103 protein-coding genes and 1 pseudogene (1 of these 104 running past the window's edge) are annotated in these 114,983 nt (G+C 71.3%); 67 read left to right on the forward strand and 37 right to left on the reverse strand.

Annotated features, from left to right (window positions below; translation table 11 throughout):
• Positions 1–405: 405 nt before the first annotated feature.
• The 3 genes from ABTY98_RS29390 to ABTY98_RS29400 form a co-directional block, all read right to left on the reverse strand.
• Complete coding sequence (locus ABTY98_RS29390; protein WP_352224056.1) at positions 406–1,032, reverse strand: TetR/AcrR family transcriptional regulator; 627 nt, start codon at positions 1,030–1,032, stop codon at positions 406–408.
• A 62-nt stretch (positions 1,033–1,094) separates the two neighbouring features.
• Positions 1,095–3,179 (reverse strand): YhgE/Pip family protein, encoded by a 2,085-nt coding sequence (locus ABTY98_RS29395; protein WP_352224057.1) that lies wholly within the window; start codon positions 3,177–3,179, stop codon positions 1,095–1,097.
• Positions 3,151–3,921: an ATP-binding cassette domain-containing protein gene (locus tag ABTY98_RS29400; RefSeq protein WP_352224058.1), complete on the reverse strand. Its 771-nt coding sequence runs from the start codon at positions 3,919–3,921 to the stop codon at positions 3,151–3,153. Before ABTY98_RS29400 ends, ABTY98_RS29395 begins: the two co-directional genes overlap by 29 nt.
• Positions 3,922–4,122: 201 nt before the next feature.
• On the opposite strand from ABTY98_RS29400, the gene ABTY98_RS29405 reads away from it, so the two are divergent.
• The 3 genes from ABTY98_RS29405 to ABTY98_RS29415 all read left to right on the forward strand — a co-directional run bounded on the left by ABTY98_RS29405 (position 4,123) and on the right by ABTY98_RS29415 (position 6,275).
• The gene (locus tag ABTY98_RS29405) at positions 4,123–4,686 is read left to right on the forward strand and encodes an SAV_6107 family HEPN domain-containing protein (RefSeq protein ID WP_352224059.1); all 564 of its coding nucleotides are present in this window, start codon (positions 4,123–4,125) and stop codon (positions 4,684–4,686) included.
• Positions 4,687–4,837: 151 nt separating this feature from the next.
• Positions 4,838–5,608 (forward strand): methyltransferase, encoded by a 771-nt coding sequence (locus tag ABTY98_RS29410; RefSeq protein ID WP_352224060.1) that lies wholly within the window; start codon positions 4,838–4,840, stop codon positions 5,606–5,608.
• A gap of 277 nt (positions 5,609–5,885) precedes the next feature.
• Entirely contained in the window at positions 5,886–6,275 is a 390-nt protein-coding gene (locus tag ABTY98_RS29415; protein WP_352224061.1) for an SCO2097 family morphological protein, read from the forward strand.
• A gap of 127 nt (positions 6,276–6,402) precedes the next feature.
• Here the strand turns inward: ABTY98_RS29415 and ABTY98_RS29420 are convergent, their stop codons facing one another.
• The 4 genes from ABTY98_RS29420 to ABTY98_RS29435 all read right to left on the reverse strand — a co-directional run bounded on the left by ABTY98_RS29420 (position 6,403) and on the right by ABTY98_RS29435 (position 11,984).
• Positions 6,403–8,787: a transglutaminase TgpA family protein gene (locus ABTY98_RS29420; protein WP_352224062.1), complete on the reverse strand. Its 2,385-nt coding sequence runs from the start codon at positions 8,785–8,787 to the stop codon at positions 6,403–6,405.
• Positions 8,787–10,133 carry a DUF58 domain-containing protein gene (locus ABTY98_RS29425; RefSeq protein WP_352224064.1) on the reverse strand — a complete coding sequence of 449 codons (1,347 nt, stop codon included), beginning with the start codon at positions 10,131–10,133 and terminating at the stop codon, positions 8,787–8,789. Before ABTY98_RS29425 ends, ABTY98_RS29420 begins: the two co-directional genes overlap by 1 nt.
• The gene (locus ABTY98_RS29430) at positions 10,133–11,173 is read right to left on the reverse strand and encodes an AAA family ATPase (RefSeq protein ID WP_352224065.1); all 1,041 of its coding nucleotides are present in this window, start codon (positions 11,171–11,173) and stop codon (positions 10,133–10,135) included. Before ABTY98_RS29430 ends, ABTY98_RS29425 begins: the two co-directional genes overlap by 1 nt.
• Positions 11,174–11,435: 262 nt before the next feature.
• Positions 11,436–11,984 (reverse strand): beta-class carbonic anhydrase, encoded by a 549-nt coding sequence (locus ABTY98_RS29435; RefSeq protein WP_352224066.1) that lies wholly within the window; start codon positions 11,982–11,984, stop codon positions 11,436–11,438.
• Between the two features lie 354 nt (positions 11,985–12,338).
• On the opposite strand from ABTY98_RS29435, the gene rsmH reads away from it, so the two are divergent.
• From rsmH to ABTY98_RS29515, 16 genes are all read left to right on the forward strand, one after another.
• A complete protein-coding gene (gene rsmH / locus ABTY98_RS29440; protein WP_352224067.1) occupies positions 12,339–13,295 on the forward strand; it encodes a 16S rRNA (cytosine(1402)-N(4))-methyltransferase RsmH in 957 nt (318 codons plus the stop codon).
• A 42-nt stretch (positions 13,296–13,337) separates the two neighbouring features.
• Complete coding sequence (gene ftsL, locus ABTY98_RS29445) at positions 13,338–13,886, forward strand: cell division protein FtsL (protein WP_352224068.1); 549 nt, start codon at positions 13,338–13,340, stop codon at positions 13,884–13,886.
• Positions 13,883–15,877 (forward strand): peptidoglycan D,D-transpeptidase FtsI family protein, encoded by a 1,995-nt coding sequence (locus ABTY98_RS29450; RefSeq protein WP_502994382.1) that lies wholly within the window; start codon positions 13,883–13,885, stop codon positions 15,875–15,877. Before ftsL ends, ABTY98_RS29450 begins: the two co-directional genes overlap by 4 nt.
• Positions 15,878–15,919: 42 nt before the next feature.
• A complete protein-coding gene (locus ABTY98_RS29455) occupies positions 15,920–17,584 on the forward strand; it encodes a UDP-N-acetylmuramoyl-L-alanyl-D-glutamate--2,6-diaminopimelate ligase (RefSeq protein WP_352224071.1) in 1,665 nt (554 codons plus the stop codon).
• Between the two features lie 4 nt (positions 17,585–17,588).
• Complete coding sequence (locus ABTY98_RS29460) at positions 17,589–19,001, forward strand: UDP-N-acetylmuramoyl-tripeptide--D-alanyl-D-alanine ligase (protein WP_352224072.1); 1,413 nt, start codon at positions 17,589–17,591, stop codon at positions 18,999–19,001.
• Positions 19,001–20,071 (forward strand): phospho-N-acetylmuramoyl-pentapeptide-transferase, encoded by a 1,071-nt coding sequence (gene mraY, locus ABTY98_RS29465; RefSeq protein WP_352224178.1) that lies wholly within the window; start codon positions 19,001–19,003, stop codon positions 20,069–20,071. Before ABTY98_RS29460 ends, mraY begins: the two co-directional genes overlap by 1 nt.
• Positions 20,053–21,486: a UDP-N-acetylmuramoyl-L-alanine--D-glutamate ligase gene (gene murD, locus ABTY98_RS29470; RefSeq protein ID WP_352224073.1), complete on the forward strand. Its 1,434-nt coding sequence runs from the start codon at positions 20,053–20,055 to the stop codon at positions 21,484–21,486. The genes mraY and murD overlap by 19 nt, the downstream gene beginning before the upstream one ends.
• Positions 21,487–21,552: 66 nt before the next feature.
• Positions 21,553–22,908 carry a putative lipid II flippase FtsW gene (gene ftsW, locus ABTY98_RS29475; RefSeq protein ID WP_352224074.1) on the forward strand — a complete coding sequence of 452 codons (1,356 nt, stop codon included), beginning with the start codon at positions 21,553–21,555 and terminating at the stop codon, positions 22,906–22,908.
• A 6-nt stretch (positions 22,909–22,914) separates the two neighbouring features.
• A complete protein-coding gene (murG, locus tag ABTY98_RS29480; protein WP_352224076.1) occupies positions 22,915–24,003 on the forward strand; it encodes an undecaprenyldiphospho-muramoylpentapeptide beta-N-acetylglucosaminyltransferase in 1,089 nt (362 codons plus the stop codon).
• Positions 24,004–24,031: 28 nt separating this feature from the next.
• Positions 24,032–24,826, forward strand: coding sequence for a cell division protein FtsQ/DivIB (locus ABTY98_RS29485; RefSeq protein ID WP_352224077.1), 795 nt, complete (start codon positions 24,032–24,034; stop codon positions 24,824–24,826).
• 277 nt (positions 24,827–25,103) lie between these two features.
• Positions 25,104–26,300 carry a cell division protein FtsZ gene (ftsZ, locus tag ABTY98_RS29490; RefSeq protein ID WP_352224078.1) on the forward strand — a complete coding sequence of 399 codons (1,197 nt, stop codon included), beginning with the start codon at positions 25,104–25,106 and terminating at the stop codon, positions 26,298–26,300.
• A gap of 10 nt (positions 26,301–26,310) precedes the next feature.
• Positions 26,311–27,042, forward strand: coding sequence for a peptidoglycan editing factor PgeF (pgeF, locus tag ABTY98_RS29495; RefSeq protein WP_352224079.1), 732 nt, complete (start codon positions 26,311–26,313; stop codon positions 27,040–27,042).
• A 3-nt stretch (positions 27,043–27,045) separates the two neighbouring features.
• On the forward strand, positions 27,046–27,765 hold the full coding sequence (locus tag ABTY98_RS29500) for a YggS family pyridoxal phosphate-dependent enzyme (RefSeq protein WP_352224080.1): 720 nt from the start codon (positions 27,046–27,048) through the stop codon (positions 27,763–27,765).
• A gap of 126 nt (positions 27,766–27,891) precedes the next feature.
• Positions 27,892–28,533: a cell division protein SepF gene (locus ABTY98_RS29505; protein ID WP_352224081.1), complete on the forward strand. Its 642-nt coding sequence runs from the start codon at positions 27,892–27,894 to the stop codon at positions 28,531–28,533.
• A 58-nt stretch (positions 28,534–28,591) separates the two neighbouring features.
• Positions 28,592–28,876, forward strand: a complete 285-nt coding sequence (locus ABTY98_RS29510; protein ID WP_046729537.1) for a YggT family protein — start codon at positions 28,592–28,594, stop codon at positions 28,874–28,876.
• Between the two features lie 55 nt (positions 28,877–28,931).
• A complete protein-coding gene (locus ABTY98_RS29515) occupies positions 28,932–30,203 on the forward strand; it encodes a DivIVA domain-containing protein (RefSeq protein ID WP_352224082.1) in 1,272 nt (423 codons plus the stop codon).
• Between the two features lie 298 nt (positions 30,204–30,501).
• Here the strand turns inward: ABTY98_RS29515 and ileS are convergent, their stop codons facing one another.
• Entirely contained in the window at positions 30,502–33,639 is a 3,138-nt protein-coding gene (gene ileS, locus ABTY98_RS29520) for an isoleucine--tRNA ligase (protein ID WP_352224083.1), read from the reverse strand.
• A gap of 590 nt (positions 33,640–34,229) precedes the next feature.
• Between ileS and ABTY98_RS29525 the strand changes: the two genes are divergently transcribed.
• From ABTY98_RS29525 to ABTY98_RS29550, 6 genes are all read left to right on the forward strand, one after another.
• A complete protein-coding gene (locus tag ABTY98_RS29525; RefSeq protein ID WP_352224084.1) occupies positions 34,230–35,114 on the forward strand; it encodes a TraR/DksA family transcriptional regulator in 885 nt (294 codons plus the stop codon).
• 66 nt (positions 35,115–35,180) lie between these two features.
• A complete protein-coding gene (gene lspA, locus ABTY98_RS29530) occupies positions 35,181–35,789 on the forward strand; it encodes a signal peptidase II (RefSeq protein WP_352224085.1) in 609 nt (202 codons plus the stop codon).
• 76 nt (positions 35,790–35,865) lie between these two features.
• Positions 35,866–36,810, forward strand: a complete 945-nt coding sequence (locus ABTY98_RS29535) for an RluA family pseudouridine synthase (RefSeq protein ID WP_352224086.1) — start codon at positions 35,866–35,868, stop codon at positions 36,808–36,810.
• Entirely contained in the window at positions 36,807–37,277 is a 471-nt protein-coding gene (locus ABTY98_RS29540) for a GNAT family N-acetyltransferase (protein WP_352224087.1), read from the forward strand. The genes ABTY98_RS29535 and ABTY98_RS29540 overlap by 4 nt, the downstream gene beginning before the upstream one ends.
• A 74-nt stretch (positions 37,278–37,351) precedes the next feature.
• Positions 37,352–38,938: a Na+/H+ antiporter gene (locus ABTY98_RS29545; protein ID WP_352224089.1), complete on the forward strand. Its 1,587-nt coding sequence runs from the start codon at positions 37,352–37,354 to the stop codon at positions 38,936–38,938.
• Between the two features lie 98 nt (positions 38,939–39,036).
• Positions 39,037–39,777 (forward strand): SDR family NAD(P)-dependent oxidoreductase, encoded by a 741-nt coding sequence (locus ABTY98_RS29550; protein WP_352224090.1) that lies wholly within the window; start codon positions 39,037–39,039, stop codon positions 39,775–39,777.
• 9 nt (positions 39,778–39,786) lie between these two features.
• On the opposite strand, the gene ABTY98_RS29555 is transcribed toward ABTY98_RS29550, so the two are convergent.
• Positions 39,787–40,896, reverse strand: a complete 1,110-nt coding sequence (locus ABTY98_RS29555) for a mechanosensitive ion channel family protein (protein WP_352224180.1) — start codon at positions 40,894–40,896, stop codon at positions 39,787–39,789.
• 101 nt (positions 40,897–40,997) lie between these two features.
• Here ABTY98_RS29555 and ABTY98_RS29560 point away from each other — a divergent pair, with 101 nt between their 5' ends.
• Positions 40,998–41,567: a dienelactone hydrolase family protein gene (locus ABTY98_RS29560; RefSeq protein WP_352224091.1), complete on the forward strand. Its 570-nt coding sequence runs from the start codon at positions 40,998–41,000 to the stop codon at positions 41,565–41,567.
• Positions 41,568–41,574: 7 nt separating this feature from the next.
• On the opposite strand, the gene ABTY98_RS29565 is transcribed toward ABTY98_RS29560, so the two are convergent.
• From ABTY98_RS29565 to ABTY98_RS29580, 4 genes are all read right to left on the reverse strand, one after another.
• Positions 41,575–43,245, reverse strand: a complete 1,671-nt coding sequence (locus ABTY98_RS29565; RefSeq protein ID WP_352224092.1) for an alkaline phosphatase D family protein — start codon at positions 43,243–43,245, stop codon at positions 41,575–41,577.
• Positions 43,246–43,349: 104 nt separating this feature from the next.
• Positions 43,350–44,192 carry a thioredoxin domain-containing protein gene (locus ABTY98_RS29570; RefSeq protein WP_352224094.1) on the reverse strand — a complete coding sequence of 281 codons (843 nt, stop codon included), beginning with the start codon at positions 44,190–44,192 and terminating at the stop codon, positions 43,350–43,352.
• A 100-nt stretch (positions 44,193–44,292) separates the two neighbouring features.
• A complete protein-coding gene (locus ABTY98_RS29575) occupies positions 44,293–44,988 on the reverse strand; it encodes a hypothetical protein (RefSeq protein WP_352224095.1) in 696 nt (231 codons plus the stop codon).
• Between the two features lie 67 nt (positions 44,989–45,055).
• A complete protein-coding gene (locus ABTY98_RS29580) occupies positions 45,056–46,390 on the reverse strand; it encodes a DUF2252 domain-containing protein (RefSeq protein WP_352224096.1) in 1,335 nt (444 codons plus the stop codon).
• Between the two features lie 275 nt (positions 46,391–46,665).
• On the opposite strand from ABTY98_RS29580, the gene dnaE reads away from it, so the two are divergent.
• A complete protein-coding gene (dnaE, locus tag ABTY98_RS29585; RefSeq protein WP_352224097.1) occupies positions 46,666–50,205 on the forward strand; it encodes a DNA polymerase III subunit alpha in 3,540 nt (1,179 codons plus the stop codon).
• Between the two features lie 96 nt (positions 50,206–50,301).
• On the opposite strand, the gene ABTY98_RS29590 is transcribed toward dnaE, so the two are convergent.
• The gene (locus tag ABTY98_RS29590; RefSeq protein WP_352224098.1) at positions 50,302–50,481 is read right to left on the reverse strand and encodes a hypothetical protein; all 180 of its coding nucleotides are present in this window, start codon (positions 50,479–50,481) and stop codon (positions 50,302–50,304) included.
• A 220-nt stretch (positions 50,482–50,701) separates the two neighbouring features.
• Here ABTY98_RS29590 and ABTY98_RS29595 point away from each other — a divergent pair, with 220 nt between their 5' ends.
• The 4 genes from ABTY98_RS29595 to ABTY98_RS29610 all read left to right on the forward strand — a co-directional run bounded on the left by ABTY98_RS29595 (position 50,702) and on the right by ABTY98_RS29610 (position 54,658).
• Entirely contained in the window at positions 50,702–51,928 is a 1,227-nt protein-coding gene (locus tag ABTY98_RS29595; protein WP_352224099.1) for an NYN domain-containing protein, read from the forward strand.
• A 118-nt stretch (positions 51,929–52,046) separates the two neighbouring features.
• Positions 52,047–53,021 (forward strand): ABC transporter ATP-binding protein, encoded by a 975-nt coding sequence (locus ABTY98_RS29600; RefSeq protein WP_352224181.1) that lies wholly within the window; start codon positions 52,047–52,049, stop codon positions 53,019–53,021.
• 94 nt (positions 53,022–53,115) lie between these two features.
• The gene (locus ABTY98_RS29605) at positions 53,116–53,940 is read left to right on the forward strand and encodes an ABC transporter permease (RefSeq protein ID WP_352224100.1); all 825 of its coding nucleotides are present in this window, start codon (positions 53,116–53,118) and stop codon (positions 53,938–53,940) included.
• 34 nt (positions 53,941–53,974) lie between these two features.
• Positions 53,975–54,658, forward strand: coding sequence for an AAA family ATPase (locus tag ABTY98_RS29610; protein WP_352224101.1), 684 nt, complete (start codon positions 53,975–53,977; stop codon positions 54,656–54,658).
• A gap of 78 nt (positions 54,659–54,736) precedes the next feature.
• Here ABTY98_RS29610 and ybaK read toward each other — a convergent pair whose 3' ends face one another.
• The 4 genes from ybaK to ABTY98_RS29630 all read right to left on the reverse strand — a co-directional run bounded on the left by ybaK (position 54,737) and on the right by ABTY98_RS29630 (position 58,796).
• Entirely contained in the window at positions 54,737–55,243 is a 507-nt protein-coding gene (gene ybaK / locus ABTY98_RS29615; protein ID WP_352224102.1) for a Cys-tRNA(Pro) deacylase, read from the reverse strand.
• Between the two features lie 14 nt (positions 55,244–55,257).
• A complete protein-coding gene (locus tag ABTY98_RS29620; RefSeq protein ID WP_352224103.1) occupies positions 55,258–55,998 on the reverse strand; it encodes an LON peptidase substrate-binding domain-containing protein in 741 nt (246 codons plus the stop codon).
• An 11-nt stretch (positions 55,999–56,009) separates the two neighbouring features.
• Complete coding sequence (locus ABTY98_RS29625) at positions 56,010–57,062, reverse strand: hypothetical protein (protein ID WP_352224104.1); 1,053 nt, start codon at positions 57,060–57,062, stop codon at positions 56,010–56,012.
• Between the two features lie 162 nt (positions 57,063–57,224).
• A complete protein-coding gene (locus ABTY98_RS29630) occupies positions 57,225–58,796 on the reverse strand; it encodes an oxidoreductase (protein ID WP_352224105.1) in 1,572 nt (523 codons plus the stop codon).
• Positions 58,797–58,996: 200 nt separating this feature from the next.
• Here ABTY98_RS29630 and hisD point away from each other — a divergent pair, with 200 nt between their 5' ends.
• The 10 genes from hisD (at position 58,997) to ABTY98_RS29680 (ending at position 66,689) form a co-directional block, all read left to right on the forward strand.
• Positions 58,997–60,322, forward strand: a complete 1,326-nt coding sequence (gene hisD, locus ABTY98_RS29635) for a histidinol dehydrogenase (RefSeq protein WP_352224106.1) — start codon at positions 58,997–58,999, stop codon at positions 60,320–60,322.
• The gene (locus tag ABTY98_RS29640; RefSeq protein ID WP_352224107.1) at positions 60,319–61,425 is read left to right on the forward strand and encodes a histidinol-phosphate transaminase; all 1,107 of its coding nucleotides are present in this window, start codon (positions 60,319–60,321) and stop codon (positions 61,423–61,425) included. Before hisD ends, ABTY98_RS29640 begins: the two co-directional genes overlap by 4 nt.
• Positions 61,422–62,015 carry an imidazoleglycerol-phosphate dehydratase HisB gene (gene hisB, locus ABTY98_RS29645; protein WP_028422551.1) on the forward strand — a complete coding sequence of 198 codons (594 nt, stop codon included), beginning with the start codon at positions 61,422–61,424 and terminating at the stop codon, positions 62,013–62,015. The genes ABTY98_RS29640 and hisB overlap by 4 nt, the downstream gene beginning before the upstream one ends.
• A 4-nt stretch (positions 62,016–62,019) precedes the next feature.
• On the forward strand, positions 62,020–62,184 hold the full coding sequence (locus ABTY98_RS29650) for a CG2302 family histidine operon protein (RefSeq protein ID WP_352224108.1): 165 nt from the start codon (positions 62,020–62,022) through the stop codon (positions 62,182–62,184).
• Entirely contained in the window at positions 62,175–62,825 is a 651-nt protein-coding gene (gene hisH, locus ABTY98_RS29655) for an imidazole glycerol phosphate synthase subunit HisH (RefSeq protein WP_352224109.1), read from the forward strand. The genes ABTY98_RS29650 and hisH overlap by 10 nt, the downstream gene beginning before the upstream one ends.
• Positions 62,822–63,547 (forward strand): bifunctional 1-(5-phosphoribosyl)-5-((5-phosphoribosylamino)methylideneamino)imidazole-4-carboxamide isomerase/phosphoribosylanthranilate isomerase PriA, encoded by a 726-nt coding sequence (gene priA / locus ABTY98_RS29660; protein WP_352224110.1) that lies wholly within the window; start codon positions 62,822–62,824, stop codon positions 63,545–63,547. Before hisH ends, priA begins: the two co-directional genes overlap by 4 nt.
• The gene (locus tag ABTY98_RS29665) at positions 63,544–63,948 is read left to right on the forward strand and encodes a RidA family protein (RefSeq protein WP_352224111.1); all 405 of its coding nucleotides are present in this window, start codon (positions 63,544–63,546) and stop codon (positions 63,946–63,948) included. The genes priA and ABTY98_RS29665 overlap by 4 nt, the downstream gene beginning before the upstream one ends.
• Positions 63,945–64,700 (forward strand): imidazole glycerol phosphate synthase subunit HisF, encoded by a 756-nt coding sequence (gene hisF / locus ABTY98_RS29670; protein WP_352224112.1) that lies wholly within the window; start codon positions 63,945–63,947, stop codon positions 64,698–64,700. Before ABTY98_RS29665 ends, hisF begins: the two co-directional genes overlap by 4 nt.
• 126 nt (positions 64,701–64,826) lie before the next feature.
• A complete protein-coding gene (locus tag ABTY98_RS29675) occupies positions 64,827–65,417 on the forward strand; it encodes an ArsR/SmtB family transcription factor (RefSeq protein WP_352224113.1) in 591 nt (196 codons plus the stop codon).
• Positions 65,418–65,432: 15 nt separating this feature from the next.
• Positions 65,433–66,689 carry an MFS transporter gene (locus tag ABTY98_RS29680; protein WP_352224114.1) on the forward strand — a complete coding sequence of 419 codons (1,257 nt, stop codon included), beginning with the start codon at positions 65,433–65,435 and terminating at the stop codon, positions 66,687–66,689.
• A gap of 6 nt (positions 66,690–66,695) precedes the next feature.
• On the opposite strand, the gene ABTY98_RS29685 is transcribed toward ABTY98_RS29680, so the two are convergent.
• Entirely contained in the window at positions 66,696–67,094 is a 399-nt protein-coding gene (locus ABTY98_RS29685; protein WP_352224115.1) for a VOC family protein, read from the reverse strand.
• 10 nt (positions 67,095–67,104) lie between these two features.
• Entirely contained in the window at positions 67,105–67,740 is a 636-nt protein-coding gene (locus ABTY98_RS29690; protein WP_352224116.1) for a TIGR03085 family metal-binding protein, read from the reverse strand.
• A gap of 82 nt (positions 67,741–67,822) precedes the next feature.
• On the opposite strand from ABTY98_RS29690, the gene hisI reads away from it, so the two are divergent.
• The 11 genes from hisI (at position 67,823) to lgt (ending at position 76,816) form a co-directional block, all read left to right on the forward strand.
• Entirely contained in the window at positions 67,823–68,227 is a 405-nt protein-coding gene (gene hisI / locus ABTY98_RS29695; RefSeq protein WP_352224117.1) for a phosphoribosyl-AMP cyclohydrolase, read from the forward strand.
• An 11-nt stretch (positions 68,228–68,238) separates the two neighbouring features.
• Complete coding sequence (locus tag ABTY98_RS29700; RefSeq protein WP_352224118.1) at positions 68,239–69,744, forward strand: anthranilate synthase component I; 1,506 nt, start codon at positions 68,239–68,241, stop codon at positions 69,742–69,744.
• 51 nt (positions 69,745–69,795) lie between these two features.
• Entirely contained in the window at positions 69,796–70,440 is a 645-nt protein-coding gene (locus tag ABTY98_RS29705; RefSeq protein ID WP_352224119.1) for a TIGR02234 family membrane protein, read from the forward strand.
• Positions 70,441–70,709: 269 nt separating this feature from the next.
• Positions 70,710–70,970, forward strand: coding sequence for an HGxxPAAW family protein (locus tag ABTY98_RS29710; RefSeq protein ID WP_352224120.1), 261 nt, complete (start codon positions 70,710–70,712; stop codon positions 70,968–70,970).
• 76 nt (positions 70,971–71,046) lie between these two features.
• Positions 71,047–71,493: a DUF2752 domain-containing protein gene (locus ABTY98_RS29715; protein ID WP_352224121.1), complete on the forward strand. Its 447-nt coding sequence runs from the start codon at positions 71,047–71,049 to the stop codon at positions 71,491–71,493.
• A gap of 138 nt (positions 71,494–71,631) precedes the next feature.
• Entirely contained in the window at positions 71,632–72,441 is an 810-nt protein-coding gene (trpC, locus tag ABTY98_RS29720; RefSeq protein ID WP_352224122.1) for an indole-3-glycerol phosphate synthase TrpC, read from the forward strand.
• 21 nt (positions 72,442–72,462) lie between these two features.
• The gene (gene trpM / locus ABTY98_RS42405; RefSeq protein ID WP_502994386.1) at positions 72,463–72,687 is read left to right on the forward strand and encodes a tryptophan biosynthesis modulator TrpM; all 225 of its coding nucleotides are present in this window, start codon (positions 72,463–72,465) and stop codon (positions 72,685–72,687) included.
• A 79-nt stretch (positions 72,688–72,766) separates the two neighbouring features.
• A complete protein-coding gene (gene trpB / locus ABTY98_RS29725) occupies positions 72,767–74,050 on the forward strand; it encodes a tryptophan synthase subunit beta (protein ID WP_352224123.1) in 1,284 nt (427 codons plus the stop codon).
• Positions 74,047–74,865, forward strand: coding sequence for a tryptophan synthase subunit alpha (gene trpA / locus ABTY98_RS29730; RefSeq protein WP_352224124.1), 819 nt, complete (start codon positions 74,047–74,049; stop codon positions 74,863–74,865). Before trpB ends, trpA begins: the two co-directional genes overlap by 4 nt.
• An 87-nt stretch (positions 74,866–74,952) precedes the next feature.
• Complete coding sequence (locus ABTY98_RS29735; protein ID WP_352224125.1) at positions 74,953–75,729, forward strand: DsbA family protein; 777 nt, start codon at positions 74,953–74,955, stop codon at positions 75,727–75,729.
• Between the two features lie 91 nt (positions 75,730–75,820).
• Positions 75,821–76,816 carry a prolipoprotein diacylglyceryl transferase gene (lgt, locus tag ABTY98_RS29740; RefSeq protein ID WP_352224126.1) on the forward strand — a complete coding sequence of 332 codons (996 nt, stop codon included), beginning with the start codon at positions 75,821–75,823 and terminating at the stop codon, positions 76,814–76,816.
• A gap of 66 nt (positions 76,817–76,882) precedes the next feature.
• Here lgt and ABTY98_RS29745 read toward each other — a convergent pair whose 3' ends face one another.
• The 7 genes and pseudogenes from ABTY98_RS29745 to ABTY98_RS29775 form a co-directional block, all read right to left on the reverse strand.
• The gene (locus ABTY98_RS29745) at positions 76,883–77,704 is read right to left on the reverse strand and encodes an HpcH/HpaI aldolase/citrate lyase family protein (protein WP_352224128.1); all 822 of its coding nucleotides are present in this window, start codon (positions 77,702–77,704) and stop codon (positions 76,883–76,885) included.
• Positions 77,701–78,903: a CaiB/BaiF CoA transferase family protein gene (locus tag ABTY98_RS29750; RefSeq protein ID WP_352224129.1), complete on the reverse strand. Its 1,203-nt coding sequence runs from the start codon at positions 78,901–78,903 to the stop codon at positions 77,701–77,703. Before ABTY98_RS29750 ends, ABTY98_RS29745 begins: the two co-directional genes overlap by 4 nt.
• The gene (gene rbsK, locus ABTY98_RS29755; RefSeq protein WP_352224130.1) at positions 78,900–79,793 is read right to left on the reverse strand and encodes a ribokinase; all 894 of its coding nucleotides are present in this window, start codon (positions 79,791–79,793) and stop codon (positions 78,900–78,902) included. Before rbsK ends, ABTY98_RS29750 begins: the two co-directional genes overlap by 4 nt.
• Positions 79,790–81,361 carry an ADP-ribosylglycohydrolase family protein gene (locus ABTY98_RS29760; protein WP_352224131.1) on the reverse strand — a complete coding sequence of 524 codons (1,572 nt, stop codon included), beginning with the start codon at positions 81,359–81,361 and terminating at the stop codon, positions 79,790–79,792. Before ABTY98_RS29760 ends, rbsK begins: the two co-directional genes overlap by 4 nt.
• Positions 81,349–82,524, reverse strand: a complete 1,176-nt coding sequence (locus tag ABTY98_RS29765) for an ADP-ribosylglycohydrolase family protein (protein WP_352224132.1) — start codon at positions 82,522–82,524, stop codon at positions 81,349–81,351. Before ABTY98_RS29765 ends, ABTY98_RS29760 begins: the two co-directional genes overlap by 13 nt.
• Before the next feature lie 8 nt (positions 82,525–82,532).
• Positions 82,533–83,822 carry an ADP-ribosylglycohydrolase family protein gene (locus ABTY98_RS29770; RefSeq protein ID WP_352224182.1) on the reverse strand — a complete coding sequence of 430 codons (1,290 nt, stop codon included), beginning with the start codon at positions 83,820–83,822 and terminating at the stop codon, positions 82,533–82,535.
• Positions 83,768–84,757, reverse strand: a pseudogene (locus ABTY98_RS29775) (ADP-ribosylglycohydrolase family protein); the annotation flags it as partial. The pseudogene ABTY98_RS29775 and the gene ABTY98_RS29770, both read right to left, overlap by 55 nt.
• A 295-nt stretch (positions 84,758–85,052) precedes the next feature.
• On the opposite strand from ABTY98_RS29775, the gene ABTY98_RS29780 reads away from it, so the two are divergent.
• The 5 genes from ABTY98_RS29780 (at position 85,053) to qcrB (ending at position 94,873) form a co-directional block, all read left to right on the forward strand.
• Positions 85,053–85,784 carry a VIT1/CCC1 transporter family protein gene (locus ABTY98_RS29780; RefSeq protein WP_352224133.1) on the forward strand — a complete coding sequence of 244 codons (732 nt, stop codon included), beginning with the start codon at positions 85,053–85,055 and terminating at the stop codon, positions 85,782–85,784.
• Between the two features lie 375 nt (positions 85,785–86,159).
• The gene (gene gltB, locus ABTY98_RS29785) at positions 86,160–90,764 is read left to right on the forward strand and encodes a glutamate synthase large subunit (RefSeq protein WP_352224134.1); all 4,605 of its coding nucleotides are present in this window, start codon (positions 86,160–86,162) and stop codon (positions 90,762–90,764) included.
• Positions 90,757–92,217, forward strand: a complete 1,461-nt coding sequence (locus ABTY98_RS29790; protein WP_352224135.1) for a glutamate synthase subunit beta — start codon at positions 90,757–90,759, stop codon at positions 92,215–92,217. The genes gltB and ABTY98_RS29790 overlap by 8 nt, the downstream gene beginning before the upstream one ends.
• Positions 92,218–92,398: 181 nt before the next feature.
• A complete protein-coding gene (locus ABTY98_RS29795; RefSeq protein WP_352224136.1) occupies positions 92,399–93,124 on the forward strand; it encodes a vWA domain-containing protein in 726 nt (241 codons plus the stop codon).
• Positions 93,125–93,211: 87 nt separating this feature from the next.
• Complete coding sequence (gene qcrB / locus ABTY98_RS29800) at positions 93,212–94,873, forward strand: cytochrome bc1 complex cytochrome b subunit (protein WP_352224137.1); 1,662 nt, start codon at positions 93,212–93,214, stop codon at positions 94,871–94,873.
• A gap of 69 nt (positions 94,874–94,942) precedes the next feature.
• On the opposite strand, the gene ABTY98_RS29805 is transcribed toward qcrB, so the two are convergent.
• A complete protein-coding gene (locus tag ABTY98_RS29805) occupies positions 94,943–95,905 on the reverse strand; it encodes an acyl-CoA dehydrogenase family protein (RefSeq protein ID WP_352224138.1) in 963 nt (320 codons plus the stop codon).
• Between the two features lies 1 nt (position 95,906).
• A complete protein-coding gene (locus ABTY98_RS29810) occupies positions 95,907–97,046 on the reverse strand; it encodes an acyl-CoA dehydrogenase family protein (RefSeq protein WP_352224183.1) in 1,140 nt (379 codons plus the stop codon).
• Between the two features lie 53 nt (positions 97,047–97,099).
• On the opposite strand from ABTY98_RS29810, the gene ABTY98_RS29815 reads away from it, so the two are divergent.
• Genes ABTY98_RS29815 through ABTY98_RS29825 form a run of 3 tightly spaced genes read left to right on the forward strand, consistent with a single transcriptional unit; the run spans position 97,100 to position 99,729 of the window.
• Positions 97,100–97,888, forward strand: coding sequence for an SDR family oxidoreductase (locus tag ABTY98_RS29815; protein ID WP_352224140.1), 789 nt, complete (start codon positions 97,100–97,102; stop codon positions 97,886–97,888).
• Positions 97,889–97,913: 25 nt separating this feature from the next.
• Positions 97,914–98,570 carry a TetR/AcrR family transcriptional regulator gene (locus ABTY98_RS29820; protein ID WP_352224141.1) on the forward strand — a complete coding sequence of 219 codons (657 nt, stop codon included), beginning with the start codon at positions 97,914–97,916 and terminating at the stop codon, positions 98,568–98,570.
• A gap of 1 nt (position 98,571) precedes the next feature.
• On the forward strand, positions 98,572–99,729 hold the full coding sequence (locus ABTY98_RS29825; RefSeq protein ID WP_352224142.1) for an acetyl-CoA C-acetyltransferase: 1,158 nt from the start codon (positions 98,572–98,574) through the stop codon (positions 99,727–99,729).
• Positions 99,730–99,770: 41 nt separating this feature from the next.
• Here the strand turns inward: ABTY98_RS29825 and ABTY98_RS29830 are convergent, their stop codons facing one another.
• The 5 genes from ABTY98_RS29830 to ABTY98_RS29850 are packed head-to-tail and all read right to left on the reverse strand — an operon-like array spanning position 99,771 to position 103,794.
• Positions 99,771–100,412 (reverse strand): SIMPL domain-containing protein, encoded by a 642-nt coding sequence (locus ABTY98_RS29830; protein ID WP_352224143.1) that lies wholly within the window; start codon positions 100,410–100,412, stop codon positions 99,771–99,773.
• Positions 100,409–101,473: an NAD(P)H-dependent flavin oxidoreductase gene (locus ABTY98_RS29835; RefSeq protein ID WP_352224144.1), complete on the reverse strand. Its 1,065-nt coding sequence runs from the start codon at positions 101,471–101,473 to the stop codon at positions 100,409–100,411. The genes ABTY98_RS29830 and ABTY98_RS29835 overlap by 4 nt, the downstream gene beginning before the upstream one ends.
• Positions 101,473–102,201 carry a CoA-transferase subunit beta gene (locus ABTY98_RS29840; RefSeq protein WP_352224145.1) on the reverse strand — a complete coding sequence of 243 codons (729 nt, stop codon included), beginning with the start codon at positions 102,199–102,201 and terminating at the stop codon, positions 101,473–101,475. The genes ABTY98_RS29835 and ABTY98_RS29840 overlap by 1 nt, the downstream gene beginning before the upstream one ends.
• A complete protein-coding gene (locus ABTY98_RS29845; RefSeq protein WP_352224147.1) occupies positions 102,201–103,049 on the reverse strand; it encodes a CoA transferase subunit A in 849 nt (282 codons plus the stop codon). Before ABTY98_RS29845 ends, ABTY98_RS29840 begins: the two co-directional genes overlap by 1 nt.
• Complete coding sequence (locus ABTY98_RS29850) at positions 103,042–103,794, reverse strand: enoyl-CoA hydratase family protein (RefSeq protein ID WP_352224148.1); 753 nt, start codon at positions 103,792–103,794, stop codon at positions 103,042–103,044. The genes ABTY98_RS29845 and ABTY98_RS29850 overlap by 8 nt, the downstream gene beginning before the upstream one ends.
• 125 nt (positions 103,795–103,919) lie before the next feature.
• Between ABTY98_RS29850 and ABTY98_RS29855 the strand changes: the two genes are divergently transcribed.
• Positions 103,920–104,678, forward strand: a complete 759-nt coding sequence (locus tag ABTY98_RS29855; RefSeq protein WP_352224149.1) for an SDR family oxidoreductase — start codon at positions 103,920–103,922, stop codon at positions 104,676–104,678.
• A 1-nt stretch (position 104,679) separates the two neighbouring features.
• The gene (locus ABTY98_RS29860) at positions 104,680–105,585 is read left to right on the forward strand and encodes an SDR family oxidoreductase (RefSeq protein ID WP_352224150.1); all 906 of its coding nucleotides are present in this window, start codon (positions 104,680–104,682) and stop codon (positions 105,583–105,585) included.
• A 13-nt stretch (positions 105,586–105,598) separates the two neighbouring features.
• On the opposite strand, the gene ABTY98_RS29865 is transcribed toward ABTY98_RS29860, so the two are convergent.
• Together ABTY98_RS29865 and ABTY98_RS29870 are read right to left on the reverse strand one after the other, a co-directional pair.
• Positions 105,599–106,489, reverse strand: a complete 891-nt coding sequence (locus ABTY98_RS29865; protein WP_352224184.1) for a hypothetical protein — start codon at positions 106,487–106,489, stop codon at positions 105,599–105,601.
• A gap of 64 nt (positions 106,490–106,553) precedes the next feature.
• Complete coding sequence (locus ABTY98_RS29870) at positions 106,554–108,305, reverse strand: glycoside hydrolase family 35 protein (RefSeq protein ID WP_352224151.1); 1,752 nt, start codon at positions 108,303–108,305, stop codon at positions 106,554–106,556.
• A gap of 108 nt (positions 108,306–108,413) precedes the next feature.
• Between ABTY98_RS29870 and ABTY98_RS29875 the strand changes: the two genes are divergently transcribed.
• From ABTY98_RS29875 to ABTY98_RS29890, 4 genes are all read left to right on the forward strand, one after another.
• On the forward strand, positions 108,414–109,331 hold the full coding sequence (locus ABTY98_RS29875) for a helix-turn-helix domain-containing protein (RefSeq protein WP_352224185.1): 918 nt from the start codon (positions 108,414–108,416) through the stop codon (positions 109,329–109,331).
• 34 nt (positions 109,332–109,365) lie between these two features.
• Positions 109,366–109,716 (forward strand): chorismate mutase, encoded by a 351-nt coding sequence (locus ABTY98_RS29880; RefSeq protein ID WP_352224152.1) that lies wholly within the window; start codon positions 109,366–109,368, stop codon positions 109,714–109,716.
• A gap of 210 nt (positions 109,717–109,926) precedes the next feature.
• Positions 109,927–112,410 carry an aminopeptidase N gene (pepN, locus tag ABTY98_RS29885; protein ID WP_352224153.1) on the forward strand — a complete coding sequence of 828 codons (2,484 nt, stop codon included), beginning with the start codon at positions 109,927–109,929 and terminating at the stop codon, positions 112,408–112,410.
• Between the two features lie 310 nt (positions 112,411–112,720).
• The gene (locus tag ABTY98_RS29890; RefSeq protein WP_352224155.1) at positions 112,721–113,554 is read left to right on the forward strand and encodes an NAD(P)H-binding protein; all 834 of its coding nucleotides are present in this window, start codon (positions 112,721–112,723) and stop codon (positions 113,552–113,554) included.
• Between the two features lie 9 nt (positions 113,555–113,563).
• Here the strand turns inward: ABTY98_RS29890 and ABTY98_RS29895 are convergent, their stop codons facing one another.
• On the reverse strand, positions 113,564–114,112 hold the full coding sequence (locus ABTY98_RS29895; RefSeq protein WP_352224156.1) for a GNAT family N-acetyltransferase: 549 nt from the start codon (positions 114,110–114,112) through the stop codon (positions 113,564–113,566).
• A 219-nt stretch (positions 114,113–114,331) separates the two neighbouring features.
• Here ABTY98_RS29895 and ABTY98_RS29900 point away from each other — a divergent pair, with 219 nt between their 5' ends.
• A protein-coding gene (locus tag ABTY98_RS29900) for a pyridoxal phosphate-dependent decarboxylase family protein (protein ID WP_352224157.1) crosses the window boundary here: on the forward strand, positions 114,332–114,983 show its start. 707 nt of this gene lie beyond the right edge of the window; the window shows 652 of its 1,359 coding nt (coding positions 1–652); it begins with the start codon at positions 114,332–114,334; its stop codon lies off the right edge, out of view.

A 114,983-nucleotide genomic window follows, 5' to 3' on the forward strand; every position in this document is an offset into this window, starting at 1 on the left:
CGGACCTCGTCCATCTCCTCAGGTGTCACACCTGATACAAGATCACAGGCTACTCGTAGAACGGCAGTTGGGGTACCTAACAAAGCCCTACTAGGGAGTGAGTTGAGTACGCGCGCGGATGGGCCGCGACCTGCGCGAACGAGAGAGTGGAGACACGGAAAGGGGCGCCAGGTCCGGTACCGCCGACACGGGGCGGCGGAACGGTGCCGGCGCCCTCGACCGCTCCTTCCGCCGATCCGTCGGCGGAAGCGAGACACGGGGGAGAGGGGACCGGGACCCGGGGGAACGACGGGAAACCGGGGGAACCACGGGGGAGTACGGAAGGCGCCGGTCCGACGGTGGCCCGCGGGGGACGCGGCCACCGCGGGCCGGCGCTTTTCCCTTTCCGGTTCGGTCCTTTCCGGTTCAGCCCTTCCCGCTCACTCGCCCCTGCAACAGCCGGGACAGGGCCGAGTGGACGTCGTCCAGGGAGCGCTCCGGCTGGAAGGACTTCCAGTCAAGCGCGGCCACCAGCACCATGCCGACCAGCGCGGCCGCCGACAGCTGGATGTCGATCTCGTCGCTGAACTCGCCGTTCTCCACGCCCTCGCGCAGCACGTCCTCGACGACCGCGACCGCCTGCTGCCGGACCACCATCAGCGTCGACTGCCAGGCCCGGTTGGTCCGCCACAGCTCGGCCACATACAGCTGGGTGAAGGCCGGATAGCGGTCGATGAAGACCAGACCCGCGCGGACCATCGCGTCCAGGGCGTCGACCCGGCTGCCGCCCTCCCGCGCGGTCCGCTCGGCTGCCTCCTTCAGGGAGGCGGTGAGCAGGCCCACGCCGTGCCGCAGCAGCTCCTCGAAGAGGACCGACTTGCTCGCGAAGTTGTAGTAGACCGTGCCCTTCGCGACCCCGGCACGCTCGGCGATCTCGTCCACGGTGGTGGCGGAGAAGCCCTGCTCGGCGATGAGGGTGACGGCCGCCTCGTAGAGCTTCTGCCGGGTGGCTTCACGGCGCGTGCTGCCGCCCGTGGTGCTGCTGCGTTCCATGGTCCTGATTCTCACAGGAACGTCGGCCCCGGCGGGCACCGAAGAGGAGGTCATGGATGTCCTCACAGGCTCAGTTCAGGGTGCAGCCGGTCCAGCGTCCACACCTGGCGGCGCCGGGCGGACAGGGCGGTGAGCGCGAGGGCGCCCGCCGTGAACGCCGTCAGGACGGCGCAGGCCTGCCACACCGGTCCCAGTCCGCCGCCCGTGATCAGCCTTCGCAGCGCCTCCACGATGTAGCTCATCGGCAGGAACGGGTGGATCGCGTTGAAGAAGCCCGGGCTGGTCTGCACGGGATAGGTGCCGCCCGCCGACGTCAGCTGGAGCATCAGCAGCGCCAGCACCAGGATCCGGCCGGCCGCCCCGAAGCGTGCGTTCAGCCACTGCACGATCGCCGCGAAGCACGCCGCCACCAGGAACAGGAACCCGACCGTCCCGGCCGCGCGGACCATCTGCAGACCGATCGCCCAGTGCAGTACGGCCATCAGGGCGGCCGTCTGCAGCACCCCGACCGCGACCACCGGCAGCCAGCCCGCCAGCGCGATCCGCCAGGCCGCCGAACCGGCCGCCAGGGCACGCCGGTTGAGCGGCTGGATCAGCATGTAGGCCACCATCGCGCCGACCCACAGGGACAGCGGGATGAAGTACGGGGCGAACCCGGTGCCGTAGTTGGGCGCCTTGTGCAGGTCCTTGGAGGCGAGCTGGACCGGGTCGGCCATCACCCCGGTGCGCCGGTCGCGGTCCTTCTTGCCGTAGTCGGGGATCCGGGCGGCGCCGTCGTGCAGACCGCCGGCGAGCCTGCCGGAGCCGTCGGCGAGCTTGTACATCCCGCCGTTGAGGTCGTAGGCGCCGGTCTCGAGCTTGCCGACGCCCGTGTCCAGGCCGGTCGCGCCGGTCAGGGCCGTGCCGAGGCCGCTGTGCAGCTTCTCGGCGCCCGCGGCGACCTGGGCCGCGCCGTCGTTCAGCTTGTCGATCTTCTTGACGGCGTCGGCGACGTCCTCGGAGAGATGCGGGGCGCGGTCGGCGAGGGCCCGGGCCTGCTGCTGGAGGGTGCCGAGGTTGGCGTCGAGCGTTCTCAGGTCCCCGTGCTGGTCCACGATCAGCGTGTTGAGGTCGTCGGCGACGGCGGCCACGTCGTCGGCCGCGTCCCGGGCCTTCTTCAGGTCGGGGCAGACGGGGTCGTCGAGCAACCCGGCCGAGCAGCGCGCCCGATAGACCTCGTCCAGCGTGCCGGCGGCCGTGTGCGCGGTCTTCGCGGCCGCGGGGGCCGTCTTCACCAGGACGCCCAGGTTGTCGCGGACGGTCTGCGCCGAGTCGGCGACCAGCCGTGCCGTGTCGCCGATGGTCTTCTCGTTGTCCTTGAGATACGGGCCGACCTTGCCGTAGACCCCGTTGACCTGGTCCGCGAGGGCCTGGGTGCCGTCCGCGACCTGCCGGGAACCGTCCTGCAGCGTTCCCGCGCCCGCGTCCAGCTTCTTGATCCCCTTGGCGAGCTTCCCGCTGCCGGTCTTGGCGTCCTTCAGCCCGTCGGCGAGGTCCTTCGAGCCCTTCTCGGCCTTGCCGATGCCACCGGTGAGCGTGTCGGCGCCCTCGGCGGCCTTCACCGTCTGCCCGTGGATGTCGGCGAACGAGATGAAGATGCGGTCCAGGAAGGACCGGGACGCCTTGGCGGACGCGGCCGAGCGCACCTCGCTGAAGACCGTGCGGGAGATCTGGCCGACGATGTAGTTGTTCGCGTCGTTCGTGCGCACCTGCAGCGCCCCGGTCTCCGGGGAGTCGCCCGCGCTGGAGGCGATGCGCGAGCTGAAGTCGGCGGGCATGGTCAGCGACAGGTAGTAGGTGCCGTCCTCGACACCCCGGCGCGCCTCGGCGGCACTCACCTGATGCCAGTCGAACGTCCGGCTGTCCCGCAGCCCGTCGACGATGTCGTCGCCCGCCGTGATCCTCCTGCCGCTCGCACTCGCCCCCTTGTCGTCGTTCACGAGCGCCACCGGGATGCGGTCAAGGCGGCCGTACGGATCCCAGAACGACCACAGATAGAGCGCGCCGTACAGCAGTGGCAGCACCAGCAGGGCCACCAGGGCCGCGCGGGGCAGCTTCCCTCGTCCGAAGCGCCTGAGCTCAAGCGCGGCCAGTCGTGGCGAGCGCATCGCCGGCCTCCTCCCCGGTTGCGGTGCCTTCCGGCATCCCGGTCTCCCCTTCCCGGGCGGTCCCGGTGCGTACGACGACGGCCCCCTCCAGCGCCTCCCCGCACACCGCCAGCACGGTCGTCCCGGCCTCGGCGATCGACGCCAACAGCGCCCCCACCTCGGCCCGTTCGGCCGCCGACAGCTTGAGGTCCGCGTCGTCCACGGCCAGCAGCCGCGGCTTCCCGACGAGCGCCAGCGCCACGGACAGCCGCAGCGCCTCGATCCGCTCCAGATCCCGTACGGCGGTCCGGGCGCCCTTCGGCAGCGCCTCCAGGTCGAGCCCGGCGGCGGCCAGGGCGTCGTCGGTCAGCTGACGCGCGCGTGCGGAGCGCTCGGCCCGGGGTCGCAGCAGAGCACGCAGCGAGTCGCCGAACCGGCGCTGGAGCAGGGCCCGTTCACGCAGGTGCTCGCCCACGGTCAGGGCGGGTTCGAGGTCGGTGACCCCGGCGACGTTGGCCACCGCGCTGATCCGGCGCACGGCCGCCAGCTGCTTGGGCAGTTGTGCCTCGCCGACGGCCGCGGTGCCCTCGGTGGGCCTCATCCGTCCGGTGAGCGCCAGCAGGAGACAGGTGCGGCCGGAGCCGGACGGTCCCTCCACCGCGATCAGCGCGCCGGGCCCGGTGTCCAGGGAGATCCCCCGGAACGCCCAGCCCCGCGGGCCCTTGAGCCCGAGGCCTTCGGCCGTGACAGATACGCCGTGCACAGGTCCCCCCTGCCTTCCGAGGTGTTTCGGTGTTTCCGTATCGGCATCATTTTGAACTGACTGGTCAGTGCAAAAGCTAGCCCGAACCTGCGATCGAAGCAAAGTCCCAGGTCAGAACGGATTGTCAGTGCCATACCTCACGATGGGCACATACGGCACCCCGTGTGAGGGAGCCGTCACCCAGACGACAGGAGGTTCGTCATGGCCAACTCCTCAGCGGCCGCCGCCCACCGGCGCCGCGCCACCGGCCCTGCCCCCTCACTGACCGGCCCGGCGAGCGATGTGCACCCCGTGCTCCGCCGGGCCACTGCCCCGCCCGCCGCCCTCGACCTGCTCACCCAGGCCCGCGCCGCCCTGGACGAGGCCGAACTCCTCGGCACCCCCAACGAACGCTACGCGAGCGCCCATCTGGCCGCCCTGCGCACCGCGGCCGCCGTGCTCGCCGCCCGCGCCCGCCCGGAGACCTCGCCCCGGCGCCGGGCCCGCATCCGCAGCGCCTGGGAGGTGCTCCCCGAGGTCGCGCCCGAGCTCACCGAGTGGAGCGCCCTGTTCGCCTCCGGCGCCCGCCGCCGCGCCCGCGCCGAGGCGGGCATCCAGGGCGCGGCCAGCCGCCGCGACGCCGACGACCTGATACGGGACGTGGAGATGTTCGTCCGCATCGTGGAGCGGATGCTCATCCTCCAGCCGGTACTGCCACAGCCGCGCCGACAGGACGGGGAGCGCCCGGACAGCGACCCGGAGAGGGGCTTGCCCGACGCGGGATGACCGGGCGAGGCAGCGGAGGCAGGAGGGCGACAGCGGAGGCAATAGGGTGGAGAGCGCCTGAAGCCTTCCTTCCTCCCGCACCCCGGGCCGGGGAGGCACCGAGTTCGCGCCGCCGGGCAACAGGCGGTGCCGCGCCGAGGAGTCAACTGCCGTGCCGGACCCCACACGACCCCGCGCTTCTCTCCGTACCGCCGTGGTCTGGGAGGTCCTCCAGGACGCCCTCGACCGCCGGGTCAAGGCCACCGGCCGGGAGGCGCTGGACGTCCTCGACACCGGTGGCGGCAGCGGCAACTTCGCCGTACCCCTCGCCCGCCTCGGCCACCGTGTCACCGTCGTCGACCCCAGCCCGAACGCGCTGTTCGCGCTGGAGCGCCGCGCCGCCGAGGCCGGCGTCGCCGAGCGGGTCAAGGGCGTCCAGGGCGACGTCCTCGGCCTGTTCGACGTGGTCGAGCGCGGCGGCCACGACGTGGTGCTCTGCCACGGCGTCCTGGAGTACGTCGACGACCCGGCCGAGGGCGTGCGCAACACGGTGGCCGCGCTGCGCTCCGAGGGCGTCCTCAGCCTGCTCGCCGCCGGGCTCGGCGGGGCCGTGGTCGCACGGGCCCTCGCCGGGCACTTCAAGGAGGCCAGGCAGGCCCTCGACGACCCCGACGGCCGCTGGGGCAGCGGCGACCCGATGCCGCGCCGCTTCACCGCCGAGCAGCTCACCGGCCTGGTCGAGGACGCGGGCCTGGCCGTCGCCGCCGTGCACGGCGTGCGGGTCTTCGCCGACCTCGTCCCCGGCGTCCTGGTGGACACCGAGCCCGGCGCACTCGACGCTCTGCTGAAGCTGGAGGCCGCCGCCGCCGAGCTCCCCGCCTTCCACGCCGTCGCCACCCAGCTCCATGTGCTCGGCGAGACTCCGGGTGCGGCCGGGGCCTGAGATCCTCCCGGGACGAGCCCGCTGATCAGGGGCTCGACAGCGGATGGAGTACGCCACAGGCCCCCCGATCGAGGGGTTTGCGCCGTATGATCGAGGGAGACCGCTCGGCATGACGGGTCGGCCGCTGGGGAATGGAAGCCTCAGCGAGCCGGGACGGCCATGGCGGATTCCGGTTGGCCAATTGGCCTAGAGGGGCGGGTTTCACGGGGGCGATTCCCTGCCTATCCTGAAGGGACCCCCCGGGTCGCCCCGGCGACTGCACGATGAGGAGGACGCCGTGCCGCTCTCGGAGCACGAGCAGCGAATGCTTGAGCAGATGGAGCGAGCGCTGTACGCCGAAGACCCCAAGTTCGCGACAGCGCTTGAGGGAAGCGGGCTGCGGACGTACACCCGGCGACGGGTCTACCAGGCGGTCGCGGGCTTCCTCGTGGGTATCGCGCTCCTCATTGCCGGAATGGTCACACTGCAGATCTGGGTAAGCGTGGTTGGCTTCCTCGTCATGCTGGGCTGCGCGGTCCTCGCCGTCACCGGCTGGCGCAAGGCTCCCAAGCCCGGCGAGCAGCCCGCAGGAGGGCCCCAGGCACGCCGCCAGGGACGACCCAGGCGCTCCCTGATGAACCGCATCGAGGAGCGCTGGCAGCGCCGCCGTGACGAGCAGGGCCACTAGAGCTTCGCCGAACAGCACCAAAGCTTCGCCGAACAGGCAGAACAGAGCACGAATGAGGGGTGACCACCCGCCGGGTGGTCACCCCTCACTCATGTCCGCCCGCTCATGTCCGCGGGCCTCTTGCCGATCAGCTCTGCTGTTCCGACGGCTTCCGCAGGGTCGGCCGGGCCGCTGCCGCCCGCTCCCGCAGCCTTGCCCACCCGGCCGACGCCGCCCACACCGCACGCACGGTCGACCGTGGAGCGAACAGCGCCCTCAGCCGGGTGGAGACGCTGACCGTGCCGTTGAGCGCGGCCGCCACCCGGCGGACGTCGTCCGAGAGCCCCGCCGTCAGCCGTGGCCGCGGCGCGTACAGCACCTGTTCGACCGCGTCCGCCACCCGGTGCACCGAGGCGCCGGCGACCGGGTCCAGGTGGCCGAGCCGGACGATCCGGGCCGCCGCGCCGCGCGGGGTCTGCGACTCGTCCGGCGGGACGCCGAAGTCCCAGGCCGTGTCGATCAGTTCCTGCCAGACCGCCAGTGTGTGCGCGGCCACACCGTCGGGGGTGCGGTCGTAGGCCCCGAGCCGTTTGGCGCGCACCCGCTGCCGGTAGAGCATCGGCGACAGCGGCACCGCCGGCACGGCGAGTCCGGCGAGCGCCCACAGCGCCAGCTGCCACCACGGCGGCCCGCCGTCGCCCCGCTGCACCGCGCTCGCCGCCGACGGGCTCACGCAGACGTCCTGCTTGCGCAGCTGGGCCGTGCAGCTCGCGCTCGCCGAGGCAGAGGCCGAAGGCGCCGCCGACGCGCCCTTGGAGGGCAGGGCCTCGTCCGGCACCGAGGAACCGGGGGTGTCCGAGACGGTGTACGACGGCGTTGTGCCCCGGGTCGGGGTCGGCTCGAACCGGGTCCAGCCCACGCCCTCGAAATACAGCTCCGGCCAGGCGTGCGCGTCCTTCAGACCCACCGAGACCGTGCCGTCGGCCTGCGGGGTGCCGGGCGCGAAGCCCACCGCGACCCGGGCCGGGATGCCCAGCGTCCGGGCCATCGTGGCCATCGCGAAGGAGAAGTGCACACAGAAACCGCGCTTCTGCTTAAGGAAGTTCGCGATCGCTCCCTCGCCCCGTCCGACCTGGACCTGGGTGTCGTACTGGAAGCCGCCGTTCACCGCGAAGTAGTCCTGGAGCTTGACCGCCTCCTCGTAGTGGCTCGTCGAGCCCGCGGTGACCTGCTCGGCCGTCTGCGCCACCACCGACGGCAGCGAGGAGGGCACCTTGGTGTACTCCTTCCTCATGGCAGCCGACGGCTCCGGCGCCGTGGCCAGCTGATCCGCCGTCGGCTGCACGTCCAGGCTGGTGACCTGGTAGGTCTCACCGCGCGTGTTCTGTCCGTGGTCGCCGACCAGGGTCATCCCGACGGGCTCGTAGCGCCAGGTGCCGGCGACCTTCACCCCGCTCGGGGGGTACGGCATCGGCAGCCAGTCCTGGGCGTACCAGTCGGCGGCCGAGATCGTGGTCCTCACCGTCGCCCGCTTGACGTCGCCGCCCAGGCCGGCCGGGGTCGGGAAGGAGTCCGGGACGCCGGTGATGTGCCGCTGGGCCGGCTTCCAGGTGGTGCCGTCGAAGTCGTCCAGGGAGACGATCCGCAGATACAGGTCGGAGACGTCGGCGGTGCTGGTCCGCACGGACAGCACCTGACGGTCCTCCTCCACGTTGAGGCTGTCCCGCAGCGACACCAGGGGGTTGACCGCGGAGATGGTGCCGCCGTTCCCGTCGCCCACGCCGACACCGGTCCCGGTGCCGTCCAGCAGGCCGCCCTGGATCGAGGGCATCACGAACGGCACGAACAGGGCGACGCTCAGCACGGCGAAGCCGATCCGGCGTCCGGTGCGCACCGGGGCCACCGCGCCGCTCTCCGGGCCGCCCGGGGTGCGCGAGACCCCGCCGAAGACCCGGCCCCACTGCGAGAGCCGGTCCCGGCCCTCGGCGAGCAGCAGCAGCAGATAGCCGGCCGCCGCCACCAGGAACCAGAGCCAGTCGGTCGGCCCGTCGGACAGGCCCGCCGCCACCGAGTACAGCGCGAGCAGCGGCAGCCCGGCAGGGGCCGCGCTGCGGAAGGTCACCGCGAGGGTGTCAACGATCAGCCCGACGACCAGGACCCCGCCGATCACCATCAGCCGGATGCCGGGCGACAGCGGCGCGGGTATCGCATACCGGCTGACGTCCTCGGAGCCCTGCTGGAGCAGGTCGGCGAAGTACCGGAAGGTGTCCGGGCCGGGGACCAGCCCGGCGACGGCGTGGCCCCGGGCGAAGACCAGGGTCAGCATCAGCAGGGTGACCAGGGCCTGCGCGGCCACGGTCAGCGGCCGGGCCAGTGGTACCCGCCGCGCGGCCGCGCCCACGCCGGTCTGGATCGCCACCAGGAACGCGGCCTGGAACAGCCAGGTCACCGGGGAGACCAGGGGCAGCAGGGCACAGGACGCCATCAGCGTCGCCGCCGCCGCGGTGACGGCCAGCCGGGCCCGTCCGCTCATCACCGGGCCTCCCCGCCCGCCGCGGCCACCGAGAGGCGGTCCCGGTCGGCCTGCCGCCACAGCTCGGCCAGCGGGGCACCGCGCGGCACGCTGATCGCCGTCCAGCCGGCCTCGCGCAGCATCCGCAGCCCCTCCTCGTGCGCGTTGCCCGGAGCGGGCACGTCGGTGGGCTCCCGCACCCAGGTGTCCGGGTCGAGGACGAAGGCGACACCGCCGCCGCTGCGCCGGCGCATCTTCGTGGCCACCGCCGCCTGTTCCTCGTCGAGATCGCCCAGGAAGGCCACCAGCAGCCCCTCGTTCCCGCCGCGCAGCACGTCGTAGGCACGGGACAGGCCGGTGCCGTCCGAGTGGTCGATCACGGCCAGGGTGTCCATCATCAGCCCGGCCGCGTCCGCCGAATCCTGGCCGGAGCCCGCGAAACCGTCGGCACCCTCACCGGGCACCGCGCTACCGGTGTCCGTCAACAGCCGGACCGAGAAGCCGCGTTCGAGCATGTGGACCAGGACCGAGGCGGCGCCGGAGACCGCCCATTCGAACGCCGAGTCGGGCCCCGCGCCCTCGTAGGCGATGCCCCGGGTGTCCAGCAGCACCGTGCAGCGGGCGCGCTGCGGCTGCTCCTCACGGCGCACCATCAGCTCGCCGTAGCGGGCGGTGGAGCGCCAGTGCACACGGCGCAGATCGTCGCCGTACCGGTAGCCGCGCGGGATCAGGTCGTCCTCGCCGGCCAGGGCCAGCGAGCGCTGCCGCCCGTCGCCGTACCCCTTCGCCTCGCCGCCGAGCCGGATCGGCGACAGCGGCTCCACGCGCGGGATGACGGTCAGCGTGTCGAACGTCGAGAAGGACCGGGTCAGTTCGCACATCCCGAACGGGTCGGTCAGGCGCAGTTGGAGCGGGCCCAGCGGATAGCGGCCGCGCAGGTCCGAGCGGACCCGGTAGGAGACCTCCCGGCGGCCGCCCGGCTCGACCCGGTCCAGGACGAAGCGGGGGCGCGGGCCGAGGACATAGGGCACCCGGTCCTGGAGCATCAGCAGGCCGGTCGGCAGCCGCGAGACGTTGTCCATCCGCAGATGGACCCGGGCCTCGCTGCCGGCCGACACCCGCGAGGGGGAGAGCCGGCGGCTGCCGGCCACCCGGTAACGGGTGCGGTACAGCACGGCCGCGCAGATCAGCGGCAGCACGGCGAGCAGCAGCCCGACCCGGCGCAGATCGCTCTGGCCGAGTATGTACGCGCAGATCACCGCCGCGATGCCGGCCGCCAGGAAGGAGCGGCCACGGGTGGTCAGCCCGGCCAGGGCCGTGCGGACGCCGCCCGACTCCTCGCGGTCGGCCTCCGCCGGGGCGCCCATCACAGACTCCGCGGGGGCTGCTGGGGATACGCGGGCACGCCCCGGCCCAGACCGCCGAAGCCGCTCTGCTGCTGGGCGGCCGCCGGCACCGGGATCTGCTGCAGGATCTCCTGGACGACCTGCTGCGCGGTGCGCCGGTTGAGCTGGGCCTGTGCGGTGGGCAGCAGCCGGTGGGCCAGGACCGCCACGGCGAGAGCCTGCACGTCGTCCGGCAGCGCGTACTCCCGGCCGCTCAGGGCGGCGGACGCCTTCGCCGCGCGCAGCAGATGCAGCGTCGCGCGCGGGGAGGCGCCGAGTCTGAGGTCGGGGTGGGTACGGGTGGCGGAGACCAGGTCCACCGCGTACCGCCGGACGGTCTCGGCGACATGGACGCCCCGCACGGTATCGACGAGCTTCACGATGTCGTGCGCGTGCGCCACCGGCTGGAGGTCCTCAAGGGGGCTGGCCCCGCCGTGGATGTCGAGCATCTGCAACTCGGCCTCCACGCTGGGGTAGCCGACCGAGACGCGGGCCATGAAGCGGTCGCGCTGGGCCTCCGGCAGCGGGTAGGTGCCCTCCATCTCGACCGGGTTCTGGGTGGCCACCACCATGAACGGGCTGGGCAGTTCATAGGTCTGCCCGTCGATGGTGACCTGCCGCTCCTCCATCGACTCCAGCAGCGCGGACTGGGTCTTGGGCGAGGCGCGGTTGATCTCGTCGCCGATCACGATCTGGGCGAAGATGGCGCCCGGTTTGAACTCGAAGTCCCGGCGCTGCTGGTCCCAGATGGACACGCCGGTGATGTCGGACGGCAGCAGGTCGGGCGTGAACTGGATACGCCGTACCGAGCAGTCGATGGACCGCGCCAGCGCCTTCGCCAGCATCGTCTTGCCCACGCCGGGGACGTCCTCGATCAGAAGATGTCCCTCGGCCAGCAGTACGGTCAGCGAGAGCCGTACGACCTCGGGCTTGCCCTCGATCACACCCTCCACGGAACTGCGGACCCGCTCCACAGTGGCGGTCAGATCAGTAAGGCTCGCTCGATCGTCATAGGTCGTCACCCGGCCCTCCTCGGCCCGTTATTGCCGGGCCGACGCTCTGTCAGCGGAACCGGCCCACCCCGAAACACGGACACCACGCGTGAATAGTTCCGCGTGACGTCTCACACCGCATTCTTGCTGCCGTTACCGATTCGTGTCACTCGCCTGTGGACAACTGCCCGCACTATGTCGGTCTTACGGCCTTTCGACCGCGTATTCGACAGCATCCAGACAGGGTACGGCGGCGGTTTTCGGGGTGGGCGGTCCGTCGGAGCCTCCGGGCTCAGACCGGGTCGACCTCGCGCAGCAGGCCGGTGCGGACGTCGAAGACGAAGCCGCGTACGTCGTCGGTGTGGAGCATGAACGGCGAGGTGCGCACCCGCTGCATGGACTGCCGTACGTCCTGGTCGACGTCCCGGAAGGACTCCACCGCCCAGGCCGGGCGCTGGCCGACCTCCATCTCCAGCTCGTTGCGGAAGTCCTCGGTGAGGGCTTCGAGACCGCAGCCGGTGTGGTGGATGAGGACCACGCTGCGGGTGCCGAGCTTGCGCTGGCTGATGGTGAGGGAGCGGATCACGTCGTCGGTGACCACACCGCCGGCGTTGCGGATGGTGTGGCAGTCGCCGAGCTGCAGGCCGAGCGCCTTGTGCAGGTCGATACGGGCGTCCATGCAGGACACCACGGCCACGTGCAGCACGGGCCGGGCGTCCATGCCGGGGTCGGTGAAGGCGGCGGCGTACGTACGGTTGGCGTCGACCAGGCGATCCGTCACGGTGCCGCCCTGGGTTATGGCGCCTTCAGATCCAGTGGGAGCTGCTGCGGAAGTCGTCATAGACACGACGGTACTGGTCACGGGCGGTCAGGGCCTGCTGTGAGAGGGCACAAAGAACGTCATCGTGGCTTGTTGTGACCTAACCCACACGGAGGGCAAACCAGGGCTGTACGGGTGATTCCCTGCGAATCACGTCCCCCGCCGCCATGCGGTACGCGCCGCGCAGGCCGGTTGATTGACCGGGCGACACGGTGGACTAAAGTGACGCGAAGCGGGAGGCGAGGCTCTCCCCGCTGGTGAAATCCCCTGGAGACCCCGGCACGGCGCCCGGGCGTCTCCCCACGTGCGCGGCGCGCGTACCGAGCGGGCGGGGACCCGGCGGTGCGTACTCCCGCGCGGACCTGAGAGGCCCCCTTGAGCCAGAGTCGACACGTCCCGGTGATGCTCCAGCGGTGCCTGGATCTGCTGGCACCCGCCCTGGAGGCGCCGGGAAGCGTGGTCGTCGACTGCACCCTCGGCCTCGGCGGGCACAGCGAGGCGCTGCTGACCCGGTTCCCCGAGGCGCGCCTGGTCGCCCTTGACCGCGACAAGGAGGCTCTGCGCCTGTCCGGCGAGCGCCTCGCCCCCTTCGGTGACCGCGCCACCCTGGTGCACGCCGTCTACGACGAGCTGCCCGGGGTACTCGAACGCCTCGGCATCGCGCGCGTGCAGGGGGTGCTGTTCGACCTCGGTGTCTCCTCCATGCAGCTCGACGAGGCGGACCGGGGCTTCGCCTACGCCCAGGACGCGCCCCTCGACATGCGCATGGACCAGACGACCGGCATCAGCGCCGCCGAGGTCCTCAACACCTACCCGGCCGGTGACCTCGTGCGCATCCTGTTCGCGTACGGCGAGGAGAAGCAGGCCAAGCGGATCGTCTCGGCGATCGTCCGGGAGCGCGAGAAGGAGCCGTTCAGCAACAGCGCCCGGCTCGTCGAGCTGATCCGGGACTCCCTGCCGCAGGCCGCCAAGCGCACCGGCGGCAACCCGGCCAAGCGCACCTTCCAGGCGCTGCGCATCGAGGTCAACGGTGAACTGGCCGTCCTGGAAAGGGCGATCCCGGCCGCGGTCAAGGCCCTCGCGGTCGGCGGTCGGATCGCCGTACTTTCGTACCACTCGCTCGAAGACCGTCTCGTCAAGCAGGTGTTCGCGGCCGGTGCCGCCACCACCGCGCCGCCCGGGCTGCCGGTCGTGCCCGAGCAGTACCAGCCCCGGCTCAAGCTGCTCACGCGCGGTGCCGAACTTCCCACCGAGGAAGAGGTCGCCGAGAACCGCAGGGCCGCCCCCGCGCGTCTTCGAGGGGCCCAGCGCATCAGGGAGTCCATTGAATGAGCGGCGTGAGCACGCGGGGTTTCCGGACCCACCGGAGGACACGTGAGTAGGAAACCCGAGCTGAAAGGGCGGGCCGCCCGGCTCGCGCGGCTCTTTCCGGTCGGCCGTTCCAACCAGGCCGCCCGCACCCCGTTCGTCCTGCTCGTCGTCCTGCTGCTCGGCGGCGGCCTGATCGGCCTGCTGGTGCTGAACTCGGCGCTCAGCGAGGGCTCGTTCAAACTCGACGACCTGCAGAAGCAGACCAAGAACCTCACCGACGAGGAACAGGCCCTGCAGCGGGACATCGACGCCTACTCCGCCCCCGACGCACTTCAGCGCCGGGCCCGCGAGCTCGGCATGGTCCCCGGCGGCGACCCGGTCTTCCTCGGCCCCGACGGCACCGTCAAGGGCGTCCCCAGCCCCGCCGCCCTCCGGCAGGACACCCAGCCGCTCGCCCCCGAGGTCATCGGCAGCCCGTCCGTCGCCGTACCGACGCCGGACGTCTCCGCGCCGGTGACCGCACCGACACCCATGCCGGTCACCACGCCGGTGACGACCCCGGCGCCGGCGCTCACGCCCGTGACGACCCCGACCACGACCCCCGGCAGGTGACGGAAGTGCCAGACACTTCTGGAGAAAGGCAACCGCCGCGCCGCCGTGTGCCCGGCCCCGCCAAGCCGCCCCGCCCCCGAGAGCCCCGGGGTGCGGTCCGGCGCGGGCCCGGCCCCGGCGCCCGCCCGGTCCGCCGCCCGGGCGCGCCGCGCCCCCCGGCCCAGCGACCGCTGCGGCTCGGCAGCCCCCGGCCCCGGCTGCGCACGGTCGGCTTCGCCCTGACCCTGGTGCTGCTGATCTTCATGGGGCGACTGCTCCAGGTCCAGGCCGTCGACGCCAGCGCGTACGCCGCGAAGGCCGAGCAGAACCGGTACGTCGTGCACACCCTGGCCGCCGAGCGCGGCGGGATCACCGACCGCAACGGTGTGGCGCTGGCGATCAGCGAGGACGCGTACGACATCACCGCCGACCCCACGATGTTCACCCGTAAGCAGCTCAAGGTGGACGACGGCCCCGAGCAGGCCGCCGCGCTGCTCGCCCCGATCCTCGGCAAGAGCCAGGCCGATCTCGTCAAGCTGCTGCGGCCCGAGAACAAGGAACTGCGCTACGTCCGGCTCGCCGCCCGGCAGACCCCGCAGGTCTGGAAGCAGATCAAGGACCTGAAGACCGCCCTCACCAGCAAGGCCGAGACCGACCACAGCACCGTCAACGCGCTGGCCGGTGTCTTCGCCGACCCCAGCAGCCAGCGCGTGTACCCGAACGGCGACCTGGCCGCCGGGATACTGGGCTGGGTCAACGCCGACGGCAAGGGCGGCGGCGGTATCGAGCAGCAGCTCGACAAGCAGCTGACCGGCAAGGACGGCAAGATCCGCTACGCCCAGTCCGGCGGCCGTGAGGTGCCGACCGCGGGCTCCACGGAGACCCCGGCCGTGCCCGGCTCCGACGTCGAGCTGACCATCGACCGCGACATCCAGTGGGCCGCGCAGAACGCCATCACCGACCAGGTCAAGAAGTCCAAGGCGGACCGCGGCTACGTGGTCGTCCAGGACACCAGGACCGGGCAGATCCTGGCGATGGCCGACTCGCCCGGCTTCGACCCGAACGACCTGTCGACGGCCGACGCCGAAGCGATGGGCAACGCGGCTCTCCAGGACGCCTACGAGCCCGGCTCCACCGCCAAGGTCATGTCGATGGCGGCCGTCCTGGAGGAGAACGCCGCCACCCCGCTCACGCACGTGGTGGTGCCCAACCGGCTGCACCGCGGCGACCGGCTCTTCAAGGACGACATCGACCACGCGACCTGGTACCTCACGCTCAACGGCGTGCTGGCCAAGTCCAGCAACATCGGCACCATCCTCGCCACCGGCCAGCTCGGCAGGACCCAGCAGCAGGCCAACCAGGTCCTCTACTCGTATCTGCGCAGGTTCGGCATCGGCGGCTACACCGGGCTCGGCTTCCCCGGCGAGACACCCGGCATCCTCGCCTCCCCGGCCAAGTGGTCGACCTCGCAGCAGTACACGATCCCTTTCGGCCAGGGTTTCTCCATCAACGCCATGCAGGCGGCCTCCGTCTACTCGACGATCGCCAACGGCGGAGTCCGTGTCCAGCCGACCCTGGTGCGCGGGTCCAAGGGCGCCGACGGCAACTTCACCCCGGCCGCGCAACCCAAGAAGAGCCGTGTGGTAAGCGAGAAGACGGCCAAGACCCTCGCCCAGATGCTGGAGTCGGTCGTGGACGACGAGCAGGGTACCGGCGCCAAGGCGGCCATCCCCGGCTACAACGTCGCGGGCAAGACCGGCACCGCCAACCGCGTGGATCCGGCCACCGGCAGATACCGCGGCTACACCTCGTCGTTCGCCGGGTTCGCGCCCGCGGACAACCCCCGCATCACCGTCTACTGCGCCATCCAGAACGCCACCGCCGGCAGCTACTTCGGCGGCCAGATCTGCGGCCCGATCTACAAGCAGGTGATGGAGTTCGCCCTCAAGACCCTGCAGATCCCGCCGACCGGCGCCAAGGCGGCGAACCTGCCCGTCGACTACAAGCCCTGATCAGCGCCTCAGCTTTTCGGAAAGACCACCAGGAACGAGCCCGTGACAACGATCACCCCCGATCCCGGGAACCACCGGGCCCCAGAGCCCTCACTTCGCTCCGGAGCGGGTGCGCCCGGTACGCTCACCGCCGTGCCACACGCTGATCAGTCCCAAACCACCCAGAAGGGCGCTTCCGTGACATACCCGGGGCCGCCCAGGCCGGTTCAGGTCTCCGCCACACCCCTCGCGGAGCTCGCCGATCAGCTGGGTGCCGCCGAACCGGAGACCGTGAAAAACGCAGCCGAGGTCACGGGCGTCACCCATGACTCACGTGCGGTCCGCCCCGGCGACGTGTACGCCGCCCTGCCGGGCGCCCGGCTGCACGGCGCCGACTTCGTCGCCCAGGCCGCCGGCCTCGGCGCGGTCGCCGTGCTGACCGACCCGACGGGCGCCGAACGCGCCGCCGCGACCGGCCTGCCGGTCCTGGTCGTCGACGACCCGCGTGGGCGGATGGGCGAACTCGCGGCCACCGTCTACGGCCACCCGGGCCGCGACCTGCTCCAGATCGGCATCACCGGCACCTCCGGCAAGACCACCACGGCCTACCTGGTCGAGGGCGGTCTGAAGAGCACCCGCAGCACGGGGCTCATCGGCACCGTCGAGATGCGCATCGGCGACGAGCGCATCAAGTCCGAGCGCACCACCCCCGAAGCCACCGACCTCCAGGCCCTGTTCGCCGTCATGCGTGAGCGCGGAGTCGAGGCGGTCGCCATGGAGGTCTCCAGCCACGCGCTGGTCCTCGGCCGGGTCGACGGCTGCGTCTTCGACATCGCCGTCTTCACCAACCTCAGCCCGGAACACATGGAGTTCCACTCCGACATGGAGGACTACTACCGGGCCAAGGCACAGCTGTTCACCCCGAAACGCAGCAAACGGGGGGTGGTCAACGTCGACGACGAGTACGGCCGCAGACTCGCCCAGGAGGCCGGCGTCCCGGTCGTCACCTACTCCGCCGAGGGACATCCCGACGCCGACTGGCGCGCCGAGGACGTCCGCATCGGCCCGATGGACTCGACGTTCACCGTCGTCGGGCCCGGGGACGTCCGGATCGCCGCCAAGTCGCCGCTGCCGGGCCCCTTCAACGTGGCCAACACCCTCGCCGCGATCGTCGCCCTCGCCGCCGCGGGCCTCGACCCGCAGACCGCCGCCGACGGCATCGCCGCCGTCCCCGGCGTGCCGGGCCGCCTGGAGCGCGTGGACGCCGGACAGCCCTACCTCGCGGTCGTCGACTACGCCCACAAGACGGACGCCGTCGAGTCGGTCCTCAAGGCCCTTCGCAAGGTCACCAAGGGCCGGCTGCACATCGTCCTGGGCTGCGGCGGCGACCGCGACAAGACCAAGCGGGCCCCGATGGGCGCCGCCGCGGCACGGCTCGCCGACATCGCCGTACTGACCTCCGACAACCCCCGCTCCGAGGACCCGCTCGCCATCCTCGCGACCATGCTCGAAGGCGCTGCCTCGGTGCCCGCCCACGAGCGCGGTGAGGTGCTCCTCTTCGAGGAGCGGGCCGCCGCGATCGCCGCCGCCGTCGCCCGTGCGCATCCCGGCGACACCGTGCTGGTCGCCGGCAAGGGCCACGAGCAGGGCCAGGACATCGCCGGTGTGGTCCGTCCCTTCGACGACCGCCAGGTGCTTCGCGAAGCTATCCAGAAGACCCAGGGATGAACTTGTGATCGCCCTCTCCCTCGCCGAGATCGCAGCAGTCGTCGGCGGGCAGACGCACGACATACCGGATCCGTCCGTCCAGGTCACCGGAGAGGTCGTCCGGGACTCCCGCGAGGTGGGACCGGGCAGCCTGTTCGCCGCCTTCGTGGGCGAACGCGTGGACGGCCACGACTTCGCCGCCCAGGTCGTCGAAAAGGGTGCGGTCGCCGTTCTGGCGTCCCGCCCCGTCGGCGTGCCCGCGATCGTCGTGGACGACGTCCAGAGCGCCCTCGGCGCCCTCGCCCGCCATGTCGTACGACGGCTCGGCGCGACCCTGGTGGCCCTCACCGGCTCGGCCGGCAAGACCAGCACCAAGGACCTCATCGCCCAGGTGCTGCGCACCGAGGCGCCGACCGTGTTCACGCCCGGCTCGCTCAACAACGAGATCGGGCTGCCGCTGACCGCCCTGTCCGCCACCGAGGAGACGAAGTTCCTGGTGCTGGAGATGGGCGCCCGCGGTATCGGCCACATCCGCTACCTGACGGATCTGACGCCCCCGAGGATCGGCCTGGTCCTCAACGTCGGCACCGCCCACATCGGCGAGTTCGGCGGCCGCGAGCAGATCGCCCAGGCGAAGGGCGAGTTGGTGGAGGCCCTGCCCCCCGCCGAGGACGGCGGCGCCGCGATCCTCAACGCGGACGACCCCCTGGTGCGGGCCATGGCATCCCGTACCAAGGCGAAGGTGGTCCTTTTCGGAGAGTCGGCCGAAGCGGACGTACGCGCCGAGAACGTACGACTCACGGACACGGGACAGCCCGCGTTCAGCCTTCACACACCCTCCGGTGCAAGCGATGTGACCATGCGCCTGTACGGTGAGCACCACGTGTCGAACGCGCTCGCCGCGGCCGCCGTCGCCCATGAGCTGGGCATGTCCGCGGAAGAGATCGCCACCGCGCTCTCCGAGGCTGGCTCCCTCTCCCGCTGGCGTATGGAGGTCACTGAGCGCCCGGACGGCGTGACCATCGTCAACGACGCCTACAACGCCAACCCCGAGTCCATGCGAGCCGCGCTGCGCGCGCTGGCGGCCATGGGCAAGGGGCGCCGCACGTGGGCGGTGCTCGGCAAGATGGCCGAGCTCGGGGACGAGGCGCTCGCCGAGCACGACGCGGTCGGACGGCTCGCCGTCCGGCTCAATGTCGGCAAGCTCGTCGCGGTCGGGGGACTGGAAGCCTCCTGGCTGCAACTGGGCGCATATAACGAGGGTTCGTGGGGTGAGGAGTCGGTGCACGTGTCCGACGCACAGGCGGCGGTCGACCTGTTGCGCAGCGAGTTGCGCCCGGGGGACGTCGTCCTCGTGAAGGCGTCACGGTCGGTTGGCCTGGAGAGCGTTGCCCAGGCGCTTCTCCAGAGCGGTGCCGAGGGTGTTGATGCCCGATGATGAAGCAGATCCTGTTCTCGGGCGTCATCGGTCTCTTCCTGACGCTGATCGGCACTCCGCTGCTGATCAAGCTCCTCGCCCGCAAGGGCTACGGCCAGTACATCCGTGACGACGGCCCGCGCGAGCACGCCAGCAAGCGCGGTACGCCGACGATGGGCGGTATCGCCTTCATCCTGTCGACGGTCGCCGCCTACTTCCTGTCCAAGGTGATCACCGGCTACGCCCCGACGTACTCGGGTGTGCTGGTCCTCGGCCTGATGTGCGGGATGGGGCTGGTCGGCTTCCTGGACGACTACATCAAGATCGTCAAGCGGCGTTCGCTGGGTCTGCGGGCCAAGGCGAAGATGGCCGGCCAGCTGATCGTCGGTATCGCCTTCGCGGTGCTGTCGCTGCAGTTCGCCGACGCCCGCGGCAACACCCCGGCCTCCACGAAGCTGTCGTTCATCACGGACTTCGGCTGGTCCATCGGCCCGGTGCTGTTCGTGGTCTGGGCGCTGTTCATGATCCTCGCGATGTCGAACGGCGTGAACCTCACCGACGGTCTGGACGGTCTCGCGACCGGCGCCTCCGTGCTGGTCTTCGGCGCCTACACGTTCATCGGCGTCTGGCAGTTCCAGGAGTCCTGCGCCAACGCGACGACCCTGACCAACCCCAACGCCTGCTACGAGGTGCGCGACCCGCTGGACCTCGCGGTCATCGCCTCCGCGCTGATGGGTTCCTGCCTGGGCTTCCTGTGGTGGAACACCTCGCCGGCCAAGATCTTCATGGGCGACACCGGTTCGCTCGCGCTCGGCGGTGTCCTCACCGGCCTGGCGATCCTGTCCCGCACGGAACTCCTCGTGGCCATCATGGGCGGTCTGTTCGTCCTCATCACCATGTCGGTCGTCATCCAGGTCGGCTCCTTCCGGCTCACCGGCAGGCGCGTCTTCCGGATGGCACCACTCCAGCACCACTTCGAACTCAAGGGCTGGTCCGAAGTCCTTGTGGTGGTCCGCTTCTGGATCATCCAGGGTATCTGTGTGATTGTCGGACTCGGCCTCTTCTATGCGGGATGGGCAGCGGACAAGTGACCTCCTCGGTGTCCCCGGAATTCCACGGCACGCACGTCACCGTCGCCGGGCTCGGCGTCTCCGGCATCCCGGCGGCGAAGGTGCTGCACGCGCGCGGGGCGGTCGTCACGGTCGTCAACGACGGCGACGACGAACGCGCGCGTGCACAGGCCGCGGAGCTGGAGGCGCTCGGCATCACCGTGCGCCTCGGTGACGGTGCGACCCTGCCGGAGGGCACCGAACTGATCGTCACCGCGCCCGGCTGGAAGCCGGACAAGCCACTGTTCGCGGCGGCCCGCGCGGCCGGCATCGAGATCTGGGGCGATGTCGAACTCGCCTGGCGGCTCAGGGGCCCCGGCGCGGCCCCCTGGCTGGCCGTCACGGGGACGAACGGCAAGACCACCACCGTCCAGATGCTGGCGTCGATCCTGAAGGCCGCCGGCCTGCGCACGGCCGCCGTCGGCAACATCGGCGTCTCGCTGCTCGACGCGGTCCTCGGAGACGAGGAGTACGACGTTCTTGCCGTGGAGCTGTCGAGCTATCAGCTGCACTGGGCCCCCTCCCTGCGCGCCCACTCGGCGGCGGTGCTCAACCTCGCCCCCGACCACCTCGACTGGCACGGCTCCATGGAGGCGTACGCGGCCGACAAGGGCCGTATCTACGAGGGCAATCGGGTCGCCTGCGTCTACAACGTGGCCGACAAGCTCACCGAGGAGCTGGTGCGCGGGGCCGATGTCGAGGAGGGCTGCCGGGCCATCGGCTTCACCCTCGGCACCCCGGGACCCTCCCAACTCGGCGTCGTGGACGGCATCCTGGTCGACCGCGCCTTCGTCGAGAACCGGCAGAAGAACGCCCAGGAGCTGGCCGAGGTCTCCGACGTCAACCCGCCCGCCCCGCACAACATCGCCAACGCCCTTGCCGCGGCGGCCCTCGCACGCGCCTTCGGGGTGCCTCCCACGGCCGTACGGGACGGGCTGCGGAACTTCACCCCGGACGCCCACCGCATCGCGCACGTGGCCGACGTGGACGGCGTCGCGTACATCGACGACTCCAAGGCCACCAACACGCATGCGGCGGAAGCCTCGTTGGCGTCATATGAGTCGATTGTATGGATTGCCGGTGGTCTGGCGAAGGGTGCGACCTTCGACGAACTGGTCGCCAAGTCGGCAAAGCGACTTCGCGGTGTGGTGCTGATCGGAGCCGATCGCGCCCTCATCCGGGAGGCCCTCGCGCGACACGCGCCGGAAGTACCCGTCGTCGACCTCGACCGGACCGACACTGGGGCGATGCTCGCGGCGGTCCAGGAGGCGCGGCGACTCGCTGTTGCCGGAGACACGGTGCTGCTGGCACCTGCCTGTGCCTCCATGGACATGTTCGCCAACTACAACAAGCGCGGTGACGCGTTCGCTCAGGCTGTTCGCGAACTCGGCGCCTGACCCGGCCGCCTGCCGGGCGACCTTGGGAGGGACGCGTGGGACGGTCGACGTTCAGCGGAGGCGTTGATGCCAGGTAGTCGCACCGGCCGACCGCCCGTACAACGAGCAGTCCGCAGGCCCGCCACGCCCCGCGCGCCGCGCGAGAATCCGCTGCGGCGGTTCCACACCCGCGCCCAACGCGCCTGGGACCGGCCACTGACCGCCTACTACCTGATCCTCGGCGGCAGTGTGCTGATCATCGTGCTGGGCCTGGTGATGGTCTACTCGGCCTCCCAGATCACCGCGTTGCAGATGTCGCTGCCGGGTTCGTTCTTCTTCCGCAAGCAGTTCCTGGCCGCCTGTATCGGGGGCGTGCTGCTGTTCGCGGCGTCGCGCATGCCGGTGAAACTGCACCGGGCGCTCGCCTATCCGATCCTCGCCGGTGCCGTCTTCCTGATGGCCCTGGTGCAGGTGCCCGGGATAGGGATGTCGGTCAACGGCAACCAGAACTGGATCTCCCTCGGCGGCTCCTTCCAGATCCAGCCCAGTGAGTTCGGCAAGCTCGCCCTGGTGCTCTGGGGCGCCGACCTGATGGCGCGCAAGCAGGAGAAGCGGCTGCTGAACCAGTGGAAGCACATGCTGGTGCCGCTGGTCCCGGTCAGCTTCCTGCTGCTCGGCCTGATCATGCTCGGCGGCGACATGGGTACGGCGATCATCCTGACCGCGATCCTGTTCGGCCTGCTGTGGCTGGCGGGGGCGCCGACCCGGCTGTTCGCCGGGGTGCTGTCGATCGCCGGCGTGCTCGGTGTGATCCTCATCAAGACCAGCCCCAACCGGATGGCCCGGCTCGCCTGCATCGGCGCCACCGAGCCCAAGACGGGCGTCGCCGACTGCTGGCAGGCGGTTCATGGCATTTACGCCCTGGCCTCCGGCGGACTCTTCGGTTCCGGACTCGGCGCGAGTGTGGAAAAATGGGGCCAACTGCCCGAAGCCCACACCGACTTCATCTTCGCCGTCACCGGTGAGGAACTGGGCCTGGCGGGGACGCTGTCGGTACTGGCCCTCTTCGCGGCTCTAGGCTATGCGGGTATCCGCGTGGCCGGACGCACGGAGGACCCCTTCGTGAGGTACGCCGCGGGAGGCGTGACCACCTGGATCACCGCGCAGGCGGTGATCAACATCGGTGCGGTGCTCGGCCTGCTGCCGATCGCCGGTGTCCCTCTCCCGCTGTTCTCCTACGGAGGCTCCGCCCTGCTGCCGACCATGTTCGCCATCGGGTTGCTGATCGCCTTCGCGCGCGACGAGCCCGCTGCGCGGGCGGCGCTTGCGATGCGGCAACCTCGCTTTGGTAGAAAGCGGGGAGCCGGGGGCCCTCGGGGGCCTCGGAGATGGAACACGATGCGACGGCGTGCCTCCGCGGCGCGTTCGTCCGGAGAGCGGTGAATTTCGGTGCATGTCGTACTCGCTGGTGGGGGGACCGCCGGCCACATCGAGCCCGCGCTCGCCCTCGCGGACGCCCTGCGCAGGCAGGACCCCACCGTGGGGATCACGGCCCTGGGCACGGAGCGCGGCCTGGAGACCAGGCTGGTGCCCGAGCGCGGCTACGAGCTCGCCCTGATTCCGGCGGTGCCGCTGCCCCGCAGGCCCACCCCTGAACTGATCACCGTCCCGGGCCGGCTGCGCGGCACCATCAAGGCTGCCGAGCAGATCCTGGAGCGCACCAAGGCGGACTGCGTCGTCGGCTTCGGCGGCTATGTCGCCCTGCCCGGCTATCTCGCGGCCAAGCGCCTCGGCGTGCCGATCGTGATCCACGAGGCCAACGCCCGTCCCGGCCTCGCCAACAAGATCGGCTCCCGGTACGCCGCCCGGGTCGCCGTCTCCACCCCGGACAGCAAGCTGCGTGACGCCCGCTACATCGGCATCCCGCTGCGCCGCTCCATCTCCCTCCTGGACCGCGCCGCCGCCCGCCCCGAGGCCCGGCACCGCTTCGGCCTCGACCCCAACCTGCCCACGCTGCTGGTCTCCGGCGGCTCCCAGGGCGCCCGCCGCCTCAACGAGGTCATCCAGCAGGTCGCGCCCTGGCTCCAGCAGGCCGGCATCCAGATCCTGCACGCGGTCGGCCCGAAGAACGAACTGCCGCAGGTGCACCAGATGCCGGGAATGCCCCCCTACATCCCGGTAAGTTATCTGGACCGGATGGACCTCGCGTACGCCGCGGCCGACATGATGCTCTGCCGCGCGGGCGCGATGACCGTCGCCGAACTCTCCGCCGTCGGACTCCCGGCCGCCTATGTCCCGCTGCCCATCGGCAACGGCGAACAGCGGCTGAACGCCCAGCCGGTGGTCAAGGCGGGCGGCGGTCTGCTGGTCGACGACGCGGAACTCACCCCGGAATGGGTGCAGCAGAACGTACTGCCCGTGCTCGCCGATCCGCACCGGCTGTTCGAGATGTCCCGCGCGGCAAGCGAGTTCGGCCGCCGGGACGCCGACGACCTGCTCGTCGGGATGGTGTACGAGGCGATCGCCTCGAGCCGTTAGGCCGGATGACGAAAGGCAAGTGAGCAGCGTGGCCGGACCGACCACCGCCGAGCGCGGTGAACGCCAGCAGGAGTCGTCCGGCCCGCCGCTCGTCCGCCGGTTCGGAAACCGCCGCTTTCGTACGATCGTCATTCTGGCTCTGGGGGTTGTGCTCCTCGGCTCCGGTTCCGTCTGGCTGCTCTACGGCTCCCCGTGGCTGCGTGTACGGCACGTCTCCGTCTCCGGTACGGCCGTTCTGACGCCCGAGCAGGTACGGGAGGCCGCCGACGTCCCGGTCGGAGCGCCGCTCATTTCCGTCGGCACCGACGGCATCGAGGCCCGGCTGCGCCGAAAACTGCCCAGAATCGACGAGGTTGACGTCGTCCGTTCCTGGCCCCATGGAATCGGGCTGAAAGTGACCGAGCGCACTCCGGTTCTGCTCATCGAAAAGGGCGGAAAGTTCACCGAAGTGGACAAGGAAGGCGTCCGTTTCGCTACGGTCTCGCAGGCGCCGGAAGGTGCTCCGGCACTGGAATTGAGTCTGTCCCGGTCGGGTTCCGCCACCGCGAGCCTGCGCCGTTTCGGCACCGACCGGCTGGTGCGGGAAGCCGTCGATGTCGCGGGTGACATTCCGGCCGCCGTCCGCCGGGACACCCGAACCCTCAAGGTCCGTTCCTACGACGACATCACGCTGGAGTTGGGTGACGGCCGCACGGTCGAGTGGGGCAGTGCCGGGAACGGCGCCGCCAAGGCGCGCACGCTCACCGCTCTCATGAAAGCCGCTTCCGATGCGCGGCACTTCGACGTGAGCGTTCCCACCGCCCCTGCGTCATCAGCGAGTTGACGCACATCAGCGCAGGCCAGCACCCTGGTTGGGCACTGCTACGGCTGATCACATAGGGTGAAAAGAAAAACGGGAGGTTCGGCGTGTTCGTTGAACGGGCGCCACTTGTCGACTTAGTGTCCTGTTCAGAAGACTCCAGGAAACAGACACACTGGTAACCCTAAACTTCAGGGTTAGGGTTCGGGTCGGCGCTACGGACCGTCCCAATCGGCATCTGCCGTCCCGCGCGGGCATCGCATGGCGACGGCAACGTAATTCGAGGCGAGAGGCCTTCGACGTGGCAGCACCGCAGAACTACCTCGCAGTCATCAAGGTCATCGGTGTCGGCGGCGGTGGTGTCAATGCCATCAACCGGATGATCGAGGTCGGTCTCAAGGGCGTCGAGTTCATCGCCATCAACACCGACGCACAGGCGCTGTTGATGAGCGACGCCGACGTCAAGCTCGACGTCGGCCGTGAACTCACCCGTGGACTCGGAGCCGGCGCCAACCCGGCCGTCGGCCGCAAGGCCGCCGAGGACCACCGCGAGGAGATCGAGGAGGTCCTCAAGGGGGCCGACATGGTCTTCGTGACGGCCGGTGAAGGCGGCGGCACCGGCACCGGCGGCGCGCCCGTCGTGGCCAACATCGCCCGCACCCTGGGCGCCCTCACCATCGGCGTGGTCACCCGCCCGTTCACCTTCGAGGGCCGGCGCCGCGCCAACCAGGCCGAGGACGGCATCGCCGAACTCCGCGAAGAGGTCGACACCCTCATCGTCATCCCGAACGACCGGCTGCTCTCCATCTCGGACCGCCAGGTCTCCGTCCTGGACGCGTTCAAGTCGGCCGACCAGGTCCTGCTCTCCGGTGTCCAGGGCATCACCGACCTCATCACCACGCCCGGCCTGATCAACCTCGACTTCGCCGACGTCAAGTCCGTCATGTCCGAGGCCGGTTCGGCCCTCATGGGCATCGGCTCGGCCCGCGGCGACGACCGTGCGGTGGCCGCCGCCGAGATGGCGATCTCCTCGCCGCTCCTGGAGGCCTCCATCGACGGCGCCCGGGGCGTCCTGCTCTCCATCTCGGGCGGCTCCGACCTCGGCCTGTTCGAGATCAACGAGGCCGCCCAGCTGGTCAGCGAGGCCGCCCACCCCGAGGCCAACATCATCTTCGGCGCGGTCATCGACGACGCCCTCGGCGACGAGGTCCGCGTCACGGTCATCGCGGCCGGCTTCGACGGGGGGCAGCCCCCGGCCCGCCGGGACACCGTCCTCGGCTCGTCCTCGACCTCCGCCCGCCGCGAGGAGCCCGCTCCGGCCCGGCAGCCCGAGTCCCGCCCCTCCTTCGGCTCGCTCGGCAGCGTGACCCCGAAGGAGGAGCCGGAGCCGGCGCCCGAGCCGGTGGCCGACATCCCGGTCGCCCCGCCGGTCCCGCCGTCGCGTTCCTACACGGACAGCGCGGCCGAGGAACTGGACGTACCGGACTTCCTCAAGTGATCCTTCAGACGTGATAGGACAGCGCGAAACCGTGAGCGGCGCGCACTTCGCCTTCACCGACAGGTGGGGCGGGGTGAGCGCCGCTCCGTACGAGCAGCTCAACCTGGGCGGGGCGGTCGGCGACGACCCCGACGTGGTACGGACCAATCGGGAACTCGCCGCCAAGTCGCTGGGACTCGACCCCGCGGAGGTGGTCTGGATGAACCAGGTCCACTCCGCCGACGTGGCCGTGGTCGACGGCCCCTGGGGCGACCGGCCGGTGCCGGAGGTCGACGCGGTGGTCACGGCACGACGGGGGCTCGCCCTCGCCGTCCTCACCGCCGACTGCACCCCCGTCCTGCTCGCCGACCCCGTCGCGGGAGTGGTGGCCGCCGCCCACGCGGGGCGGCCCGGCATGGTCGCCGGGGTCGTCCCCGCCGCCGTACACGCGATGACCGAACTCGGCGCCGACCCGGCCAGGATCGTCGCCCGCACCGGACCCGCCGTCTGCGGACGGTGCTACGAGGTGCCGGAGGCGATGCGCGCCGAAGTGGCCGCCGTCGAGCCGGCGGCGCACGCCGAGACCAGCTGGGGCACTCCGGCGGTCGACGTGGGCGCCGGAGTGCATGCGCAGCTCGCGCGCGCCGGGGTGCTCGACCGGGTGCAGTCGCCGGTGTGCACGCTGGAGTCGGGCGACCACTTCTCGTACCGCCGCGACCGCACCACCGGGCGGCTCGCGAGCTATGTGTGGCTGGACTGGTAGGACATGACGGACCGTAAGGCTCAACTCGCCGCAAATCTGGCAAAAGTGGAGGCGCGCATCGCCGCCGCGTGTGTGGCGGCCGGGCGTGAACGGGAGGAGGTGACCCTGATCGTGGTCACCAAGACCTACCCGGCGAGCGATGTGCGGATGCTGTCGGGACTCGGCGTGCGCCATGTCGCCGAGAACCGCGACCAGGACGCGGCCCCCAAGGCTGCCGAATGTGCGGATCTGCCGCTTACTTGGCACTTTGTTGGTCAATTGCAGACCAACAAAGTGCGATCAGTGGTGGGTTACGCGGATCTCGTGCAGTCCGTCGATCGTTCCAAGCTCGTGGAGGCACTGTCGAAGGAGGCGGTGCGGGCCGGGCGCGAGGTGGGGTGTCTCCTCCAGGTCGCGCTCGACGCGGGTGCGAGCGGAAGGGGTGAGCGCGGTGGCGTGGCGCCGGGCAAAATCGAAGAGTTGGCCGACCTCGTCGCGGGCGCGCCGGGGCTGCGGCTCGACGGACTGATGACCGTCGCTCCGCTCACCGGGGAGTACGCGGGGCGCCAACGGGCGGCGTTCGAGCGGTTGATGGATTTGTCGACCGACCTGCGCCGAGCCCATCCGGCTGCGAACATGGTCTCGGCAGGGATGAGTGCGGACCTTGAGGAAGCCGTGGCCGCCGGGGCGACACATGTGCGCGTCGGCACTGCGGTACTCGGAGTCCGCCCCAGGCTCGGGTAACGTCGCCAAGAAGTCGGACCACAGCAGAAAATATGGTCAATGTGGCCCAAGGCGGGCACAACGACCACGTGGATCGCGGGACTTGGCAGTCGTCACCGATCCACCACAGAGCGGAGGACTCAGAGCATGGCCGGCGCGATGCGCAAGATGGCGGTCTACCTCGGCCTCGTGGAGGACGATGGGTACGACGGCCGCGGATTCGACCCCGACGACGACTTCGAGCCCGAACTGGACCCGGAGCCCGAGCGGGACCATCGACGGCACGAGCCGTCGCACCAGTCCCACAGCGCACACCAGTCCCAAAGGGACGATTCGGTACGAGTGGTACAACCGCCGGCACCGCGCGAACCGGTGTCGCATTCCGCTTCGCTATCCGCGGAATCGGGACGCCCGGCGCGTATCGCCCCCGTGGCGTCCATCACACAAGAACGCGCAAGCCTGGAGAAGAACGCACCGGTGATCATGCCCAAGGTCGTGTCGGAACGAGAGCCGTACCGGATCACCACACTTCACCCCCGGACCTATAACGAGGCCCGTACCATCGGGGAACACTTCCGTGAGGGCACCCCGGTGATCATGAATCTGACTGAGATGGATGACACAGACGCGAAGCGACTTGTCGACTTTGCGGCTGGTTTGGTGTTTGGTCTTCACGGCAGCATCGAGCGGGTGACGCAGAAGGTGTTCCTGTTGTCGCCTGCTAACGTCGATGTCACGGCGGAGGACAAGGCCCGCATCGCGGAGGGCGGGTTCTTCAACCAGAGCTGAGACGCAACACCGGTACAAGGCAAGGCACGACGGAACAGGGGAGAGGGAAGCACGGACCATGAGCGTGTTCCTTGATGTGATCTACATCGCGCTGATGTGCTTCCTCATCGTGCTCATCTTCCGGTTGGTCATGGACTACGTGTTCCAGTTCGCCCGCTCATGGCAACCCGGCAAGGCGATGGTGGTCGTACTTGAGGCCACCTACACTGTCACCGATCCACCGCTCAAGCTTCTGCGGCGGTTCATTCCGCCGCTGCGTCTCGGGGGCGTGGCGCTCGACCTGTCCTTCTTCGTACTGATGATCATCGTCTACATCCTGATCGCGATCGTTGGTCGGCTGTGATGAGCGATGTGACCTACCGTCTTGCCGATGCCGACGACTACGTTGAGGTGAAGAGATGCCGTTGACCCCCGAGGACGTGCGGAACAAGCAGTTCACGACCGTCCGCCTCCGAGAAGGCTATGACGAGGACGAGGTCGATGCCTTCCTCGATGAGGTCGAAGCCGAACTGACGCGCCTGCTGCGCGAGAACGAGGACCTGCGCGCCAAGCTGGCCGCGGCCACGCGCGCGGCCGCGCAGAACCAGCAGAACATGCGCAAGCCTCCGGAGCCGCAGGACCAGCAGGGCGGTATGCAGCAGGGCGGCATGCCCCAGCAGGGCGGAATGCCGCAGCAGGGTGGTATGCAGCAGCAGGGTGGTATGCAGCAGGGCGGTATGCCGCAGCAGGGCATGCGAGGTCCCGGCGCTCCGGTGCCCGCCGGCATATCGGGCCCGCCGCAGCAGCAGATGGGTGGCCCCATGGGCGGTCCCCCGCAGCTGCCGAGCGGCGCCCCGCAGCTGCCGGCCGGTCCCAGTGGCCAGGGCGGTCCGCAGGGTCCCGGTCCTATGGGGCAGGGGCCGATGGGCCAGGGCCCGATGGGTCAGGGCGGTCCGATGGGCCAGGGCCACGGCCCGATGGGCCAGGGCATGGGCCAGGGTCCGATGGGACAGCCCCCCATGCAGCAGCAGATGGGTGGCCCGATGGGCGGCCCCATGGGCGGTCCGATGGGCGGCCCCGGTCAGGGCCCCGGTGGCGACAGCGCCGCCCGAGTCCTCTCGCTGGCCCAGCAGACCGCCGACCAGGCGATCGCCGAGGCCCGCTCCGAGGCCAACAAGATCGTCGGCGAGGCCCGCAGCCGCGCCGAGGGTCTGGAGCGTGACGCCCGTGCCAAGGCGGACGCGCTGGAGCGGGACGCGCAGGAGAAGCACCGCGTCGCCATGGGCTCCCTGGAGTCCGCGCGCGCCACGCTGGAGCGCAAGGTCGAGGACCTGCGCGGCTTCGAGCGCGAGTACCGCACGCGTCTGAAGTCGTACCTGGAGTCGCAGCTGCGTCAGCTGGAGACCCAGGCCGACGACTCCCTGGCGCCGCCGCGTACTCCGGCCACGGCCTCCCTCCCGCCGTCCCCGGCGCCCTCCATGGCTCCGGCCGGCGCGAGCGCCCCGTCCTACGGTGGCAACCAGCCGATGGGCGGCGGTCCGTCTCCCGCTCCGCCGTCCTACGGCGGCCAGCAGCAGATGACGCCGGCGATGACCCAGCCGATGGCACCGGTACGCCCGCAGGGCCCGTCCCCGATGGGCCAGGCGCCGTCCCCGATGCGCGGCTTCCTCATCGACGAGGACGACAACTGACGGCGGGCGCGTAAGACGCCGTAGGCATCGGCAGAGCACAACAGGGCGGGGCCCCGGATCAGTATCCGGGGCCCCGCCCTGTTTATGCGTGTTGCGCAGATGCCGCCCCAAGGGCGCGGGGCTGTGTCGGTATGCGGCTCCGCCGCGCGGGCGCAGGATGGGTGGTCCGACCCGCAGTCAGGAGAAGGCGACCGCCAAAAAGGGGCGCGGGGAACCGCGCGCAACCGCACCGGCCCGCGGACATGAGAAAAGCCCGATCCCCGACGTGAAGACCGGGCCCTTCTCGAAAGGCCGGCGCCTACGCCTTGCGCAGACGGAACGTCAACGACAACCCTTCGTCGGTGAAGGGAGCCCCGTAACTGTCATCCCCCTCGCCCTGCGAGAAGTCGGTCGCCAACACCTCGTCGGCGATCAGCGACGCGTGCTCCGCGAGCGCCGCGATCACCGCCGGGTCGGTCGACACCCACCGCAACACGATCCGGTCGGCCACATCCAGCCCGCTGTTCTTGCGCGCCTCCTGGATCAGCCGGATCGCGTCCCGGGCGAGCCCCGCCTGGCGCAGCTCCTCCGTGATCTCCAGGTCGAGCGCGACGGTCGCACCGGAGTCCGACGCCACCGACCAGCCCTCACGAGGCGTCTCCGTGATGATCACCTCGTCCGGCGCCAGGGTCACGGTCTCGCCGTCGACCTCCACCGACGCCGTGCCCTCCCGCAGCGCCAGCGACAGCGCCGCCGCGTCCGCCGCGGCGACCGCCTTCGCCACGTCCTGCACCCGCTTGCCGAACCGCTTGCCCAGCGCCCGGAAGTTGGCCTTGGCCGTGGTGTCCACCAGCGAGCCGCCCACCTCGGACAGCGACGCCAGCGAGGAGACGTTCAGCTCGTCGGTGATCTGCGTGTGCAGCTCCGGGTCGAGCGCGTCGAAGCCGACCGCCGCGACCAGCGCCCGGGACAGCGGCTGACGCGTCTTGACGCCCGACTCCGCGCGCGTGGCCCGGCCGAGCTCCACGAGCCGTCGTACCAGAACCATCTGGCGGGACAGCTCCGGGTCGATCGCGGACAGGTCCGCCTCCGGCCAGGAGGACAGGTGCACCGACTCCGGTGCGCCCGGGGTCACCGGCACCACCAGGTCCTGCCACACCCGCTCGGTGATGAACGGCGTCAGCGGGGCCATCAGCTTGGTGACGGTCTCCACGACCTCGTGCAGCGTGCGCAGCGCGGCCTTGTCGCCCTGCCAGAAGCGGCGGCGCGAGCGGCGGACGTACCAGTTGGACAGGTCGTCGACGAACGCGGACAGCAGCTTGCCGGCGCGCTGGGTGTCGTAGGCCTCCAGCGCCTGGGTGACCTGGTCGGTGAGCGCGTGCAGTTCGGACAGCAGCCAGCGGTCCAGGACCGGGCGGTCGGCCGGGGTGGGGTCCGCAGCGCTCGGCGCCCAGTCCGACGTACGGGCGTACAGCGCCTGGAAGGCGACCGTGTTCCAGTATGTCAGCAGCGTCTTGCGGACGACCTCCTGGATGGTGCCGTGCCCGACCCGGCGGGCCGCCCACGGGGAACCGCCGGCCGCCATGAACCAGCGCACCGCGTCCGCGCCGTGCTGGTCCATCAGCGGGATCGGCTGCAGGATGTTGCCCAGGTGCTTGGACATCTTGCGGCCGTCCTCGGCGAGGATGTGACCCAGGCAGACCACGTTCTCGTACGACGACTTGTCGAAGACCAGCGTGCCGACCGCCATGAGGGTGTAGAACCACCCACGCGTCTGGTCGATCGCCTCGGAGATGAACTGGGCCGGGTAACGGCTCTCGAACAGCTCCTTGTTCTTGTACGGGTAGCCCCACTGCGCGAACGGCATCGAACCCGAGTCGTACCAGGCGTCGATGACCTCCGGCACGCGCGTGGCCGTCCGCCGGCACTGCGGGCACGCGAAGGTGACCTCGTCGATGAACGGGCGGTGCGGGTCGAGGCCGGACTGGTCGGTGCCGGTCAGCTCGGTCAGCTCCGCGCGGGAGCCGACCACGGTGAGGTGGTCGTCCTCGCAGCGCCAGATCGGCAGCGGGGTGCCCCAGTAGCGGTTGCGGGACAGCGCCCAGTCGATGTTGTTGTTCAGCCAGTCCCCGTACCGGCCGTGCTTGACGGTGTCCGGGAACCAGTTCGTCTTCTCGTTCTCCTCGAGGAGACGGTCCTTGATCTCCGTCGTGCGGATGTACCAGGACGGCTGCGCGTAGTAGAGCAGTGCGGTGTGACAGCGCCAGCAGTGCGGGTAGCTGTGTTCGTACGGCAGGTGCTTGAAGAGGAGGCCGCGCTGCTTCAGGTCCTCGGTGAGCCTTTCGTCGGCCTTCTTGAAGAAGACGCCGCCGACCAGCGGGACGTCCTCCTCGAAGGTGCCGTCCGGGCGGACCGGGTTCACCACCGGCAGGCCGTAGGCGCGGCAGACCTTGAGGTCGTCCTCACCGAAGGCGGGGGACTGGTGGACCAGACCCGTACCGTCCTCGGTCGTGACGTACTCGGCGTTGACGACGAAATGCGCCGGCTCCGGGAACTCGACGAGCTCGAACGGACGTTGGTAAGTCCAGCGCTCCATCTCGGCGCCGGTGAAGGTCTGGCCCGTGGTCTCCCAGCCCTCGCCGAGCGCCTTGGCGACCAGCGGTTCGGCGACGACCAGCTTCTCCTCGCCGTTGGTCGCGACGACGTAGGTGACGTCGGGGTGCGTGGCCACCGCCGTGTTGGACACCAGGGTCCACGGGGTGGTCGTCCACACCAGGAGAGCGGCCTGGCCGGCGAGCGGACCGGAGGTGAGCGGGAAACGGACGTACACGGAGGGGTCGACGACCGTCTCGTAGCCCTGCGCCAGCTCGTGGTCGGACAGGCCGGTGCCGCAGCGCGGGCACCAGGGGGCGACGCGGTGGTCCTGGACCAGCAGACCCTTGTTGAAGATCTCCTTGAGCGACCACCAGACCGACTCGATGTACTCGGGGTCCATGGTCACGTACGCGTCGTCGAGGTCGACCCAGTAGCCCATGCGGGTCGTCAGCTCGGAGAACGCGTCGGTGTGGCGCAGCACCGACTCACGGCACTTGGCGTTGAACTCGGCGACGCCGTACGCCTCGATGTCGGGCTTGCCGCTGAAGCCCAGCTCCTTCTCGACCGCCAGCTCCACGGGCAGGCCGTGGCAGTCCCAGCCGGCCTTGCGGGCCACGTGGTAGCCGCGCATGGTGCGGAAGCGGGGGAAGACGTCCTTGAAGACACGCGCCTCGATGTGGTGGGCGCCGGGCATGCCGTTGGCGGTGGGCGGGCCCTCGTAGAACACCCACTCGGGGCGGCCCTCGGACTGCTCCAGGGTCTTGGCGAAGATCTTCTGCTCGCGCCAGAAGTCGAGCACGGCGTGCTCGAGGGCGGGCAGGTCGACCTGTGCGGGCACCTGGCGGTACGTCGGCGCTGTCATCTGCGAACTTCCTCCAACGGACTTGCTGCCTTCCGTCGGAGGGACGAGAGCCTTGCCTTCCGTACGCCGTGTGCGGCGCGCTCCCGCGGTACCACCCTCCTTGGCTCCCCGGACGCCGTACGCGTCGGTGAGCCCCCTCATTGGGGTCGCGAAGCCGGTTCTACTCGCCCTGGGGCGTTCTTCCGGCGGCTCCGGGGTGATCTTCACGTCGCGCTCGCCCCCGGGCTTCCACCGTCCCCGGGTCGCTCTTGGCTGCGTACGCCGCTACTCGTCCCCATCCACGCTTCTCGCTCCGCCCAGTGTACGGCGCCGCAAGGACAGTGGCCGACCCGTTTTCCGGGCACCGGCGGCGCCGGGCCGTCCACCTGCCGGGATGACCCGAATGGCGCGGTACGCGTGTTCGTATCCTGGGATGCCCGGCTCGGCGGATTACCGCGCGGGGAGCTGGGCACAACGGATGCATACCTGCTGCGTGGGGGGCGCGGGGCAGGCGGATCGGGCGGCGTGCCCCGTTGCCGCGGGACTCAAGTCGATTTATCGTCCCAGCACGATTCGCGTGCAAGATCACAATATGTGAAGGGGCCGCGGCCATGGTGGCGAAGAAGACCGCCGTACAGCAGTCGGCGTCCGGCCGGTCCAGGGCCGCGGCTGTCTCCGACGGTGACACCGAGGGGGGCGGCAAAAGGAGGGGCACGCGCGCGGGGGAGACGGCGGACAAGGCCGTGAAGAGTGCTGCGGTGTCCGAGAAATCGGCTGGTGAGAAGGGTGCCGCCGGGAAGACGGCCGCAAGGAAGACACCGGTGAAGAAGACGGCCGGGAAGAAGACCGACGCGGTCGCCAAGGGCTCCGCGGAGAAGTCCGAGAGGTCGGAGGAGAGCGCGAGCGCGTCCAAGATCGCGGCGACGAAGACCGCGGCGGCGAAGGGCACGGCCAAGAAGAGCACGGCCAAGAAGGCGGGCGCGGCGCGGGCCGCGAAGCAGACGGGAGCCACGACGGTGGTTGCGAAGAAGACCCCTGGCACGGCCACTGCGGCGGCGGAGACCGCCGTCCCCAAGGCGCGGGTCGCCACGGCGGCTCCGGGCGAGCTCGCGGTGCGTCCGGGCGAGGACCCGTGGACGCCGGAGGAGGTCGAGGAGGCGCGCACCGAGCTGATGGCCGAGGCGCTGCGGCTGCGCACCGAGCTCGACGCCTCCGACAGCGCCCTGGCCGGCCTGATGCGGGACTCCGGGGACGGTGCCGGTGACGACCAGGCCGACACCGGCACCAAGAACATCACCCGCGAGCACGAACTGGCGCTGGCCGCCAACGCGCGCGAGATGCTCGAACAGACCGAGCGGGCCCTGGAGAAGCTCGACGCCGGCACCTACGGACTCTGCGAGAACTGCGGGAACCCCATCGGCAAGGCCCGTATGCAGGCCTTCCCGAGGGCGACTCTGTGCGTCGAGTGCAAGCAGAAGCAGGAACGCCGCTACTGAGCATCGGGGTCGCGTGGGGCGTGCCGTAGTCTCGTCCCGAGCAGGCACCTAGGTTGAGGGACTCACGTGGCAGAGGCGGAGCGCATCATCGGTACGCCGGACACTCCGGACGACGGCGGTGAGGAGACGGCGGCGCCCGGCGAGTCCGGCGCGGAGCAGCAGCGGACCGGGGACGAGCGGCGGCCCGGGCGCGGGCGCCGGATCGCCGTGCTGTTCGCGGTGGCCGCCTTCGCGTACGCCCTCGACCTGGTCAGCAAGATGATCGTGGTCGCGAAGCTGGAGCACCACGCGTCGATCGAGGTCATCGGTGACTGGCTGGAGTTCCACGCGATCCGCAACCCGGGCGCGGCCTTCGGGTTCGGCGGCGCCTTCACGATCATCTTCACGGTGATCGCGGCGGCCGTGATCGTTGTGATCTTCCGCCTGGCCCGCAAGCTCTACAGCTTCCCCTGGGCGGTCGCGCTCGGCCTGCTGCTCGGTGGCGCGCTCGGCAACCTCACCGACCGGATCTTCCGCTCGCCCGGCGTCTTCGAGGGCCAGGTCGTCGACTTCATCGCACCCAAGGGGTTCGCGGTGTTCAACCTGGCCGACTCGGCGATCGTCTGCGGCGGCGTCCTGATCGTCCTGCTCTCCTTCCGCGGCCTGGACCCGGACGGGACCGTCCACAAGGACTGACCCGGGCCGGAGCCGGGCCGGGGGGCCGGAAGGGCTTGCGTACGGGGCTGTCGGTGCCGTCCGGCATACTCGACGGGTGAGCACCGTTCCCGAGATCCGAACCCTGCCCGTGCCCGACGGCCTGGAGGGCGAGCGCGTCGACGCCGCCATCTCCCGCATGTTCGGCTTCTCCCGCACCAAGGCGGCCGAGCTGGCCGCGGAGGGCAAGGTCCAGGTCGACGGCGCGGTGGTCGGCAAGTCCGAGCGGGTGAGCGGCGGCGCCTGGCTTGAGGTCGAGATGCCGGGGGCGCCCGCGCCCGTGCAGATCGTCGCGGAGCCCGTCGAGGGCATGGAGATCGTGCACGACGACGATGACGTGGTCGTGATCGTCAAGCCCGTCGGCGTGGCCGCGCACCCCAGCCCCGGCTGGACCGGCCCGACCGTGATCGGCGGTCTGGCGGCCGCCGGCTACCGCATCTCCACCTCCGGCGCCGCCGAGCGCCAGGGCATCGTGCACCGCCTCGACGTCGGCACCTCCGGCCTGATGGTGGTGGCCAAGTCGGAGCGCGCGTACACCTCGCTCAAGCGCCAGTTCAAGGAGCGCACGGTCGACAAGCGCTACCACACGGTCGTGCAGGGCCATCCGGACCCGACCAGCGGCACCATCGACGCCCCCATCGGCCGCCACCCCCAGCACGACTACAAGTGGGCGGTCACGGCCGAGGGCAAGCCCTCCGTGACCCACTACGACCTGATCGAGGCGTTCCGCGCGGCCTCCCTGCTCGACGTGAAGCTGGAGACCGGCCGCACCCACCAGATCCGCGTGCACATGGCCGCCCACCGCCACCCCTGCGTCGGCGACCTGACCTACGGCGCCGACCCGACGCTCGCCAAGCGTCTGCGCCTGACCCGCCAGTGGCTGCACGCGGTCCGGCTCGGCTTCGAGCACCCCGGGAGCGGCGACTGGGTCGAGTTCGAGAGTGACTACCCGGCCGACCTGCAGCAGGCGCTGGACCAGGTCCGCGAGGAGACGTACGGATGAGTACCCGCGCGTACGAGGTGCGGGTCGCCGAGGATCCCGCCGACCTGGAGGCGTGTTTCGCCGTGCGCAAGCAGGTCTTCGTCGTCGAACAGGGCGTTCCCGAGGACCTGGAGTACGACGAGTACGACGCCACGGCCCTGCATGTGCTCGCGATCCGCGAGGACGGCGTGCCGCTGGGCACCGGCCGGCTGCTGTTCGGCGAGACGACGGCGGAGAAGACCGACGGCGATCCGTCCCTCGGCTCCCTGGGCCGGCTCGCGGTCTCCCAGGAGGCCCGGGGGCTCGGCATAGGCGTGGCCCTGGTCCGGGCCATCGAGGACGCCGCACGCGCGCGTGGCCTGAGGGCGGTGGACCTGCACGCGCAGACGCACGCGCTGGGCTTCTACGAGCGACTGGGCTACGAGCCCTACGGTCCGGAGTACGAGGAGGCGGGCATCCCGCACCGGGGGATGCGGCGCGCGCTGTAGGGCGGAGCACGCCGGAAGACCGCATGGCACGCTTGAGGCCCGCTGTGTGATCGTCGACTCCCGGAGTGCTGGCCGTGGATCAGTTGGCCCTGTTGTTCGTGCTGCTGCTCGGGGCCCTGGTGAGCGTCCCGGTGGGCGACCGGCTGGGGCTGCCGGCTCCCGTGCTGGTGACCCTGTTCGGGATCGTCCTGGCGGTCGCCGACTTCGTGCCGAACGTGAACATCCCGCCCGAGCTGATCCTGCCCGGCCTGCTGCCACCGCTGCTCTACGCGGCGGTACGGCGGACCTCCTGGCGGCAGTTCGCGGCCAACATCCGGCCGATCTTCCTGCTCGCCGTGGCGCTGGTGTTCGTCACCACGGTGTGCGTGGCGGTCGTCGCCAACGCGATCGTGCCCGGGCTGCCGATCGCCGCCGCGGTGGCGCTGGGCGCGCTGGTCGCCCCGCCCGACCCGGTCGCCGCGACCGCCGTCGCCGGGCAGCTCGGGCTGCCGCGCCGACTGGTGTCGATCCTGGAGGGCGAGGGCCTCTTCAACGACGTCACGGCCATCGTTCTCTACCACGTGGCGATCGCCGCCGTGGTCAGCGGCACGTTCTCGCCCTGGCGGGCCGGGCTGGACTTCCTGCTGTCCGCCGTGGTCGCGATCGCCGTGGGGCTGGCGCTCGGCTGGGGCGCGAACAAGCTGATGGACGTGCTGGGTGACGCCACCCTCCAGATCGGCCTGACCCTGCTCGTCCCGTACGTCTCCTACGTCCTCGCCGAGGAACTGCACGGCTCCGGGGTGCTCGCCGTGCTCACCACCGCGCTGTTCATCGCCGAGTACGCCACCGACGCCGACGACGTCATGACACGACTCGCCGGATACACCTTCTGGGACATCGTCGACACGCTCGTCACCGGCGTCGCGTTCGGGCTGATCGGCCTGGAACTGCACAACGCGATCCGTACGGCGTCCGGCCGCTGGGGCGAGCTGCTCGGCTGGGCGGCCGCGATCGTGGGCGTGGTCGTCGTGGTCCGGCTGGCGTGGCTGCTGCCGGCGACCTGGCTGACCAAGCGGCTGCACGCCCGGCGGGACTACGACGAGGAGATCCCGACCAGCTGGCGGGAGACCGTGGTGATGTGGTGGTCCGGGATGCGCGGGGTGGCCTCGGTGGCGCTGGCCCTGGCCATTCCGCTGAAAACCGACGACGGATCCGCCTTCCCGGACCGGAACGAGATCGTCTTCGTCGCGTTCGGTGTGATCATGGCGACGCTGGTGCTCCAGGGGCTGACCCTGCCATGGCTGGTGAAGCGGCTGGGGGTACGGGCCGACACCGACCAGGAGAAGGAGTTCGAGAAGGAACTGGCGGTACGGGCGGCGAAGGCGGCACGGCGCCGGCTGCGGGAGATCGAGCAGGTCGAGGACCTGCCGGAGGACGTGTCGGAGCAGATGCTGCGGCGGGCCTTCGAGATCGGGTTCCGGATCAGCCCCGACGTGGCGGAGGACGAGCGGCGGGAGGGGCACGACAAGCGGGCGAAGCGGTTGAAGCGGTTGCGGCGGATCCAGCAGGAGATGCTCAGCGCGGCGCGGCACGAGGTGCTGGCGGCGCGGAGCGAGCCGGGGGCGGATCCGGAGATCGTGGACCGGGTGCTGCGGCATCTGGACGTCCGTAGCCTGCGCTGATCGCCCACGGCTGGTCCGGCGGAGTGGTAGTCATACAAACAAGTGGCGGCTGTGGATATCCGAAGGCGAGGTCGGCGGTGCGCTCGTAGTCTCGGATCATGGCTCGGAACATTGTGATCAGTGGTGGAGGAACAGGAATCGGGCTCGCCGCCGCGCGGGTGTTCGCCGCCGACGGGGATCGGGTGCTGCTGCTCGGGCGGCGCAGAGCGGTGCTGGAAAAGGCAGGGGTGCCGGGGGCGGTCTGGTACGCCGCCGATCTGACCGAGCCGGCCGACGTACGGAGCGTGGCACGGTACGTCGCCGACGAGATCGGGACCGTGGACGTGCTCGTCCACAGCGCCGGAGGGAACGCGGCGTTCGCGCCCGACGCGGAGGCCGGCGATCCACTCGACGCCGTCGCCCGCACCTGGACGGGCAACTTCCGGCAGAACACGCTGAGCGCCGTCCTGCTCACGGAGGCGCTGAAGGACCGGCTCGCCGACCCTGGCGGGCGGGTGCTGTTCCTCAGCTCCATCGCCGCCTACCGGGGCTCGGGGACCGGGTCCTACGCCGCCGCCAAGGCCGCCCTGCATCCGTACGCCCACGATCTTGCCCGGCAGCTGGGGCCGCGCGGGGTCACCGTGAACGTGGTCGCCCCCGGGTACATCGAGGACACCGAGTTCTTCGGCGGCCCGGTCGAGGAGACACGGCGGGAGGGGCTCGTCGCCGAGACGTCGACCGGGCGGGCCGGCATACCGGGTGACGTCGCCGCCACCCTGCACTGGCTGGCCTCCCCGGCCGCGGGGCACATCACCTCACAGATCGTCCAGGTCAACGGCGGCGCCGAACGCGGCCACTGACGGGGGCGGTCAGCCGCGGCCGGTGCGGGGCGGCTCGTGCAGGCGCCGGCCCGCCGCCCCGTCCTGGGAGGGGATGATCCCGCCCGGCGGGAGGACCGCGTCGGCCGTGTTGACCCGGGGCAGGGCGTAGGGGTGCTCGGCGGTCAGCCAGGTGATCATCTGTTCGCGGACCGTCACCCGGACCGTCCAGATGTCGTCCGCGTCCTTGGCGGTCGCCAGGGCTCGCACCTGGATGGTGTTCGGGGTGGAGTCGGTGACCGCCAGGCCGTAGGCCCGCCCGTCCCAGGCGGGGCACTCGCGCAGGATGTCCTGGAGCTTCTCGCGCATCGAATCGATCGGCGCCGAGTGGTCGAGGTGCCAGTAGACGATCCCGGTCATCTGCGGGGTGCCCCGGGACCAGTTCTCGAATGATTTGGAGGTGAAGTACGACACCGGCATCGTGATCCGGCGCTCGTCCCAGGTCCGTACCGTCAGAAAGGTCAGGGTGATCTCCTCGACCGTGCCCCACTCGTCGTCGACCACGACCGTGTCGCCGAGGCGCACCATGTCGCCGAAGGCGATCTGCAGACCCGCGAACATGTTCGCCAGCGTGGACTGGGCGGCCACACCGGCGACGATGCCGAGGATTCCGGCGGAGGCCAGCAGTGAGGCGCCGGCCGCGCGCATCGCCGGGAAGGTCAGCAGCATCGCCGCCACGGCCACCACGCCGACGATCGCCGTCACCACCCGCATGATCAGCGACACCTGGGTGCGCACCCGGCGGACCCGGGCCGCGTCGGTATGGGCACGGGCGTAGCGGGTGTACGAGGTCTCGACGATCGCCGCCGCGATCCGCACCACCAGCCACGCGGTCGACCCGATCAGCACCAGGGTCAGCATCTGGCCGACGGCGACCCGGTGTCCCAGCAGCACCTCGGCCTGATCGTAGGAACCTCTGAGCATGGCCGAGCACAGCACGAGCTGGTAGGGGATGCGGGCACGGCGCAGCAGGCCCCACAGGGCTGTCTCGCTGTGCCGCGCGTCGGCCTTGCGCAGCAGCAGGTCGGTCGCCCAGCCGATCAGCAGGGTGAGGACGACCGAGCCGCCGACCACGACAAGCGGGCGGAGTACGTTCTCCATCTCCATGGGTCCGAACGTAACCAGATCAGGGGGGTCCTGAACATGCGGATCGGTGTCGAGGGCGTCACAACCGCTGTCGGTCCGGCTGGCACCATGGGCTCATGAACATCATGCTCTTTCACTCGACCTATGGCCTCAGGCCCGCGGTGCGCGAGGCCGCGGACCGGCTGCGTGCCGCGGGGCACGAGGTGTGGACGCCGGACCTCTTCGAGGGGCGCACGTTCGACACGGTCGAGGAGGGCATGGAGTTCAACGACTCGATCGGCAAGGACGAGCTGCTGAGGCGGGCCGTGCTGGCGGCGGCGCCGTACTCGGAGCGCGGGCTGGTGTACGCGGGGTTCTCGCTGGGCGCCTCGATCGCGCAGACGCTGGCGCTGGGCGACCAGCGGGCGCGTGGGCTGCTGCTTGTGCACGGCACGTCGGACATCGCGCCGAACGCCTCGGTCGACGAGCTGCCGGTGCAGCTGCACGTGGCCGAGCCGGACGCCTTCGAGACGGACGACTGGCTGAGCGCCTGGTATCTGCAGATGGGCCGGGCCGGCGCCGATGTGGAGATCTACCGGTACGCGGGCGCCGGCCATCTCTACACCGACCCCGGGCTGCCGGACTACGACGAGGAGGCCGCCGAGGCCACCTGGCGGGTGGCGCTCGGCTTCCTCGGCACGCTGTAGGTGACGGCTACACCGGGTCGTAGGTGCGCTCGACCTTCTGGGTGCCGCTGCGGGTGCGGTACGAACGCTCCCAGGACGAGGTCGCGTCGGCCTTCGTCTTGTCGGAGAGGACGTAGTAGTCCATCTGCGCCCGGGCGGCGGTGATGTCCAGGACGCCGTAGCCGTGCCGGTCGGTGTCGACCCAGTGCACGTGGCGGTTGGCCAGCTGGATGACCGGCGCGGCGACGGTGGAGACGACGCCCGGGGAGACCTTGAGGATGTCGTCCAGGTTGTCGGAGGTCACCGAGGTGACCACGAACTCCGTGGCGGCCGAGGCGGAGAGCGGGTAGGTCCCGGCGTCCACCGGCACGTCGTTGGCCCAGGCCATGTGGATGTCGCCGGTCAGGAACACCGTGTTGCCGATAGCGTTGGAGCGCAGGTGGGCGAGGAGTTCGCGGCGGTCGTCGGTGTAGCCGTCCCACTGGTCGGTGTTGAGGGCGAGGCCGTCCTGCGGCAGGCCGAGCAGCTTGGCGAGCGGCTTGAGCAGGTCGGCGGAGAGCGAGCCGATGGCGAACGGCGAGATCATCACCGAGTTGCCGACCAGCCGCCAGGTGGTGTCGGAGGACTTCAGCCCGGCCTTCAGCCAGTCGAGCTGGGCGCGGCCGGTGATGGTGCGGTCCGGGTCGTCGACCGAGCCGCTGCCCGCCGAGACCTGCTGGGAGCGGAAGGAGCGCAGGTCGAGCAGGGAGAGGTCGGCGAGCTTGCCGAAGCGCAGCCGGCGGTAGGTGGTGCCGGCGATGGCCGGGCGGACCGGCATCCACTCGAAGTAGGCCTGCTTGGCGGCGGCCTGACGGGCCGTCCAGGTGCCTTCGGTGCCCTCGGTGTGGTTCTCGGCACCGCCGGACCAGGAGTCGTTGGCGAACTCGTGGTCGTCCCAGATCGCGATGACCGGCGCCTTGGCGTGCAGGGCTTGCAGGTCGGTGTCGGTCTTGTACTTGCCGTGCCGGGTGCGGTAGTCGGCGAGGGTGGTGATCTCGTGGGTGGGCGCGTGCTGGCGGACCACGGTGTCACGGGTGCCGTACTCGCCGGTGCCGTACTCGTAGATGTAGTCGCCGAGGTGCAGCCAGGCGTCGAGGTCGCTCCGGGCGGCGAGATGACGGTACGAGGCGAAGTAACCGGCCTCCCAGTTGGCGCAGGAGACCACACCGAAGCGCAGGCCGGAGACGGTTGCGTCGGTCGCCGGGGCGGTGCGGGTGCGCCCCACCGAGGAGTCCGTGCCGCCGGCCGAGAAGCGGAACCAGTAGTCGGTGGCCGGGGCCAGGCCGCGTATGTCCGCCTTGACGGTGTGGTCGGAGGCGGCGGTCGCGGTGGTGGAGCCGCGGGAGACGACGTTCGTCAGCGCCTTGTCGGTGGCGACGACCCAGCTGACCTCGGTGTCGGCGCCGACACCGGAGCCGGGTACGGCATCGGCGGTCGGCGTCATCCGGGTCCACAGCAGGACGCCGTCGGGCAGCGGGTCGCCGGAGGCGATGCCGTGCAGGAAGGCGGGTGCGTCCGAGGCGGCCCGGGCCGGCAGCGCGGCGGCGAGCGGGGCGGCCAGGACAGCGGTCGCCGCCGCGGCCTTGACGACCGTACGGCGGCGGGGGGAGAAAGTGTTGGCACCCTCGGAAGCCTGAGTTGATCTGTATCGACTGGTCACGGCCGACCAGGTTACTGACCAGTATGAACAAGAGCAGGCGAACCAGTGAAAGTTCGCCTGCTCTTCACGTGGAGCTGGTGCTGCACCTGTGCACAGAGGCCGGGTTACGCCTTGAGCGCCGCGTCCACCACGGAGTTGAAGGCCGCGACCGTCATCGGCGGGTTGCCGCTGGAGTCGGCCGTCAGCATCTTGCCGTTCATGACGAAGCTCGGGGTGCCCGTCACGCCGTCCTTGTTGGTGTCGAAGGTCTTCGACATGGCCAGCGCCCAGGCGTCGTACTTGCCGGACTTGACCGCGTCCTGGAAGGTCTTGTTGTTCTTCAGCGCCGGGACGGTGTCGGCGACCTGGATGAGGTAGCTGTCGTTCTTGAACTTGTCGTCCGTCTCCTCGGGGTGCCACTTCGTGGAGTACAGCGCGGTCTTGTACTCCAGGAACGCCTCCGGGCTGACGTTCAGCGCGGCGCCCATGGCGCTCATCGCGTTCTTGGAGCCCTCGCCGTTGGTGCCGATCTTGCCCTTGCCCAGCGAGTCGCCGTCGATGAACGTGCCGCCGACGTACTGGATCTTGAACTTGCCGTCGTCGATGTCCTTCTTCACCGTGGAGCCGACCGTCTGCTCGAACTGGGCGCAGATCGGGCAGCGCGGGTCCTCGTAGACCTTGAGGGTCTTCGGGGCGGTGGACTTGCCGATCACGACCGTGGTGCCGTCGGTGCCCGTGGTGTTGGCCGGGGCGACGACCTTGGCGGACTTCTCGTCCTCCCAGTAGCCGGGCTTGTTGGCCTGGACGACGGCGTAGCCTATGCCGCCAGCCGCGGCAAGCACGGCCACGACCGAGCAGGCCACGATGACCTGGCGCTTGACCTTGGCCCGCTTGGCCTGCTTCTCGCGCTCGACGCGCAGCCGCTCCCGGGCCGCGTTCTTGGCGGTCTGGCTGTTCCGCTGGCTCATATTGGTGATCTCCATATGGGACGCGCACATGTCGTACGCGGGATACGTGTGGGGGACTCGTCGTGCTCGAACGACGGGTGTGCTCGCGGGGGAGGGGCGCTCAGGCGAAGGGCAGGGCGAGCGCCCGGGAGCACGGCGGTCCACGCCGTCCCAGGGAGTGCACGAGGACCAGGTCGCGGGCGGCGGCCGTACGCGGCGCCGGGCGCGGCAGCCGTCGTACCGGAGCCAGCCGGCGGACCGTGCCCGCGGCGACCGCGAGGAGCAGCGGGCGGAAGGTGGTGGCGGCGATCGCGCGCAGCAGCTGGGTCAGGGCGCGCTCGCCGCGGCGCAGCCAGGCGGCGGCCAGCAGGCCGACGCCGATGTGCGCGGCGAGCAGCAGCCAGGCCGCGGTCGGGTCGGCGTGGGCGAGCGCCGCGGCGGCCCGGGAGCCGCCGGTCATCTGGGCCAGCGGGGTGCCCACCGTGCCGCCCCGGCACAGCATGTCGAAGCCGACCGCGCGCAGGGGGCCCGCGATGGGGCCGCCGGCCCGGCCGTAGCAGGCGTGCTGGCCGGTGGTGAAGACCGTGTCGGCGGCCAGCTCCAGCGGGACCAGCAGGGCCGCGATCCGGCCGAAGCCGCGCTCGCGGCCCGCCAGCGCGTACGCCGTGACGAACACACCGGCGGCGACCGCGGCCACCGTGGTGAACGGCAGCGGGGCCCGGGACAGCAGCACGTGCGACGCGGTGCTGAGCGTCACGACGAAGGCCGTGAACAGCGCCGCGCGCACGGCTCTGAGCTGGGTCCCGGATATGTCCATAGCGGTGGAGAGTCTGTCACGTACTCATGTAAGGGACCCCTAAAAGAGCCCTGTGAATCCGCGAAGGTTACAGCCCTGGAATGCGGCCGTTGCGGAACAGGTCGACGAAGATCTGGTGGTCGGCACGCGCGCGTGCGCCGTAGGTGTGCGCGAAGTCCACAATGAGCTGATCGAAGCCCGCGCCCTCATCGGGGTCCGCCGCGATCGCCGCGTCGATGGCCCGCTCGGTGGAGAACGGCACCAGGGACTCACCGGACTGGTCGTCGGCCGCCGAGTGCATCGACGCCGTGGCCCGGCCGAGGTCCGCGACGACCGCCGCGATCTCCTCCGGGTCGTCGATGTCGCTCCAGTCCAGGTCCACCGCGTACGGCGACACCTCGGCGACCAGCTGCCCCGAGCCGTCCAGCTCGGTCCAGCCCAGCCACGGGTCGGCGTGCGCCTGCAGGGCGCGCTGGGAGATCACCGTGCGGTGGCCCTCGTGCTGGAAGTAGTCCCGGATCGCCGGGTCCGTGACGTGCCGGGACACGGCCGGGGTCTGGGCCTGCTTGATGTAGATCACGACGTCGTTCTCCAGGGCGTCCGTGGAGCCCTCCAGGAGGATGTTGTACGACGGCAGACCGGCCGAACCGATGCCGATGCCACGCCGGCCGACGACGTCCTTGACGCGGTAGGAGTCCGGGCGGGACAGGGACGACTCCGGAAGCGTCTCCAGATAGCCGTCGAAGGCCGCCAGCACCTTGTAGCGGGTGGCGGCGTCCAGCTCGATCGAGCCGCCGCCGGAGGCGAAGCGGCGCTCGAAGTCACGGATCTCCGTCATCGAGTCCAGCAGCTCGAAGCGGGTCAGCGAGCGGGCCGCGCGCAGCGCGCCGAGCAGCGGGCCCTCGGCGGAGTCCAGGGTGAACGGCGGCACCTCGTCGCTCTTCGCGCCGGTCGCCAGCGCGTGGATCCGCTCCCGGTACGCGCCCGCGTACACCTCGACCAGCTCGGTGATCTGCTCGTCGCTGAGCGCCTTCGCGTACCCGATCAGCGCGACGGAGGCGGAGAAGCGCTTCAGGTCCCAGGTGAAGGGGCCGACGTAGGCCTCGTCGAAGTCGTTGACGTTGAAGACCAGGCGGCCGTTGGAGTCCATGTACGTGCCGAAGTTCTCCGCGTGCAGGTCGCCGTGGATCCACACGCGCGAGGTGCGCTCGTCCAGGAACGGGCCGCCGCGCTTCTCCGCGTCCACGTCGTGGTAGAAGAGCGCCGCCGTGCCCCGGTAGAAGGCGAAGGCCGAGGCCGCCATCTTCCGGAACTTCACGCGGAACGCGGCCGGGTCGGCGGCCAGGAGCTCGCCGAAGGCGGTGTCGAAGACGGCGAGGATCTCCTCGCCGCGCTGCTCGCCGTTGAGCTGGGGGACCGACATCGCTGGGTGCCTCCTGGTACGGGTGGTGCGTGACGTGTGGGCCGGATCTCTCCTCCGGACCAACGTGCGAAGGTCGGGGGGAGTGCCCGCTTTCTTCGCCCGAAGGTACGCGGGGTGGCGGGCGGATTGTCAGTGCCGAGGCATAGGATTTCGCCGTCCCACCAGACTGTCCGCAGCCGGTCGGAAGATCGTCGACGCCCGCCCACCCGTCACCCGACCACCGCCCCTCAACGAGGCGCTTCGCGCCGCACCTGCTTAATTTGGAGGCCGAAACCGTGTCAAAGCCGCCGTTCACGCACCTGCACGTCCACACCCAGTACTCGCTGCTGGACGGTGCCGCGCGGCTGAAGGACATGTTCAACGCCTGCAACGAGATGGGCATGACACACATCGCCATGTCCGACCACGGCAACCTCCACGGGGCCTACGACTTCTTCCACTCCGCGCAGAAGGCCGGAGTCACCCCGATCATCGGGATCGAGGCGTATGTCGCCCCCGAGTCCCGGCGCAACAAGCGCAAGATCCAGTGGGGCCAGCCGCACCAGAAGCGGGACGACGTCTCCGGCTCCGGCGGTTACACCCACAAGACGATGTGGGCGGTGAACAGCACCGGCCTGCACAACCTCTTCAAGCTCTCCTCCGACGCCTATGCCGAGGGCTGGCTGCAGAAGTGGCCCCGGATGGACAAGGAGACCATCGCCCAGTGGTCCGAGGGGATCGTGGCCTCCACCGGCTGCCCCTCCGGCGAGCTCCAGACCCGGCTGCGCCTCGGCCAGTACGACGAGGCCCTGAAGGCGGCCGCCGACTACCAGGACATCTTCGGCAAGGACCGCTACTTCCTGGAGCTGATGGACCACGGCATCGAGATCGAGCACCGGGTCCGCGACGGCCTCCTGGAGATCGGCAAGAAGCTCGGCATCCCCCCGCTGGTCACCAACGACTCGCACTACACGTACGCGCACGAGGCGACCGCCCACGACGCCCTCCTGTGCATCCAGACCGGCAAGAACCTCTCCGACCCGGACCGCTTCAAGTTCGACGGCACCGGCTACTACCTGAAGTCCACGGACGAGATGTACGCCATCGACTCCTCGGACGCCTGGCAGCAGGGCTGCGCCAACACGCTCCTCGTCGCCGAGATGGTGGACACCACCGGCATGTTCGAGAAGCGCGACCTGATGCCCAAGTTCGACATCCCCGAGGGCTACACCGAGGTCACCTGGTTCAAGGAGGAGGTCCGCCGCGGCATGGAGCGCCGCTTCCCCGACGGCATCCCCGAAGACCGCCAGAAGCAGGCCGACTACGAGATGGACGTCATCATCCAGATGGGGTTCCCCGGCTACTTCCTCGTGGTCGCCGACTTCATCATGTGGGCCAAGAACAACGGCATCGCGGTCGGCCCCGGCCGAGGCTCCGCGGCCGGTTCGATCGTCGCCTACGCCATGGGCATCACCGACCTCGACCCGATCCCGCACGGTCTGATCTTCGAGCGGTTCCTCAACCCCGAGCGCGTCTCCATGCCCGACGTCGACATCGACTTCGACGAGCGCCGGCGCGTCGAGGTGATCAGGTACGTGACGGAGAAGTACGGCGCCGACAAGGTCGCCATGATCGGCACCTACGGCAAGATCAAGGCCAAGAACGCCATCAAGGACTCCGCGCGCGTGCTGGGCTACCCGTACGCGATGGGCGACCGCCTCACCAAGGCGATGCCCGCCGACGTCCTCGGCAAGGGCATCGACCTGGACGGCATCACCAACCCCTCGCACCCGCGCTACAACGAGGCGGGCGAGATCCGCGGGATGTACGAGAACGAACCGGACGTCAAGAAGGTCATCGACACCGCCAAGGGCGTCGAGGGCCTGGTCCGGCAGATGGGTGTGCACGCGGCCGGCGTGATCATGTCCAGCGAGCCCATCGTCGACCACGCCCCGATCTGGGTGCGGCACACCGACGGCGTGACCATCACGCAGTGGGACTACCCGCAGTGCGAGTCGCTCGGCCTGCTGAAGATGGACTTCCTCGGTCTGCGCAACCTGACGATCATGGACGACGCCGTCAAGATGGTGAAGTCCAACAAGGGCGTCGACCTCGACCTGCTGGCCCTGCCGCTCGACGACCCGAAGACCTTCGAACTCCTCCAGCGCGGCGACACCCTCGGCGTCTTCCAGTTCGACGGCGGCCCCATGCGCTCGCTGCTGCGCCTGATGAAGCCCGACAACTTCGAAGACATCTCCGCCGTGTCGGCGCTCTACCGTCCCGGCCCGATGGGCATGGACTCGCACACCAACTACGCGCTGCGCAAGAACAAGCTCCAGGAGATCACGCCCATCCACCCCGAGCTGGAGGAGCCGCTCAGGGAGGTCCTGGACGTCACCTACGGCCTGATCGTGTACCAGGAGCAGGTGCAGAAGGCCGCCCAGATCATCGCCGGATACTCGCTCGGCGAGGCCGACATCCTCCGCCGTGTGATGGGCAAGAAGAAGCCCGACGAACTGGCCAAGAACTTCGTCCTCTTCCAGAAGGGCGCCCGCGACAAGGGCTACAGCGACGAGGCCATCCAGGCCCTGTGGGACGTGCTGGTCCCGTTCGCCGGCTACGCCTTCAACAAGGCCCACTCGGCGGCGTACGGACTGGTCTCCTACTGGACCGCGTACCTCAAGGCGAACCACCCCGCCGAGTACATGGCCGGGCTGCTCACCTCGGTCAAGGACGACAAGGACAAGTCGGCCGTCTACCTCAACGAGTGCCGCCGCATGGGCATCAAGGTGCTCCCGCCGAACGTCAACGAGTCGGTGCACAACTTCGCCGCCCAGGGCGACGACGTGATCCTCTTCGGCCTGGAGGCCGTACGCAACGTCGGCACGGGCGTCGTCGAGTCGATCATCAAGGCCCGCAAGGCGAAGGGGAAGTTCGCCTCCTTCCCCGACTACCTGGACAAGGTCGACGCCACCGCCTGCAACAAGCGGACCACGGAATCCCTCATCAAGGCGGGCGCCTTCGACGCGCTCGGGCACACCCGCAAGGGCCTCACCGCCCAGTACGAGCCGATGATCGACAACGTGGTCGCGGTCAAGCGCAAGGAGGCCGAGGGCCAGTTCGACCTCTTCGGCGGGATGGGCGAGGAGGAGAGCAGCGAGCCCGGGTTCGGCCTCGACGTGGAGTTCACCACCGAGGAGTGGGACAAGACCTATCTGCTCGCCCAGGAGCGGGAGATGCTCGGTCTGTACGTCTCCGACCACCCGCTCTTCGGTCTGGAGCACGTGCTCTCCGACAAGGCCGACGCGGGCATCGCCCAGCTCACCGGCGGCGAGCACGCCGACGGCGCGGTGGTCACCATCGGCGGGATCATCTCCGGTCTCCAGCGCAAGATGACCAAGCAGGGCAACGCCTGGGCGATCGCCACCGTCGAGGACCTCGCCGGCTCCATCGAGTGCATGTTCTTCCCGGCGACCTACCAGCTCATCTCGACCCAACTCGTCGAGGACGCGGTCGTGTTCGTCAAGGGCCGCCTCGACAAGCGCGAGGACGTGCCCCGCCTGGTGGCGATGGAGCTGACGATCCCCGACCTGTCCGCCGCGGGCGCCAACGCGCCCGTGATCCTCACCATCCCCGCCACCCGGGTCACCCCGCCCATGGTCAGCCGCCTCGGCGAGATCCTCAGCCACCACAAGGGCGACAGCGAGGTCCGGATCAAGCTCCAGGGCCCGACCAAGACGACCGTGCTGCGCCTCGACCGGCACCGGGTGAAGCCCGACCCGGCCCTGTTCGGCGACCTGAAGGTGCTGCTCGGCCCGTCCTGCCTGGCCGGCTAGGCCCTGTCGTACACGCGCGGAAGGGGCGCACCCGCGACGGGTGCGCCCCTTCTGTGTGCTGGGCTTCAACAGCCCTGAGGGACCTGGGCAGTCCGCTCAGTTGTGGCCGAAGCGCTTCTGCTGCTTACGGGCAACATCCGCGGGGCTGCCCTGAATGTGCGACACCGGCGAGTCGTGGGACTCCGTCGACGTACGCTGCGTGTGCTCGTGGGCCTGCTCGGCCTGCGGCGCGCGGTTCTGCGAGCCACCCTGCTTGCGGTTCTTGTTCTTGGCCATGGTGATCTGCCTCCTGTGGGGGATCTAGGGGCCGAATTCAGATTCACATAGGCTGACAACAGACGCATTTCGGATAATTACCGTGTGTGACAGGGTTTGTCGGAGAGCAAGGTGCCGAAACGCCACGCCGAAGATCGAGTTCGGGCCGTTAACCCCCGCGCCGTCGGGCAGACTCGAAGGAAGCCCCGAAAGCAAACCTCCCGGAAAGAGGGTGAGTCGCGTGGACCGCTGCATCGTCCTGGTGGACGCCGGGTATCTGCTGGGTGCCGCCGCCAGTCTCCTCGCCGGTGAGCCCTCCCGATCCCGGATCACCGTCGACCACGCCGCGCTCATCCAGGCGCTGCGCGAACGCGCGGAATCCGACACCGAGCGTCCACTGCTGCGCATCTACTGGTTCGACGGCGCCCCCGACCGCGTCCCGCAGCCCGAACACCGGCGGTTGCGTGTGATGCCCCGGGTGACCGTCCGGCTCGGCGCGCTGACCCGCAGCGACGGACGCTGGGCCCAGAAGGGCGTGGACGCGGCCATGCACGCCGAGCTGACCGAGCTGGCCCGCAACCGCGCCTGCTCCGACGTCGTGCTGGTGACCGGCGACGGCGATCTGCTGCCGGGCATGATGGCCGCGAAGGAGCACGGGGTCGCCGTACACCTGTGGGCCGTGCAGGCCGCCGACGGGGACTACAACCAGTCCGAGGACCTGGTCGCGGAGGCCGACGAGCGGCGGGTCCTGGACCGCGCGTGGATCACCCAGGCCGTACGGGCGAAGGAGCTGACCGCGGTCTGTGCCCCGCCGCCGGCGCCGCGGCCGGAGATCGCCGCGATCCTCTCCGCGCCGCTGCCCGACTCGGGGCTGGCGGGCGCGGCCGAGTCGGGGGCCGAGGAGGCGGAGCGGGCGCCCGCGGCGAGCGCGGCGGAGAACGGGTCGTCCGAGCGGGTGCCTGCGCCCAAGGGGGTGCCCACGCCGAAGGACCTGGCCGCGCTGCGGGCGCCGGGCGCGCAGCCGGTGGTGCAGCATCCGGCGACCACCGCGACCCTGCGGTGGTCCTCCGACAAGGGGTGGGTGGACCGGCCGGGGGCCGTCGCGGAACCGGCGGAGGCCGCCTCCATGCCGACGCTGGCGCAGCTGACGACCGCGGAGCAGCGGTGGGCCGACCGGGAGGAGGACATCACGACCGTCGGCGGGGATCCGTACGAGGTCGGCCAGGTGTTCGCCCGGCGGTGGACCTCCCGGCTGGGCGACCAGAACCATGTGCAGAAGCTGTCCGGGATGTATCCGCGCATTCCGCATCGGATCGACGGGGAGCTGCTGCGGTACGCGGCCCGGTTCGGGTTGCTGGCGCACAAGGACGACCAGATCGACGAGCATGACCGGTACGCCATCCGGGCGGGGTTCTGGAGAGAGATCGATGTGCCGGCGGGGGCGGCCGAGCATGCGCCGGCCGAATGAGTGAGCCCCGGGGTTGCGAAGCCGACTGCCCCAAAGGCGAGTAAACGGGGCCGACCCCGTAGTCTCGTCCCTTGTGAGTACGGGCGTGGGTCGGGCACTTCGGCAGCAGAGCGACGTGGTGTGTGCCGTGCGTGGGCTGACCAAGACCTACGCCGCGGTCAAAGGGCGGCGCGGTGTTTCCGCGGTGCCCGAGGTCCGGGCCACCGACGGGGTGGACCTCGATGTCCGGCGCGGGGAGATCTTCGGGCTGCTCGGGCCGAACGGGGCCGGCAAGTCGACCCTCGTACGGCAGCTCACCGGGCTGCTGCGGCCCGACGCCGGCAGCGTCGAGATCCTCGGGCACGACATCGTGCGGCACCCGGAGCGGGCCGCGCGGATCCTCGCCTATCTCGGTCAGGAGTCCAGCGCCCTCGACGAGCTGACCGTGTCCCTCGCCGCCGAGACCACCGGGCGGCTGCGCGGCCTGGACGTACGGCAGGCCCGCGCCGAGCGGGACGCCGTGATCGAGGAGCTGGGGCTCGGGCCGCTCGCCGGTCGGGCGATCAAGAAGCTCTCCGGAGGGCAGCGGCGGCTGGCCTGTTTCGCCGCGGCGCTGGTCGGGGAGCGGCCGTTGCTGGTGCTCGACGAACCGACGACCGGGATGGATCCGGTGGCCCGGCGGGCCGTGTGGGCCGCCGTCGACCGGCGGCGGGCCGAGCACGGCGCGACCGTCGTCCTGGTCACCCACAACGTGATCGAGGCCGAGACGGTCCTCGAACGGGTCGCCGTGCTCGACCAGGGGCGGGTCATCGCCTGTGACACCCCGGCCGGGCTCAAGGAACGGGTCGCCGGAGAGGTGCGGGTCGAACTGGTGTGGCGGGAGCGGGCCCCGCTGGACGTGCCCGAGGTGGCCGTCCTGCGGGAACGTGCCGTCGAGTCCGGCCGGCGCTGGACGCTGCGGCTCGCGCCCGAGGAGGCGCGTGCCGTGGTCGCCACGGTGACCGGCGGGACAGCCTTCGCCGCCCTCGACGACTTCACGCTCGCCACGCCCAGCCTGGAGGACGTCTATCTGGCGCTGGGCGGCGCCGCACGGCAGGGGCTGGTGAAGGCATGAGCGTGAACGTGAACGCCGGGGCGACCGGGCTCGTACGGGAAGGCGCGGCGGCCGTACGTGCCGTGGATGCCGTTGGGAAGAGGAGCTGCGCGACGTGAGTGTCGTACCCGCGGAGGTTCTGCCGGGCGGTGCCCTGGCCCTGGAGGAGACGGTGCCGCGCCCGGCGGCCGAGCTGGGCCCGCGTGCGCGTCTGTGGCCGTCGCTGGTGGCCGTCTACCGGGCGCAGCTGTCCCGTGCCCGGGTGGCGCGGATCCCGCTGCTGTTCGTGGCGACCTTCCAGTCCGTCGGCATCATGATCATGATGCGGGGTGTGGTGGACAGCCGGGGCGAGGCCCAGTCCGTGGTGGCGGGGTCGTCGGTGGTCGTCGTCGCCTATGTGGCCCTGAACCTGCTCGCGCAGTACTTCGGGCAGTTGCGGGCGAGCGGCGGCCTCGACCACTACGCCACGCTGCCGGTGCCGCCGGCCTCCGTGGTGCTCGGGGCGGCCGCGGCGTACGCCTCCTTCACCGTGCCGGGGACGCTGGTGACGGCCGTCTTCGGGTGTGTGCTGTTCGGGCTGCCGCTGAGCAACCTGTGGATTCTCCTCGCCGTGATCCCGCTGGCGGGGGCGGCCCTGTCCGGGCTCGGCGCCGCCTGCGGGCTGCTCGCGCCGCGGCCCGAACTCGCCACGCTGCTCGGGCAGTTGGGCATGTCGGCGGCGCTGCTGCTCGGTGTGCTGCCGCCGGACCGGATGCCGGGGATCATTCAGCTCGCCCGTGACCTGCTGCCTTCGACGTACGGCGTGGAGGCCTACGCCCGGACCTTCGGGGCGCGGCCCGACTGGGCCGTCGTCCTCGTTGACCTGGGTGTGTGCGCCGGGGTCGGGGTCGCCTCGCTGGCCGTCGCCACCTGGGCGTACCGCCGGGCAGCCGTCCGGTGACGCGCCGCACAGGCCGACCTGGCACGATGTCAGAGTGACCGCACCGTTGACGCCGCCTCCGCCGCCGCACGACCAGTCCTCGCACCAGGCCTGGCAGGCGCCGCCGCCTGCCGGGACGGTCGCAGGAGAGTTCGGAGCAGAGTACGGACAGGACGGTCCCGGGATGAAGACCGAACTGCGTCAGGCCGCGGTGATCGCTCTCGCGGTGGCGGTGAGCGGTGCGCTGCTCGGGCTGCTGTGGCTGTGGCTGGCGCCGCATGTCCCCCTGGTGGGGGACCATTCCGGCAAGAGCTGGGTGGTCTACCTCAAGGACACCGAGGGGGAGCAGGCGGCGGGGGTGGACGGGACGTTCACGCTGCTGGCGCTGGCGTTCGGTGCGGTGAGCGCGGGCGTGGTGTTCCTGTGGCAGCGGCGCGGGGGTGTGCCGCTGGTGGTGGCGCTGGGGGTCGGCGGGCTGCTCGGCTCACTGCTGGCGTGGCGGTTGGGGACGTGGCTGGGGCCGGAGCAGGACGTGATCGCGCACGCGAAGGCCGTCGGGAAGGGGGTGACGTTCTCGGCGCCGCTGAAGTTGGGGGCGAAGGGGGCGTTGCTGGCGTGGTCGTTGTCGGCGTTGCTGGTGCACCTGGGGCTGACGGCGCTGTTCGGCCCGCGGGACCCGGAGCCGCCGTACGAGGAGGGGCCGTACGAGGAGGGGCCGTACGCGGCTCCGCCGGCGTAGGGTTTCGCGCCCGCCGCCCCCGACCGTCCCTCGACATGTCTCCCGTACGTGACCGAGGACGGGGGTTTCGCCGAGCGGTCACGCCCGTCCGATGGGTGCCAGGGTCGCCCCGGTCAGTGTGGCCAGGGAGCCGGGGGACAGCTCGACCTCCAGGCCCCGGCGGCCCGCCGAGACGCAGATCGTGGTGTGGGACGACGCCGACGCGTCCAGGACCGTGGGGAGCTTCTTGCGCTGGCCCAGCGGGGAGATACCGCCCCGGACATAGCCCGTCGTGCGCTCGGCCAGGGCCGGGTCCGCCATCGCCGCGCGTTTGCCGCCGACCGCCGCCGCCAGGGCCTTCAGGTCCAGGCTGCCGGCCACCGGCACCACCGCGACCGTGAGCGTGCCGTCCACGTCCGCGACCAGGGTCTTGAAGACCCGGTCGGGGGACACACCCATCGCCTCCGCCGCCTCCTCGCCGTAGGACGGGTGGGAGGGGTCGTGGTCGTAGGAGTGGACGGTGAAGTCCACGCCCGCCGCGGTCAGGGCCACTGTCGCCGGCGTGCCCGCGGACTGCTGCTGTTTCTTGTTCGGCTTCTTCGGCATGGCAGGCCCCCGGCTCAGTTCAGGCTCGTCGGCGCCCGCGTCAGCTCCGCCGCGGGCAGTGACGGCAGGTTACGGATGATCGCCGTCTCGGCGCGAAGCAGTTTCAGCTCGTCGCGCAGGCGGGACGCCGTGTCGGGGGCCTGGAGCAGGCGCTGCTTGGTGGGGATGTCGTGCATCATCGCCGCCGCGACCAGGTAGGAGACCACGGACGGCTCGTCGGGGAGGTCGACGCCCGTGGACAGCGAGCGCTCCCGCGCCCCCGCAAGCCGCTTCTGGTACTGGCGGAAGGCTCGCAGCACCCCCTCCGCCAGCGCGCCCGCCTCGTCGCCCGGTTCCTCCGGCAGCTCCTCCAGCTCCGCCGTCAGGAACGGCCCGGACGTGTCGACGGAGAGCAGTCGTACCCGGCTCGTCCCCGTCGCGAGCACCTCGAACGTGCCGTTCGCCCGCTCCCGGATCGTCGCCGCGTCCGCCACACAGCCCACCCGGTGGAAGGACTTGAGGGGGTCGGGCCCGAAGCCGGCCGCCGGGCCCCGCTCGGGCTGGGCCGTCGGATCAGGCATGCCAGGTGCGCTCGGTGCCACCTCGTGGCCGTCGCGGATCGCCACGACGGCGAACCGGCGCGGTTCCTCCTCGGGGGTCTTCAGCAGATCGCGCATCATGGCGCGATAACGCTCCTCGAAGACGTTCAGTGGCAGCACGAGCCCCGGGAACAGCACCGAGTTCAGCGGGAAGAGGGGAAGACGGACGGTGGTCACGGCGCCACAGCCTAGTGGTCATCGGCGGGAACATGTCCGCCGTGCTCGGCCCGTGGGCGCCCCGCGCTCCTCGGCGAGGGGAGAAGCCCGGTCTCGGGGGGCGGTTCCGTACCGGCCAGCAGGTGCGCGCGCAGCCGTACGAAATGGCCCAGCGGGTCGTCGGACAGGCGGCCCCAGGGGAACGACGTGACGTACGGGCCGATCAGGTGCAGCTGGGTGCGGGCGGCCTCCCAGCGTTCCAGGCGGACCAGGAGGTACATCAGCTTGTTGCGGACCTCGGCCGGCCAGGGGTCGGCCGCCGGGAACCGGGCGGAGAGGGCGATCGCCCGGTCGGCCGCAGCGTCCAGGCGGGGTTGCGGCACCGTGGGGCCGCAGCCGTCGGTGAGGTAGGCGAGGGCCGCGCGGGCCGGAAGGGCCTGTACGAGGGAGTCGGCAGGGGCGTCCTGGGCGGCCAGGTCGGCGAAGTCGAAGCACTCGCCGTGCGAGCCGTGCCAGTACGTGCCCAGATAGCGCAGGGCGGCCACATGGCAGCCGTAGTGGTGCGGGGCGCGGCGGACCGCCGCCTCCCACAGCTCCTCGAAGTACTTGTGACCGGCGTTGGAGCCGCGTGCGTGGTCCAGCGCCACCCGCCAGGGCACCGGGTCGCGGTCGTCGCCGCGTGCGGCGGCCGTGATCAGCGGACTCACCGCGCGTAGCAACTCGGTCCGGGCCGGGGACGGCCAGGCCTGGTCCACCGCCAGCTGGGCCCGCAGCAGCAGCAGGTCCGGGTCGTGGGGGGCGGCCGTGGACCAGTCGCCCAGCCATTCGGCCCGCGAGCGGGCAAAGAGGGCGAGCCGGCGCACATACCGGTCCCGTGCCTCCCACTCGGCCGCGGCCCTGGTGCCGGCCAGCAGTCGCGCGGCGGGCTGGTACTCGCCCCGGCCGGCCGCGACCAGCGCGGGGGCGAGCTGGTCGTCGGGCGCGTCGAGGAACACCTCGTCGTCGGCCGGCGGCGGGCCGAGGGCGGGGCGCGGGGTGGTCGTTGCCGTCCGTGCGGAACGGAACAGCGTGCGCAGCGAAGCCATGGTGTCGCCATTGAAAGTCCGCAGGTCGAGCATGCGCCAGACCGCCCGGCCATTTCCGTGAAAGTTGTACGGTCTCAGGTCAAGGGAAGCTAAAAGGTGACTGTTGCTCACCTGTTGGGTACCTGTCACGCGCGACTGGCGGGACCAGCCGCGCCCACCTGCCTAGCCGCGCCTCAGCAGCCGCGTGGCCCCCGCCGCCACCGTCGTCGCCAGGATCCAGCCCAGCAGGATCATCACGGCGGCCGCCCACTGCCAGCCCCCGCTGAGGCGCCACTGGCCGGCCTGGCCCAGGTCGATCACCGGCAGCAGCAGATCGAGGACGAACAGAGCCGGGTCCCAGACCGGATGCCCGCCGGAGGTCATCGGCGGGTGCGGGGCGTGTGCGAAGGCGAGCGTGCCCGCAGCCCACAGCACCGCCATCCACACCGCCGCCCGGCCCGGCCGGTAGCCGTAGGCCACGGTCAGATCCTGCACGTAACCCCAGAACTTGGCGGCGACCGGCAGCGTCTCGCGGCGCCGGCGCTGCTTGGCGAGCTGCACCTCGCGCGCGTCCTCGTCCTCACCGGCGGCCCGCAGCACGGTCGCGAGCCGCTCGTACGGCTCCGGGTTGTACTCGGCGGTCGCCGCCGCCACCCAGTCGAGCCGCCGGGTCAGCGGGAACGGGCCCTGCGGGACCAGGTTCTCGTAGGCGAAGCCGCCCATGTGCAGCCGCCCGGGGCCCGGCCAGCTGGTCGCCCGGTCCACCAGGTTCACGGTCCGGGCGCCCGACAGCACCACCCGGCCGCGCTGCGGCTCCTCCCCGAGGAACCGCACCTCCGGCGCCTGCACCCGGCGCAGCGACAGCTCCTGGTCGTCCGTGAAGGTGAACCGGGCCCGCTCCAGGTCGACGGCGTCCCCGAACCGCCCGTCGTCCAGACGTATCCCGCCCTGGCACTCGAACCGCTGGATCCGGGTCCCGCGCGCCGGGGTCGTGCCGCTCTGCCAGGGGCCGCCCACGCCGGCCGGGGTCAGGTACAGGGTGCGGCCGACGGTCAGCTGGGGCGCGTTCAGCGCGAACCGCCCGTGGGGATTGCGCAGCCGGGCCCCGCGCAGGCTCAGCGAGACACCCACCTTGGCGCTGCGCAGGCTCAGCTCCCCGTACGACTCCAGCAGCTCGGCCTGCAGATCCTGCCCGACAACCAGGCCGTCCGCCGCGATCGACCGTCCGCTGCGGTCCCGGTACACCACCGCCTGGTTCAGCAGCAGGTCGGTGCCGATGTGCGCGTCGGTCAGCCGGACCCCGCCCAGGAAGCGGCAGCGCGGCAGATGCAGATCACCCTCCGTGTGCACCCGGGCCGCCTCAAGGCGTGGCACCGCACAGTCGACCAGTCGCACGGTCGTGAAGTGCGCCTCCGGCAGCAGGACCTCGTCGTCGAACCGGCAGCCGCGCAGCTCCACATACGGGGTGACCGCGCCGCCCGCCAGGTCCAGCGCGCCGGTGATCCGCACACCCGCCAGCTTCAGCGCGGCCACCCGGCCCGCGAGCGCCGGCGGCCCGTCGAGCAGCAGCCAGCAGACGATCCGCGCCCGCACGGTCCGCTCGGGCCCCCAGGGATGGCCGCCGTGCGGATCGTCCACCTGCGCGTCGCCGCTGCTCAGGTCGTACGCACTGCCGTTGCGGAAGGCCTGCCACATCCCGGCCTCGGCCGCGGTCAGATCGTCCGGCAGTTCCCCGTCCCGGACCCCCTCGGTCACGGCTCTTCCTTCTTCCTCAGCTACTCGTCAGTCATGTACTCGCCCAGCGGTGATGCCCGGTCCGTCACCACTCGAACACCACACGTGAAGGTGATCTTCCGGGTTCCGGCCAGGCTATGTACCGGCCGTTGGCTCACGTTCTGTATCAGCCATTGATACGCGCGGACGGGCCCCGAGTGCCGTCTGAGAGAATTGAGCACGTGATCTCCCGAATCGACCTGCGCGGCGACGCCCTCCCCGAGGGCCCCGCCCTGCGCGACCTGCTGCCCCGAGCCGACTTCGACGTCTCGGCCGCCCTGGAGAAGGTGCGTCCGATCTGCGAGGCCGTGCATCATCGGGGCGACGCGGCGCTGATCGACTTCGCCGAGAAGTTCGACGGGGTCACCCTGGAGCAGGTGCGGGTGCCCGCCGAGTCCCTGGCCAAGGCGCTGGAGGAGCTCGACCCGGCCGTGCGCGCGGCCCTGGAGGAGTCCATCCGGCGTGCCCGTCTCGTCCACCGCGAGCAGCGTCGTACGACCCACACGACCCAGGTCGTGCCCGGCGGCTCGGTCACCGAGAAGTGGGTGCCGGTCGAGCGGGTCGGGCTCTACGCGCCCGGCGGCCGGTCGGTCTACCCGTCCTCCGTGATCATGAACGTCGTGCCCGCGCAGGAGGCCGGCGTCGAGTCCATCGCGCTCGCCTCCCCGGCGCAGGCCGAGTTCGGTGGCCTGCCGCACCCGACGATCCTCGCCGCCTGCGCCCTGCTCGGCGTCGACGAGGTGTACGCGGCCGGCGGCGCCACCGCCGTCGCGATGTTCGCCTACGGCACCGAGTCCTGCCCGTCCGCCAACATGGTCACCGGCCCCGGCAACATCTGGGTCGCCGCCGCCAAGCGCTACTTCACCGGCAGGATCGGCATCGACGCCGAGGCCGGCCCCACCGAGATCGCGGTCCTCGCGGACGCCACCGCCGACCCGGTGCACATCGCCGCCGACCTGATCAGCCAGGCCGAGCACGACCCGCTGGCCGCCGCCGTCCTGGTCACCGACTCGGTCGAGCTGGCGGACGCGGTGGCGAAGGAGCTGGAGCCGCAGGTCGCGGCCACCAAGCACATCGACGACCGGATCGTCCCGGCGCTCGCGGGCAGGCAGTCCGCGATCGTCCTGGTCGACGGCGTCGAGGAGGGCCTCAGGGTCGTCGACGCGTACGGCGCCGAGCACCTGGAGATCCAGACGGCTCAGGCTTCCGAAGTGGCCGATCGCGTCAAGAACGCCGGCGCGATCTTCGTCGGCCCCTGGGCACCGGTCTCCCTCGGTGACTACGCCGCCGGATCCAACCACGTGCTGCCCACCGGCGGCTGCGCCTGCCACTCCTCCGGCCTGTCCGTCCAGTCCTTCCTGCGCGGCATCCACATCGTCGACTACACGAAGGACGCGCTGGCCGAGGTCGCGCACCACGTGGTGACGCTGGCGGAGGCGGAGGACCTGCCGGCACACGGCGCGGCGATCAAGGCAAGGTTCGGTTGGAAGGTACCCGAGGGCAAGTGACAGGCATCGACGATCTCCCCGTACGGGACGAGCTGCGAGGCAAGTCCCCCTACGGCGCGCCCCAGTTGGACGTGCCCGTACGGCTGAACACCAACGAGAACCCCTACCCGCTGCCCGAGCCTCTGGTCGAGCGGATCGTGGAGCGGGTGCGCGAGGCCGCCCGGAACCTGAACCGCTATCCCGACCGGGACGCGGTCCGGCTCCGCACCGAGCTGGCCAAGTACCTGGCGAAGACCGGCAACCACCCGCTCTCCGTCGAGAACGTCTGGGCGGCCAACGGCTCCAACGAGGTCATCCAGCAGCTGCTGCAGACCTTCGGCGGACCGGGTCGTACGGCGATCGGCTTCGAGCCGTCGTACTCGATGCACTCGCTCATCTCGCGCGGCACGGGCACGGGCTGGATCTCCGGCCCCCGCAACGACGACTTCACGATCGACACCGAGGCCGCCACCCGCGCGATCGCCGAGCACAAGCCCGACGTCGTCTTCATCACCACCCCCAACAACCCCACCGGTAACGCGGTCCCGCCCGAGACGGTCCTCGCGCTGTACGACGCGGCCCAGGCGGCCCGGCCGTCCATGGTGATCGTCGACGAGGCGTACATCGAGTTCAGCCACGGCGCCTCGCTGCTGCCGCTGCTCGGAGGTCGGCCGAATCTCGTCGTCTCCCGGACCATGTCGAAGGCCTTCGGCGCGGCCGGCCTGCGCCTCGGCTACCTCGCCGCGGACCCCGCGGTGGTGGACGCCGTGCAGCTCGTACGGCTGCCGTACCACCTGTCGGCGATCACCCAGGCGACCGCGCTCGCCGCCCTGGAGCACACGGATACGCTGCTGAAGTACGTGGAGCAGCTGAAGACCGAGCGGGACCGGCTGGTGAGCGAGCTGCGGGCGGCCGGGTTCGAGGTCACCGAGTCCGACGCCAACTTCGTGCAGTTCGGGCGGTTCGAGGACCCCCACCGGGTCTGGCAGAAGATCCTCGACCGCGGGGTCCTCGTCCGGGACAACGGCGTGCCCGGTTTCCTGCGGGTGTCCGCCGGAACCCCCGAAGAGAACGACGCGTTCCTCGACGCGGCACGTGAAGTCAAGAAGGAGCTGGACGCATGACCCGCGTAGGGCGCGTGGAGCGCACCACCAAGGAGACCTCGGTCCTGGTCGAGATCGACCTCGACGGCACCGGGAAGACCGACATCGCGACCGGCGTCGGTTTCTACGACCACATGCTCGACCAGCTCGGCCGGCACGGTCTGTTCGACCTCACCGTGAAGACCGACGGCGATCTGCACATCGACTCGCACCACACCATCGAGGACACCGCCCTCGCCCTCGGCGCCGCCTTCAAGCAGGCCCTCGGCGACAAGGTGGGGATCTATCGATTCGGGAACTGCACGGTTCCCCTGGACGAGTCCCTCGCCCAGGTCACCGTGGACCTGTCCGGCCGTCCGTACCTCGTGCACACGGAGCCGGAGAACATGGCCCCGATGATCGGCGAGTACGACACCACCATGACCCGGCACATCCTGGAGTCCTTCGTGGCCCAGGCCCAGGTCGCCCTGCATGTGCACGTCCCCTACGGGCGCAACGCGCACCACATCGTGGAATGCCAGTTCAAGGCGCTCGCCAGGGCGCTGCGCTACGCCTCCGAGCGCGACCCGCGCGCGGCCGGCATCCTCCCCTCGACGAAGGGCGCGCTGTAAAGCCATGACCGGGCTCTCCACCCTACTGATCGTCGTCGGCCTCTTCCTGGTCGGCGGAATCGTCTCCTTCGTCAAGCAGAAGATGCCCACCAGCCTGATCGTGCTGCTCTCGATCGGCGCCGCGATGTGCCTGGTGGCGGGTGTCATGAGGCTGGAGGTGTGGAATTGAGCGGATCCGCCAGGAAGGTCGTCGTCTTCGACTACGGCTTCGGGAACGTCCGGTCCGCCGAGCGGGCGCTCGCCCGCGCCGGGGCCGACGTCGAGATAACCCGTGACTTCGACAAGGCCATGAACGCGGACGGGCTGCTGGTGCCGGGCGTCGGCGCCTTCGCCGCCTGTATGCAGGGCCTGAAGGCGGCCCGCGGGGACTGGATCATCGACCGCCGGCTGTCCGGCGGGCGGCCGGTGATGGGCATCTGCGTCGGCATGCAGATCCTGTTCGCGCGCGGCATCGAGCACGGCGTTCAGACCGAGGGCCTCGACGAGTGGCCCGGCTCGGTCGAGCCGCTCCAGGCCGAGATCGTGCCCCACATGGGCTGGAACACCGTGGACGTGCCGGCCGGCTCGGAGCTGTTCGCGGGCCTGGACGCCGGCGCCCGCTTCTACTTCGTGCACTCCTACGCCGTCCAGGACTGGGCGCTGGAGGCGCACAACCCGGTCCTGCACGCCCCCAAGGTGGCCTGGTCGACGCACGGCAAGCCGTTCGTGGCCGCCGTGGAGAACGGCGCCCTGTGGGCCACCCAGTTCCACCCCGAGAAGTCCGGCGACGCCGGGGCCCAGCTCCTCACCAACTGGATCGGAACACTGTGAGCACGCTCGAACTCCTCCCCGCCGTCGACGTCCGCGACGGCCAGGCCGTCCGCCTCGTGCACGGCGAGTCGGGAACCGAGACCTCCTACGGCTCCCCCCTGGAGGCCGCCCTCGCCTGGCAGCGGTCCGGCGCCGAGTGGCTGCACCTGGTCGACCTGGACGCCGCGTTCGGCACCGGCGACAACCGCGAGCTGATCACCGAGGTCGCCGGGGCGATGGACATCAAGGTGGAGCTGTCCGGCGGTATCCGGGACGACGCCTCGCTGGCGGCCGCCCTCGCCACCGGCTGTCGCCGGGTGAACCTCGGCACGGCCGCCCTGGAGAGCCCGGAGTGGGTCGCCAAGGTCATCGCCGAGCACGGCGACCGGATCGCGGTGGGCCTGGACGTCAAGGGCACCACCCTGCGCGGCCGCGGCTGGACCCGCGACGGCGGCGACCTCTACGAGACGCTGGCCCGGCTCGACCAGGAGGGCTGCGCGCGGTACGTCGTCACCGACATCGCCAAGGACGGCACCCTCCAGGGCCCGAACCTGGAGCTCCTGAAGAACGTCTGCGCGGCGACGGACCGGCCGGTCGTGGCCTCCGGTGGCGTGTCGTCGCTGGACGACCTCCGCGCGCTGGCCGAACTGGTACCCCTCGGTGTCGAGGGCGCCATCGTCGGAAAGGCCCTGTACGCCAAGGCGTTCACCTTGGAAGAAGCACTGGAGGCAGTGTCCCGATGACGTCAGAAGCCGTGCGGCGTGTACAGAGCGGAAGTCCCTGGGAAGAGCCCTTCGGTATCGCCCGCGCCGTGGCGGCGGGCGACCGAGTGGTGGTGGGCGGTACGACGTCCTTCAAGGGCTCCGTGCTGTACGGGGAGGGCGACCCGTACGAACAGGCCAACGTGGCCTTCGCTACGGCCCTGGAGGCGATCGCCGAGTTCGGGCTCGGACCCGAGTCGGTGATCCGCACCCGGCTGTATCTCACCCACGCGCGCGACATGGACGCGGTGGGACGTGCCCACAAGGAGATCTTCGGCTCGGTACGCCCGGTGACCACGTTCGTCGTGGTGACCGGCTTCGTCGACCCGCGCATCCTGGTCGAGGCAGAGCTGGAGGCATACCGAGGAGCCGTGGGTTCATGACCCTGGCGGTGCGAGTCATCCCCTGCCTGGACGTGGACAACGGCCGGGTCGTCAAGGGCGTCAACTTCCAGAACCTGCGCGACGCGGGCGACCCGGTCGAGATGGCCAAGGTGTACGACGCGGAGGGCGCCGACGAGCTGACCTTCCTGGACATCACCGCGTCGTCCGGTGACCGCGAGACCACCTACGACGTGGTGCGCCGCACCGCCGAGCAGGTCTTCATCCCGCTGACCGTCGGCGGTGGGGTGCGCACGGCCGAGGACGTGGACAGGCTGCTGCGGGCGGGCGCCGACAAGGTGGGCGTGAACACGGCCGCGATCGCCCGCCCGGACCTGATCCGGGAGATCGCGGAACGCTTCGGCCGCCAGGTCCTGGTCCTGTCGGTGGACGCCCGCCGCACCCCCGAAGGCACCTTCGAGGTCACCACCCACGGCGGCCGCCGCGGCACCGGCATCGACGCGGTCGAGTGGGCGCACCGGGCCGCCGAGCTGGGCGCGGGGGAGATCCTGCTCAACTCGATGGACGCGGACGGCACCAAGGACGGCTACGACCTGGAGATGATCACGGCCGTCCGCAAGCACGTCACCATCCCGGTCATCGCCTCCGGCGGCGCCGGCAAACTCGCCGACTTCGCCCCGGCCGTCGGAGCGGGCGCGAACGCGGTCCTCGCCGCCTCCGTCTTCCACTTCGGCGACCTGCGCATCGGCGAGGTGAAGCAGGCCCTGCGGGAGGCGGGACACCCCGTGCGGTGACGCTGCGCTGAGCCTTGGCCCCGGTGCTCCTCGGTACCGGGGCCTTCTGCCGCACACCCCAGATACGAAAGGGAAGTTGCGCAAAATATGTTGCGCAACTTTTCTTTCATATCTAGGGTCGGTGTCATGACGGACAAGGAGCGGGACCACCGGATCACCGACGTGGGCACCCTCAAAGCGCTCGCCCATCCGCTGCGCATGAAGCTCTACCGAGGCCTGTGTGTGGCCGGCAAGGCGACCGCCTCACAGCTCGCCGAGCAGGTCGACGAGGCCGTCTCGCTGGTCAGCTACCACCTGCGCAAGCTCGCCGAGCACGGCCTGATCGAAGAGGCCGAGCCACAACGCGCGGACGGCCGGGAGCACTGGTGGCAGCCCGCCTCGGACGGCGTCACCATCCGCGACCGGGACTTCCGGGACGCACCCGAGAAGGCGGCCGCCCACCTCGCAGCCACCCGTCTCTTCCACGAGCAGCGCGCCGACATGTACCGCCGCTACCTCGACGAGCGCCCCACCTGGAGCGCCGAGTGGAACGCCGCCGCGCCCGACAACGAGTCCCTGCTCCGCCTGACCGCGACCGAACTGGACGAACTCCGCCAGGAACTGGTCGCGCTGGCCAGGAAGTACGACGAGAAAGGCCGGTCCGCCGAGGCGAACGGCGACACCGAAGGGCGCGAGCACGTCGCGCTGCACGTGTACGGCTTCCCGTTCCGCCTCTGAGAAGGGCCCACGTCCGTGACCGCCGCCGTCATACCCCCGGCCACCGCCACCGCTGCCACCGCCGCGAAGCCCGCCCACCGTGACCCCAACGTTCTGCGCTGGCTCGGTGCCTACACGTCCTCCATGGTCGGCGACAGCGTCTACTACATCGCCCTGTCCTGGGCCGCGGTTCAGGGCGGTTCACCCGCGCAGGCCGGGGCCGTGATGGCCGTCAGCGCGCTGCCCAGGGCCGTGCTGATGCTGTTCGGCGGGGTGATCGCCGACCGGCTGGGGCCGCGTCGGGTCGTCATCGCCAGCGACGCGGTGCGCTGCGCGGCCGTCCTCGCCGTGGCCGCGCTGCTCTTCCTGAGCAGCCCGGGCCTGTGGCCGCTGACGGCGCTCGCCCTGATCTTCGGCACCGTCGACGCCGTGTTCATGCCCGCCGTGGGCGCCCTCCCCGCACGCGTCACCAGCCGCGACCAGCTCGCGCGCGTGCAGGGCCTGCGCGGCCTCGCCATCCGCGTCGCCTCCATCCTCGGCGCCCCGCTCGGCGGCCTCGGCGTGGCGGTCGGCGGCGCGGCGGCCGCCTTCGGCCTCGCCGGCCTGCTCATCGCCGTATCGGTACCCCTGCTGATGTCCCTCCGGGTACGGAAAATCCCGGCCGGCGACCGCGCGGCCGGCGCCACCCCCTGGCAGGACCTGCGGGCCGGTCTCGGCCACATCCGCCGCCATCGCGTCCTGGCCCCGCTGATGCTGGCCATCGCCCTCGGCGACCTCGGCTTCGTCAGCCCCCTCAACGTCGGGCTCACCCTGCTCGCCGACCAGCGCGGCTGGGGCGCCGCCGGAGTCGGCTGGGTGCTCGCCGGGTTCGGGACCGGCGCCGGGGCCGTCTCACTCCTGCTGACCGTCCGGGGCCGGCTGCCGCGCGCCGGGCTGGTCGCCGGGTACGCCATTCTCGCCGGATCGGTCGCGATCGGCTCCCTCGCCTTCGTGCCGAGCCTCGCCGGAGCCGTCGGCGTTGCCCTGCTGATCGGCCTGCTCGCCGGCCTCAGCGGTGCGATGTGCTCCGCGCTGCTGCAGACCCAGGCCGACCCCGCCTACCTCGGCCGGGTCACCGCCGTCGCCGGCCTGATCAGCCTGGGCCTCACCCCGCTGAGCATGCCCTTCACGGCCGCCGCCATCGGCGCCTTCGGCCCCGGCCCGGTGTACGTCGTCAGCGCCGCCGTCTGCGCGCTCGGCGGGATCGTCGCCCTCGCCGTACCGGGACTGCGACGGGCCGAACTGCCCCGCTGAGGCTTCTCAGCCCTTCGGCTGGGCCAGCTGGATCAGGTTGCCGACCGTGTCGTCGAGGACGGCCGCGATCACCGGGCCCTGGTCCTGCGGCTCGTGCGTGAAGCGGACGCCCAGGGCGCGCAGGCGGTCGTACTCCGCCTGGATGTCGTCGACCGAGAAGACGATGGCCGGCAGGCCCGCCTCGTACACGGCCTCGCGGTACGGCTCCGCGATGGGGCCCTGGCCGGGTTCCAGGAGCAGTTGGAGGTCCGGCTGGGCGCCGCCGGGCGCGCCGACCGTGATGAACAGGGTGCCGCCGCCCAGGTCGAGGTGGGTGCGGGTCTCGAAGCCGAGGACCTCCGTGTAGAAGGCGTGCGCTTTCGGGACGTCGTCCACGTACACGTTCGTCATCGCGACCTTGATCAAGGCGGGCTCCTCAGATGCCCAGCTGCTTGGACTCGTGCAGCTTGGCGATCGCGTTCTCGTCGCCGTCCACCACGACCTTCGCCGCGCTCTGCCGGCCGAAGGCGAACATCACCAGCTCGGAGGGCTCGCCCGTCACCGTCACCACCGGGGCGCCGCGATGGGCCACGGCCGTCTGGCCGTCCGGACGGCGCAGCACCAGGCCCGTCGGCACCCCCCGGCCCAGCAGCCGGGCGGTGCGCTCCAGACGGGACCACAGGGCGTCCTGGAAGACGGGGTCCAGCTCGCGCGGCGCCCAGTCCGGCTGGGCGCGGCGGACGTCCTCCGTGTGGACGTAGAACTCCACCGTGTTGGCCGCCTCGTCGACCTGCTTGAGCTGGAACGGCGAGAACCGCGGCGGGCCGGTACGGATCAGCTGGATCAGCTCCTCGTACGGCTTCGCGGCGAACTCGGCCATCACCTTCTCCAGGCGCGGCGCGAGCTGCTTGATCAGCGCGCCCCCGGCCGCGTCCGGCCGGCGCTCGCGCACCACCACGTGCGCGGCCAGATCGCGGGTCACCCAGCCCTCGCAGAGGGTCGGCGCCTCGGGACCGGCGGTCTCCAAGAGGTCAGCGAGCAGAAGCCGTTCACGCTTGGCGAAGGTCGACATGCAGCCAGCCTACGGCCCCACGCACGGTCCGGACAGTGGACACGGTCCGTGACTGCCGGTGCCGCGCGGCACAATGGCACCCATGACCAGTACGACCGGTACGCCCCCGCCCAGCGGCCTCGCCCCGGAGATCGCCGCCCGCCTCAAGCGCAGCGCCGACGGCCTCCTGCCCGCCATCGCCCAGCAGTACGACACGGGCGAGGTACTGATGCTCGGCTGGATGGACGACGAGGCCCTGCACCGCACCCTCACCACCGGCCGCTGCACGTACTGGTCGCGCAGCCGCCAGGAGTACTGGGTCAAGGGCGACACCTCCGGCCACTTCCAGTGGGTCAGGTCCGTCGCCCTCGACTGCGACGCCGACACCCTGCTGGTCAAGGTCGACCAGGTGGGTGCCGCCTGCCACACCGGCGACCGCACCTGCTTCGACGCCGACGTGCTGCTCAAGGACGGCGCCGGTTCCGCCGTCCCGGCCTCCGATCAGTAAGGTCTGCCGCCATGGACCTAGAGACCTTCCGCAAGCTGGCGACCGACCGGCGTGTCATCCCGGTCACCCGCAAGCTCCTCGCCGACGGCGACACCCCGGTCGCGCTCTACCGCAAGCTCGCCGCCGAGCGCCCCGGCACCTTCCTGCTGGAGTCCGCCGAGAACGGCCGCACGGCCTTCCAATGGTCTCGTTACTCGTTCATCGGCGTGCGTTCCTCGGCCACCCTCACCACCCGTGACGGCCAGGCCCACTGGCTCGGCGTCCCGCCCGTCGGCGTGCCCGTCGACGGCGACCCGCTGGCCGCCCTGCGCGCCACCATCGAGGCCCTGCACACCTCGCGAGCGGAGGATCTGCCCCCGTTCACCGGCGGCATGGTCGGCTATCTGGGGTACGACATCGTGCGCCGCCTGGAGAAGATCGGTCCGGGGGAGCGGGACGACCTCATGCTGCCCGAGCTGACCATGCTCCTCACCAGCGACCTCGCGGTGATGGACCACTGGGAGGGCTCGGTCCTGCTGATCGCCAACGCGATCAACCACAACGACCTCGACACCGGCGTCGACGAGGCCCACGCCGACGCGATCGCCCGCCTCGACGCCATGGAGGCCGACCTCTCCCGCCCGGTCGCCCAGCCCCCGGCCGCCCTGCCCCCCTCCGAACTCCCCGAGTACACCGCCCGGTGGGGCGGCCCCGACTTCCAGGTCGCCGTCGAGGACATCAAGGAGCGCATCCGCGCGGGCGAGGCCTTCCAGGTCGTCCCCTCGCAACGCTTCGAAACCCCCTGCACGGCCAGCGCACTGGACGTCTACCGCGTCCTCAGGGCCACCAACCCCTCGCCGTACATGTACCTGTTCCGCTTCCCTCTCGGGGACGGAGGCGGCGCCTTCGACGTCGTGGGATCCAGTCCGGAGGCCCTGGTCAAGGTCGAGGACGGGCGGGCCATGGTCCACCCCATCGCCGGCACCCGGCCGCGCGGGGCCACCCCGCGGGAGGACCAGGACCTCGCCGACGAGCTGATGGCCGACCCCAAGGAGCGCGCCGAGCACCTGATGCTCGTCGACCTCGGGCGCAACGACCTGGGCCGGGTCTGCGAACCGGGCTCCGTCGAGGTCGTCGACTTCATGTCCGTCGAGCGGTACTCGCACGTCATGCACATCGTCTCCACGGTCACCGGAAAGGTCTCCGAGGGCCGCACCGCCTTCGACGTCCTCACCGCCTGCTTCCCGGCCGGCACCCTCTCCGGCGCCCCCAAGCCCCGGGCGATGCAGATCATCGACGAACTGGAGCCGTCCAGAAGGGGGTTGTACGGCGGCTGCGTCGGCTACCTCGACTTCGCCGGCGACTCCGACACCGCCATCGCCATCCGTACGGCCCTGCTCCGGGACGGCACGGCGTACGTCCAGGCGGGCGCGGGCATCGTCGCCGACTCGAACCCGGTCGCGGAGGACCAGGAGTGCCGCAACAAGGCGGCGGCGGTCCTGCGCGCGGTGCACACGGCCAACAGACTGGGAAAGTAGGGCGCTTCTCACCCAACCCCGGGTGACAGTTCGCCCGGGGTTCAGGCCATAGTGGAGTACGTGACTGCTGTTCCTCCCCCCCGTTCCGAAGCCGCCGCACCCGCCGGGTCCGGCCGCCGCAGCCTTGCCGTCGCGCTGTTGTTCGGTGCGCTCGGCGCGGCCGTGGCCCTTCTGTCCAGCCGGCAGCGCTGGGCGGAGGGCACCGCGACGGTGGCCGGTGGCGCCTTCCCACTGACCGCCAGGGGCAGTGACGTCACGGGCGTCCCCGCGGCCCTCGCCATAGTGGGCCTCGCCGCGCTCGTCGCCGTCTTCGCCGTCCGCAAGGCCGGCCGCTTCCTGGTCTCCGGGCTCCTCGCCCTCTCCGGTGCCGGCATCGTCGCCGCCGCCCTGGCGGGCGCCTCCGACGGCTCCGCGCTGGACGAGAAGGCCGCCGAGGCCAGCGGCGACACCTCCGCCACGGTCGCCGCCCTCAGCCACACCGGCTGGCCGTACGTCGCCGCGGTCGGCGGCGCGCTCATCCTGGTCGCCGGACTGCTCGCGCTGCGCTACGGCCGCCTCTGGCCCGCCATGTCCGGCCGCTACGAGCGCGGCGCGGGAGCGGAGCGGCCCCGCCGCGCACCCAAGCCGGTCGACCCGGACCGCCCCGAGGACATCTGGAAGGCCCTGGACCGCGGCGAGGACCCCACCGGTGCGTGAGCGTTCCGCCGTGCTGTGAGTGCCGGACGGTCCGTCGGATGTCCGCGGCGCCGTCGTGGCTGCGCGCGCCCACGCGGCGCAGCCGCACACCGGCCACAGCCCCGCGTCCCTGCCGGGGTGCTGTGGCCGATGTGGCGCATCAGACGCCACCCCCGCTCACCGCACGCGTGCGCGTACGGGACAATGGAGCACGAGCGTCCGGAACGGACCCGTACGAGCGCGGCCACGGACGGCACGTACGACACGCACCAGCTAACGAGGAGCAAGTCATGGCGGGCAGCAGCCACGGTCACACCCCGGCCGCCTGGACCGGCGTCACCATCGCCTTCATCGGTTTCTGCGTCGCGGGCGCCTTCATGGTGATGGCGCAGCCGGTGGGGTTCTGGGCCGGCATGGCGATCGTGCTCCTCGGTGGCGTGGTCGGCATGATCATGCGTGCCATGGGCCTCGGCATGCCGAAGCAGTCCGCCCTGGTGACGCACACCGCCGCTCCGGCCACCCCCCGCGAGCCGGTCACCGCCGAGAGCTGACCGGCGGCACTTCCCGAGGGGCGTTCCGAGACATCGGGCCGCCCCTCGCGCGCGTGTGCCGACCGTACGGGGCACAATGCGAGGCGTGAACGCCGACACTCCCAGCGCAGCCGCCCCGGCGCTGCCCTCCCTGCGAGGGCGGCTGGCCGTGCCCGCGGGGGTGATGGCCGCCGTCGTCGGGGCCTTCGCCTACGTCGGCACGGTCGACCCCAACCAGCCCGGCCACTACCCGGTCTGCCCCCTCTACCGGCTCACCGGCCTGTACTGCCCCGGCTGCGGCGGCCTGCGCAGCGCGCACGCGTTCATCCACGGCGACTTCCTGGCCGCGCTGCGGGACAACGCGGCGGGAGTGGCCGCCTATCTGGCCTTCGCCGTGGTGTGGACGGTCTGGGTGGGGCGCGCGGTACGCGGCCGGCCCTTCCGGATCGAGCTCAGGCCGGTGCCGATGTGGACCCTCGGTGCGTTGCTGCTGGTCTTCACCGTCGTCCGGAACCTGCCCTTCGCCGGCTGGTCGCATCCTTGATCAGCCGGCGAAAGTCCAGGTGGAGGGAGTGCCGTCAGCTGGATGCGAGGACTGGGCCATCCTGCGGATACCATCGATGTGACCATGGGTTTTGACCCGCCTGGAAGAACCGTCCGGAACCGGAAGGGGACCGCTCGCGTGAGTGTGCTCGACGAGATCATCGACGGAGTCCGTGCCGACCTCGCGGAGCGGCAGGCGCGCGTCAGCCTCGACGAGCTCAAGGAGCGCGCGGCGAAGGCGCCCGCCGCCAAGGACGGCGTGGCCGCACTGCGCGGCGACGGCGTCAAGGTGATCTGCGAGGTCAAGCGCTCCAGCCCGTCCAAGGGCGCGCTGTCCGCGATCGCCGACCCCGCCGGGCTCGCCGCGGACTACGAGGCGGGAGGCGCGGCCGTCATCTCGGTCCTGACCGAGCAGCGCCGCTTCGGCGGCTCGCTGGCGGACCTGGAGGCGGTCCGGGCCCGCGTGGACATCCCGGTCCTGCGCAAGGACTTCATCGTCACGTCGTACCAGCTGTGGGAGGCCCGGGCGTACGGCGCCGACCTCGCGCTGCTGATCGTCGCCGCCCTCGACCAGCCGGCCCTGGAGTCGCTGATCGAACGCGCGGTCTCCATCGGCCTCACCCCGCTCGTCGAGGTCCACGACGAGGACGAGATCGAGCGCGCGGTGGACGCGGGGGCCAAGGTGATCGGCGTCAACGCGCGCAACCTGAAGACCCTGGAGGTCGACCGCTCCACCTTCGAGCGGATCGCCCCGGACATCCCCGACACCGTCGTCAAGGTCGCCGAGTCCGGCGTCCGCGGCCCGCACGATCTGATCGTCTACGCCAACGCGGGCGCCGACGCGGTCCTGGTCGGCGAGTCCCTGGTGACGGGCCGCGACCCCAAGTCGGCGGTGGCCGACCTGGTGGCGGCGGGCGAACACCCGGCACTGCGCCACGGCCGCCCCTGATCACCCGGTAGGGTTGAACCGATGACTCTCACCGTGACGACCGGGGACCGGCACGCCGGCCTGGCACGAGGCTGCCGGCCGCGTGGATGCCGCGCGCCTGCACGGCGTGTGCACGGTCGTCGGGTCCGGTACGTCATCGGAGACGAGCCGGGCCAGGTAAACGGACGGCGATGGCAGCGCCCCTCTGGGGGCGCGGGGCTGTATTCGATTTGCGGCTACCGCCGCGCGGGCGCGAGCAACCACTGACGGCCTGCAGCCGATAGACAACCCCGTCGCCCCACGGCGAATAGTGTCTCTTCACACGCACTCACCGTGAGGTTTCCGCATGCCCAGCGACTACTTCTTCCCTGACCCCACCGGTCAAGTCCCCAGCGCCGAAGGCTACTTCGGCGCCTTCGGCGGCAAGTTCATCCCGGAGGCCCTTGTCGCCGCCGTGGACGAGGTCGCCGTCGAGTACGACAAGGCCAAGCACGACCCCGAGTTCGCCCGGGAACTCGACGACCTCATGGTCAACTACACCGGCCGCCCCAGCTCCCTCACCGAGGTCCCGCGCTTTGCCGCGGAAGCGGGTGGCGCCCGGATCTTCCTCAAGCGGGAGGACCTCAACCACACCGGCTCGCACAAGATCAACAACGTGCTCGGCCAGGCCCTGCTCACCAGGCGCATGGGCAAGACCCGGGTGATCGCGGAGACCGGCGCCGGCCAGCACGGCGTGGCGACGGCCACGGCCTGCGCCCTGTTCGGCCTCGACTGCACCATCTACATGGGCGAGATCGACACCAGGCGCCAGGCCCTCAACGTGGCCCGGATGCGCATGCTCGGCGCCGAGGTCATCGCCGTGAAGTCCGGCAGCCGCACCCTGAAGGACGCCATCAACGAGGCGTTCCGTGACTGGGTGGCGAACGTCGACCACACCCACTACCTCTTCGGTACGGTCGCAGGCCCGCACCCCTTCCCGGCCATGGTCCGCGACTTCCACCGGGTCATCGGCGTCGAGACCCGCCGCCAGCTCCTGGAGCGGGCCGGCCGCCTCCCCGACGCGGCGATCGCCTGCGTCGGCGGCGGCTCCAACGCCATCGGCCTCTTCCACGCCTTCATCCCCGACGAAGGCGTCCGCCTCATCGGCTGCGAGCCCGCGGGGCACGGCATCGAGACCGGCGAGCACGCCGCCACCCTCACCGCCGGCGAGCCCGGCATCCTGCACGGCTCCCGGTCCTACGTCCTCCAGGACGAGGAGGGCCAGATCACCGAGCCGTACTCGATCTCGGCCGGTCTGGACTACCCGGGCATCGGCCCGGAGCATTCCTACCTCAAGGACTCGGGCCGCGGCGAGTACCGCGCGGTCACCGACGACGCGGCCATGCAGGCCCTGCGCCTGCTGTCCCGCACCGAGGGCATCATCCCGGCCATCGAGAGCGCCCACGCCCTTGCCGGCGCCCTGGAGGTCGGCAGGGAACTCGGCAAGGACGGGCTGATCGTCGTCAACCTGTCCGGCCGCGGCGACAAGGACATGGACACCGCCGCGCGCTACTTCGGGCTGTACGACACCGACGCCGAGGTCGCCGCCGACGCCACCGACACCGCCGAGATCGAGGGGGACGCCAAGTGAGCGGGAACATTCATCTGCTGTCCGACACCCTCGCCGGTGCCAAGGCCGAGGGACGCTCCGCGCTCATCGCCTACCTCCCGGCCGGGTTCCCGACCGTGGCCGGCGGTATCGAGGCGATCAAGGCCGTCCTGGACGGCGGAGCCGATGTCGTGGAGGTCGGGCTGCCGCACAGCGACCCGGTGCTCGACGGTCCGGTCATCCAGACCGCCGACGACATCGCCCTGCGCGGCGGCGTCAAGATCGCGGACGTCATGCGCACGGTCAAGGAGGCCTACGCGGCCACCGGCAAGCCGATCCTCGTCATGACGTACTGGAACCCCATCGACCGCTACGGCGTCGAGCGCTTCACCGCGGAACTGGCCGAGGCCGGCGGCGCGGGCTGCATCCTGCCCGACCTGCCCGTCCAGGAGTCCGCCCTGTGGAGGGAGCACGCCGAGAAGCACGGCCTGGCGACGATCTTCGTCGTGGCGCCGAGCAGCAAGGACGAGCGGCTCGCGCAGATCACGGCGGCGGGCAGCGGCTTCGTCTACGCGGCCTCCCTGATGGGCGTCACCGGCACGCGTGCGTCGGTCGGCGCGCAGGCCCAGGACCTGGTGGAACGCACCCGGGCCACCGGCACCGAGCTGCCCGTCTGCGTCGGCCTCGGCGTCTCCGACGCGGCCCAGGCCGCCGAGGTCGCCGGCTTCGCCGACGGCGTGATCGTCGGCTCGGCCTTCGTGAAGCGGATGCTGGACGCGCCGGACGACGCGGCCGGCGTGACGGCCGTCCGGGAACTCGCCGGTGACCTGGCGAAGGGCGTGCGCGGACAGGCGTAACTGCACACCGCGGAACGTCCGGTCACTCGAACGGGTGGACCTGGGACCGGGGAGGCGCGGTGCGCCTTCCCGGTTCGTTCTGGTGGTGTGAGCGAGAAGAATCGTGACGGAAAGCGGACGGCCCGCGAGCGGATCGCGGCCGACCGCGAGAAGCAGAAGGCCGCGGAGAAGCGACGGCGCGGGCTGATCGTGGGCGCGGGCGTCGTCTGCGTCCTCGGCCTGGCGGCGGTGATCGGCGTGGTCGCCGCGAACGCGGGCAAGGACAAGAAGAGCGAGAGCTCGGGCCCGGTCGTGGCGCCCTCGGGCGCGCAGGGCAAGGACAGCCTCGCGATCCCGGTCGGCAAGGACGACGCCAAGGCGACGCTCACCGTCTGGGAGGACTTCCGCTGCCCGGCCTGCCAGGCCTTCGAGACGGCGTACCGCCCGACGCTCCACGAGCTGACCGACTCCGGCAAGCTCAGAATCGAATACCACCTGGCCACACTGATCGACGGCAACCTCGGCGGCAGCGGCTCCCGGAACGCGGCCAACGCGGCGGCCTGCGCCCAGGACGCGGGCAAGTTCCGCGACTACCACGACATGCTGTACGAGAACCAGCCCGAGGAAACCGACGACGCCTTCTCGAACAACGACAAGCTGATCGAGCTGGCCGGCAAGGTCCAGGGCCTGAACACGCCGACGTTCCAGAAGTGCGTCAAGGACGGCAGGCACAACGCCTGGGTCGTGAAGTCCAACAAGGCCTTCCAGGCCGGCAAGTTCGGCGGCACCCCGACCGTCCTGCTCGACGGCAAGAACATCTACCAGGACCGGACCATGACCCCGGCCAAGCTGAAGCAACTGGTGGAGGACGCCAACAAGGGGTGAGCGGGACGAGCGATTCTCACGCCCCTGTTATGGAGCCGTAGCCGGGCTGGTTGCCGTCGGCCCGGTCCGGCACGGTAGCGTCGACCCTGCCATGGAAACACTTGCCTACATTCCCAGCCCTTCGCGCGGAGTGATCCACCTCGGTCCCATCCCGCTGCGTGGCTACGCCTTCTGCATCATCATCGGTGTCTTCGTAGCCGTCTGGCTCGGAAACAGGCGCTGGATCGCCCGGGGCGGCCGGACCGGCACCGTGGCCGACATCGCCGTCTGGGCCGTACCGTTCGGCCTGGTCGGCGGGCGTCTCTACCACGTGATCACGGACTACGAGCTGTACTTCAGCGAGGGCCGTGACTGGGTCGACGCGTTCAAGGTGTGGCAGGGCGGCCTCGGCATCTGGGGCGCGATCGCGCTCGGCGCGGTCGGCGCGTGGATCGGCTGCCGGCGCCGGGGCATCCCGCTGCCCGCCTACGCCGACGCCATCGCCCCCGGCATCGCATTCGCCCAGGCGATCGGCCGCTGGGGCAACTGGTTCAACCAGGAGCTGTACGGCCGCGAGACACATCTGCCGTGGGCCCTGCACATCACCTCCTCCGAGGGGGGCCGGGTTCCCGGCTACTACCACCCGACCTTCCTCTACGAGTCGTTGTGGTGCATCGGCGTCGGCTTCCTGGTGATCTGGGCCGACCGCCGCTTCAAGCTGGGGCACGGGCGGGCGTTCGCGCTGTACGTCGCCGCGTACTGCGTGGGCCGCGGCTGGATCGAGTACATGCGCGTCGACGATGCCCACCACATCCTCGGCCTGCGGCTCAACGACTGGACCGCGATGATCGTGTTCCTGCTCGCGGTGCTGTACATGGTGCTGTCCGCGAAGAAGCGGCCGGGCCGGGAGGCGGTGGTCGAGCCAGGCGTCTTGGACGGTGACACCGAGGCCGACGGTACTGGTGAGGCCACCGAGGCCGCTGAGCCCTCTGACACCGCTGAGGCTGCCGAAGCCAAGGAGGCTCCCGAGGGGGAGGCGTCCGAGAGCGAGGCCGAGCACGAGGCCGAAGCCAAGGACGAGGCCGGGTCAGCGACCAAGAAGAGCTGACCTGCCGATACGACGAAGAGGGCGCCCGGGATCGAACCGGGCGCCCTCTTGGTATGCGGGAAGAAATCAGCGGCGGGTGCTCAGGGACAGGGTTCTGCGGGCCGTTGCCACCACCGCCGCGTCGATGAAGCTGCCGTCCGGGAGGGCCTGGGCACCCTGTTCCGTGGTGGCCGCCTTGAGGATCTTCTCGGCGTGTTCCAGTTCGGCCTGCGTGGGGAGGTAGGCCCGTTCGATGATCGGGAGCTGGCGGGGGTGGATTGCGGCGCGGCCCAGGAAGCCCAGGGCGCGGCCGTGGGCGCAGGAGGCGGCGAGGCCCTTGAGGTCGCGGGTGTCCGGGTGGACCGACTGGGGCGGTGGGGCGAGGCCCGCGGCCCGGGCGGCGACCACGATCCGGGAACGGGACCAGTCGAGGCCGGTGTCCTCGCATACCCCCAGGTCGGCCTGGAGGTCCGCCTCCCCGAGCGAGATGCCCCGCAAGGCGGGGTGAGCGGTGGCGATGGCGTGCGCGTGTTCGATGCCGAGGGCCGATTCGAGGAGGGCGTAGAGGGGGAGGGCGGCGCTCCGGGCCGCGATGTGGTGGATGTCGTCGGGACCGGTCACCTTGGGGAGACGCAGACCGGCCAGGCCGGGGAGGCCGAGCAGGGCCTGGAGGTCGGCCGCGGCCCAGGGGGTGTCCAGGCCGTTGATCCGGACATGGACCGGGACCGCCTGGGGGTCGCCGAGGAGGTCGGCGGTGGCGGCGCGGGCGCAGTCCTTGCGGTCGGGGGCGACGGCGTCCTCCAGGTCGATCACCACCACGTCCGCGCCGCACGCCAGCGCCTTGGCGACGACATGCGGCCGGTCACCGGGGACGTACAGCCAGGTCAGCGGGAAGGGGGCGGTGGTCATACGGCGCCCTCCTCGCGCAGGGCCAGCAACTCGGCCGGGGTCAGGCCCAGTTCGGTGAGGACCTCCTCCGTGTCGGCGCCGTGCGGACGGCCGGTCCAGCGGATCGCGCCGGGGGTGGAGGAGAGCCGGAAGAGGACGTTCTGCATGCGCAGTGGCCCCAGTTCGGGGTCGGGGACGGTGGTGATCGTGTCCAGCGCCAGGTACTGCGGGTCGTCCATCACGTCCCGGACGTCCTGGATGGGGGCCACCGCCGCCTCCGCCTTCTCGAACTCGGCCAGCACCTCGGCGCGGGAGCGGGTGGCGATCCAGTCGCCGACGGCCGCGTCGAGGACGTCGGAGTGCGCGGCCCGGTCGGCGCCGGTGGCGAACCACGGCTCGTCGATCAGCTCCGGGCGCCCGACCAGCCGCAGTACGCGTTCCGCGATCGACTGGGCCGAGGTGGAGACGGCGACCCAGGTCCCGTCCGCCGTGCGGTAGGTGTTGCGCGGGGCGTTGTTGGCCGAGCGGTTGCCGGTGCGCTTCTGGACGTAGCCGAGCTGGTCGTACCAGGTGGGCTGGGGGCCGAGGACGGTGAGGATCGGTTCGATGATCGCCATGTCGACGACCTGGCCCTCGCCGGTGCGGTCCCGGGCGGCGAGCGCGGTCATCACGGCGTACGCGGTCGCCAGCGCCGCGATGGAGTCGGCGAGCCCGAACGGCGGCAGCGTGGGCGGGGCGTCCGGTTCGCCGGTGATCGCCGCGAAGCCGCTCATCGCCTCGGCGAGGGTGCCGAAGCCCGGCCGGTGGGCGTAGGGGCCGAACTGGCCGAAGGCGGTGACCCGGGTCAGGATCAGCCGGGGGTTGGCGGCGGAGAGTTCCTCCCAGCCGAGGTCCCACTTCTCCAGGGCGCCGGGCCGGAAGTTCTCCACGATCACGTCGGCGGTGGCGGCGAGCCGGAGCAGCGTGGCGCGGCCACCGGGCTTGGACAGGTCGAGGGTGATGGCGCGCTTGTTGCGGCCGAGCAGCTTCCACCACAGGCCGACGCCCTGCTTGGCCGGGCCGTGCCCCCGGGAGGGGTCGGGTTTGGTGGGGTGCTCGACCTTGACGACCTCGGCGCCGAAGTCACCGAGCAGGGTGGCGGCGAGGGGGCCGGCGAAGAGCGTGGCCAGGTCGAGGACGCGCAGGCCGGCGAGGGGCTGGGGCTGTGTTGTCGTACTCATGCGGTGTACTGGGCCTCGATCTCCGGACGGTACGGCATGGACGTCGACGCCCCCGCCCGTTGCACGGCGAGCGCGGCCGCGGCCGCCGCCCAGGACAGGGCCTCCCGGACCGGCTTCTCCTCGGCGAGGGCGACCGCGAGGGCCCCGACGAACGTGTCGCCCGCGCCCGTCGAGTCCACGGCGGTCACCCGGGGCGCGGGGATGACGAGGGGCGCGGCGACACGGGTGAGGTAGAGGCTGCCGGCCGCGCCGAGGGTGAGCACGACCTGCGGCACCAGACCGAGCAGGGCGGCGGCCGCGTCGCGCGGGTCGGCGTGGTCGGTGAGGGCGGCCGCCTCGCGCTCGTTGAGCACCAACAGGTCGATGTTGTCGAGGAGTTCGGAGGGGAGAGGGCGGGCGGGAGACGGGGTGAGGATGGTCCGGACGCCGTGCCGGCGGGCGGCCTGCGCACCGGCGACGACCGCGGGCAAGGGGATCTCCAGCTGGAGGAGGAGAGTGTCGGCGGAGGCGATGACGCCCTCGTCGCCGGGGGCGAGATGGTCGACGGTGCCGTTCGCGCCGGGGATCACGACGATCGCGTTGCCGCCCTCGTCGTCCACGACGATGTGCGCGGTGCCGGAGGGGCCTTCCATCGTGCGCAGCGAGTCGGTGTCCACACCGGAGTGTTCGAGGGTCTCCCGCATCCGGGTGCCGTAGGCGTCATGGCCGACCGCGCCGATCATCGAGACGGTGGCGCCGGCGCGGGCGGCGGCGATCGCCTGGTTGGCGCCCTTGCCGCCGGGGACCGTACGGAACTCCCGTCCGGCCACGGTCTCGCCGAGCTGCGGGGCCTTCTCGACGTACGCGACGAGATCCATGTTCGCGCTGCCGAGTACGGCGATATGGGTCATGGGCGGGTCGCCTCCAGTTGGGTGAGGTGGGCGAGGGTGTCGAAGCCGGTGCCGTCGAACCCGGCGACGGAGGTGGCGAGTCGGTTCTTGAGCGGGGTCGTCCAGCGGTCGGGGAGGGCGTCGGGGTCGCCGGCGAGCAGCCCGGCGACGGAGCCGGCCGTCGCGCCGTTCGAGTCGGTGTCCCAACCGCCGCTCACCGCACGGCAGACGGAGCCGGTGAAGTCGCCGTTCGCGTGGGTGAGGGCGGCGGCGATCAGGGCGGTGTTGGGGATGGCGTGCACCCAGTGGTGGGTGGGGGAGTGGACGGCGTGGAGTTCGTCCACGACGGTGTCGAAGTCCTCGTGGGCGCCGGCGATGCGGATGGCGTGGTCGACGGCCTCGGCGAGCCGGGATCGGGGCGGGACGACGGACCGGCCGGAGCGCAGACAGGCGTGGATGTCGTGGGTTCCGGTGGCGGCGGTGGCGATGGTGGCCGCCGTGAACATCGCCGCGTAGACGCCGTTGGCCGTGTGGGTGAGGGCGGCGTCGCGATGGGCCTGTTCGGCCGCGGCGGCCGGGTCGCCGGGGTTGGTCCAGCCGTGTACGTCGGCGCGGATCAGGGCGCCGATCCACTCGCGGAAGGGGTTGCGGTGGCGGGCGGTGTGCGGGGGTTCGATACCGGTGAGGAGGTTGCGGTAGGCGATGCGCTCGGCGGTGAAGGCCCGGCCGGCGGGGAGTTCGTCGAGCCAGAGGGCGGCTACGTCGGTGGTGCTGAAGCCTCTGGTGTGGCGTTGGAGCAGGAGGAGGTTGAGGAGGGGGTAGTTGAGATCGTCGTCCTCGGGCATGCCGTCGATGTTCTCGACGAGGGAGGTGGCGGCGGAGCGGCGGTTCCAGGGGTGGGCGGAGAGAAGGGCGGCGGGGACGCCGCGGGCGGTGAAGTAGTGGTTCAGGGGCCAGTTGCCGGCGGAACGGGCGAGTTCGCGGATGGCGTGGAGGGGGAGTTTCTCGACGGGTTTGCCGAGGAGGCAACCGACGGCTCGGCCGAGCCAGGCGGCGTGGTAGCTGCGCGTGGGTGGGGGCTGGGGGCTGGGGGTTTCGCTTACCGGCGCCGACAGGGTGCCGCCGCGCCCACCCGCCCCCACTCTCGGCTTCGCTTGCGCGGGGGGACCCCCATCGCCCCAGCGGCACGACTGCCCGCAGCTATGTGGCCGGCGCGAGTGGAGCGCCCCGTCAGGGGCGCGGGGCACTGCGCGATCGGCCACATCGTGCCCGCAGGCGCACGACGGGTCGCAGGGCCCTCCCCCTCGCGTGGTCGGCCACTTGGGACACAGCGCCTTGATCTCGTCCAGAGCCGTCGGCTCGTTCAACCGGCTCGGCAGGTCCGCCAGTTCGTCCAGCAGGTCCTCCGCCAGTTGCCGGAGATAGCGCGACGCCCGGTCCGGTGACGCGCCCGCGCGGCTCGGCGCTTCCGCGCCGCCCGCCACCCGCCAGCGCGCCTCGACGGCGCCGGGCTCCCGGCCGTCCTGCCGGGCCTGGCGGATCTCATGTCCCAGCAGGTCCTCCGGCTGGACCCAGGTCAGGCGGAGCATCCCGCGCCCCCGAGGCGAGCGAAGGACTCCTCGTGGGCGCGCCGCAGGCCCGTGTCGCGGGTGAAGATCTCCCTGGTCACGGCGGTCAGCGTGCGGGGCGGCTCCCAGAGGTCGAGACGGCTTGCCTCGGCGACCCGCTTCGACCACTCCGCCGGCACGGTGGAGCCCAGCGCACCGGCGATCGCGCCCGCCATCGTGGCGATCGAGTCGCAGTCGCGGCCGTAGTTGACGGACCCGAGGACGGCCTGGCGGTAGTCGCCGTCGGCCACCAGCAACATGCCGAGCGCGACGGGGAGTTCCTCGATCGCGTGGAGGCGGGAGGGGCGGCGGGCGCCGAGGGAGGGGGCGCGGTAATCGGGGCCGACGGTGTCATAGGGGGTGACCGCCTCGCGGAGCGGGGTGAGCGCCGACTCGAAGTCGGTGTGGTGTGCGGCCACTTCACAGACCGCTTCGATCGCCGTTCGGGTGCCGTCCTTCGCCAGGGACAGGCACGCGCTGACGACGGAGTCCGGTGTCGCCCCGGGCGTGGCCGCCGCTGCCACCGCCGCGGCGAAGACGCCCGCCGCCTCCCTGCCGTACGACGACTGGTGGGCACCCGCGATGTCCAGGGCCTCGGCGTAGGCGGCGCGCGGGTTCGCCGCGTTGACCAGACCGACCGGGGCCATGTACATCGCCGCGCCGCAGTTGACGATGTTGCCGGCGCCGGCCTCGCGGGGGTCGGCATGGCCGTAGTGGAGGCGGGTCGCCAGCCACTTCTCGGCAAGGAAGATCCGGTGGAGAGGGATGGTCTCGGTCTCCAGCTCGGGGATCCAGCGGGGGGTGGTCATCAGATCGGGGACCAGGTGGTCGGCGATCGCGTAGGCGTCGAGGTGGTCGCGGACGCGGTCGTACACCCGTACCAGCGCATGGGTCATCAAGGTGTCGTCGGTGACGTGCCCGTCGCCCTTGTGGTACGGGGCGATGGGGCGGGCGGTGCGCCAGGCGTCGCCGTTCCAGGGGCCGACGATGCCGTGGACGCGGCCGCCGTGGCGTTCGAGGATCTGGTTGGGGGAGTAGCCCTCGACCGGACCGCCGAGAGCGTCGCCGACAGCGGCCCCGACGAGGGCTCCGGTGATCCGTTCGTCCAGCGAAGCTCCGGTGCTTTCTTGTACTTTGGGCGTCATGCACCGAATCATCCACCTGGATGGGCCGGTTGTGTGGCTTCCAGGAGTTCGGCGAGTTCCACGAGGTCGGTGCCGGTGAGGCGGGGCAGGGCGCAGCCGGAGAGGGTGCGGCAGGCGTCCCGCCAGGGCGACGGGATCGAGTCGCCGCCGCCGAGGGCGCCGGTGAGCGCACCGGCCAGGGCGGGGGCCGAGTCGGCGACCCGGGAGAGACAGGCGGCGGCGGGGACGGCCTCGGCGATCCGGCCGCGCGCGGCGGTCGCGAGGGCGAGGGCGACCGGGACGGTTTCGGCGGCGGCGATGCCGTAGCTGTAGACGTGGTCGACGATTTGGTGTTCGAGGAGCGGGACGAGGGCGAATGCCGTGTCGGCTGTGCCGGTGAGGGTCAGGGCGTGGCGGGCGTTGCGGCCGATCTCGGTGGCCTCGGGGAGTTCGGTGAGCGCTGCGGCCACGCAGGTCTCCACCTCGGCGCCGACGAGGGCGAGCGCGAGGGCCGCCGCCATGGCGCGGGCGCCGTGCACTCCGTCGCCGTCCTGGGTGTAGCGGGCGTCGAACTCGGCGAGGTCGGCAGCGCGTTGGGGGTCACCAGGGTGGGCGACGGCCAGTGCGCAGGCACGGACGCAGGCGGCGTCGTCGAAGTAGTGCGGGTTGTCGTGGCCGGTGGCGGGCGGGCGCAGACCGGTGGCGAGGTTGCCGAGGCCGGCGCGGACGGAGATACGGGCGCGCAGGGGGAGGACGGCCGACTCGATCTCGGGGGCGCGTTCCGCGGCGGCGGCGACCTCGGAGGCGACGGCGGTCCAGGTGAGGTCGATGGCGGCGCGGGTACGGAGCTCACGGCTGAGGTCGGCGAGGGCGGTGTCGTCGCCGGCGCGCAGGACGGCTTCCGCGGCGAAGGCAGCCCACTCGGCGTCGTCCGAGGGGCCGAGACGGAGAGGTTCGGGGGACTGGTTGAGGGCGATGGGGACGGGGAGGGTGGTGGTGGCGTTCTGCTCGGCGAAGGTGTCGAGTTCCCGGGTGAGACGGCGGGTCCACTCCGGCATGCGGGCGGCGCGGTGCCGGGCGGCGGGCCAGCCGGCGGCGTCGCCCGCGGCGAGGCCGAGCAGAAGCCCCTCGATACGGCGCCGGTTCACCGCTGGACCTCGCTGCGACGTCGCGGCTCGGTCGGCAGGGCGGCCGGGGTGAAGAGCCGCTCGGTCGGCAGAGGGGCCGGCGTCGGGGGTCGCGGCTGGGTCCGTGTCACCGTCCCCGTCAGCAGCTCCGCCACCTCCAGTACATGCTGCCCCGCCATCGACGGCAGGCAGCTCCCCCGGGCCGGGCCGATCGCCGCGCCCCACTCCGTCGGGATCGCCCCCTCTCCCTGTGTCGCCCCCGCCAGCGCGCCGGCCACCGCGGCCGTGGTGTCCGCGTCGCGCCCCATGTTGACGGCCGTCAGCACCGCGTCCCGGAAGTCGCCGTCCGCCGCCGCGTACGCCCCGAAGGCCAGGGCCACCGCCTCCGGGGCCAGGTCGGTCCACGGGTATCCGCCGATGACGACCGCCGAGCGGACGGCCCGTTCGCCCCGGTGAGCCACCGCGACCGCCCGGCGCAGGGAGCGTGCCGTCCACGAGTCGTCCGGTACCACCGCCAGCGCGGCCGCCACCACCGCCGTCGGAGGCGCTCCCGCCATCGCCGCCGCCACGCCCGCCGCCACCGCCTGGCCGCCGTAGATTCCCTCGCCCTCGTGGCTCACCGAGCCGTCGATCGCGACCAGCCGGGCCGCCTCGGCGGGCCGCCCCGCCGCGAAGACGCCGAAGGGGGCCGCCCGCATGGCCAGGCCGTCGCTCCAGGCGTGCCGGTGCTGGGCGGAGATGGGGGCGGCGAGTCCCCGGCGGAGGTTCTCCAGGGTGCCGCGCTCGCTGAAACCGGCGCCCTTGAAGGGGCCCTCGGCGCGGTCGGCGATCCACTCGTGCCAGGCCGCCTCGACATGGGCCGGGGTGAGTGCCGAGCCGTGGCGGGCGAGGAGGAGGCCGGAGAAGATCGCGTATTCGGTGTCGTCCGTGCCGGCCGGGGTGTCGGTGACGTACCCCTTGATGCGGCCCCAGCGGGCGCGGATCTCGGAGGGCTTCATGTTCTCCGCCGGCGCCCCGAGCGCGTCGCCCACGGCCAGGCCCAGCAGCGCGCCCCGCGCCCGGTCGTGCAGCTGGGAGGCGCGCTCGTCGGGGGCGGGGACCGGCGGCGTACAGACGATCGATGACATGGGCGGGCCTCTCCGGGAGGGGTTTCACGCCGGGGCGCGGAACCGTTTGCGGATGTGTCCCACCAACGGCGGTTGACCGCAGCCTGAGTGGCCTCCACATCACCCGGTCGACATTTGTGCAGCACATCGCACAAGTGAGCGTAAAGGGTAAAGCCGCAGGTTAGCCCAGCCTTTCCTTGCTGGCGACGGGGAATGTCAGGGCGTAGTGTCCACGTTGTCGAAAGATGGAATCAGTCCAAACTTAGCTTTGCCTCAGCTTATTCGGGGCTTGTTCAAGACCTCTTGGGGGACCCACATGGCCGTCATCGAGACTCAGGCGACACTGCACGAGGCGCACCGCGACAACCACACCCACCGGGATGTCAACGGAGGGTGGCTGCGGCCCGCCGTCTTCGGCGCCATGGACGGGCTCGTCTCCAACCTCGCCCTGATCACCGGTGTCGCGGGCGGGGCCGTCAGCCACCAGACCATCGTCATCACCGGGCTTGCGGGACTCGCCGCCGGCGCCTTCTCCATGGCGGCCGGCGAGTACACCTCCGTCGCCTCGCAGCGTGAGCTGGTCGAGGCCGAGCTGGACGTGGAGCGGAGGGAGCTGCGCCGGCATCCGCAGGACGAGGAAGCCGAGCTTGCCGCACTGTACGAGGCCAGAGGGGTCGAGGCGCCGCTCGCCCGGGAGGTCGCCCGGCAGCTGTCCGTCGACCCGGAGCGGGCGCTGGAGATACACGCCCGCGAGGAGCTGGGTATCGACCCCGGTGACCTGCCCTCGCCGCTGGTCGCCGCCGTGTCCTCCTTCGGCTCGTTCGCGCTGGGCGCGCTGCTGCCCGTGCTGCCGTACCTGCTCGGCGCCACCACGCTCTGGCCCGCCCTGCTGCTCGCGCTCTTCGGACTGTTCGGCTGCGGTGCCGTGGTCGCCAGGGTTACCGCGCGGACCTGGTGGTTCAGCGGCCTGCGGCAGCTCGCGCTGGGTGGCGCGGCGGCCGGTGTGACGTACGCCCTGGGCAGCCTGTTCGGAACCGCCGTAGGATAGTGCGACTGGTACTTATGCGTTGGGCCGCATAAGTAGCCGTTACTCACTGGTTTCGAACGCTTAACCACCGGGCATGAGCCGTAAGCACCGCAGGCAAGGGCGCCTGACGTGCACCTGTGGGGTGACGACGACGCTCACCCTCGCCCCCCGCGGACCGATGGACACGGATCTGTCCGGATAGGTCCCCCACCACCCTCACCGCATCAGCGGTACCCCGCCGTACACCCCTGCGGCGTCCGCATGTTGGAACGGTGTATCCAGTTCCCGAGAACCGCTCCATCATGTAACCTGCGTGAAATTTCGCAACAATAACGCAGAGGGCCAGCGTCGTCCCTCGGCACCTGCTATATGCCACTGACGACGACGGGAGAGCCGATGCGTACGCCGCGCCAGCCGTCCCAGCACTCCACGAATGGCCAGAACTGGTCGTTCATGGATGCTCGCCCTGCTGCACAGGGTATGTACGACCCCCGCAACGAGCACGACGCCTGTGGCGTCGGCTTTGTGGCCACCCTCACCGGCGAGGCGAGCCACGCGCTGGTCGAGCAGGCGCTCACGGTTCTGCGCAACCTGGAGCACCGCGGCGCGACCGGCTCCGAGCCCGACTCCGGCGACGGCGCCGGTCTCCTCTCCCAGGTGCCCGACGCCTTCCTCCGTGAGGTGGCCGGATTCGAACTGCCGGCGGCCGGCTCGTACGCCGTCGGTACCGCCTTCCTCCCCGAGGACGGCATCCAGGACGCCGTCTCGCGGATCGAGACGATCGCGGGCGAGGAGGGCCTCACCGTCCTCGGCTGGCGCGAGGTTCCGGTCGCTCCGGAGCTGCTCGGCGCCACCGCCCGCTCCACCATGCCGGTCTTCCGGCAGATCTTCGTGACCGACGGCGTCAGCGAGGGCATCGCGCTGGACCGCAGGGCGTTCGTGCTGCGCAAGCGCGCCGAGCGCGAGGTGGGCGTCTACTTCGCCTCGCTGTCCGCCCGGACCATCGTCTACAAGGGCATGCTGACCACCGGCCAGCTGGAGCCCTTCTTCCCGGACCTGTCCGACCGCCGCTTCGCGTCCGCGATCGCGCTCGTGCACTCCCGGTTCTCCACGAACACCTTCCCGTCGTGGCCGCTCGCGCACCCGTACCGGTTCGTCGCGCACAACGGTGAGATCAACACCGTCAAGGGCAACCGCAACTGGATGGTCGCCCGCGAGTCCCAGCTGGTCTCCGACCTGTTCGGCCCGCAGGAGAAGCTGGACCGCGTCTTCCCGATCTGCACACCCGACGCCTCCGACTCGGCGTCCTTCGACGAGGTGCTGGAACTCCTGCACCTGGGCGGGCGTTCGCTGCCGCACTCCGTGCTGATGATGATCCCGGAGGCGTGGGAGAACCACGACTCCATGGACCCGGCCCGGCGCGCCTTCTACGGCTACCACGCCACGATGATGGAGCCCTGGGACGGCCCGGCCTGTGTCACCTTCACCGACGGCTCCCAGGTCGGCGCCGTTCTCGACCGCAACGGTCTGCGCCCCGGCCGCTACTGGGTCACCGACGACGGCCTGGTCGTCCTCGGCTCCGAGGTGGGCGTCCTCGACATCGACCCCGCCAGGGTCGTCCGCAAGGGCCGGCTGCAGCCCGGCCGGATGTTCCTCGTGGACACCGTCGAGCACCGGATCATCGAGGACGACGAGATCAAGGCGACCCTCGCCGCCGCACAGCCCTACGCCGAGTGGCTGGAGGCCGGCGAGATCGAGCTGAGCGATCTGCCCGAGCGCGAGCACATCGTCCACACCCACGCCTCGGTCACCCGCCGCCAGCAGACCTTCGGCTACACCGAGGAAGAGCTGCGCGTCATCCTCGCGCCGATGGCCAAGGCCGGCGCCGAGCCGATCGGCTCCATGGGCACCGACTCGCCGATCGCCGCGCTCTCCGAGCGCCCGCGGCTGCTCTTCGACTATTTCACCCAGCTGTTCGCGCAGGTCACCAACCCGCCGCTGGACGCCATCCGCGAGGAGCTGGTCACCTCCCTGCGCTCCTCGCTCGGCCCGTCCGGCAACCTGCTGGAGCCGACCGCCGCGTCCTGCCGCTCCGTCGTGCTGCCCTTCCCGGTGATCGACAACGACGAGCTGGCCAAGCTCATCCACATCAACGCCGACGGCGACATGCCCGGCTTCAAGGCCGCGACCCTGTCCGGCCTGTACCGCGTCTCCGGCGGCGGTGACGCCCTCGCCGCCCGGATCGACGAGATCTGCGCCGAGGCCGACGCGGCCATCGAGAACGGCGCCCGCCTCATCGTCCTGTCGGACCGGCACTCGGACGCCGAGCACGCGCCGATCCCGTCGCTGCTGCTCACCGCGGCCGTCCACCACCACCTCATCCGCACCAAGCAGCGCACCCAGGTGGGCCTCCTCGTCGAGGCCGGTGACGTCCGCGAGGTCCACCATGCAGCCCTGCTGATCGGCTTCGGCGCCGCCGCGGTCAACCCGTACCTCGCCATGGAGTCCGTCGAGGACCTCACCCGCGCGGGCACCTTCCTGCCGGGCATGGACTCCGAGCAGGCCATCCGCAACCTGATCTACGCCCTCGGCAAGGGCGTCCTCAAGGTCATGTCGAAGATGGGCATCTCGACGGTCGCCTCCTACCGTGGCGCCCAGGTCTTCGAGGCCGTCGGTCTCGAAGAGGGCTTCGTCAACAAGTACTTCAGCGGCACCGCCTCCAAGATCGGCGGCGTCGGCATCGACGTCATCGCCAAGGAGGTCGCCGCCCGCCACGCCAAGGCGTACCCGGCCTCCGGCATCGCGCCGGCCCACCGCGCCCTCGACATAGGCGGCGAGTACCAGTGGCGCCGCGAGGGCGAGCCGCACCTGTTCGACCCGGAGACGGTCTTCCGCCTCCAGCACTCGACGCGTGCCAACCGCTACGACATCTTCAAGAAGTACACGGACCGGGTGAACGAGCAGTCCGAGCGCCTGATGACGCTCCGCGGGCTCTTCGGCTTCAAGTCCGGCATCGAGGGGCGTCAGCCGATCTCCGTCGACGAGGTCGAGCCCGTCTCCGAGATCGTCAAGCGTTTCTCCACCGGCGCCATGTCGTACGGCTCCATCTCGCGCGAGGCCCACGAGACCCTCGCCATCGCCATGAACCAGCTGGGCGGCAAGTCCAACACAGGTGAGGGCGGCGAGGACCCGGACCGTCTCTACGACCCGGCGCGGCGCAGCGCCGTCAAGCAGGTGGCGTCCGGCCGGTTCGGCGTGACCTCCGAGTACCTGGTCAACGCGGATGACATCCAGATCAAGATGGCCCAGGGCGCCAAGCCCGGCGAGGGCGGCCAGCTGCCCGGCCACAAGGTCTACCCGTGGATCGCCAGGACCCGGCACTCCACCCCGGGCGTCGGCCTGATCTCCCCGCCGCCGCACCACGACATCTACTCCATCGAGGACCTGGCCCAGCTGATCCACGACCTCAAGAACGCGAACCCGCGGGCGCGGATCCACGTCAAGCTGGTCTCGGAGGTCGGCGTCGGCACGGTCGCGGCCGGTGTGTCCAAGGCGCACGCGGACGTCGTGCTCATCTCGGGTCACGACGGCGGTACGGGCGCCTCCCCGCTCACCTCGCTGAAGCACGCGGGCGGCCCCTGGGAGCTCGGCCTCGCCGAGACCCAGCAGACCCTGCTGCTCAACGGCCTGCGGGACCGGATCGTCGTCCAGACCGACGGCCAGCTGAAGACCGGCCGTGACGTGGTCATCGCCGCGCTGCTCGGCGCCGAGGAGTTCGGTTTCGCGACCGCGCCGCTCGTCGTCTCCGGCTGCATCATGATGCGCGTCTGCCACCTCGACACCTGCCCGGTCGGCGTCGCCACCCAGAACCCGGTGCTGCGCGACCGCTTCACCGGCAAGGCCGAGTACGTCGTGAACTTCTTCCGGTTCATCGCCGAGGAGGTCCGCGAGATCCTCGCCGAGCTGGGCTTCCGCTCCATCGAGGAGGCCGTCGGCCACGCGGAGGCGCTCGACGTCACCCGTGCCGTCGACCACTGGAAGGCACAGGGCCTGGACCTGTCCCCGCTCTTCCATGTGCCCGAGCTGCCCGACGGCGCCGCGCTGCACCAGACCGTCCCGCAGGACCACGGCCTGGAGAAGGCCCTGGACAACGAGCTGATCAAGCTCGCCTCGGACGCCCTGGGCGCATCCAGCGCCACCGACGCCCAGCCGGTCCGCGCCCAGATCAAGGTGCGCAACATCAACCGCACGGTCGGCACCATGCTCGGCCACGAGGTGACGAAGAAGTTCGGCGGCGCGGGTCTGCCCGACGACACCATCGACATCACCTTCACCGGCTCGGCCGGCCAGTCCTTCGGTGCCTTCCTGCCGCGCGGTGTCACGCTGCGCCTCGAGGGCGACGCCAACGACTACGTCGGCAAGGGCCTCTCCGGCGGCCGTGTCATCGTGCGTCCCGACCGCAACGCCGACCACCTCGCCGAGTTCTCCACGATCGCGGGCAACACCATCGCCTACGGTGCGACCGGCGGCGAGCTGTTCCTGCGCGGTCTTACGGGCGAGCGGTTCTGTGTCCGCAACTCCGGTGCGCTGGTGGTCGCGGAGGGCGTGGGCGACCACGGCTGCGAGTACATGACCGGCGGTCACGCGGTGGTCCTCGGTGAGACGGGCCGCAACTTCGCGGCCGGTATGTCCGGTGGCATCGCGTACGTCATCGACCTGGACCGCGACAACGTCAACGTCGGCAACATCGAAGCCGTCGAGGCCCTGGACGACGCGGACAAGCAGTGGCTGCACGACGTGGTGCGCCGCCACGCCGAGGAGACCGGCTCCACGGTCGCCGAGAAGCTGCTCGCCGACTGGGACGCGGCCGTGCAGCGGTTCAGCAAGATCATCCCCAGCACGTACAAGGCAGTGCTCGCCGCCAAGGACGCCGCCGAGCGAGCGGGTCTCTCCGAGACCGAGATCACCGAGAAGATGATGGAGGCGGCGATCAATGGCTGACCCGAAGGGCTTCCTGAACCACGGCCGTGAGGTCGCCAAGACCCGTCCCGTCACCGAGCGCGTCCAGGACTGGAACGAGGTCTACGTCCCGGGCTCGCTGCTGCCGATCATCAGCAAGCAGGCCAGCCGGTGCATGGACTGCGGCATCCCGTTCTGCCACAACGGCTGTCCGCTCGGGAACCTGATCCCCGAGTGGAACGACTTCGCCTACCGCGAGGACTGGACGGCGGCCTCGGAGCGCCTGCACGCCACCAACAACTTCCCGGAGTTCACGGGACGGTTGTGCCCGGCTCCCTGTGAGTCGGCGTGTGTGCTCGGCATCAACCAGCCGGCCGTCACCATCAAGAACGTCGAGGTCTCGATCATCGACAAGGCGTGGGACGAGGGCACCGTCGCCCCGCAGGCCCCCGAGCGCCTGTCCGGCAAGACCGTCGCCGTGATCGGCTCGGGCCCGGCCGGCCTCGCCGCCGCCCAGCAGCTCACCCGGGCCGGCCACACGGTCGCCGTCTACGAGCGCGCCGACCGCATCGGCGGCCTGCTCCGCTACGGCATCCCCGAGTTCAAGATGGAGAAGCGGCACATCAACCGCCGTATCGAGCAGATGCGCGCGGAGGGCACCCGCTTCCGTACCGGCATCGAGATCGGCCGCGACCTCAAGGCGACCGACCTGAAGAAGCGGTACGACGCGATCGTCATCGCCGCCGGTGCCACGACCGCCCGTGACCTCCCCGTCCCCGGGCGGGAGTTGAAGGGCGTCTACCAGGCGATGGAGTACCTGCCCTTGTCGAACAAGGTCCAGGAGGGCGACTACGTCATCCCCCCGATCTCGGCCGAGGGCAAGCACGTGGTCGTCATCGGCGGTGGCGACACCGGCGCCGACTGCGTGGGCACCGCCCACCGTCAGGGCGCGGCCTCGGTCACCCAGCTGGAGATCATGCCCAGGCCGGGCGAGGACCGGGCGCCGCACCAGCCGTGGCCGACCTTCCCGATGCTCTACAAGGTCACCTCGGCGCACGAGGAGGGCGGTGAGCGGGTCTACTCCGTCTCCACCACCCACTTCGAGGGCGACGAGGACGGCAACGTCCAGTGGCTGCACCTCACCGAGGTGGAGTTCATCGACGGCAAGCTCACCCCGAAGCCGGGGACCGAGCGCAGGATCCCGGCCCAGCTGGTGACGCTGGCCATGGGCTTCACGGGCACCGACCGGGTAAACGGCCTGGTCGAGCAGTTCGGCCTGGACCTCGACGAGCGCGGCAACATCGCCCGCGACGCCGACTTCCAGACCAATGTGCCGGGTGTCTTCGTCGCCGGTGACGCGGGCCGCGGCCAGTCCCTGATCGTCTGGGCGATCGCGGAGGGCCGCTCGGCCGCCAAGGGCGTCGACCGCTTCCTGACCGGAGCGAGCGAGCTCCCGGCCCCGATCCGCCCGACGGACCGCTCGCTGATGGTCTGACCGACCCCGAAGAACGTCCCGTACAAAGGCGTACGGGCGGGTTATCTGGGGGGACATCCCCCAGACCCCCCGATGCGGCGCCTGCCCGCCAGTCCCCGACCGGACGACTGGGCAGGTGCCGCAGCATTTCCGTGATCAAGTAATCTCGGGCTCCTGACCATGAGTCGAGGGGGGCAGGGAGATGGCCGCGATCAGTCTCAGCAAGGTGCAGGAGTCCGCGCCCGCGCTGGTCGGCTCCTACCGGTCGGCCGGGATCTCCCTCACCAAGCACGGACTCGACGGACTCCGCGCCGCCGTCTACCTGGTCGTCGACTACTCCGGTTCCATGAAGCCGTACTACGCCGACGGCAGTGTGCAGTCCCTCGCCGACCGGGTGCTGGGCCTCTCCGCGCACCTGGACGACGACGGCCGGGTCCCCGTCGTCTTCTTCTCCACCGATATCGACGCGGTCACCGACATCGAACTCGCCGAGCACCAGGGCCGTATCGAGAAGATCGCGGCCGGGCTCGGGCACATGGGCAAGACCAGCTACCACCTGGCCATGGACGCCGTCATCGACCACTACCTCGACAGCGGCGCCACCGCGCCCGCCCTGGTCGTCTTCCAGACCGACGGCGGCCCGATCAACAAGCTCGCCGCCGAACGCTACCTGTGCAAGGCGGCGAAGCTGCCGCTGTTCTGGCAGTTCGTCGGCTTCGGCGACCCGCACAGCAAACAGTTCGACTTCCTGCGCAAGCTCGACGAGCTGGCGGTGCCGGGCAAGCGGGCGGTGGACAACGCGGGCTTCTTCCACGCCGGTTCGGACCCGCTGAAGCTGCCGGACGGACAGCTGTACGACCGTCTCGTCGGCGAGTTCCCGCAGTGGCTGGCGGCGGCGCGGGCGGCGGGCATCGTACGGACCGACTGAGCCGATCGACTTCACGCGGCACCGTTGGCTGTCGGGGTCCTGTCATGCCACCCTGAGGGGTGATCCGGCGGGGAGGCGACGCGACGTATGGACGACGCGGCACGAACGGTGAACGGCACGGCACGGGTGGGGAGTTCGGCGGCCAGGGAGAACCCGCCGGGCAAGGGTGAGAAGCTCGCGGACTGGGCCGACGGGCGGCTCGGGATCTACGCCCTGGCCAAGGCCAACATGCGCAAGGTGTTTCCGGACCACTGGTCCTTCATGCTTGGCGAGGTCTGTCTCTACAGCTTCCTCATCCTGATCCTCACGGGCATCTACCTCACCCTCTTCTTCGAGCCCAGCGGTGCCGAGGTCGTCTACCACGGCTCCTACGAGCCGATGAACGGCATCATCATGACCAAGGCGTACGAGTCGACGCTGCACATCAGCTTCGACGTGCGCGGCGGCCTGCTGATCCGGCAGATCCACCACTGGGCGGCGCTGGTCTTCGTCGCCGGGATGCTCGTCCACATGATGCGGGTCTTCTTCACCGGCGCCTTCCGCAAGCCGCGCGAGGTCAACTGGCTGTTCGGCTGGACCCTGCTGTTCCTGGCCATCCTCACCGGACTGACCGGCTACTCGCTCCCGGACGACCTGCTCTCCGGCACCGGCGTCCGGTTCGCCGACGGGGCGATCCTGTCGATCCCGATCGTCGGGTCGTACATCTCGATGTTCCTGTTCGGCGGGGAGTTCCCGGGCCACGACATCATCTCGCGGTTCTTCCCGATCCACGTACTGCTGCTCCCCGGGATCATGCTCGGGCTGGTGGTGGCCCATCTGATCCTGGTCTTCTACCACAAGCACACCCAGTACCCCGGGCCCGGACGCGACCAGAAGAGCGTCATCGGCATGCCCTTCCTGCCCGTCTACATGGCCAAGGCCGGCGGCTTCTTCTTCCTCACCTTCGGCATCCTGGCGATCATCGGCGGTATCGCCACCGTCAACCCGGTGTGGGCCTTCGGCCCCTACCGCCCGGACCTGGTGACCACCGGCGCACAGCCCGACTGGTATCTCGGCTTCTCCGAGGGGCTGATCCGGGTGATGCCCGGCTGGGAGATCAACGCCTGGGGTCACACCCTGAACCTGGGTGTCTTCATCCCCTTCTCGCTCTTCCCGCTCTTCCTGCTGGCCATCGGCGTCTATCCGTTCATCGAGGCGTGGATCACCGGCGACAAGCGCGAGCACCACATCCTCGACCGGCCGCGCAACGTCCCCGTCCGTACCGGCCTCGGCGTGGCCTGGCTCAGCGTCTACTTCGTACTGCTGATCGGTGGCGGCAACGACATCGTCGCCACCCATCTCCATCTCTCCATCAACTCGATCACCTGGTTCGCGCGGATCTCCGTCTTCGTCGTCCCCGTCCTCGCTTTCATCACCACCAAGCGGATCTGCCTGGGCCTGCAGCGCCGCGACCGCGACAAGGTGCTGCACGGCAGGGAGACCGGCCTCATCAAGATGCTTCCGCACGGCGAGTACATCGAGGTCCACGAACCCCTCACCCAGGAGGGCCTGTTCGTCCTCACCCAGCACGAACAGAACCCGCCGTACGAACTCGGCGTACTGGAGGACGCGAACGGGGTACGCCGGAAGGCCACGGGCTCCCAGCGGCTCCGGGCAGGCCTGGCCAAGGCGATGTTCGGCCCCGACACGCACATCCCGAAGCCGACGCAGGAGGAGTACCGGGAAGTCACGAGCGGGGATCACCACTAGTCGCCCCGAGGTACAGCGCCCCGAAAGGGGCGCGGGGAACTGCGCGACGAGCCCCCACCGGCCCGCAGTTCACGTACGACCATGGAGAACCGAGTTTCTGCACTCCTCCGGCGTCCCCCAGGCGCCCCTCAACGCCCGTGCCTTGGCCAACCAGAGCGACAAGTCGTACTCCGCCGTATAACCAATCGCCCCGTGCAACTGGAGCGCGGCCCGTGCGCTGAGGTACGCGGCCTCGCACGCGGCGAGCTTCGCCGCGGCCACATCCGACGGACTCGTCGTCACCGCCGCCCCGAAGACCACCGGCCGGGCGAACTCCAGCGCGATCTTCACATCGGCCAGCCGGTGCTTCACCGCCTGGAACGAGCCGATGGGCACACCGAACTGACTCCGCTGCTTGGCATAGGCCACCGTTCTGTCGAGCAACGCAAGCCCCACCCCCAGCGCCTGCGCGGCCACCGCCAGCCGAGCCCAGGTCAGCGCATCCGCCCACGCCGGCTCCGCGCTGATCAACTCACCGACCGGCGCGAGCGGTGTCAGCCGGCGCGCGGGGTCCATCGACCGCCGTACCGCGCCGGCACCCGGAGACAACCGCAAACCCTCCGGCGTCGCGGCGAGCCGTACATCCGCCGCGTCTCCGTCCAGCGCGTATCCGTACCCGTGCTCGGCGACCGTCACCGTCGCCAGGGTCTGTCCCGACGCGATCCCCGGCAGAAACCGCTTCGCGAGGTCGGCACGCTCACCGAGCAGCACCGCCGCCACCACCGTCTCCACCAACGGACCGGGCACCGCATACCGCCCCAACTCCACAAAGGCGAGCGCGAGTTCCACAGCCCGCCGCCCCTCCCCTCCGTACTCCTCGGGCACCGCAAGACCGAACACCCCCGCCGCGCCGATACGCCCCCACAACGCCCGCCCACTCGCATGCTCGCCGCGGCTCCACTCCCGTATCACCGTCGGCGTGTCCGCCGCCGTCAGCAGCGCCCGCAGCGAGTCCGCGAAGTCGAGCTGCTCGGTGTCGAGGAGGAAACGCATATCAGCGTCGTCCCTTCGGCAGGCCGAGCAGGCGCTCGGCGATGATGTCGCGCTGGATCTCGTTGGTGCCCGCGTAGATGGGACCGGCGAGCGAGAAGACGTACCCCTCGGACCATGCCGTGTCCGCCGACTCGCCGTCCAGGCCCAGCAGATCGAGTGCCGTCTCGTGCAGTGCCAGGTCCAGCTCGGACCAGAACACCTTGTTCAGGCTGGACTCGGGGCCGAGCGACTCGCCGTCCAGGGAGCGGGAGGCGGCCGCGTACGTGAAGAGCTGGTAGGCGCGGGCGCCTATGACGGCGTCGGCGACCCGGCCCGCCATGGACTCCGGGGCGCCCTGGTCCCGCCAGAGGTCCGCCAGCCGGCCGGCGGCGGCCAGGAACCGGCCCGGCGACCGCAGCGTCAGTCCCCGCTCGTTGCCCGTGGTCGACATCGCTGTCCACCAGCCCTGGCCCGGCTCACCGATCACGTCCTCGTCGGGCACGAACACCTCGTCCAGGAACACCTCCGCGAACGCCGGCTTTCCGTCGAGGCGGCCGATCGGGCGGACCGTGACCCCGGGCGCACGCAGGTCGAACATCAGATAGGTGAGCCCCTGATGCGGCTTGGGTGCGTCCGGGTCGCTGCGGAACAGGCCGAACGCGCGGTCGGCGAACGCGGCCCGGGACGACCAGGTCTTCTGGCCGCCGATCAGCCAGCCGCCGTCCGTCCGCACCGCCCTGGAGGTCAGGGAGGCCAGATCGGAACCGGCCCCGGGCTCGGACCACGCCTGCGCCCAGACCACCTCGCCGGTGGCCATCGGCGGCAGCACACGCGCGCGTTGCTCCTCCGTGCCGTGGTCGAAGAGGGTCGGCGCGAGCAGGCTGATGCCGTTCTGGCCGACCCGGCCCGGCGCGCCCGCCGCGTGGTACTCCTCCTCGAAGACCAGCCAGCGGATCAGTCCCGCGTCCCGGCCGCCGTACCGCTCCGGCCAGGAGACCACCGACCAGCGATCCGCGGCCAGTTCGGCCTCCCATGCGCGGTGCGCCGCGAAGCCCTCCGCGGTCTCCAGGGAGGGAAGCGGGGGGTCCGGTACGTGCTCCGCCAGCCAGGCGCGGGCCTCGGCGCGGAAATCCTCGTCCGCCGGGGTGTGGGTCAGGTCCACGGCCGTCGTCACCGTCCTTCCCTAACAAGTGTTTGGTAGGTTAGCGTGGGCCTATGACAGGCGTCGAGAGTCCGGAGTACGTGCCCGGGCACGGGCTCCTTGAGGGACGCACCGCCGTCGTCACCGCCGCGGCCGGGGCGGGCATTGGCGGCGCCACCGCGCGCCGCTTCCTGGAGGAGGGCGCGCGCGTGCTGATCAGCGACACGCATGCGCGGCGGCTGAAGGAGTACGAGGCCGAGCTGGCCGGCCGGCATCCGGGGGCCGTGACCGCGGTGCCCTGCGACGTGACCGACGAGGGGCAGGTGCGGGCGCTGTTCGACACCGCCCTCAGCGAGCACGGGCGGCTGGACATCGTCGTCAACAACGCGGGACTGGGCGGGACTTCGACGCTCGTCGACATGACCGACGAGCAGTGGGCGCGCGTCCTGGACGTCACTCTCAACGGCACCTTCCGGTGCGTGCGCGCCGCCCTGCGGCTCTTCCGGGAGAGCGGACGGGGCGGGGTCATCGTCAACAACTCCTCCGTCGTCGGCTGGCGCGCCCAGGCCGGACAGGCGCACTACGCCGCCGCCAAGGCCGGGGTGATGGCGCTGACCCGGTGCGCGGCGATCGAGGCCGCCGAGTACGGGGTGCGGGTCAACGCCGTGGCGCCGAGCCTCGCCATGCATCCGCACCTGGTGAAGGTGACCTCCGCCGAGCTGCTGGAGGAGCTGACCGCGCGCGAGGCCTTCGGGCGGTACGCCGAGCCCTGGGAGGTGGCCAACGCCATCGTCTTCCTGGCGTCCGGCTACTCCTCGTACCTCACCGGGGAGGTCGTCTCCGTCAGCAGTCAGCATCCCTGACCACCGGAGTGCTCACAATGGACCCGTGCCGACCAAGAAGAAGCCCCAGGTGACCGCCGCCCCCGCCCGGCGCCGCGAACTCCTCGAAACCGCCGCCGAGGTCTTCGCCGAGCAGGGCTACAACGCCACCACCGTACGCAAGATCGCGGACCACGCGGGCATGCTCGCGGGCAGCCTCTACTACCACTTCGACTCCAAGGAATCGATGCTGGAGGAGATCCTTCGGACCTTCCTCGACGAGCTCTGGGACGGCTACGACACCGTCCTGGACGCCGGACTCGGTCCCCGCGAGACCCTCGAAGCCCTGGTCACCGAGTCCTTCCGGGAGATCGACCGGCACCGCGCCGCCGTCGCGATCTACCAGAAGGAGAGCAGGCAACTGGTCGCGCAGGAGCGGTTCGCCTTTCTCGCCGAGTCGCAGCGCAAGTTCGAGAAGGCGTGGCTGGCCACCCTGGAGCGCGGGGTCGCCGCGCGCGTCTTCCGCGCCGACCTCGACGTCCGCCTCACCTACCGGTTCGTGCGCGACACCGTGTGGGTCGCCGCCTCCTGGTACCGGCCCGGCGGACAGCACAGCCCGGAGGAGATCGCCCGGCAGTACCTGTCGATGGTGCTGGACGGGATCGCGGTCCGTGAACAGCTCACCCATTCGCTGAAAACCCCTTTCCGACGAGGGAGTTCCTGACATGGCCGAGGCCTACATAGTCGAAGCGGTGCGTACGCCCGTCGGGCGGCGCGGGGGCGGACTGAGCGGGGTCCACCCGGCCGATCTGGGCGCCCGTGTGCTGACCGCCCTGGTCCAGCGGTCGGGTATCGACCCGGCGGCCGTCGAGGACGTCGTCTTCGGCTGCCTCGACACGGTCGGACCGCAGGCCGGCGACATCGCCCGGACCGCCTGGCTGGCGGCCGGGCTGCCCGAGGAGGTGCCGGGCGTGACCGTCGACCGGCAGTGCGGCTCCTCGCAGCAGGCCGTGCACTTCGCCGCCCAGGCCGTCCTCTCCGGCACCCAGGACCTGGTGGTCGCCGGCGGCGTCCAGAACATGTCCCAGATCCCGATCGCCTTCGCCTCCCGGCAGGCCGCCGAGCCGCTGGGGCTGACCGAGGGTCCCTTCCTGGGCAGCGAGGGCTGGCGTGCCCGGTACGGCCGACAGCCCGTCAACCAGTTCGCCGGCGCCGAGATGATCGCCGCCAAGTGGGGTATCAGCCGTCAGGACCAGGAGGAGTTCGCCCTGAACTCCCACCGCAGGGCGCTGCGCGCCATCGACGAGGGTCGCTTCGAGCGCGAGATCGTGCCCTACGGCCCGGTCGCCGTGGACGAGGGGCCGCGCCGGGACACCTCCCCGGAGAAGATGGCCGCCCTCAAGCCGATCGTCGACGGCGGCACCATCACCGCGGCTTGCTCCTCCCAGGTCTCCGACGGCGCCGCCGCGATGCTGCTCGCCTCCGAACGAGCGGTCCGCGAACACGGACTGCGCCCTCGCGCCCGCGTCCACCACCTCTCCGTCCGCGGCGAGGACCCCATCCGGATGCTCTCCGCCCCGATCCCGGCCACCGCGCACGCTCTGAAGAAAACCGGCCTCACCATCGACGCCATCGACCTCGTGGAGATCAACGAAGCCTTCGCCCCGGTCGTCGTCGCCTGGCTCAAGGAGACCGGCGCCGACCCCGCCAAGGTCAACGTCAACGGCGGAGCGATCGCCCTCGGCCACCCCCTCGGCGCCACCGGCGTCAGGCTGATGACGACCCTCCTGCACGAACTGGAGCGCACCGGCGGCCGTTTCGGGCTCCAGACCATGTGCGAGGGCGGCGGACAGGCGAACGTGACGATCATCGAAAGGCTCTGACGGGCCGAACGCACCGGCCCGTCAGGCTCCGTGGCGGTACGTCAGCGGCCGAGGGAGAAGCCCAGCAGTACGCCCGCCGACACCTCCACCATGCCCGGCGCCAGATCGCCGGCCGAACTGCCGCCCCCGCCGCCGTGGCCCTGGTACCGGCCGTGCCCCAGCGACTCGGCGTCCACGTCCTTGATGTGCAGTACCGTGCCGAGTGGCACGCCCGCGGCCTCCGTGTACACCTCGGCCTTGCGGCGGGCCGCCGCGACCGCCCTACGGCGCGCCTCGTCCCGCAGGGCGGGCTTGTCGCGCACATCGAACTCCACATGGTCGACCCGGTGCGCACCCGCCGTGACCGCGTCCACGATCAGCTGCTGCAGGGCGTCGAGCGCCTCGGTCTCGATGGAGTACGAGGCCTGGCAGCGGTAACCGAGAAACTTCCGGTCGCCGCCGTAACCGTCGTACTCCGAGCTGAGCTTGAGCCGGGAACCCGAGACCGCGGCATCCGCTATCCCGTGCCCGCGCAGCACCTCGCGCAGCCGCGCCACCGCCGCACCCGCCTCCTGGAACGCCGCGTCCGGCGCGGTTTCCAACACGTCCACGGTCAGTTTCACCCGGGCCACCTGGGGTTCGCTCCGCACGGTGCCCGCGCCGAACACACTGATGCCCCAGGGTCTGTCGATCATCTCCGTCATCCGCGCATTGAAGCACCCGCCCCCGGCAGCGCGCCGATGATTTCCCCGGCCTCGGTCATCACCCTCTCCACCAGCTCCGCGCACGACGGCAGGTCGTCGATGACTCCGGCGACCTGCCCGGACGCCATCACCCCGAGGTCCGTACGGCCCTCCACCATCGCCGACCTGAGAAGCATCGGGGTGTTGGCGGCGAGCAGCAGCTGGCTCCAGGACAGGTCCTTGCCGTGCCGGAGGGCGAGGCCGTCGCGGGCCATCTGCGGCCAGCTGAGGCCGGAGAGTCTGCGGAAGGCGGCCGCGTGGCGCAGCGCCCGCAGCAGCCGCCGCGTCCGTCCGGTGTTCTCCAGGGAGTCGACCAGAGGGGTCCGCAGCATCCGGTGCGGCAGGCCGTCCACCGCCCTGGTCACCGTGACGTCCTTGACCGTCGCCGCCAGATACCTCGCCTTCACCGCGTCCGGCACCGTCGAGTCCGAGGTGAGCAGGAAACGCGTCCCCATCGCGACCCCCGCCGCCCCGTACGCCAGCGCCGCCACCAGTCCACGCCCGTCGAAGAAACCCCCGGCGGCCACCACCGGTATCCGCACCGCGTCCACCACCTGCGGCAGCAGCACGCTCGTCGCCACCTCGCCGGTGTGCCCGCCGCCCTCACCGCCCTGCACGATCACCGCGTCCGCGCCCCACGCCGCGACCTTCTCGGCGTGCCGCCGCGCCCCGACGGAGGGCATCACCACCACACCCGCCTCCCTCAGCTCGGCGATCAGCTCGGGGGAGGGGGCGAGCGCGAAGGACGCCACCCGCACACCCCCGTCGACGATCAGCCGGACCCGGTCGCCGGCGTCGGCCGCGTCCGCCCGCAGGTTCACCCCGAACGGGGCGTCCGTGCGGCACCGCACCTCGGCTATCGCGGTACGCAGCTGGTCGAGGGTCATCGTCGCGGAGGCCAGGATGCCGAGGGCCCCGGCATTGGCCGTCGCGGAGACCAGACGGGGGCCCGCCACCCAGCCCATCCCCGTCTGCACGATCGGGTACCGGATCCCGACCAGCCGGGTGAGCGCGGTCTCCATCAGCCCGCGACCTCCTTCGTCCGCGCGCCGCCCGGATCCAGCACCTCGCGGATCAGCCGCAGCTCCTCCGCGGTGGGTTCTCGGGTGTACGGCACCTCGTCCGGGACGGCGAGCTCGAAGCCGGTGGCCTCCCGCACCTGGCCGACACTCACCCCCGGATGCAGCGCGGCCAGCCGCATCGAGCGGTCCGGTGTCTCGAAGTCGAAGACGCCCAGGTCGCTGACGACCCTCGGGACGCGGTGGAAGCGGCCGATGCCGGGCTGCTCGGCCACCCGGTCGTATCCCACCCCGCACACCATGTCGACCTTCGCCACGAACACCCGCCGGGAGTGCTTCGGGACCCAGTAACTCGTGGGGTTGTTCAGCGTGTTGAGGGATGCGCCGCGCACACCGAGCAGCTGGCGGCGGGGCCGGGACCAGTCGCCGATGGCCGAGATGTTCTGGTTGCCGTACCGGTCGAGCTGGCTCGCGCCCATCATCACATGCCGGCGGCCACCGGCCACCAGGGTGAGGTGCTGCCGGTACGGCAGCCAGCCCTCGGGTGTGCCGTCCGGGCGGACCAGCAGGGCCTCGCCGTCGGTCAGCAGCAGGTCCGGCGCGAAGGTGAGCCGGGCCAGCCGGGCGCCCAGGGAGGGGATCAGGCCCATCGGGCTCGCCAGGATCTCACCGGAGCCGCGCCAGGCCTCGGCGCAGGCGACGACGCAGTAGTCGGCGCGCAGTACCTCCATCAGCCCCGCTCCTTCTGCCAGTTCCGCACCGCCGAGCGGTAGGCCTGCTCGTCCCCGGCCAGGAACCGCCCGGAGAACTCCGCCCACGGGGTTGTCGCGTACAGCCGCTGGAAGTCCTCGTCCCGCCCGTAGCCGGGGGCGCAGGAGGTGAAGTGCGCACCGCCCGGTGCCTCCACGACCCCCGTCACGTTCAGCCGCTTGACCAGCAACGACTGCGCGGCCGCCGCCTTCGTCAACTCGGCCGTGTCCACGATCTGTTCGCAGGAGACATAGGCCGTGTCCGCCGCCTCGCAGAACAGGTCGTCGAAGTAGGGGTCCGGGCCCAGATACTGCCCGTTGCCCAGCCGGTCGGCGCGGTTGACATGGACCAGCGCCGCGTCCAGGCGCAGGGCGGGCATCGCCACGAACGTCTCCCCGCCGTCGTACGGCGAAGTCACCGTCCGCAGGCCGGGGTTGACCCGCATGACGTCCGAGCCGAGCCCCGCGCGCACCGGCAGGAAGGGCAGCCGGTTGGCGGCCGCGTGCAGGCCCCACATGAACATGCCCTCGTCGACCTCCATCAGGTCGAACGCCCCGCGCTCCCGCGCCGCCCGGTAGTGCGGTTCCAGCGGGACGGAGTCGAGGGTGACGAAGGCCGTCACCAGTTTGCGCACCCGGCCGGCCGCGACCAGCATCCCGACGTCCGGGCCGCCGTACGAGACCAGGGTGAGGTCGTCGATGCCGGACCGGAGCAGCGCTCTGACCAGGGACATCGGCTTGCGTCGGGAACCCCAGCCGCCGATGCCGAGGGTCATGCCGCCCGTCAGCCGGGCGACGGCCTCGTCGGCGGTCATCGTCTTGTCAGTCACTCCCCGCACCCTCCTTCCCGAAGGTGTCACGGACCCGGTCGGCCACCCCGCTGAGGGCGGCCTCGAAGGTGAAGCCCTGTTCCAGGCGGTAGCTGCGCCGCACGTCGACGGGGTCGATGGCGTTGATGGCGCCCTTGGCCAGGCGCAGCAGCCGGCCGTCCTTGGCGGCTATCTCCCGCGCCAGCTCCAGCGCCGCGGAGAACAGTTCCTCTCGCGGCACGACCCGCCACACCGAGCCGTGCGCGTGCAGCTGGGCCGCGGTCGCCGTGCGCGAGGTGTAGTACAGCGTCCGCATCAGATGCGGCGGGACCAGCCGGGCCAGATGCGTGGCCGCGCCCAGGGCGCCCCGGTCCAGCTCGGGCAGCCCGAAGACGGCGTCCTCGCTCGCCACGATCGCGTCCGCGTTGCCCACCAGGCCTATGCCGCCGCCCAGACAGAAGCCGTGCACCGCCGCCACCACCGGGGTCTCGCACTCGTACACCGCCGCGAAGGCCTCCGCGCAGCCCCGGTTGGCGCCGAGCAGCGCCTCGTTCCCGTCCGTCTGTATCTCCTTGATGTCCACGCCCGCGTTGAAACCGCGGCCCTGCGCGGTCAGTACCACGCACCGGGTCTCGGGGTCGCGGCCCGCCGCGCGCACCGCCTCCGCCAGCGCGAACCAGCCGCGCACCGGCAGCGCGTTCACCGGCGGGTGGTCGACCGTGACAAGCGCGATGCCCTTTTCCGGACACGAGGTGGAGACACCCATGGACGCATCAGCTACCTTCGCACTCAGCTACCTTTCCACCAAACATTTGTTAGGTGTGAGGCTTCGAAGCTAGCAGCCGCTGCCAGCAAGCGGGAGGCCCTGTGGAAAACCCGGAACGAGGCCCTGTGGACGACTCGCTGCACGGCCGGACCGTCGTCGTCACCGGCGGGACCAGGGGCGTGGGCGCCGGGATCGCCCGGGCCTTCGCCGAGGCCGGCGCCCATGTGCTGACCTGTGCCCGCCGGCCGCCCGAACAACCCCTCGACGGCGTCGAATTCACCCCCCTCGACCTGCGCGACCAACCCGCCGTGCGCGCCTACTTCGACGCCCTGCCCCGGGTCGACGTGCTCGTCAACAACGCGGGTGGCACCCCCTACCGGCGGCTCGCCGAAGCGGACGCCGAGCGGCACGCCCGGTTGATCGAGCTGAACCTCCTCACCCCGCTGACCGCATCCCTCGCCGCGTACGAGCACCTGCGGCAGGCCCGCGGAGCGGTGGTGATGATCGGCAGTGTCAGCGGCGGCCGCCCCTCGCCTGGCTCGGCCGCCTACGGCGCGGCCAAGGCAGGACTGGAGAACCTCGCCCGGTCCATGGCGGTGGAGTGGGCACCGGAGGTCCGGGTCAACACACTGGTCGTCGGCATGGTCCGCACCGAGCTGGCCCACCTCCACTACGGCGGCCAGGACGGCATCGACGCCGTCTCCCGCACCGTCCCGCTCGGCCGCCTCGCCGCCCCGTCCGACATCGCCGCCGCCGCCGTCTTCCTCGCCTCCGACGCGGCCGCCTACATCAGCGGGGCGAGCCTGCTCGTGCACGGCGGTGGGGAGCGGCCGCCCTTTCTCGATGCCGCGACCGCCAACAAGCCGTCCGACAAGGAGGACTGAGATGAGCGGAATCTGCGCGGGCCGGGTGGTGGTCGTCACCGGCGCCGGGCGCGGGCTCGGCCGGGCCCACGCGCTGGCCTTCGCCGCCGAGGGCGCCCGGGTCGTCGTCAACGACCTCGGAGTCGCCCTCGACGGCGTGCCGGGGCCGGACAGTCCCGCAGGGGCCGTCGTGGACGAGATCCGCGCGGCCGGCGGCGAGGCGGTCGCACACGGCGGTGACATCGCGACCACCGACGGGGCCGCCTCATTGATCGGAAAGGCCGTCGAGACCTACGGCCGGCTCGACACCCTCGTGAACAACGCCGGGTTCCTGCGCGACCGCATGCTCGTCAACCTCGGCGAGGACGACTGGGACGCGGTCATGCGGGTCCACCTCAAGGGTCACTTCCTGCCGCTGCGGCACGCGGCCGCGCACTGGCGGGCCGAGGCCAAGGCGGGCCGCACCCCGGTGGCCCGGATCGTGAACACCAGCAGCGGAGCCGGCCTGCTGGGCTCGGTCGGGCAGGGCAACTACAGCGCCGCCAAGGCCGGCATCCTCGGCCTCACCCTGGTCGCGGCCGCCGAACTGGCCCGCTACGGCGTCCAGGTCAACGCCGTCGCCCCGGCCGCCCGCACCCGGATGACCGAGCGCACCTTCGCCGAGACCATGGCCGCCCCCGGCTCCGGTTTCGACGCCATGGCCCCGGAGAACGTCTCCCCGCTCGTTGTCTGGCTGGGTTCCGCCGCGAGCGCCGGAGTCACCGGGCGGGTGTTCGAGACCGAGGGCGGCCGGATCACCGTCATGGAGGGCTGGCGAGCGGGGCCGACCGCCGACAGGGGCGCCCGCCGGACCCCGGCCGAGGCGGGGGAGACGGCACTGAAACTGCTTGCCGAGGCGGCGGCGCCGGGGGCGGTGTACGGGGCGTGACCGGCGGCCCCGCTCAGGTGTCGCACTCCAGCACCGTCCGGCACAGCGAGCACCGGGCCCGTACCCGGCCCCGCACGGGCACCCTGATCCGCTGGTGGCAGGTCGGGCACGGGAACGAGACCCGCAGCCGGCCGCCGCCGTCGGGGGTGAAGGTGTAGGGCGCGGCGGACTGCGGGGCTGGGGCCGCAGGGGCGTGGCGGCGGTCCCGGGCGTAGCGGCGGCGGCCCGCCCAGCCCGCCGCGGTCAGCGGCGGCTGCTCCTCGTCCTGGCGGGCCCGGGCCCTGCCCTTCTCGTACGCCGTGTAGGCCTGCGGGCTGGTGAACCACACGGACGGGTCCTCGTGGAAGACGAGGGACCGCTTGGCCAGGACGTAGCCGAACTCCTCCGGGGTGAGATAGCCCAGCTTCTGGGACGCCTCACCGTGCTCCCGGTACGCGTCGAGCAGCAGCCAGCCCGCGCCCAGGTAGGTGGTGGCCGTGTCCGTGAGGATCTCGTTCTCCGGGATGCTCGGGAAGGACAGGTCCAGCCGGTGCAGATAGACGTGCATCACCTCGTGGGCGAGGGCCGCGCCGATGTCCCTGCGGTGGGTGCGGAAACGGTCGTTCAGCTCGACGAAGTACTCGGGGCCCGCGGTGAGTTCGACGTTCGCCGCGTGGGTCATCTCCCGGAAGCCGACGATCATCCGGGCGTCCGGCAGCCGGAAGTGCCGGACGATCTCGTGGGCGACCCGCTGGGCGCCGAGGTGGAGGTCGTCGGTGTCGCAGAACGCGACGTCGGCGGGGAGCACGCTGGTGGCGAAGGTCTGGACGGTGTCGTACGACAGGCGCCGGTACAACGCCGTGATGGCGGCCCGCACCGTGTCCAGGTGCGGGTAGCCGTGTTCCACCGGGCCGCCGTTCGCCACGTCCTTACCCCCACAGACGCCGCCGGAGCTTTTTTCCACTGTATGCGGATACGGTCCCGCGTCCCTAGAGGGGCGCCATCCGGACCGTTCCTTGATCAGTGTCCTCGAGCTCCAGGACCCATACCTCGTTCTCGCCCTCCCTCAGGACCGGCGCGGGTACGTACAGCGACTCCTGCGGTCCCGCCGACCAGTAGCGGCCCACGTTGAAGCCGTTGACCCAGACGAAACCCCGCGTCCAGCCGGGGAGTTCCACGCGCGCGTCCCCAGCACCGTGAACCGTCACCGTCCCCCGGTAGAGCCCCGGTGCGCCGTCCTCCGGTGGAGAGCCGAACGGGACCGCCGCCACACCCCCCTCGAACGCGTCCAGATCGAGCCCACGCGCGCGTACCCCGTGCAGGAACTGGCGTTCGTGCAGGAGGCCGCCGGTGATGCCCTTCGTCTCGCCGGAGCGGGGGCCGTAGTTGACGCGCCCCAGGGACTCCACCCAGAGCTCCACGCGCGCGGGGCCGGCGACCGGTTTCCTGAGCTGGGGCTCCTCCTCGGTGAGCACGCCGGCCCGCTCCCCGTCGACGTACACGACCGCCAGATCGCGCAGCCCCCGCGCGGTGAGCGGATACGGCCCGCGTGGTCCCGGTACGTCCGCCTCGTAGCGGACCAGGCCCCGGCCGATGCCCAGCTCCTCGAAGGTGGGCGGGACGGCGTGGACGCGTTCCGGGCCGCCGAGCGCATCCAGGACGCCGGCCAGGGGCGCCCAGCCGGTGACCCGCACGTCCGTCGCCGAGGCCAACACGGCCGGCGCGGGCGGCGGTTCGGGCAGGGGCTCGGCATGGTACTCGACCAGCACCTCCCGGAAGCGCCAGAACTTCTCCGTGGGGCGGCCGTACTCGTCGATCGGCGCGTCGTAGTCGTACGACGTCACATCCGCCTCCAGCGGGCCCTCGTGCAGCTCGCCGCCGGGCCGGTTGGCGCCCGCCCAGCCGGCGAAGTTGGTGCCCCCGTGCGCCATGTAGACGTTCACTGAGGCCCCGCAGTCGAGGATCTCGCGCAGCGCCACCGCCGCGTCCTCGGCGTCCCGTACGACGTGCTCGCCGCCCCAGTGGTCGAACCAGCCGCACCAGAACTCCATGCACATCAGCGGGCCCCGCGGCTGGTGCCGGCGCAGGGTCTCGAAGGCCACGCGCGCGTGGGAGCCGAAGTTGACCGTCGCGAGCAGCCCGGGGACCGAGCCGCCGGTGAGCATGTGGTCCTCGGGGCCGTCCGAGGTGACCAGCGGCACCGTGACGCCCTCGGCGCGCAGCAGGCCGGTGAGGTGGGTCAGGTAGTCGGCGTCGGAGCCGTAGCTGCCGTACTCGTTCTCGACCTGGACCATGATCACCGGGCCGCCCCGGTCCAGCTGCCGGGGCACGACCTCGGACAGCAGCTGGTGGAACCAGCTGTTCACGTACTGGAGGAAACGCTCGTCACGCGTGCGTGCCCGTGCGCCCAGCTCGCCCGTCACCCAGTGCGGCAGACCGCCGTTCTCCCACTCCGCGCAGATGTACGGCCCCGGGCGCACGATCGCCCACAGGCCCGCCTCCCGCGCCGCGTCCAGGAAGCGGCCGAGGGCCGGGACGTCCCGGAAGGAGCCGCGGCGCGGCTCGTGCAGGTTCCACGGGACGTACGTCTCCACGCAGTTCAGCCCCATCGCGCGCAGCAGCGCCAGCCTGTGGCCCCACTGCTCCTCGTGCACCCGGAAGTAGTGCAGCGCGCCGGACAGCAGCCGCACCGGCCGGCCGTCCAGAAGGAAATCCGTTTCGCCCACCGTGAAGTCGCTCATAGGCTCACCTTGGCCCCCTGGCGGGCGCCTAGACCATGGACAAAGATCGGCAGCACTTGGACGGAAGAGACGCCGATGAGGGGGCGCGCAGTGCCGGGCGGAGCGCCGATCTTCCACACCTGGATGCGGTTCTTCACACCGGGCGCCGTCCATCACCGCCTCGGCCTGGTCTGCCAGGGCGTCGGCCTCCAGTACGGCGCGGTGCCCGCCGTCGGCCCGCGCGTCCTCGACGGGCACGTCGCCGTGGTGATCAGCTCGGGCCGGGGCTGGTACCGCACGCCCGACGGGCGCCGTACGACCGTCACCGCGCCCGCGCTGGTGTGGCTGACGCCGGGCGTTCCGCACCACTACGGGCCCGACCCGGACAGCGGCTGGGACGAGGGCTTCGTTACCTTCACCGGGCCCGACACCGCGACCTACACGGAACTCGGCTACATCGAGCCCGAGCGGCCCGTGGTGCCCCTCGCGGACGCCGCCGGACCCCGGGACGTCATCGCCCGTATCGCCCGGGCCGCCCGCCACGGAAACCCCCTTCTGGAGGTCGAGACCGGCGCCGCCGTGCACGAGCTCCTTGTCGCCCTGCGTCGGGCGCGCGCCGACCTCGCGCCCGACGGGGACCCGGTGCTGCAGGCGCTCGCCCGGGACGCCTGCACCGGCATGACCGTCGCCGACCACGCGGCCCGGCACGGCATGACCCCGGCCGAGCTGCGTACCGCCGTCCGCCGGATCGCCGGGTGCAGCCCCAAGGACTATCTGATCGGCATCCGGCTCGGCCGCGCCCAGGAACTCCTCGCCACCACCGAACTGTCCGTCGCCGCCGTCGCCCGCCGCGTCGGCTACGACGACCCCGCCTACTTCTCCCGCCTGTTCACCCGCCGCGTCGGCATGGCCCCCGTACGCTTCCGCGCCCAGCAGAGCCGCGCCGTCCCCGACGACTGGAACGACGGCCTAGACGACGACGGCCTGAGCGAAGGCGGCCTGAGCGACGACGGCCTGACCGAAGGCGGCCTTGACGAAGACCCTTAGTGATCACGCGGTCGTCCCCTTAGGGTTGACGCCCATGACCACCAGCAACACCGGTACCGGTGACGTCGATCCCGCCGTCCGTGCCGAGCTCGGCCGGCTGCGCGACAGCATCGACAACATCGACGCGGCCGTCGTCCACATGCTCGCCGAACGCTTCAAGGCCACCCAGCAGGTCGGCCGTCTCAAGGCGGTCCACCGGCTGCCCCCGGCCGACCCGGCCCGCGAGGGCCGCCAGATCGCCCGGCTCCGCGCCCTCGCCGAGAACGCCAAGCTCGACCCCGCCTTCGCCGAGAAGTTCCTGAACTTCATCATCGCCGAGGTGATCCGACACCACGAATCCATCGCCGAGGACACCGTCGGAGGCCGGGCGGCGGACGCGCACTGACCCAGCCGTACGTGCCGTAGAGCGCCTCGGCGCCGCCGGGCCACCAGCGGTGACGAGGCGCTCGATCGGGTGCTCAACGAACGGCCGGCCGCCGGCCGCACCTCGCCCACCAGCGCCGTATCGTCCCGCCGCGCGACTACGGACCGGACATAAGCCGCGTACCACTCCTGCCCCTGTGCGTTGTCGGTGTCATCGGGCAGCATGGCCCGCATGTCCGTACTGACTCGCGACGAAGCGCAGAGCCGCGCCGAGCTCCTCGACGTCCACCGCTACACGATCGACCTCGACCTGACCACCGGGGACGAGACCTTCGACTCCCGAACCGTGATCAGGTTCACGGCCCGATCCGACGGCGACACCTTCGTCGAGATGAAGCCCGTCGAACTGCGCGCCGTCAGCCTCGACGGACAGCCACTCGACCCCGGGACGCTGGACCAGGACCGGCTGCCCCTGAAGAACCTCACCGCCGGGGAGCACGAGCTGCGCGTCGACGCCACGATGCGCTACTCCCGCACCGGCGAGGGCATGCACCGCTTCACCGACCCCACGGACGACGAGACCTACGTCTACACACAGCTCTTCCTGGACGATGTGCAGCGCGTCTTCGCCGCCTTCGACCAGCCCGACCTGAAGGCCGTCTTCGAGCTGTCCGTCACCGCTCCCGAAGGCTGGACCGTCCTTGCCAACGGGGTCACCGAGCACCTCGGCGAGGGCCGCTGGCGGGCCGCCGCCACCCCGCTGATCTCCACCTACCTGGTCGCCGTCGCCGCCGGCCCCTGGCACTCGGTGCGCACCGAACACCGCGGCCTGCCCTTCGGCATCCACTGCCGCCGCTCGCTGGCGTCGCACCTCGACGCCGACGCCGACGAGATCCTCGACGTCACGCGCGCGTGCTACGACCGCTACCACGAGAAGTTCGAGGAGCCCTACCCCTTCGACTCCTACGACCAGGCGTTCGTCCCCGAGTTCAACGCCGGTGCCATGGAGAACCCCGGCCTGGTCACCTTCCGCGACGAGTTCGTCTACCGCTCCGCCGTCACCGACACCGAACGGCAGACCCGCGCGATGGTCATCGCCCACGAGATGGCCCACATGTGGTTCGGCGACCTCGTCACCCTGAAGTGGTGGGACGACATCTGGCTGAACGAGTCGTTCGCCGAGTACATGGGCTACCAGACCCTCACCGAGGCCACCCGCTTCACCGACACCTGGGTCGACTTCGGGGTGGCCCGCAAGGCCTGGGGCTACGACGCCGACCAGCGCCCCTCCACCCACCCGGTCGCCCCCGAGGCCGTCGACGACACCGCCGCCGCCCTGCTCAACTTCGACGGCATCTCCTACGCCAAGGGCGCCTCCGCGCTGCGCCAGCTGGTCGCCTGGATGGGCGAGAAGGACTTCCTCGCCGGCATCAACATCCACTTCCGGCGGCACCGGTTCGGCAACGCCACCCTCGCCGACTTCATCGACTCCCTCGCCGCCGCCACCGAACGCGATGTGCACGCCTGGGCCGACGCCTGGCTGCGCACCACCGGCGTCGACACCCTCACCCCGGCCCTGGCCACCGCCCCCGACGGCACCCGTACCCTGACCGTCGAGCGCACCGGCGGCCGCCCCCACCGCGTCCGCGTCGGCGTCTACGACCGGGACCTCACCGACGAGGGCCGGCTCACCCTGCGCGAGCGCATCGACCTCGACATCCCGCAGACCGCCCCGCAGGTCCTCGGCAAGCGCCCCGCCCTGCTCCTGCTCAACGACGGCGACCTGACCTACGCCAAGGTCCGCTTCGACGCCGAGTCCGCCAGGACCGTCCGCGCCGACCTGTCGGGCCTGCCCGACCCGCTCACCCGCGCGGTGGTCTGGAACGCCCTGCGGGACGCGGTCCGCGACGGCGAACTGCCGCCCGCCGACTACCTGGAGACCGCCCGCGTCCATCTCCCGCGCGAGACCGACCTCGCCCTCGTCCAGGGCGTGCTGGCCTTCACCGCGGTCCATGTAGTCGACCGGTACCTCAGGCCGGAGGACCGCCCGGCCGCCCTCGCCACCGTCTCCGCCCTGTGCCGCGACTTCATCCGGCGCACCGAGGACGGCGACAATCCCGGCCTGCGCCTGATCGCCGTACGGCACTTCATCCGGGCGGCCGCCCACCCCGACACCATCGCCGCCTGGCTCGCCGAGGGCACCGTGCCGGGCGGCCCCGAGCTCGACCCCGAACTGCGCTGGCGCATCCTGAGCCGGCTCGCCGTGCTCGGCGCCACCGACGAGGCGCAGATCGCCGCCGAGCTGGCCCGCGACCCCAGCGCCAGCGGCCAGGAGGGCGCCGCCCGCTGCCGGGCCGCGCTGCCCGACCCCGAGGCCAAGCGCAGGGCCTGGGAGGCGATGTTCACCGGCGACGACCTGTCCAACTACCTGTTCACGGCCACCGCCCAGGGCTTCTGGCACCCCGAACAGGCCGACCTGGTCCGGGAGTACGTGCCTCGCTACTACCGGGACGCGGCCGCCGTCGCCGCCCGGCGCGGACCCGCCATCGCCGCCGTCGCCGGCCGCGAGGCCTTCCCCACCCACGCCGTCGACGCCGAGAACCTCGCCCTGGGCCGCGCCTGTCTGCGCGACGCCGACCCGGTCACGGCCCTGCGCCGCCGCCTGACCGACGAACTCGACGACCTGGAACGGGCGTTGCGGGTCCGCGAGGCCTAGGGCCTGTCTGACGATTCCCGTCTGCCGCGCGACGCCGTGCACGCACTCTCGCCGCACCGGCCCCAGAACCGAGTACGTCCAGTACGAGGGCCTGGGGCCGACATCCCCCAGCCTCCGGCCGGGGGGACCCAGAGCACGCACCTGACGCCGCGCGGCCGCCCTTCGGGCGACGACGCGAATTGTCAGACAGGTCCTACGGCCGCCGACGTAGGGCGGCACGAGTGCGGCTGGTCCCTGATGACGATGCGCGTACCGGCCGCCGCTTCTAGGCTCGGTCGTCAAGAACGGCCAGCGCCTCAAGGAGAGTCCCGTGATCGTAGTGACCGGTGCCACCGGCAACGTCGGACGTGCCCTCGTCGGACGGCTCGTCGCCGACGGGCGGGCCGTGCGGGCGCTCACCCGTGCCCCGGAGCGGGCCGGACTGCCCGACAAGGCCGAGGTGGTCAGGTTCCGGCCGGACGACCAGGCCGCCCTGTTCGAGGGGGCGGACAAGGTCTTCCTTTACGTCCAGGGAGCCGGCGGGCGCATGCCCGAGCTCCTGGACGCGGCCCGTGCGGCCGGGGTGCGGCAGGTCGTCCTGCTCTCCTCCGGGATCATCCGGGAGGGCGCGGACGAGACCCACCCGATCCACGCCATGCACGCCACGGCCGAGCGGCAGATCCGAGAGAGCGGCCTCGCCTGGACGTTCCTGCGCCCCAACGCGTTCGCCACCAACGCCCTCCAGTGGGCGCCCCAGATCCGCGCCGGCAACACCGTCCGCGGCGTCTTCGCCGACATGGTCACAGCACCCATCCACGAGGACGACATCGCCGCCGTCGCGGAACGCGCCCTCCTGGACGACGGCCACGAGGGCGCCGTTCACCGCCTCACCGGCCCCGCCGCCACCACCAACGCCGGCCAGATCGCCGCGATCGGGCGGGCCGTCGGCCGGGAGCTGGCCTTTGTCGAGATGGGGCCGGAGGAGGCGGCCCCACTGCTCTTCCCGCAGACACCGCCGGAACTGGTCAAGGGCCTCCTGAAGACCTTCGCGGACACCGTCGGCGTCGCTCCTGAGATCACCGGTACGGTCGAGGAGATCACCGGCAGCCCGGCCCGCGCCTTCGAGCAGTGGGCCGAGGACCACGCGGCCGACTTCCAGCCCTGACCAGAGCTTTCAACCCGCCGCCAGTCGCAGTTCCGCCCTCCGCAGGCCCCTTTCCCGGGGCCCCGCACGCCGGTTGCCCACCTCGGCCGCCCTGGGCGCCTCCGCACCCAGCGTGAAGCCCAGGCGCTGCAGGAAGCGTTCTCCCGACCGCCAGCCCGGCGGCACGCTCGCCGTCACCAGGGACACGCCCTCGGCGTGCGCGAGCAGCGACTCGGCCAGCGCCCGCCCGAGGCCCCGGCCCCGCGCCCAGGGCGCCAGCAGGAACAGGCCCACCGCGACCGCGCCGGGCACCGGATGGTTCCGTACCGCGTCAACCAGGCCCGTGACGACCCCGTCCCGCTCCAGAACGAGCAGTACCTTGTCGTCCGGTTCGGCGCCCTCGGGCAGCCCGTAGAACAGGCTCTGCACATCGCCCGGCCCCGACGGCAGTCCCGTCGCCGCCACGAACCAGTCCTCGCACGCCTCGAACAGGTCGAGCAGCGGCGCCTCGTCCGAGGGCAGCGGCTCCCGCACCAGCACCCGCTCACCGGGCACGTCGATCATCCACGCGTCAACCACCCGACCGACGTTAACCCCGGTCAGCCCCGGTCTCAACGCCCTTCCACCGCCTGCTCCGACGCGCCCGCGGCCCACCGCCCCCGACACGTTTTCCCCGCACGGCAGTACCCACTTCGCGGTCTCGATCGTTGAGCTTCGGGGGCGCGCAGACCCCATCCCGTACAAGCTGGAACTCCCCCCGCGGACAACCCCTTTCGGCCGGCGCCCCGAGGAGATCCCATGAGCACCCCGCCCCTCGCATCCGGACCCCAGGGCCCCGACGCCCTGCGGCCCCTGCTCGACACCGTGCTCGACGCGCTGCGCGACGGCGGCCGGGCCCGCGGCGGCCCGCTGCCGGCCGGCGGACCGGAGGCGGTGGCCCAGCAGGTCGCGGACGCCGTCGGGGACGTACTCCCGGACGACGGCGACCCCGAGGCCCTGCGCACCTTGGTGACCGCCCTCGCGGCAGGCGCGGCCGACCCCGCCGACCCGCTGTGCGCGGCGCATCTGCACTGCCCGCCGCTCGCCGTCGCCACCGCCGCCGACCTCGCCGCGAGCGCCCTCAACCCCTCGCTGGACTCCTGGGACCAGGCGCCGGCCGCCTCCGCCCTGGAAGCCATGGTCACCCGCGCCCTCGCCCATGCCATCGGCCTCTCCGACGCCGTGGTCACCACCGGCGGCACCGAGTCCAACCAGCTCGCCCTCCTCCTCGCCCGCGAGGCCCTCGGCGGCGGTGTCCGCTTGGTCTGCGGCGCCAACGCCCACCACTCGCTGCCCCGCGCCGCCTGGCTGCTGGGCCTGCCCGACCCGGTCGTGGTCCCGGCGCCGAACGGCACCCTCGACCCGGCCGCCCTCCACGCCGCCCTCACCCACCTGCCGAAACCGTTCGTCG

Origin of the sequence: Streptomyces sp. NPDC096040 (assembly GCF_040303265.1) — a bacterium.
In the GTDB taxonomy this organism is placed as follows: domain Bacteria; phylum Actinomycetota; class Actinomycetes; order Streptomycetales; family Streptomycetaceae; genus Streptomyces.

Bases quoted from the DNA above. Each gene is read 5' to 3' on its own strand.
- ABTY98_RS29525 (WP_352224084.1), top strand. From the start codon at position 34,230: ATGGTGGCGAAGAAGACCGCCGTACAGCAGTCGGCGTCCGGCCGGTCC.
- ileS (WP_352224083.1), bottom strand. From the start codon at position 33,639: ATGACAGCGCCGACGTACCGCCAGGTGCCCGCACAGGTCGACCTGCCC.
- ABTY98_RS29570 (WP_352224094.1), bottom strand. From the start codon at position 44,192: ATGAGCCAGCGGAACAGCCAGACCGCCAAGAACGCGGCCCGGGAGCGG.
- hisB (WP_028422551.1), top strand. From the start codon at position 61,422: ATGACCCGCGTAGGGCGCGTGGAGCGCACCACCAAGGAGACCTCGGTC.
- ABTY98_RS29580 (WP_352224096.1), bottom strand. From the start codon at position 46,390: ATGTCGGTCCCCCAGCTCAACGGCGAGCAGCGCGGCGAGGAGATCCTC.
- ABTY98_RS29540 (WP_352224087.1), top strand. From the start codon at position 36,807: ATGAGTACCCGCGCGTACGAGGTGCGGGTCGCCGAGGATCCCGCCGAC.
- hisF (WP_352224112.1), top strand. From the start codon at position 63,945: ATGACCCTGGCGGTGCGAGTCATCCCCTGCCTGGACGTGGACAACGGC.
- ABTY98_RS29395 (WP_352224057.1), bottom strand. From the start codon at position 3,179: ATGCGCTCGCCACGACTGGCCGCGCTTGAGCTCAGGCGCTTCGGACGA.
- ABTY98_RS29710 (WP_352224120.1), top strand. From the start codon at position 70,710: ATGGCGGGCAGCAGCCACGGTCACACCCCGGCCGCCTGGACCGGCGTC.
- ABTY98_RS29405 (WP_352224059.1), top strand. From the start codon at position 4,123: ATGGCCAACTCCTCAGCGGCCGCCGCCCACCGGCGCCGCGCCACCGGC.
- ABTY98_RS29850 (WP_352224148.1), bottom strand. From the start codon at position 103,794: ATGGGTGTCTCCACCTCGTGTCCGGAAAAGGGCATCGCGCTTGTCACG.
- ybaK (WP_352224102.1), bottom strand. From the start codon at position 55,243: ATGCCGAAGAAGCCGAACAAGAAACAGCAGCAGTCCGCGGGCACGCCG.
- ABTY98_RS29795 (WP_352224136.1), top strand. From the start codon at position 92,399: ATGGCCGCGATCAGTCTCAGCAAGGTGCAGGAGTCCGCGCCCGCGCTG.
- ABTY98_RS29805 (WP_352224138.1), bottom strand. From the start codon at position 95,905: ATGCGTTTCCTCCTCGACACCGAGCAGCTCGACTTCGCGGACTCGCTG.
- ABTY98_RS29390 (WP_352224056.1), bottom strand. From the start codon at position 1,032: ATGGAACGCAGCAGCACCACGGGCGGCAGCACGCGCCGTGAAGCCACC.
- ABTY98_RS29555 (WP_352224180.1), bottom strand. From the start codon at position 40,896: ATGGAGAACGTACTCCGCCCGCTTGTCGTGGTCGGCGGCTCGGTCGTC.
- hisI (WP_352224117.1), top strand. From the start codon at position 67,823: ATGACCAGTACGACCGGTACGCCCCCGCCCAGCGGCCTCGCCCCGGAG.
- ABTY98_RS29435 (WP_352224066.1), bottom strand. From the start codon at position 11,984: ATGACGACTTCCGCAGCAGCTCCCACTGGATCTGAAGGCGCCATAACC.
- rbsK (WP_352224130.1), bottom strand. From the start codon at position 79,793: ATGACCCATATCGCCGTACTCGGCAGCGCGAACATGGATCTCGTCGCG.
- ABTY98_RS29650 (WP_352224108.1), top strand. From the start codon at position 62,020: ATGACCGGGCTCTCCACCCTACTGATCGTCGTCGGCCTCTTCCTGGTC.
- ABTY98_RS29665 (WP_352224111.1), top strand. From the start codon at position 63,544: ATGACGTCAGAAGCCGTGCGGCGTGTACAGAGCGGAAGTCCCTGGGAA.
- ABTY98_RS29745 (WP_352224128.1), bottom strand. From the start codon at position 77,704: ATGACCACCGCCCCCTTCCCGCTGACCTGGCTGTACGTCCCCGGTGAC.
- ABTY98_RS29500 (WP_352224080.1), top strand. From the start codon at position 27,046: ATGACGGACCGTAAGGCTCAACTCGCCGCAAATCTGGCAAAAGTGGAG.
- ABTY98_RS29880 (WP_352224152.1), top strand. From the start codon at position 109,366: ATGACCACCAGCAACACCGGTACCGGTGACGTCGATCCCGCCGTCCGT.
- ABTY98_RS29510 (WP_046729537.1), top strand. From the start codon at position 28,592: ATGAGCGTGTTCCTTGATGTGATCTACATCGCGCTGATGTGCTTCCTC.
- ABTY98_RS29860 (WP_352224150.1), top strand. From the start codon at position 104,680: ATGAGCGGAATCTGCGCGGGCCGGGTGGTGGTCGTCACCGGCGCCGGG.
- lgt (WP_352224126.1), top strand. From the start codon at position 75,821: ATGGAAACACTTGCCTACATTCCCAGCCCTTCGCGCGGAGTGATCCAC.
- trpB (WP_352224123.1), top strand. From the start codon at position 72,767: ATGCCCAGCGACTACTTCTTCCCTGACCCCACCGGTCAAGTCCCCAGC.
- ABTY98_RS29700 (WP_352224118.1), top strand. From the start codon at position 68,239: ATGGACCTAGAGACCTTCCGCAAGCTGGCGACCGACCGGCGTGTCATC.
- ftsW (WP_352224074.1), top strand. From the start codon at position 21,553: ATGCCAGGTAGTCGCACCGGCCGACCGCCCGTACAACGAGCAGTCCGC.
- ABTY98_RS29815 (WP_352224140.1), top strand. From the start codon at position 97,100: ATGACAGGCGTCGAGAGTCCGGAGTACGTGCCCGGGCACGGGCTCCTT.
- ABTY98_RS29790 (WP_352224135.1), top strand. From the start codon at position 90,757: ATGGCTGACCCGAAGGGCTTCCTGAACCACGGCCGTGAGGTCGCCAAG.
- ABTY98_RS29550 (WP_352224090.1), top strand. From the start codon at position 39,037: ATGGCTCGGAACATTGTGATCAGTGGTGGAGGAACAGGAATCGGGCTC.
- ABTY98_RS29505 (WP_352224081.1), top strand. From the start codon at position 27,892: ATGGCCGGCGCGATGCGCAAGATGGCGGTCTACCTCGGCCTCGTGGAG.
- ABTY98_RS29750 (WP_352224129.1), bottom strand. From the start codon at position 78,903: ATGAGTACGACAACACAGCCCCAGCCCCTCGCCGGCCTGCGCGTCCTC.
- ABTY98_RS29425 (WP_352224064.1), bottom strand. From the start codon at position 10,133: ATGGGCGCCCCGGCGGAGGCCGACCGCGAGGAGTCGGGCGGCGTCCGC.
- mraY (WP_352224178.1), top strand. From the start codon at position 19,001: ATGAAGCAGATCCTGTTCTCGGGCGTCATCGGTCTCTTCCTGACGCTG.
- ABTY98_RS29515 (WP_352224082.1), top strand. From the start codon at position 28,932: ATGCCGTTGACCCCCGAGGACGTGCGGAACAAGCAGTTCACGACCGTC.
- ABTY98_RS29675 (WP_352224113.1), top strand. From the start codon at position 64,827: ATGACGGACAAGGAGCGGGACCACCGGATCACCGACGTGGGCACCCTC.
- ABTY98_RS29760 (WP_352224131.1), bottom strand. From the start codon at position 81,361: ATGCTCCGCCTGACCTGGGTCCAGCCGGAGGACCTGCTGGGACATGAG.
- ABTY98_RS29840 (WP_352224145.1), bottom strand. From the start codon at position 102,201: ATGGAGGTACTGCGCGCCGACTACTGCGTCGTCGCCTGCGCCGAGGCC.
- ABTY98_RS29835 (WP_352224144.1), bottom strand. From the start codon at position 101,473: ATGGAGACCGCGCTCACCCGGCTGGTCGGGATCCGGTACCCGATCGTG.
- trpM (WP_502994386.1), top strand. From the start codon at position 72,463: ATGACTCTCACCGTGACGACCGGGGACCGGCACGCCGGCCTGGCACGA.
- pepN (WP_352224153.1), top strand. From the start codon at position 109,927: ATGTCCGTACTGACTCGCGACGAAGCGCAGAGCCGCGCCGAGCTCCTC.
- ABTY98_RS29780 (WP_352224133.1), top strand. From the start codon at position 85,053: ATGGCCGTCATCGAGACTCAGGCGACACTGCACGAGGCGCACCGCGAC.
- gltB (WP_352224134.1), top strand. From the start codon at position 86,160: ATGCGTACGCCGCGCCAGCCGTCCCAGCACTCCACGAATGGCCAGAAC.
- ABTY98_RS29690 (WP_352224116.1), bottom strand. From the start codon at position 67,740: ATGTCGACCTTCGCCAAGCGTGAACGGCTTCTGCTCGCTGACCTCTTG.
- ABTY98_RS29560 (WP_352224091.1), top strand. From the start codon at position 40,998: ATGAACATCATGCTCTTTCACTCGACCTATGGCCTCAGGCCCGCGGTG.
- ABTY98_RS29830 (WP_352224143.1), bottom strand. From the start codon at position 100,412: ATGACGGAGATGATCGACAGACCCTGGGGCATCAGTGTGTTCGGCGCG.
- ABTY98_RS29870 (WP_352224151.1), bottom strand. From the start codon at position 108,305: ATGAGCGACTTCACGGTGGGCGAAACGGATTTCCTTCTGGACGGCCGG.
- murD (WP_352224073.1), top strand. From the start codon at position 20,053: ATGGGCAGCGGACAAGTGACCTCCTCGGTGTCCCCGGAATTCCACGGC.
- ABTY98_RS29625 (WP_352224104.1), bottom strand. From the start codon at position 57,062: ATGGCTTCGCTGCGCACGCTGTTCCGTTCCGCACGGACGGCAACGACC.
- qcrB (WP_352224137.1), top strand. From the start codon at position 93,212: ATGGACGACGCGGCACGAACGGTGAACGGCACGGCACGGGTGGGGAGT.
- ABTY98_RS29715 (WP_352224121.1), top strand. From the start codon at position 71,047: ATGCGAGGCGTGAACGCCGACACTCCCAGCGCAGCCGCCCCGGCGCTG.
- ABTY98_RS29420 (WP_352224062.1), bottom strand. From the start codon at position 8,787: ATGAGCGGACGGGCCCGGCTGGCCGTCACCGCGGCGGCGGCGACGCTG.
- ABTY98_RS29765 (WP_352224132.1), bottom strand. From the start codon at position 82,524: ATGACGCCCAAAGTACAAGAAAGCACCGGAGCTTCGCTGGACGAACGG.
- ABTY98_RS29825 (WP_352224142.1), top strand. From the start codon at position 98,572: ATGGCCGAGGCCTACATAGTCGAAGCGGTGCGTACGCCCGTCGGGCGG.
- ABTY98_RS29575 (WP_352224095.1), bottom strand. From the start codon at position 44,988: ATGGACATATCCGGGACCCAGCTCAGAGCCGTGCGCGCGGCGCTGTTC.
- ABTY98_RS29590 (WP_352224098.1), bottom strand. From the start codon at position 50,481: ATGGCCAAGAACAAGAACCGCAAGCAGGGTGGCTCGCAGAACCGCGCG.